A 113,783-nucleotide genomic window follows, 5' to 3' on the forward strand; every position below is an offset into this window, starting at 1 on the left:
TTAAATATACAAGGTGAATTGGAGGGGATGAGATGTTAGGAGCCATTGAGGCAGGCGGAACGAAAATAATCTGTGCTATAGCGGATGAAAATAATGTAACCGAAATCATTGACGAGGAAATCATTGAGACTGGTGACCCTACACGCAATGTAGAGGCCATCATACAGTTTTTCACTGCTCATCCAGTGCAGGCGATCGGGGTAGGTTCCTTTGGTCCGATCGATGTGGATCGTCACTCTGAAACATATGGGTACATTACCAACACGCCTAAGTCAGGGTGGAAAAATTTTGACTTTTTGGGCGCGCTAAAAAAATTGGCTGTACCTATTTACTGGACCACGGATGTAAATGCTGCTGCATTTGGCGAAATGGCATATGGTGCGGCGAGACAGACCAAAAATTCTGTTTATCTGACAGTTGGGACGGGCGTAGGCGGCGGAGTGATTCTTAATAATGAGATTTTACCGGGGAAAAAGCATTTAGAGATTGGGCATATTTCGATTGCCAGAAGATCCGGCGATTCCTTTGAAGGTGTCTGTCCTTACCATGACGATTGCCTGGAAGGATTAGTATCAGGTCCAGCGATTTATAAACGGACGGGGATCAAGGGTACAGAGATTGGTCCAGAGGATGCTGTTTGGGATACGGTCGCTTATTATCTTGCTGAAAGCTGTGTGAACTATGCGCTGTCCTTTGCCCCTGAGGTAATTGTTTTAGGCGGCGGAGTCATGCATCAGAAACAGCTGTTTCCCTTCATTCGGAATTATTATTTGCAAGTGATGAATGAGTATATGTCTGTCGCTGATTTAGAGAGCTTTATTGTTCACAGCGAGTTGAATAATCGAGCGGGGATCATCGGCGGATTGGCATTAGCGAAAAAAGTTTTAGGAGGAGAATAATCAATGCATATTAAATTTCCAACCGATTTTTGGTGGGGAGCTGCAACATCAGGCCCTCAATCAGAAGGACGGTTCAACAAGAAGCATGCCAACATGTTTGACCACTGGTACGATATTGAACCAGAAGCGTTTTACGATCAGGTAGGACCGAATCTTGCGTCCAATTTTTACAATGACTATAAAGAGGACATTCGTCTGATGAAGGAGATCGGTTTAAATTCCGTTCGGACGTCGATCCAGTGGACGCGGTTGATTGATGATTTTGAAACCGCTACATTAAATGAAAAAAATGTGGCATTTTACAATGATGTGATCGATGAGTTTATTAAAAATGGGATCAAGCCAGTGATCAATTTGCATCACTTTGATTTACCGGTGGAGCTCTATCATAAATATGGCGGCTGGGAATCCAAGCATGTGGTTGAGCTGTTCGTCAAATTTGCGGAGCAGTGCTTCAAATTGTTTAGTGATCGTGTGACGGACTGGTTTACCTTCAATGAACCAATGGTAGTTGTCGAAGGTGAGTACCTGCATCAATTCCACTATCCGAATCTAGTAGATGGAAAAAAAGCTGTTCAGGTAGCCTACAATATTCAGCTGGCTTCGTCTAAAGCGATCGCTTGCTTCAAAAAGGTGAACCAAAACGAAGCAGGTCGGATCGGGATCATCCTGAACTTGACTCCTGCTTATCCAGCAAGTCAAAATGCGGCGGATTTAGCAGCGGCTGAGTTCGCGGATTTATGGCTGAATCAATTGTATATGAACGCGTCGACTCTAGGAGCCTTTCCAGCGAAATTAACAGAGAGGCTGGCAGAAGACGGAGTGCTCTGGGAGACCAGCGAAGAAGAGCTAGAAATCATCAAAAACAATCCAATCGATTATTTAGGCGTGAATTTCTATCATCCTCATCGTGTGAAAGCACCAGAGGTTTCTCCAAATAGTTTAGCGGTAGATTGGCTGCCAGAAAAATATTTTGAAGAATATCAAATGCCGGGAAGACGAATGAATGTCGATAAAGGCTGGGAAATTTATCCGAAAGCTATCTATGATATCGCGGTCAACATTCGTGATAATTACAATAATATTGAATGGTTTGTGTCAGAAAACGGGATGGGCGTTTCACGAGAAGAGCGCTATTTAAATAAACAAGGGATGATAGAGGACGATTACCGCATCCAGTTTATTCAGGAGCATCTTTATTGGCTGCATAAAGGGATGGAAGAGGGCTCTAACTGCTTCGGCTACCATCTATGGACCCCAATCGATTGCTGGTCATGGAAAAATGCGTACCGCAATCGCTATGGTTTTATTTCGACCGATATCAGAACACAAATAAAAACCATCAAGAAATCCGGTTACTGGTTTAAAAATGTCGCCGATACAAGTGAAATTGAGTTAACAGAAAAATTAGTGGATCAATTAAACAAATAATAGGAGGAAATCGATCATGAAAACAATTATGTTAGTTTGTTCAGCAGGGATGAGTACCAGTTTATTGGTTACAAAGATGGAAACAGCCGCGAAGGAAGAAAACTTTGAAGCAGATATCTTCGCTGTTTCTGCGACAGAAGCCAATGGCATTTTAGCTGAAAAGGACGTGGATGTTTTATTATTAGGACCGCAAGTCCGTTTTATGCTGAAGCAATTTGAAGATAAGGTTGCGGACAAGGGAATTCCAGTATCTGTCATCGATATGGCTGACTACGGAATGATGAATGGTCAAAAGGTCTTGCAAGAAGCGAAAAAGCTGATGGGTCTATAAGGAGGACATTCGATGGAACAACAAAATTTAGAAGCGATCATGGGCTTGATCGTTCACGCGGGAAACGCAAAAAGTGATGCAGTAGAAGCAATCCAAGCGGCAAAACAGTCAGATTTTTCAGAAGCAGAAGATAAAATTACCGCAGCAGAAAATGCATTAGTAGAAGCACATCATGCGCAAACAGGACTACTTACTCAAGAAGCTCAAGGCAACAATATGGAAGTCACTCTTTTAGCGGTTCATAGCCAGGATCACTTGATGACATCGATTGCCTTCACTGATTTGGCTAAGGAAATTGTAGATATCTACAAACGGATCGGATAGTTAAAATGGCTTTTTTGATAAAAACGAGGGATGAATCTTTGGGATTTATGTCTCGTTTTTTTCTGTGAAAGTATGCATCTATAACAGCTAAGCATTAGACTATTCTGAGTTATTAGTATAGACCAAGCAAGAGCGTCTGCGCTATAATAATGAAGACAAGAGGAGGTTTTTGCGTTGAAAAAGTATATACATATTTCAAATGATATTAAAAATAAAATCGTTGACGGAACATTTAAAGCCAACGATAAGCTGCCCTCAGAAAAGGAGCTGGGCGTCGAATACGATGCCAGCAAAATGACAGTAAAGCAAGCGCTGGACATTCTTGTAGCGGAAGGCTTGATCATTAAACGACGAGGGGCCGGGACATTCATCAAGGATCTGTCAACGACAGAGCTGAAGCGGGTCTCTCTCACCAATCAGTTCAGAGGAAAAACCGCAGAGCATCCTCAAAATGAGGTCACTAGTAAGGTTTTAAATTTTTCCGTCATCCAGCCAGATGAAAAAATTCAAGACAAATTGAATATTTGCGAAGATGACTTTGTTTATTTTATCTACCGTGTCCGCTATGTAGATGGTATTCCTAATGCGATTGAGGAAACCTATATGCCTATTAATCTGATCATGAATTTGAAGCTAAAGCATGTAAAGCAATCGATTTATGATTATATCGAAAGTGAGCTGGGGCTGGTCATCCAAAGCGCTCACCGAATCATTACAGTGAGAGGGGCGACGGAAGCCGAAGCGGCTGAGCTGCAGATGCAGCCTCATGAGCCTGTGGGGATTGCAGAGCAGGTAGGCTATTTGTCCAGCGGCGCCGCCTTTGAATATTCAACGACAACGCATCACTATAATCACTTTAAAGCAGAATTGGTATTAACTAAATAAGGGTGTCGAAAATGGAAAAAACTCTGTGATTAAGCTGTCTACGCTGCTTGATCGCGGAGTTCTTTTTTGCAAAGCGATGGATGGGTGATAATTTTTTTATATAGTACAAACTATATTCTGTAAAAATCTATACTTTTTATTTAAAAGTGTAGATATCAGTCGGGTGTCGTGCTATGATAGGGATGTAATCGATTACTTAAGCTGCGAAATCTATCTATTCGTTGAGGCGAATGATCGTCATTGTTTTTCGTTGCAGAATCACTTGACGGCTTTTTTAAACGTTGACCATAATAGAGAATTTTTAAGAAGGATGGGCATAGTTCTCATACTTTTTTCAATAAAGGAGAGGTAAAACTGTATGAATCTTTTTGTTATTGATATCGGCGGTTCGTCAATCAAGTATGCCGAATGGGACGGAGACACGCTTGTAAATAAGAGAAGTCAGCCGACGCCAGCGAGCTGGGAGGGCATGAAGGCACAGTTTATGTCTGAAATAAACAAGTCCAGCCTAGACTTTTCAGGAGTAGCGATCAGTTCTCCTGGATCGGTGGATACAAAAGCGGGAATCATCTATGGCTTAAGCGCGATTGACTATATCCATCGATTTGAAATCAGGAAAGAACTAGAAGCACTTTTTGGGTTGCGCGTCGCTATTCAAAACGATGCCAATTGTGCCGCTCTAGCTGAAGTCTGGAAGGGCAATGCCTCGACCGTATCAAATAGTGCCTTTCTTATTATCGGCTCAGGGGTCGGAGGCGCGATTGTCCTAGATAGAAAATTATACGCCGGGCCGCATTTGTTCGGCGGGGAATTTGGCTATATGATATTAAACGAAAAGCGCCAAACGTTCAGCGAATTAACGAGTCCAGTCAACCTAGCTAAAAGCTATTCTCTTGAAAAAGGAACGGGTGAGGACTACGATGCGGTTCATTTATTTGATTCAGAGAATGAAGCGTTGGCAAAGAAATATGTGGACCAATTTTATGCCACTTTAGCGATCGGAGCTTACAACGTGCTGGTTAGTTTAGACGTGGATCGCCTGCTGATCGGCGGAGGAATATCAAGGCGGCCAGGTGTTGTTGAACGTCTTGATAAAGAAGTCAAGCAACTGCTAAGCGCCCAGAAAGCGCAGGATCTTACTGCGGAAATCATGAGCTGCCGCTTTTTGGATGAGGCGAATCTAATAGGTGCAGTCTATCAATTTGTGACAGAATTTGCCGAAAGCTAAAATGATAAGGTATTTTAGAAAAGAATGCTACTAAGACAAATGGTGAGGGCATCCCTTTGAGCCCACGATTTGACTGGTAATATATCTCAATCAGCAATTTAAGGGAGAAAAGACAGCAGGCTATCTATTTAAATCAAAATGAGTGTGATCAAAGACCTCGATAACGAGGGATTGATCAGCTCATTTTTTTTTGATTAGGCGGCTGTAAAAAGATATAGCAATAATGATAGTGAAGAATAATTGTTAAATAATCATATTTTTACTTCTCGTGGAAATAAATGATTCGCGAAGAAAAGGAGGGCTGGATCAACTGACTAGCTGTTATTAAATGCTGTGTCTATATGGGTGTCATCGTCATGTGATGATTGTAACCAGTCAACTTTACCACCAATAGATAGTATTAAGAAAATTATTCTAAGTTATAAAAAAAGAGATTTTTGCACTTTTTTAAATACCTTTTTTGAACACTTTTTAAAAATCAGATTAACAAAGGATGATAGGTGCTGTATCGTAATATTTGTAGAATAACAGAGCATATTTTAAAAAAATGATTTTATAGAAGGGTGTAAAAAAATGATTAAATTATATAGTTCAGCAAGCTGTGCATCATGTAGAAAAGCGAAGGCTTGGTTAAAGGATCAAGGATTGGCATTTGAAGAACGAAATATTATGAATGAGCCTTTGACCAAAGAAGAGATCAAAGAAATTCTTTCAATGACTGAAACGGGAACAGAAGAGATCATTTCTACCCGATCAAAGGTATACGACAAATTAGCGTTGGATTTTGAAGAGTTATCCTTTAATGAGCTGGTCACTCTAATTGAAGAAAACCCCGGCTTGGTCAGACGTCCAATCATCTTGAGCAAAACCAAAATGCAGATCGGCTACAACGAAGAGGATATCCATCAGTTTATTCCGCGAGAAGTGCGTAAAGCAACATCAAAGAAATTGACCGAGGTTCTATTGTATATGGACTTGGAAAAACAAAATGTTGGATAAATAGCTAGAAAAAGCAGAAAGCACAAGCGACTATGCAGAACATCGGTTTCAGCTTTTAAGGCAGTACGTACTCCTTAAATGAATGAATCGCGGCTGGTCTTTTTCTACGAAGCGTTCTAGAAAAGGAAGGTTGGTGTTCGTGTCGGGAGGGGTTTATAATGACGATAGATTTTGAAAAGAAAGCAATTGAACGAATGCTGGAGGCAGGGATTAGTCTGGGGCATATCCAGTCGCAAAAAAGAAATTTTTTCCAGGATTCTCACGTGGAAAATTATTACAATAAAATAGAAAATAGTGAACACCCCTGCAAAAAGATTCCAATAAAAAAAATCATCGGGGTAAAAGCGGATTGGGCGGTCGAGGAGAAATCAGTCTATGATCTTTTCATGAAAGAACTGCCCGAAGGAAGAGACGTCGGAAAGATCAATGAAAACTTAACCTCCTTGAAGAAAAATGGGCTGGCTTTTCAACAGGCGTTTTATTCCGATGATTTTAATCTTGAAGGCTCCTCTTTACTCAGGTTCAATTATTACAAAGAAGATGACTGCTATATCCTGCAAAATGACGGGGTCCACCGAGTGATCGCGGCCAAAATGTTCAATGCGCCGAGCATGTCAGGAATCGTCACCGACTATGAGCTGGATGAGGAGAAGAAGGAGCTGTATGAGGAATACGAATCCTTGAAGGAAATTTTGCGTTTAACGGATATCAAAGGCCTGACACTTGATTATTTCCAAGAAAAAATGAGTCGTAATAAAAAAGAATGAATCGTTGATACATACGAATGACGCCCCCGCCATTAAAGACAATGGCGGGGGCGTTGCGTTTTACATATATCCCTCAGCTTCTTTGCGCGTCAGCCAAAAATGAATCCCGCCGGTGGAATCCGCCCAGCGATTCGGATTGAAATTTTCGGCTGTTACATAGTCGCCAACCCGATAAACAAAATCGCTGTCGACATATGACACCGCCTCGTCGTAATCTTCATTCGTGTACATATCCTTAATACTCAACACTTTTGCCTTATCACAGCGGCAGCAGGTATTTGTTGCAGAAGTTCTGCGGGCGTCCGCCGGGATCAATAATTGGACGATCCGATAGTCAAAGCATTTTTTATAACCGATCAAGGGGCCTTCCGCCGGACAATAAAGATCAAAAAACTGTGTCTGATCATCATGGATAATATCGGTCAAATCCGCGTGCTCCAGCATCGCAAAAAACAGGTTGGCACCAGAGATATCCGCTTCCCGCAAGCTGGAGCCTTGAAAATCAGTTCCCTTAAGCGAAGCATTCTGTAAGATCGCTCCCGAAAAATCACACTCACGGCACAGGCAATTGTCAAAATTTGCCCCAGTTAAATCAGCATTCGAAAAATCCACGTTCTCAAAGGTCATGTCGTGAAAATTAGCATTTTGCAGCTTGCGAAACGAGTAATCATGATTCTTTAATCCATTTGTCATTATATCGCATCCTCTCTCAACGGTATTCTTATCTCTATTTTAGCATCACTGAGAAAGAGAAACTATGACAAATCGATCCAATAAAGCTGAACTTTTTTTCCTGCTTCATGGGAAAGCTCTTTGGTTAAAATCCCGCCATTTTTGATTATCGTGCTTGCAGAGGCACTATTTTCTTTATAGCAGCCCAGCATAACTCTTTCCAACCCAAGGGTTTTACAATAATCCAAGCCCAAACGCAGAATCGCCGTCGCATAGCCCTTTTTCCGTTCAGTTGGTCGAACACTAAAGCCGACGTGTCCACCAAATTCTCGCAGAAAATCATTCAAATAATGACGAATGTCGATCATTCCAATGATTTTTTGATCCCTTTGACGAACAGCCAGAAATGTCGTCGCTGCTACCCAATCAGAGCTTACCGTCGCAGAATCTGCTTGCTTGGCTAAATGAGCCAGCCAGTCGTCATAGCTCGTCATTTCTGTCAGCAGAGAAGAACCGTGCAAATCGTTTTCGCCATTAGAAAAATATTCCTCCTTGTAGTCAAGGACGGCGGCTTCATGGAGCTTCTGGGGCCGGATCAGTTTGATTTCTTCCATAAACAGGTTCCTTTCTTCTATTCTTCTATTTAATTATTTGCTGATAGTGTAACACGATCCGAGCTTGACCTTCACCTTAAGTTGAATGTTAAGATGGAAAAAAAGGAGGGAGCTAGATGTGGACGATCAAAGAATTCGCCGAGAAGACTTTTGTGTCTCCGGTTGCCTTGCGTTACTATGATAAGACAGGGATTTTACCAACGAAGCGTTTAGAAAATGGCTATCGTTTTTATGATGAAGAGGACCTGCTGATCATGAAAAATCTCGTTGTATTGAAATATGCCGGCTTTTCATTGGAGGATATTAAAATACTGACATCATTATATAATGAACCAGAGGGACAATCCTGCAATGATACTGCCAATGAGGTATTAAGACGAAATTTGACTGATATGAAGGATCGGATTGATATGCTGCAGCGAATCGTCGCAATCATTGAAAAGCTTACCCCCTTATTTGATAGCCATGAGCTGTATAAAGTGAATCAATTAACACTTGAGCAACAGATTAATGAGCTATTTGACCAAATCAATCAACTAAATACAAAGGCGGATAAATAAATGAAAAAGAAAGGGCGAACCTTGCTGATAATAGGGTTGATCGCACTAGTATTAGCAGGCGGATATGGTATTTATTATTACAATCGTTTTACGAATTACAAAAAAGCAGTCCAAGAAATCCAAATCAACGAGCCTGATCTGTCTACGATCAAAGATGGAAAATACATCGGACAGCACAATGTCGACTTCATTTTTGCCAAAGTAGAGGTAGAGATCGAGGACCATCAGTTTCGTTCAATAAAAATGCTTGCGCATACGAATGATCGTGGCGAGAATGCTGATGATATTCCAGCTCAAATTCTGGAAGAGCAAAAAATCGGTGTCGATGCGGTTTCTGGTGCGACTAACTCGAGCAAGGTGATTCAAAAAGCGGTTGAAAAAGCGTTGCAGACAGATTAAAAAATGCGACCATCACGAAGCATCAATACAGCACAAATAAAAAGTGAAACACCCTTATCACCATCATAATTTATGGTAATAGGGGCGTTTCACTTTCATTTTGTTAAGTATTTTTCTAAAAGACTTTAATCATCAATGTAAAAGCCTACTACGTTGTACCAGTGACGGTCATCGTAATCCATGCGGTAGCGATCCGGTGAAAATCCAGATAGTGCGTAGCCTAACATCATCAAGAGAACGCCGGCACCAATCAGGTAGGTAGCTAGTTTAGGGACTAGGTGTTTAGATTTCATACTTGGACCACCTTTCGTTGGAAAATGTTACGGCGAATCACGCGCATCAGGCTGCGGTGCATATTCATAAAGACCGCGCTGAATTTATAGGTCAACCACATGCATAATAGACCGAAGCCGAATAGGAACATACCAGCACCAAGCTGTGTCACGCCCATGAAGAACGAATCGAATAGAACAAATGGGCTAGTGAAGGCCGCTGCCACACCACCGATAATTGTACCGCCAGCTAAACAGGCGCCAGTGAAAGGAATACACCAAATGACGATATCAATACTTAAAAGCACTAGGAAGGCCGCTAATGCAAGGCTGCCCCATAAAGGAAACCCTAGAATCAACAATGTGATCCATAGCCAATTAAAGCGCCGAGGAACCTTTACCTCTGTTGGGATACCTGCAGCCTCATAGGCCAATTGCTGAGGATCACCCAGCTTTTTAACGGCGGCTTTTTCGGAGTAGCCATCCTCCATCAGGTCTAAAATCATTTCATCATAATATTCAATCAAGCGATGGACTTCGCTAGGCCGAACTTCGTAAGCTAAATAATTGCTTAATTCCTTAATAAATTCCACTCGATTCATTCTTCAACACTCCCTTTAATATAATGGTGAACCGCTTCTACATCGTTCCATTCCTGCAAAAATTTCTGAATACTGGCAATTCCTAAATCTGTTAAGTGATAATACTTCCGCAAACGACCATTATGGATCTTGGAATAGGTAGAGACCTTTTTGTTAGTCTCCAGTCTTTTTAAGATTGGGTAAAGCGTCGATTCAGTAATTTCAAGATGGGGATGGATCTCTTTGACGATTTGATAGCCATAGGAATCGATCTCCACTAACGAGGCCAAAACACAATATTCAATCAAACCCTTTTTCAATTGACTGTCCATCAACAACACCTCTCTATACGTCATACTATACATTACATAGTATAGAGGGACTATAGGACTTAAGGCGTATTTTCAAAAAAAATCAACGAATACTTAATAAAATCAAATGCATGCCTGCGCAAACTCCCGAAGAAACAATAATCAGCTTTGACCAGAAGCTGGTGAGCTGATTTTTAGGATGATGCCGAAAAAGGAAGTGAAGGAATAGATGACCCACAAGAAAAAAATCTACGACATAAAAAATGACCGATTGCTTCAATAGCAGGAAAAAAAGCACAAGAGCATATAAAATAATATGCGGCAGTGTAAAGACCCAGTAAGCTGTTGAATCAGTCAATTTAGATAAGCCGATAAACATGCGCCATTCCTTATGCTCCACAGCGTCCATTTCATGAGTCAGCAGTAGTGCGAGCTCGATCGCAAACAGCGCATTCAAAAAATTACTCATTTTTTCTCCTTTTCTTTGGAACGATTGTTACTATCAATTCTAGTGGAAGAAAGCGCCATTTAAAAGGGGATGATGGTAGAATAAAATGAAAAAGAAAAAATAGAGAAGGAGACCTCCCGATGACACAGATATTTTTAGTGGAAGATGATCAAGTAATTGCGAAAAATTTAATGATCCTGCTGCAGACTGAAGGCTTTTCTGTCACGCATGCCGCAAATAAAAACGAGGCCTCAAGGCTGTTGCTTGGAAATAAGTATGAGCTGGCGTTAGTTGATATTTCCTTGCCGGATGGAAATGGTTTTGCTGTTTGTACAGAAATCAAAGCTGAGCAGGGAATCCCAGTCATCTTTTTGACGGCATCAGACGATGAATCCAGCATTGTTACTGGTTTGAATATAGGAGCGGATGACTATGTTACAAAACCCTTTCGACCGCGAGAATTGTTGGCACGGATTAAAAACGCATTGCGAAAAAGCGGGCAGGCGCCAGCAGCTTTTGAGTGCAACGGACTTTATGTCGACAGCACCAGCGGGATCGTACGGAAAAATGGGAGTGAAGTTTTTCTTTCTGCTCTAGAATATCGGCTGTTATTGGTTTTTGTGAATAATCCTAAGATCATTGTCACGCGAGAGCAATTATTGGATGAATTATGGGATGCAGCAGGAGAATTTGTGAATGATAATACCTTGACCGTCTACATCAAGCGATTACGGGAAAAGATCGAGGAAAATCCAGCAAGGCCTGAGATTATTTTGACTGTTCGTGGAATGGGGTATCGCTTAGGAGGCAGCAATGTTTAGAAATCGGGAATTTCGCAGCTTCACCAGAGTCTTTCTTTTGATTTCAATCATTTTGGTGGTCATAGGATTCAGACAGAGCGCTGCCGCGGGAATGATTGCTGTATTTTCTGCATTTATTTTTGGCGTGCTCTTTTTGCTGTTTACGCGCACACGCTACAAGCGAATCGCTCAAATTTCTGATCAGATTGATTTGGTCCTGCATAATGAGGATCATTTATTCATCGAAGAACTGGATGAAGGAGAGCTGTCGATTCTGCAAAGCGAGATTGCTAAAATGACTTTGCGGATTCGTGAACAAAACGTGGCTTTGCAGAAGGAAAAGGAAAATTTAGCCGATTCCTTAGCAGATATCGCGCACCAGCTGCGCACACCGCTGACCTCGGTGAATCTTATTTTGTCCTTAGCAGCTGAGAATAGTGACGAAAAGCAGCGAAAAATGAACCTTCGCGAAATTGAGACGCTGCTTTTGCAAATGGATCATTTGATCACGGCTCTATTGAAATTGTCTCGATTGGATGCGGATGTCGTACAATTTCAAAATGAACCAATCCATGCAGCTGAGCTGATCGAGCACTCTCTTCAACCGTTTTTAGCGACGCTGGATTTGCATGATATTCAGGTCGTGAACAAGGTTTCACCAGCTATTATGATCCAAGGGGATGCTGTTTGGTTGTCGGAAGCTATTCAAAACATTTTCAAGAATTGTATCGAAAGCATTGGAGAGCAAGGAAAGCTGACTATTGCTGGTGACGATAATCCTCTATTTACTGAAATTATCATCCATGATAGCGGCAAAGGATTAGAACCAACGGATATCCAGCATTTATTTGATCGGTTTTATCGAGGAGAGGACAGCAGTAAAATGGGGTTTGGTATCGGACTGTCTCTTAGCAAGTCGATTATTAAGCGTCAGGGAGGAACGATTACCGCAAAAAATCACCCTCAGGGCGGTGCGCTGTTCCTCATTCGTTTTCCTAAGTGACGAATCTCTCACTTAGAAGTCACTCAGCTGAAAGAAAAAGCTTCTATTATATAAGTGAACCATGAGGAAGGAGGCTCATATAATGGAGCTGTTGAGAATCGAACACCTTAGTAAGATTTATGGAGAAGGGGACAATAAGGTCGTCGCACTGGATGATGTCTCTTTAACGATCGAAAAGGGGGAGTTTACGGCCATCATTGGTGCGTCCGGCTCTGGTAAATCGACCCTGCTGCATATGATTGGCGGAGTCGATATTCCGACCAGCGGCAAAGTATTTTTGGATGGACAAGATGTATATGCCCAGAACAATGAAAAGCTGGCAATTTTTCGTCGACGTCAGGTTGGACTGATCTATCAGTTTCATAATCTGATTCCAACGTTGAATGTAGTGGAAAATATTACTTTGCCAGTCCTGATGGATAAACGCAAGGTGAATCAGGCTCGACTGAATGAATTATTAGCGCTTTTAGGCCTGAATCAACGGAAAGACCATTTGCCGAATCAATTGTCCGGCGGTCAGCAGCAGCGTGTCTCAGTTGGCCGGGCGTTGATGAACGCACCTGCTGTTTTATTGGCGGATGAACCGACTGGCAGCTTAGACAGCCAAAATGGGCATGAGATTATCAAGCTGCTGAAGCTGAGTAATCGAAAATACGGGTAGACACTAATTGTGGTAACTCATGACGAGGAGATCGCATTGCAGGCGGATCGGATCATCGGTATCTCTGATGGACGCGTAACGCGTGATGAGAGGATGATGCATACATGAACATCTTCAATAAAGTCACTCTGCAAAATATGAAGAAAAATCGTAGTCGTACACTTGTAACGATTATCGGTGTGATCCTTTCTGCCGCGATGATCACAGCCGTTGCAACGTTTGCCCTCTCTCTTCAAAGGTATATGGTGGCTGGTTCCGTGCAAAAGTACGGTGATTGGCATGTTGGCTTTTTGAACACTAACGCTGATTTTGCCAAAAAGCAGAAGCAGGACAAGGAGGTTCTAAAGGCAGCGACGTTTGAAGAGATCGGCTATGGGCAGCTAAAGGGCGGAAAAAATCCCAATAAGCCGTATTTATTCGTGGCCGGCTTCAATCCAAAAACCTTTGATACTTTACCCGTAAAACTGCTTTCTGGCAGATTGCCGAAAAATAGCCGAGAAGTAGTCATTCCAGCGCATGTTGCAGCGAATGGCGGGGTGAAATACGCAGTTGGTGAGACTATTTCACTATCCGTCGGTACACGCATAGCAGGGAACAAACAGCTGAATCAGCATGATCCCTATGAGAAAGCAAGGAAAAATCCAGAAAGTCTGACAAAGGCTGCTAAAAAAACGTATAAGATCGTCGGTATTTGCGAACGGCCCGGCTTCGAAGAACGAAGCGCGCCGGGCTATACTTTGATCACGCTTGCGGATAAATCTGAGAAGCATAGCAATCTCAGTGTTTTTGTCACGCTTAAAAATCCGCGAAAAGCCCATGTTTACGCGAAGCGAGCCGCCCAAAAACAAACTTATACATTTAATGATGAGGTTCTGCGCTTCATGGGGGCTTCCGATGATAAGGTGTTTAATTTACTGCTTTATTCAATCGGGACGATTTTGGTCGCACTGATTATGCTGGGATCGATTTTTCTGATCTACAATTCCTTTACGATCTCCTTGAACGAGCGAACCCGTCAATTCGGGATTCTCTCCTCAGTTGGGGCGACCCCGAAGCAGCTAAGAAATTCGGTGTTGTTTGAAGGATTTTGTGTTGGAGCCATAGGGATTCCACTTGGAGTAGTTTTAGGACTTGGCAGTATCCGGCTTGTTATCGGACTTGTAGCTAAAAACTTTAGTAACGTCCTATATGCGAATATTCCATTAGTTTTGTCACTATCGGTTCCGGTACTAGTGGCAGCGGCAGTGGTCAGCTTGATTACTATCTTGATTTCGGCCTATCTTCCTGCAAGGAAAGCGGCGAATACTCCTGTGATGGAAAGCATTCGCCAATCCAATGAGGTAAAGATCGCCGCAAAAGAGGTCAAAACGACCAAATTTTCAGAACGCATCTATGGCTTGGAAGGGATGCTGGCGTTAAAAAATTTCAAGCGTAACAAAAAACGTTATCGGACGATCATTTTATCGTTGGCATTCAGCGTGGTTCTTTTTGTATCCGCACAGGCTTTTGGAAATAGTTTGCAGCAGACCGCGAATCAGCTGGTAGTAGATACGGATTATGATATCGTCTTTTCCAGCACAGAAATCCAGGAAAGCGAGCTGTTTCGTCTGTATGATAAATTTCAGCAGGTCAAAGGGATCACTCAAAGCTCGTATCAGGCAATCCTGCAATATACCAGCCTGGTGAAAAACAGTGATTTCTCCTCGCGCTATCGTGAGCTGGAGCACATCGATCCTGCACAGCAATCAAACTTGAAGGCAGATATCCAATTCATCGAGGATAAGGAATACCTGAAATTTATCAAACAAATGGGATTGCCTGTTAAGGAATATACCGGTGAAAACGGCAAAATACTAGCTGTTGCAAAACAACGTGTAGAAAAAGCCGATGGGAAAACTGAGCTGATCGATCTTTTTACTAAAGATTCGATGAACATGGCTCTCGTACCGAAATTTGCCGGAAAACCATCGGTGAACCAGCAGCGGAGTGTTCAAACAAAATTTGTCGACACGTATCCACTGGACACCCTGCCGCGTCAGCCAACTGAAAAGAAGCCATATATTTTTATGTTTATCGCACCTTATCAAAGGAAGAGCGAGTTTTCTCCTCTCGGTATCGATCAAGCACTCGGTTTGACTTTTCGATCAAAAAACGCTGACCAGTCAACGGCAGAAATAAAGAAAATCATTCAGAAAGAAGGGCTCACGTTCCCTTATGAGCTGTACGATGTTCACGAGCTATTCAATCAAAATCGCAATATTATCTTCGTAGTGAATATTTTCAGTTATGTATTCGCGGCGATGATCTCCTTGATTGCGATTGCTAATGTTTTTACTACCATCTCGACGAATATCAAGCTGCGCCGGCGAGAGCTTACGATGCTGCGTTCTGTTGGGATGACGGATCGAGATTTCAATAAAATGATGATTTTTGAGTGTCTTTTTTATGGGTCCCGTTCCTTATTTTTAGGAATTCCTACGGCGACAGCCATTTCTTGGCTGATCTATCAGGCGATGGTAAAAGGCGGAGCGGAGATTACTTACCTATTTCCTTGGAGCAGTATTTTGATCAGTGGGGCAGGTGTACTCTTGATTGTATCCATTACCATGCTTTACGCAGTGAATAAGATAAAAAAAGAAAATATTATTGAGGCATTACGGGATGATCTAGGCTAATAGATCCAACATTTGGTAAACTTGTAAAAAAGGAGTGTGACTAAATGAGGATAAGCAATTCTTTTGAAACATTTGCCAAAGAAGCGCCAGAATATCAACAGACGTTCAATGAGCTGATCCAATCTTGGGGTGAAAACAGTGTACTAGATGACAAAACACAGCATTTAGCCTATCTAGCAGTTTTAGCAGCAACAGGAAAAACAAGTGGATTGCCGTTTCACGTGATGCTGGCAAAAAAAGCGGGAGCTTCTCGCCAAGAAGTGATCAGTACGATCATGATTGGTTTGCCGGCAGTGGGGAATGAAGTAATCAATGCATTGCCCGCTGCGTTAGAAGCATATGATAAGCAGTAAAAAGAATAAAAGGTCAAAGTAGCATTTTACTTTCGAAAACGATAGTATATGCTCCTTTGACTTTCATTTTGTTAAGTTTTTTTCAAAAAGACTTTACTATTAGCAGGATTTTCCATGTTCGGCTTAAATGATAGTTGCTGCTGGGATAGTAAGCGAAAATTTAGAATTATCACGCAGGCAATCTTCACCGTCCGTTCACTAGACTCACTATTTTTCGTTGAGAAATGCAGCGGCTGTTTTAGAGAGTATTAGCTAATTGGTGCTCAAAAACTGATTGAGTTTTCGAAGTCTTTCTTATTACCGCGGATCAATTTCCTTTAATGCTTTTTCTGGTACCTGATCACGACGGACTTCCTCGTAGGTCTCTACGTGTGCACCTTTATTAGTAAGCTTTAAGTAGCGATCGGTTTTCAACTCAGAAATGCCGCTAAACTGGATCGTGCGTGTCTTGCCATCTTTATTGGCAGCCAGCTGTTGATAGCTGGCTGTACCATAACTATTGACCGCCTGCGGTTTGGTTGTTTTTACATAAAGCTCACTTTTCGGAACTAACGGATTGAGCTGATCTAAGGTGCCAGCGACCTCACTAGATGAATTTTTTGAATAAAGAGCTGCTCCGAATAATAAAATAAGGATTCCCAGCATTACGCCAATAAGTTTTTTTATCATAGATCGATTGATCGTCCTTTCAAATTTGATACATTTAGCTTATCAAGTCTGAAGCCTTTAAAAATCGGGCGAGGGACCTATCTGAGACTAACAAAACTGTCACAATGCTAGCAGGATGTTGAAGTAATGATGGAGAGTGGGTATACTTTATATAGGAAAGAAAGCGCTTTGAAAAATGGATGTCGAGTAGGTGCAATTGAGACTGTTGCTGATGGAACAACCTAGTATAGGAGGAAAAGATGAAGTTTTTTCTAGACACGGCGAATAGTGAAGAGATCGAGCGGATCAATCGATTGGGCTTGGTAGACGGTGTAACAACGAATCCGACGATCATCGCCAAGGAAGGCAAGAATTTTGAGACGGTTATCAAAGAAATTTGTGCGCTGGTCCCTGGGCCAGTCAGCGCAGAGGTTACATCCTTAGATAGTGCAGGAATGATTCGCGAGGCAAGAGAGATTAGTCAATGGGCGAAGAATATCGTAGTCAAAATTCCCATGACAGAAGCAGGTCTTCAGGCGGTTCATACGATTTCAAAGGAAGGGATCAAGACCAATGTCACATTGATTTTCTCTGCAGCGCAGGGCTTGATGGCGGCTAAAGCCGGGGCAACGTATGTCAGTCCATTCTTAGGCAGGTTGGATGATATTGCTTCGGACGGTATTCAGCTGGTCAGTGATTTACGAGAAATCTTTGATATCTATGACTTTGATACAGAGATCATTGCGGCAAGTGTCCGTCATCTGGGACATGTAGAGGAGGCTGCTTTGGCAGGATCAGATATTGCGACTATACCGGGAAACTTATTCCCCAAATTATGGAGTCATCCATTAACGACAAATGGAATTGCTCAATTTGAAGCCGATTGGCAAGCATTTCAAGAAAAGCAAGAATAAAAAGATCAGTGAGCAAAAGGTAATTTTTTGCTCACTGATCTTTTTTTATTTTTTGCGATTTCGGCGAACCATAATAAAGGCGATAAGCGCTAGAATAATAACGCCAGCCACGGTCAACCAGGTTTTTCTTTCTTCACCGGTTTTTGGTAAAATGCCTAAAATTTTATCATTTTTATTATCGTCAGCCGGTGCTTTGTTTTCAGCACTATTCGTCGATGAGACAGATTGCCCTGAAGTTGTCCCAGAATTTGTGTCATTCGTTGTCGTGCTTGGGGTTACTCCATTGCGAATATCATCATCATCAGCGTAACGACTGATCCAAGCAATGATTCCAGGGAAGAAGGAATTGCCTGTGCCGATCATTTCCTCTTGAATTGGAGAAATGTATTTCAATACGTTGATCAGCTCTTCGCGGCTCATCTTGCGAACTGCCATAAATGAACTATCGCTAGGGTAAAGAGCATTTAAGTAGGCTTGCAAACTGTCGATGTCATCGATCATTTCTATGGCATTGCTGTAGCTATTAGGATCAAAATTCAAAATATTTTCGATCTTATCCCAAGAGAGCGTTTTGTCCTTGTACAAGGCATTCACTATGCGAGCGTATCCGCCGATGTCTAATCCGAAAGTGTCACCGCTCATTCTCATGCAAAGAGTCATAGCGTTTGTTAATTGTTGATCGGAAAAATTATTAATTTCTTTTTCTGTAAAATAGTCCTTCAATGATGGATCTTTTAAGGTTTCGCGAAGTTTGTCAGGATTTAATTCATCGTTGACAGGAGTATCTGTCTTTTTCACACCCATCTCTTTTTCTACTTTTTTAATGGTTTTTTCTTTCGCTTTCTCAATATCCTTTACCTCTACATTTTCTACTTCGCTTGAGGAGGTAGTGGTGGCACTTGTCTCTTCACTTGTTGCGGTGGTGCTTGATTCTTCAGTAGCGGTACTGTCACTTTGATTCTCCGATGTTGTGTCTGTGGTCGTCTGTTCTGTAGCGGCAGTTGAATCTTCCGATTTATTTATAGCCTCGGTTTCAGCATTCGCATTCAGGGGGAATAAAAACAATAGCGCACATGTTAACAAAATTTTTTTCATCAAAAATCACTCCTTAATCATTTCGTAACATTATTGTAACATAAGAAATGTATCTGTAAAGTGAAATGTGAAATATTTTTCAAAATTATTTTGCAGGGCGATAACCAGCCCTTTTTGCTTCCTCGATAGTTTTGAACCAAGCTCTTGGATTTGTCGTATTGTTGTAATATTTGCTGCCTGGTAAATGATAGACCCCGCTTTTTGACCCTTTGATTAGTCCTTTCCCCTCACTATCGACATATTCCTTTTCAGAGGAGGTCGTTGAGGAGGCAGAAGTGGAGGCGCTAGTTCCAATTGTACTGGTGCCGTCTGCATAATTCAGAGTCACGCCATCCTGCACGTTAAAAATGTAAACATTGAAGTGTACATCATCGCTTCCGATTGATTGAGCCATCATATGAACCCCTCGTGCCAACAATTCGTCACCGCGAAAAACGGGGATGACAGAATAACGAACATAATTCTTATTACTTTTTTCTAGGTAATATTTAATATCCATTTCAAAACGCAGCATCTCAGGACTGTTCAATTGGCGAGTACCGGTGATCAAATTTTTCCAGTTGGCATTTTGTCCGGTTAATTGGAAGCCAATCAAATGAGAACGATTAAACAGATATTGCCCGTTGACTTTTTTATTGTGCCAGCCAGTGGGAGTGACACTTGAGATTTCTCCGCGTTTTTCCGTCGGCATCAATTTTTTGTTCAATAAGGCTTCAGCAACTGTCGCTCGATTCAGGTGATCCAAGTCGCCGAATTCTTCCCATGGTCCCTTTGCGGTACTGAGGTCCTCTTTGGAAAAGGTCGGGTCATTTTGGTTGATCTCGATCGTTTGAGTGCCCTCATATTCAAGCTCGGCTAAATCTTGCTGCGCTGAAACGACGGACTTTTGAGATTGACTCGTTGCTGCGGGTGCTGATGTTGGTGCTTGGATCTGATCTTTTACGCTATAAACAGCGAAACTAGCTGCCGCAACAAGCATCGCAGCAACTAGTTTAGTTTTCTTTGACAATGTTTTTTCCTCAATTCTACTTTATCTGGCAAAACTTAGTAGGCATGTGCCGGTACTTCTAGTTACTCTGGGGCGCCAATAATCTTGATGTACTCATCAGGATTCATGATTTCAAAATGTTTCGCAACGAGCTGGTTCCGTTTGTTGCGGCGACCTTCGATGTGGATCATATATTTATTTTCCGGCAAGCGAAAAACATAGCCGGAAAGATAGCGGTCCTTAATCAAGACTTCGGTTTTTTCTTCCCCATTACTCATAATCAAAAGGGACATCATGATCGGTTTTTCCTGCAGTAAAATGGTTTTCTCCAATAATCCGCGATATTCTTCCAAAAAATCACTTCCTTCTATAAAAAATCTATAGCTTGATTTTAGCATTTTTACCTCATAACTCAAAGAAACGTGAACAGTTCTCCTTTTTTACAAAGAAGGGCCTGACACAGGGTGTTCAAAAATGGCAAACCAAGCGACAAACTAAAACGTTTTTTAAGCAAATCAGTCAAGTGTAAATTTTTGTCTAAAACTGCACCGGTGTGTGCAAAACAAGACAGAGAAATGACTGGTTTCCTATGCTAAATTTAAAATGAAAAATAACTATATTTGAAAGGAGGTGGAACATTTATAGTGAAAAAGGTAATAAGCATTCTGACCATCTTCTTTATTTTAAGTACGTTGCTGCAGCCATTTGTCGGATATGCTTTTGATGGAGATGAAGCTGCTTCTACTCTTACTAGCTCAGAGGATGAGCAAGCAGAATCAGCGGATGAAACTCAGAGGATTGAAGAATCAAGTGAAGAAGTTGTACCTTTCGATGAAAACGAAAACGTCACAACCTTAGATGAGGTTTACTATCCCTGGGAAAATGATGACAGACTCCGAATAACTCTTGATAGTGGAAATGCTGCTTATGTCACTCATAATGCAGCAAGAGTGGCACTTGTATCAAATGGTTTAGGTGGAATTGAAACACATTTTGAGATTAGAAAATTAGTATCACTAGATGACTGGAGACCAGTTGCTAGTTTTGTCCTTACCGGTAGTTCAACAAGTTCTAGTAGAGCTATAAGGTGGGTGACCGGCCTTGAGCCGGGAACGACCTATCAAGTTAGATGGTACTTTTATCACATCAATCCAAACTTGCGAAGAGTCGGGCACATGACTACCTTTACGACCGCTGGAAGGCCTGCAATGCAAGCACCTGTTGTTACTGATACAACGATCAATTCAGCTACTTTTACCCAATCAGTAGCAATCAACGCGAATGATAGTAAGTATTTACCGACTAAGTTGGATTTATATTTAACCAACAAGTCAACAGGAGTGGTACAAACACTTAGCTATCCTATGAGTCAGGTAACTTTAGGCTATTCTAACCAGAACGAGATTAATTCACTTCGTTTTACGATCAATTCACTAGCAGAAAACACAGAATATAGCCTGCAAACGGTTCTTTGGACAGGGACTGGTCGAGAAGTCGGGAGCGATGATGTCACACTACCTCAGACGATTGATTCAAATAGGTCGAATTCGGTGACATTCAGAACGGGGTTGGACGAGTTGGCGATCACTACGGAATCGATCGAGCTGCCTTTAGGAAGTCATTCAGCAACGATCGATGCCAAAAGGATGATCAAAGAGGTCAAACTGCAAGGAAACGTCATCAACAGCAATCAATATTCGGCTGAGCTGATCAATTCAATTGAAACGCTGAACCCAGGATCAAGAAGAGCGGAAATCAAAGTTGATTATGGGGTTTATTCTAGTGTCGTGTCAGTTCCTGTTACTATCGTTTGGGGCTCCAGTATTCGTGTTTTGGGAAGCTGGTCAGCAAGTACGGATATGCGAACAATCGGTGCCTATACTTGGCATCCAAATGAAGGGATTACTTACGTTCCAGGACAGATTGCCAGTAGCTTAACGACTAATTCATTGCCGCAGGCCGGGAACAATACGGCTGCAAAACTAAGTCTTTTTTCAGGAAATCAAGACATCACAATTGGTACCACAGCCAGCAACTTTGAATTCGAAATCAAAGGAAATGAGACACCTAATACCGCCCTCGATAATTTCAAAGCGAAAACAAATCAACAAGGAATGCGGACCGCCTCCGTAGGTGATGTAGTGGAATCGTGGCATATCTACCAAAATAATGAAGCATCAGATAACAATATTCTGACCAATCGACAATGGAATGTGTTGATGGAAAATGAAGAAATCGTTGATCATGCGGGTGGAAAAAACAGTATTTACTACGAGATAACTTCAACGGGTTTTCGTCCACTGGTTGTCAATCAATCAACAGGAATTGCCGGAACGATCACTCGCCATACGACGAACAATGAGTTAGAACAGCAAATAGCAGATTACTTGAATTTACCTTCAGGTGTTGCCCCAGTAAGCTTTGTCGATTATCCAGATCGAAGTCAGCTGGGAGAAACGACTGGGATAATTCGCGTTTCAGAAACACTGAATTCTGGAAAAAGGCTGTTCTATGATATAACGGTAGATTTTACTGTTACAACAAGAGATAACTCGTTAGCTGTCGAAGCAAACCCGCAACAGGTTCAACTAGGGACAACGATGGAAATGATCGATGTCCGTACGCTGATTAGCCGAGTCACTTTCGACGGAATAGGATTGAACCCTGACGAATATAGTCTTGAACTGCGGGGAGAGATTGATACATCAATCCCTGGAAGCAACCGTCAATTACCTGTACGAATTACTTATGGGACTTACACTACGGAAATGACTGTACCGATCGAAGTGATCTGGGGAAATAGTCTTAGAATCTCAGGCTCATGGAGCAATTCAAACGATTTTCGTACAGTTGCCGCTTATACCTGGCATCCCAATTATGGGATTACGTATGTACCAGGACAAGGTGCCAGCAGTTTGACTTCCTTTGCGCTGACCCAAGTGGGAGCAACCATCTTTTCTCGCTTGAATATTTTTTCAGGAGCAGGCGACATTACGATTGGAAAGAGTACTCGAAAGGATAGCTTCGAGCTTGCTGGAGGAGAAACTCCTAGTACTTTCGTCGAAAAATTTCGTACTCAAACCAATGGAAGTAATAGGTTTGAAGCTTCTATAGGAGATGTAGTGGAATCATGGCACCTTTATAAGAGTGGACAGGATACAGGCAATAGTATTACCTCCGGCAGAGAATGGAACATTCAAATGGTGGATGAATCGATGACCGATCAAACAGGCGGGTTGAACAGTGTCTATTATGAACTGACTGAAAGTGGTTATCGTCCACTAGTTGTTAATCAAACGACTGGGATCGAAGCTGAGATTACTAGACATACCACAGATACCGAATTGGATGCTTGCGTTAGCGACTACTTGGATCTGCCAAACGGGGTTGCGATAGTAGGGTTTGAAGAATATCCAGATCGAAGCTCCCTTGGTGAGACGCAAGGAAAAATAAAGGTGGAAGAGCAGCTGCTTTCCGGAAAGAAAATTCAATATGAAGTTGAGGTAGATTTTTCTGTGGTTGCCTCTGATGAGGATTGGATTGAAGTGACTATCCCGTTGGAGATGATGTTTTATGGGACGTCCAATATTGAGTCAGGCATCCAGTCGATTGCCTCACCAGAATATAGCTTTACCAATCATTCTACTGTTCCGGTCAAGCTGAGCATCGACAGTATTCAAAATGAAACCAATATCAATCGACTGCTGCTGCTGCATCTCCACGGGGAACCAATCATTTACGATATCGACATTATCGTGGCAGGAAGAGTGATCAATAATACGGCTTTCGATATTTTGATGCTGGGTGTTGATGAGACTGAAAGAATCGGATTTACAGGAGATGCTTTCTTTTTCCGTGAAGAAATCAATCCTTATTTTGAAATTGTCTTTAAGGTAACTAGTTGATGGAAATATTCGGATCAGGTAGTCGGAAGCAATCTCAAAAAAGTTAAAAGGGGAGAGCCGCTATGGAAGTAAAGAAGCCAAAATGGTGGAGAAATAAGAGGAATCGCTGGTTGCTCATCCTGGGATTGTTTTTATGTCTAATAGCAGGAGGATACATTTACTTTATTCAGCGAACGCCTGAGGTTGTGAGCAGTGATTTACTTCCTGCGATGGAAAAAAATCAAGACCGCTCTGTCAAAGACGTCGCGCAGGAGGTTGCCGATGCGAATTATTTTACGCTAAGCATTAATCCCAATGCCCATTTTTCAAATGGTGAGAGCGAGGGAACATTGCAGATTATCAATCCTGAAAGCAACAGTCACCCGATTACGGTAAGCGTTGTTTTGGATGAGACAAATGAGGAAGTTTTTATGTCAAAGGCGATTCATCCAGGACAGGAAATTATGCAGGCCAAATTATCTAAAAATTTGCCGCAAGGGGTTTATGCAGCGACAGCCACAGTAACGATTTACGATCCTGAGACAGAAGAAAAACAAGGGGCAACAAAAGCCGCTTTGACGATAACAATCGATAATTAATAGCTATTAATTATAAATAAGTATATAAGAAGGAGAAATAGATGAAAAAGCATGTACGTTTAGCCACAAGTATCATCGCATTAACAGCACTCTTAGCAACAGGAGCTTCTGCTTCCGCCGCTACACAAACGATCGATGGAAGAGAAGGTGAGGATAGCGCTGTAGTTCCCGTGAATGGAATTATTGGTGAATTTGATAATACAACGCCTGGTCCTGATCCAGTAGATACCAATAAATGGATTAATGTCACATTACCAACAACAGCATTGTTTTACAGCGAAGCTGGAAATGTAAGTAACTTAGTGGCTCCCAACTATACGATTACTAATAATTCAGCCCGAAAAGTAGACGTTATAGTCGAAGATGTGGAGAATCTGCAAGCAACTTCAGTAATCGATTCGTTGAGTATCAACACAATCGAGTTGATCGACAGCGGAGTAAAAAGCACAAGCTTAACAGGTACGGACAGCTTATTTGAACTAGACGATAATAGTAATGCCGCAGCAGCGAGCAACAGCTTCACATTTACCGGCTCTGCTTCTGGTGCCTTGACCTTATCGGATGAAGTTAATCCCAGCTTTGATTTGATTCTCAAATTTATTCCAATTATTTCCTAAGTTAAAAGAATCTTTGGCTTTGAATGACGAGTAGGAGGGACACAGATCATTTTTAATCAAATGAAGTACCTGTTCTTATGGGCAGCAATGATAGGAATGATGGCTGTGATACTGCCCATTCCTGCAGAAGCAAACAATCGAATAGCCGATTCTGCCAAGATACAGGTGAAGGGAAATATCGGCAGCACTCCTCAGGCTTCGGGGGAGAATGAGTGGGAAGAGCTTGTCGTCAAAATTCCCAAAAAAATCGAGCAGCGCGAACCAAACAATCAGCAGCTCCCCAAATTAGGACATCAGCAGATTAGGCTGTTGACTATTTTAGGCATTCTTTTTCTCGTGTTAGCGATGATCTTGACTAGTCAAGATCGTGTCTCAATAAAAGCTAGCCCGTTTAAAAGAGAGTAAGCATACAGCGATAAACGTAGATGAGGTGCTCAAATGAGACGTTATCTACGTTTTTGCTTATGATTTTGATAAAAAATAAAACCTGCCATTAAGTTATTTATATGAAGTTCAACTGAGAAAATAAAAGCAAATGATGGTAAAATTTAATTATAAATTATCTTTATAATCAAAACATTATCTTATAAGCGTGTTTTTATTTTTTCGGGTATTGAAATGAGCTGACCATGGTTTTCACTGAAAGGTGGGGAAGATATGGAATCTTTGACAGCAAAAATAATAACCAATTTGCTAAGTAAAAGATGTCTTGGAATTTTAAATTTATTGGAAGGCAAAGAGGAAATCCAAACAAGAGAGATTGCGGAAAGCTTAAATTCTAGCAAGAGAACTATTTTGGCGGATTTGAATGAACTGAGGGACTATTTTGGCTCAGCGATTACCATCAGCGGGTCAAACCGGGGGATCAAATTGACTGTTAATGATTACACTATCTACCATGAAAAGAAGAAAAAATATGTTCAGCAGGAGCCTTTGGTACAAATTATCGCAGGAATTTATTCAGGAGAATATCTATCCATTTCAGAATGGGCAGAAAAAGTAAATTTTTCAGAATCTACGGTACTGAGGCTGCTGAAGAAGCTTGATAGGATTATCCAGAATTATCGTTTAGGTGTGATTCGTTCGCCGGTAAAGTTTAGCGGCAGAGAACTGGATATAAGAAAATTCTTTTGGGATCTATATTATGAATCCACGTTTATTGAGATAAACGAAGTGGAGGGCTGCCATCAAGCAGCACTGACTCAGCTTATCTTAGCGGATGACCGGTTTGTTTCAATCAAGCGTGTTAGAAGTATCTTGAATCTATCCTTCAAAAGGATCGGAATGGGAGAAATAGAATTTTTACCTAAAATTGTTGAGAATGTGAAGGTTGATCGGTTAATTGCGCCGCTCTTTTTGGAAATCAGAAAAATTACTTACTTGAAGAAGTACTCTGATGCGGTGCTTTATCGCGAAGTTGTCTTTATTTTTCTAATGCTTTATTCTCACTGGAACCAGCGCAAGTTGACTGGTATTCGGCTGTTAGAATTCTCCTCTACAAGCAAAGATTTTAGCCGAAGCCTGGTAAAGTTTCTTTTAGATGGTCGCACGAAGGAGGACAGAGGCAAAGTTGAATTAGCTGTCCAGGATTTTCTATCGCGTCAATATACGAAAATCTGTTTAGGTGAGACCTATCTAAAAAATACAGAAGACAATAATCGCTTTGCTAAATCTTTGAATCCGAGACTTCATAATGAATTATGCACCTATTTGATCAATCATACGGCTCTGCCGTCTCATTTTCAAAACACCTTTATTTCAGATTTTTCTTCATCCTTTTTATTGTATTTGTTTGCGAATCAATTCATTTTCACCCCAATCAATGTCCTCATTTTATTAGAGAATGATTCTATCATCGATGAACCAACAAAGATTATTTTCGAGAAATTCTTTAGTACACAAGCAACTATCCTATACGAAGAAGAGATCGGCATCAGTGACATTAAAAAAGATCAATACAGCAAAATCATAACCAATATTATCCCTTTTGAGCATGAGGTTACAGATAATGCAGAGGTCATCCATTTTTCAAAAAGTTTTAGTGTAGAAGACATCATTAGATTAGTGAGCTCTCTACAGGAGAAGCAAAAAATCGGGTAATATATTTCAAAAAATCGTGAGATATACGGGAGATGTTAGATGAACTTACTAGGCGTACTAAATCATAATTATTCTGATACTGATCAGATCAGCAGCTACTTGGATGCATTTTCAGCCGAGCATTACGAAAAGGAAGACATTTCAGCCGAGCAGCTGGAGACTCATGAGCTAGCGCATGATGCGATTATCATTTTTTCAGGAAAAGGCGGGAAAAATAGTCGCGAGGTGTATTTATTGATCATTCAGCTTCGTCAACTGACAGATGCAATCATCATGGTTTTTCAAGAGCAGAAGGAAGCCATTGATAAAGTGATGAACCTGCAGTTAGGAGCAGATATAAATACGGACCCCAGCTTTACGATTAAGGAGGTCCATTTGCTTTTGGAGAATTTAGTAAAAAGAAAGAAAAAGGTGGATCAGCTAAGAGAAAGCATCCAAAAAGAAATGGAACAGGTTTCTAAAGTAACCCCGCCTTTTATTTCTGAATCATTCAATGATGGGAGTATGAGTGTGCGGCTGGCGAATAGAGATATCTACTTTACCAGCAAAGAATATATGTTGATTCGGCTGCTGCAGGAAAACTGTAATCAAGTGTGTACTTATCAAGAAATTTATGAATTCGTTTGGAATCGTCCCTATGAAAATCAAAAAATTTATATTACGAATGTGGTTTTTAGAATTCGAGAGAAGTTTCGCCACAATGGATTGAGCTTAGAAAAGTATATTTATAATATTCGTGGTGTAGGCTATAGATTTCATTGTGACGAACCATCCTCTGAGAATTGATGGAGGTATTAGAGTATTTCATCCTTAAAACATAGCTATAGGTATCAAGAACAGTTCCTTTCAATTTTTTTGAAGGGAACTGTTCTTTTTCATGACTTCTGGAATCGCTTATACTGATTTTAGGAGGAATTATTATGGATAATCGATTATCGAATTTATACACTTTGCTGGCAAAGCAGGGAAAACCTATTGAAATTAGTCAACTGGCCAGACAGTTTCAAGTGAGTACACGAACAATCTATAACGATATCAATAAGCTAAATGAACTATTAGAGACAATTTCTTCAGAAAAAATCACGATTGAGAAGGCACAAGTTTGCTATCGCGCATCCGTTCCAGTGGACATGGAAAAATTGCTGCTTAAAAACAACGCGTTTGTCAGCGGGGATAAGACGATGCGACAAACACGTATTTTAGAATCTATTCTGCTGTCACCAGATTTCTTTAACTCAGAAAATTTGCTGCAGCAAACACTCATTTCAAAAAATACCTTAGTTAGTGATCTGCAGCAGATAAGAAAGAAATTAACCCAAAGCGGCATTTGTTTAGAATCGGTTCCTTTTCGTGGTTATCGAGTTATTGGGGAGGAGGGAGATATTCGTAATCTATTGGCAGCGACAATTGAGAAAGATCCGCTGTTGTTTGAAATCGAAGCTTATGAAAAAGAGCAGCAGCTTTTAACAAAGATTGAAGCATTTATTGATACCTTATGCAACAAGATCGGGATTCAATTAAGTGATGAGTCCTTTCAAAAGGTAATCGTCCATTTTTGGATCGCAAAAAAACGAATCGAACTAGGCAAAAGCTTCCCCATAAGTGTTGAAAAGGAGCTTTTGAATAAGGAAGAGCAAACGTTATGTGATTACCAAAAGGAGCTGGCGGTATTGTTTGAGCATCCCGTTGGAACGATGGAATGTTTTTACTTGGCAAACAAGCTATCGGAAGCTTCTGTGACTAAATATCAGGAACTGCGTTCAGATAAATGGCTTACCTTCAACTTGATGGTTGAAACATTTATTAATGCTGTAAATCAAGAATATCCAACGGTGGATTTCAGCGGAGATCAAAAATTATACGAAGGATTGATCAACCATTTGCGCCCCGCTTACAAACGTGCACTGGCAAAAGAAACATTAGAAAATCCCATGTATGAGTATGTACTGGATCATCATGACAAGCTTCATCGGCTTGTCTGCAGACACATTCCATTGATCGAAAAGGCCTTGGAGATTCGTTTTACTGATCACGAAAGGAGCTTCTTTACTCTTTTCTTCGCGGCATCGCTGGAAAGAGAAAAATTCTATGTTCCTCATAAGACGAAAATCATCATTATTTGTCCTGCAGGAATCAGTACATCAGAAATCTTAAAAAACAAGATAAGGAATCTTTTCAATGTGGACATTGTTGGGACATTTGGCGCTCGAGAAGGGGTTCGATGGCTAGAAGGGCATACCGTTGATTTAGTTGTTTCTACCATTCCGTTAAAGCTAAACGGTGTTCCTTTTGTTCAAGTGAATCCTTATTTATCAGATGAAGATATCCGCATGATTACTGAGTTTATCAAACCGATCTTTCATGAGGTCAGTATCGATCATTTGATCGGAATAGTAAAAAAGTACACGAGTTTGACGCCTCAGCAGGTTCATAGCTTATCAAAGGAGTTTATGGAGTATCTCAATCTAAAAGCTGCTGGAAAATTAAAAAAGGAGTATCAGCCTATGCTTAAAGAACTATTGACAGAAGAGTTAATCGCGCTTCAATACCACGCGAAAGATCGTGACGAGGCCGTAAGAAAAAGTGGTGAACTGCTGGTGAAAAGCGGTTTAGCCTCAGAAAACTATATCGAAGGCATGATTAAAAATGTCGAGGTAAATGGCACATACATTGTGATCGCACCTGGGATTGCCATGCCTCACGCACGTCCGGAAGAAGGAGCGTTGGCTGTTGGGTTTAGCATCGTGACCTTGAAAGAGCCGGTGGTGTTTGGTCATCCTAAGAACGATCCTGTCACTATCGTTATCGGGTTATGTGCAGTGGATCACCAAACGCATTTGAAGGCCTTAGCCGAATTAGTGGAAATTCTTTCTCATGAGGAAAATGTCGGAAGCTTTTTAGCAGCGACAGAGCCCAAAGAAATTCTGGCGATGATTAAAGGAGGAGAGGAATCATGTTAAAAATTGTGACCGTTTGTGGAGCAGGTGTTGGGAGCAGTATGATGATGCGGCTGTTTACGCAGCAGATCTTGGACGATGAGAAAATTGAAGCGGTTGTTGATGCCGCAGACATTGGTTCCGTCGATCCAAATGGCTATGATATTTTGATCACTACTTCGGATTTTGCGGATACGCTTCGAGATTCAACGGCTCAAATCGTTCGAATCGATAATATGATGGACAAGGACTATTTGAAAGAGCAGCTGCTAAAGACGATAAATGAGTTAGGAGGATAAGAGATGTCGGTCTTCTTATATATAGTAAACAATGTACTGAGTCAGGCGGTATTTATCATTGGTATGGTCGTGATCGTTGGCATGGCGGCGCAAAAGAAGAGCTGGGATCAAGTCCTTCCTAGCGCGATCAAAACGATGATCGGTTTTACAATGATCAATGTGGGCGGTCAAACTTTAGGGGGCGCCTTGCTGCCGCTGCAGCAAATGATTTCTAAAATTTTCAATATGCAGTCTTTTTCTGCCAATATCGGTGCGGCACAGGCTGAGAGCTTGGCTGAAATAGGAACAGAAATGGCACTGATTTTTGCATTTGGTTTTTTATTTAATTTGCTTTTGGCTCGCTTTACTCGTTTTAAATATGTTCATTTATCTGCCCATGTTTCCTTTTTCTTCGCAGGATTGATTGCGGCTTTGCTAAAATTTAACACGAATTTGTCCTTTGTTGCGATCATTATTGTGGGGTCACTGCTTTTAGGGTCATACATGACGTTTACTTGTGCGTACGTTGCTGTTTGTATAAAAGGCGTCAAAGGAGGAGAGGGCTTTACCTTAGCACATTCAAGCTCCTTTGGTTTACTGGTTGCGACCTTATTAGCCAAAGCTTTTGGCAACAAGGAGCATGATCTGGAGCAGCTGGAAATTCCTAAGAAGCTGAACTTCTTAAGAGAAATGACGATCGCCTTGACGCTGGTCATGACTGTTTTATTCCTCTTTGTAAGTATTCTTGCGAGTCCTGGCTGGACGATGAAAGAAATTACCGGCGGACAAGATATCATCGTGTTTTCATTATTAAGAGGGATTGAATTCGGAATGTGGATCACGGTGATCATCACAGGTGTACGGATGATGCTTTCGGAGATTATTCCAGCTTTTCACGGGATCGCAAATAAAATCATTCCTAACTCAAAACCGGGCCTGGATATTCCTTTACTATTCCCGAACTATCCAACCTCAGTGATTGTCGGCTTTCTTTGCAGCTTAGTTGCCGGTTTGACAGGAATGCTGCTTTTAGGAGCACTCAATTATCCAGTTGTTGTATTTCCGGCCTTGATTCCGACCTTCTTTACGGGTGCGGCAACAGCGATATTCGGAAATGCTCATGGCGGCCGCAGAGGGGCTGTTTTAGGCTCGTTGGCAAATGGCTTCATTTTGATTTTTGGTCAGGCCTTTTTGCTTCCAATGGTAGGAAGCTATGCACCGATTATGCGCATCCTGAGTGAGACGGATTACACTGTTTATGGACCGATCCTTGGCTGGCTGTTGCAACTATTCGGAGGTGCTTAATGAAAAATTTAGTGTTGTATTTGACGATCAACTATCCCACCAGAGCTGTCTTTTTCGAAATGCTGGATGTGGTGGCAGCTTTTGGAATAGGGTATGTTGAGATCGGAATTCCTGTTGAAGAGCCTCATTTAGATGGCGCAGTGGTCAGGCAGACGCAAGAAAAAATATTTCCAGATTTGACTAAAGCAGAAATTGTTTCGGTTTTAGCCGAAATTCGCAGCCGCTATTCGTTTAACGTTATCTTGATGACGTACCAATCAGGAGTTGACTGTTTTCAATTGGATCAGCTTTCTCAGGAATTGTATGATGCTATTTTATGTGTGGATCAAACCTTTGATGGGAAGTTTGCCGGAAAGCTTGTCCATACCTTTACAACAGCAATGGGGGAAAAAGAGGTAGAGACGCAGTTAGCTCAAAGCTCCCAATTTATTTATCTGGTGTCTGGAAAAGGAAAGACGGGAGAGTTCACTCAGTTGCCAACGGATTATCTGAAGCTGCTGCCGTATGTTAAGCGCAGATCAGAGCTGCCTGCCTTTGTTGGCTTTGGTGTGAAGACGCCAGACGATGTAGCTGAGATTCTCGCTAATGGAGCAGACGGTGCGATTATCGGTTCGGAATTTATTAAACAATTTAATGAAGGCGGGATTACAGGGATCAAGGAGTATTTATCAGAGCTCCAGCCTATTTTTGAGAACGGCTTGGCTTCGAAATAGCGCACACTGCCTATCAAAAGTTTGATAGAATAGAAAGAAAAAGCAGGTGAGCAAATGGCAATGTGGAATCCGTGGCGAGGCTGTCGACGCGTCAGTGAAGGATGCAGATATTGTTTCATCCATGAAGGCGACAAAAAGAAGTCGATCGATACGAGCAAAATCGAAAAATCCGCTCAATTTGATGCGCCGATCAAGAAAACTAAGAACGGCTACAAGATGAAGGGCGGGCAAACGGTGTATGTTTGTTTTTCTAGTGATTTTTTGATTGAAGAGGCGGACCCATGGCGGGCTGAGTGCTGGGAAATGATCAAAGAGCGCAGTGATCTGCAGTTCATTTTTTTAACAAAACGGATTGAACGCTTACCATTGGTTGTGCCTGATGATTGGGGCGAAGGGTATGAGAATGTTACCATTGGTGTTTCAGTGGAAAATCAGGAGAGAGCAGATCAACGCTTGCGTCTATTACAAGAGCTGCCGATTAAGCATAAAAATATTATTTGCCAGCCGTTGATCGAAGAAGTGAGCATCGCCGATTATTTAGAGGATATAGAATTAGTGATGGCCGGCGGTGAATACCATAAAAATGCCCGACCGTTGAACTATGACTGGATCTTGAAAATCCGAGAAGAAGCAATAGCACGGGAGATTCCTTTTGAATTTCGTCAATGCGGGACCCATTTTATTAAAGACGGTCGAGAATATCAGTTGAATTATCGGCAGCTGTTCTCGCAGGCGAAAAAAGCAGAAATCAATTGGCAGCCAAATAAATAGAGAAACGACGGAATCAAAAGTCGTTTTGAAAAATACTTAACAAAATGAAAGCGAACAATCAAATTACTTTACTAATTTAAAGTAATTTGATCGTTTCGCTTTTCATTATATTCATTTTGTTAGTTGCTTCTTCGTTATTCGGATAGATCCTCATTTAATTCTTTGGCAGCCAGTGCAACTCGCTTATTGCCTTTATGCAGCTCTACGATCGTCCATACCAGCAGCGCTAATACGGCAACGATCAGAACGTAGGCAATCGTATCAGCAGTCATAATCTCTGCTGCTGAAGGCCGATCGCCGAAGAAGCCTTCGATTTGACTTGGCAAGCCAATCAGATTCAAGTAGGTTAAGCCGATCACTGAGATCCAGCCCAAAAGCTGAATGATCTTTTTATTTTTGAAGCGTTCGCCCATTTCCGCGGAGCTGTTGGTCATCATAAGTAAGGGCAGCATTGAAAATGGTAAAGCGAAGGCTAGAAAGACTTGCGAATTGTTCATTAAATTGTTCAAGGCCTCATGTTCTTCGATCACGCTTTTTCCGCTGAAGAGCAGCACACAGATTAATACGGGAACAACTGAGATCAGCCGAGTCACTAAACGACGCAGCCAAATCGGCATCCGCATATGAATAAAGCCTTCCATAATTACCTGTCCAGTTAAAGTCCCAGTAATCGTGGAGTTTTGACCTGAAGCCAGTAAGGCGACAGCGAACAAAGTGGATAAGGCACCGGTTTTTGCGACACTCATCAAGATCCCGTTGCTCATTGTCGCAGGATTGGATAAGGCTTCATACAACCCGAAGAATGAGGGATCTTGGACAGTTCCGGTTTTGAACACTGCGACCCCCATAATCAAAAGCAGCGCATTGACGATAAAAGCCATTGATAATTGGATATTGGAATCCCAAGTCGTAAAACGAACCGCATTTGCGACTTCTTCTTCATCTTCGTGATTGATTTTCCTTGTTTGAGATACAGCTGAGTGTAGATACAGATTGTGGGGCATCACAGTCGCACCAATAATTCCCAAAGCACCAGTCAATGGCGTTTGACCGCCGATGGCAGGGGCGTTCGCGAAGGTTTCATTGGTAGGTACAAAGCCCTTCAATACGTCGCCCCAGTTAGGATCGGATAGAGCGACTTGATAAATAAATACAAAGAGGATCACGAAAATCAAACAAACGACGATCGCTTCGATTTTTCGAAAACCAATTTTTGTTAGCAGCAAGAGGACGAGAACGTCAAAAACTGTAATAAAGACGGCGATGACTAACGGAATATTGAATAACAAGTACAACGCAATCGCCGCGCCAATAACTTCCGCGATATCCGTAGCCATGATCGCCAGCTCGGTCAAAATCCAAAGGACAATTCCTAATGATTTACTTGTTCTCGCGCGAATCGCTTGTGCTAGGTCCATTCGTGTAACGATTCCCAGCTTGGCTGCCATGTATTGCAAAAGCATGGCCACTAAACTGGAAAGTAGGATGACGGACATTAATAAATACTGGAAGTTTTGTCCGCCGGTGATGGATGTCGACCAATTTCCCGGGTCCATATAGCCAACAGCGACTAATGCTCCTGGACCAGAGTAGGCCAGCAGAGTGCGCCAGAAACTTTTTCCTTTCGGTACTTCGACCGTACCATTGACTTCCTCTAGGGAAAGCCCGTTTGTATGTTCTAAAATGGGATGTTTTTTCGTACTCAATCGATTCCCACCCTTCCTTGATCTTTTCTACGATGCCATCATACACCCAAAATCAGGAAAAGAAAAGAAAAAAATTCGGCATGCCTAAAATTATACGAAAAGTCCTTTTTATTCTCTGTCAAACCAACAACTGGACAAAAAAACTCCAGCAGTCTCACCGAAAAAGAGACTGCTGGAGCGAGTAAACATAATAAATTAATTTTGACTAATCTCAATGACACGATCCACCCAGTCTTGATAGAAGCCTTCTTCGTGGGAAACAACGATGACCGTGCCGGCGAAATTCGCCAGGCTTTCACGTAAGCTATCCTTTGTGGCCTGGTCGATATGGTTGGTCGGCTCATCGAGGATCAACAAGTTGCCCTTTTGCATGGTCATCTGACAAAGCTTGACCTTGGTTTGCTCACCACCGCTCAGGGTACTAAGGGGTTCTTGCGCCAATTGATTCGGCAGACCCGCTCTAGCTAAATGCTTCCGCAATTCTTTGACAGTTTCTTTCGGAAAATGTTCGCTTAAATACTGTAATGGTGTTTGATAGGGATTTTCCCATTGCAGATCTTGCTCGAAATAGTTGATCTTTGTATTAGCCGGAAAATGAAATTCGCCAGCAATTTTAGGGATCGTTCCGATCAATGTTTTCAGCAATGTAGATTTACCGATACCGTTAAACCCGCGGATTGCGACCTTTTCACCATAACGCAATGTGATATTGATAGGTGACAATAATGGTCTTTGGTACCCAATCTCGAGATCGGTCGTTTCAAGTGCTAACGTCGTAACAATCGGGGCATGAGGGAACTCAAAATGTGCGACTGCGTTAGTAGACGGAGGCGTTAAGCGTTCCACTTTATCCAATTGCTTTTGTCGACTTTTTGCCATCGTTGAACGTGAACCGGCTTTGTATTTACGAATATAAGCTTCGGTTTTTTCAATTTGCCGTTTTTGTGACGCGTATTGCTTCATGTAGGTTTCCTGAAACTGTTCCTTTTGTTTTAAGGCTTTGGTCAGATTTCCGGTGTATTTAGTAAGCTTGCCGAATTCGATATCGGCAATGTGAGTCGTAATCTGATTCAAAAAGTCGCGATCATGGGAGATCACCACAAAGGTTCCCGCAAAATCCTGTAGAAACTGGCTCAACCAGGCGACATGTTCGTCATCCAAATGATTCGTCGGCTCATCCAAGATCAGAACGTCTGGTTTTTCGAGTAATAGTTTTGCCAGAATCAGTTTTGAGCGTTGTCCGCCGCTTAGATCCTCTAAGGGGGTGCCCATGCCTAAAATATCCAGCCCTAAGCCGCTGCTCATTTCGGCGATCAAGGTATCGATTTGATAAAAATCACCTTGGTCTAATTCCGTCTGCAAGCGACCCGCTTTTTCCAGCAGCTTGTCATCCATCGATTCGCCATACTCCATGTACAATTCGCCGATCTTTGCTTCTTTAGCAAAATCCGCCGCATAAGCGGTCTTCAAAAAATCCTTGATCGACAATGTCGGATCAACTTCAACATATTGGTCCAAATATCCCACGTGGATATTTTTTTGCCAGGCGATAGTGCCCTCATCTGGCAGCTGTTCGCCAGTAATAATCTTAATCAAGGTACTTTTTCCAGCCCCATTTTGTCCAATCAGGCCAAGATGTTCCCCTTTATTCAAATGCAATTCTAAATCCTCGTATAAAATTTTATCGCCGAATTGCTGGGCGATCCCTGTTAAATCTAAGATACTCATGTTTCTCCTACTTTCTTACTCAATTTCCCATCATCTAATAAAAGTAGTCCATAGTCAAGTAAAAAAGAGCCCTTTTTCAAGGACTCAGTGAGTTTTTTACAGTTGGGCAGACAATAGGTAATTGATAATATCGGAAATCATTTCGACCAATTGAACGAAAAGCTCCCAGCCCCAACCAATCAAACCATCAATAAATTGAAAAAGAAATTCTATCATTGTTTTCTCCTACTATTTGAATAAACTTGCTACCCAATTGATGGGGTAGAGGGACAGGTGCAGGGTCACATGAGCTAACAAATAACTTATTGCGAAGAATGGAAATAACAATTGTTTCATATTTTTTCAACCTCCGTATTTTTTGTTGCTTTAGTATAACCTGAAGGCGGGGCCGCCAGACATAGATTTACCTTATCGTTAACGAACAAATATGTAAGCTGAGCACACAAAAAAGCCCCTGCTTTCTATTAGTAAGCAGAGGCTTTTAATTATAGGCTTCATTCATTGAGAGGTGCGCTCCTTAGGCAGATTTTTTTAAGTCATAGATCGCTTGTTCAATGGTGATTCCAGTTGCTTGTTGACCAGTAACAGTTGAATAGACAATGAAGATGTTTTCTGCTAAATCAAACGTTACACGATAGGGTTTTTCTTGATCAAAAAAGGTCATAGTTTTTCCTCCTTTCATTTAATAACAAACTTACAAACAAAAGTATAACACATTAAAATAAAATAATAAAAGAAATTTGCATTCATAAAATATTTTAATTATTTAAAAAATGAATGATGGCTTTTTTGCTTGATATCCTATAAAAAAAGCTGATTTTTGGGATGAAAAGGGATGGATCGAGAAATAATCGAACAATTTATAGCGCTGAGAAAAGGAGGCTGCTATTTTGGTGAAGCTTTTCCTGCCATGATTCGATGACCGGCACGGCACTAAGCATCTGGGCTGATGATTTTGGACGAGGGGACGAGACGTTGTTCGCTTTATCCGATAGCTCGATAGTTTGGTTTAATAAAAAAGCAATTACCAAAAATACTTTTATTTTGTAAAGTTTTAAACGTTTTGACTTTATGGATATTAAGTAAAAATAGCTAAATGCAAAAAAGCCAGAAGCTCAATCGAATCAACCGATTGTCTGCTTCTGGCTTTTTTGTAAGCTTTCGCCCCTGCCAAGGACATTTATTATAGCATAATTTAAATAGGCTGATTATGAAAAATCAACTGCATTGCACGTCTTAGAGGGAAGTAAACTAGGCTGACAATCAAAATCGTAGAAAAAATATTGATCACAGTGGCAGGCATCGTAGCCAGTGCGGCGAAGAAGGCCGGTCTTAGCTGAGCGCCTGCGATCATCGACATGAGAGTCGCTTTGATGACTGACATGATAAATTTTGCAATGCCGGCACAGATTCCGATAATAACGATCTGGTAAATACGGGTTGGTTTGCGCTTAAAAAGTGAAAAAGCTGCATAAGCCGCTGCCCCCACAACAAAGCTCTCGATTAAGAAATAGGGCGCCTCGGCCGCGAAACCATTTAAAATATCGAAAACGAAAAAGCCGATTCCGCCGGCTAGAGCGCCCTGCCAATAACCAATCAGCAGAACAGCCAATAGTACGACGGAATTTCCGAAGTGGATAAAGGCACCAGTGGGCAGAGGAATCTTAATCATGGTTCCCATCAAAGTAAGTGCCGAAAATAGTGCGACTAGTACGAGGTTTTGAATTCGTTTATCACTGTTCATCAGAGTACTCCAATCGTTTTTCTCCATGTGTATAAGCCCCATGCCAGACATGCCCAACATATGGATTTATTTTTTCTCCCATCGCGATTGCCGCCTGAACAAAATCGATCGCCAACTTGACCGCTTTATCAACGGGATAATTTTTAGCGATCGCCGCAGTGATTGCTGCGGCAAAGGTACACCCAGCACCATGATTATAAGGCGTGTCAATGACCGGGTGGGGATATCGTTGAAAATGACTGCCGTCATAATACAGATCAAGTGTTTTTTCAGAATCCAACCGTGCGCCGCCCTTGATCACTACCTGCTTCACACCTAACAAAGCGATCTTCTTCGCTGCTTCCTGCATCTGCTTCTCCGAAGTGAGTTCGCCCATTTCCGATAAAATTCCCGCTTCACGCAAATTTGGTGTTGTAATCAGTGCATGAGGCAATAATTTTTCTCTCAAAGCCTGAACCTGTTCGTTTTTAATAAAATCCTGCGTTCCCTTGCCGCCGATAACTGGGTCAACGATGAATGGGTGATCCTTTGGGAGACGCTCACTGACTAAATCAATGATCTCCTGTGAGGGCAGCAGCCCTGTTTTGACGGCATCAACCGGACCTGCAAAAACAGAAGCGAGTTGCTCTTGGATCAGCTCTAAGGAAAGGGGATGCAAATGGTGCGCGCCAGATGCTGGCTCCAAGGTGACGATGGAGGTAATTGCGGCCAGACCAAAAGTACCAAATTCCTGAAAGGTTTTTAAATCCGCTTCAAGTCCGCCGCCTCCAGTGGCATCTGAACCTGCGATTGTAACAACTTTTTTCATATCGAGATACTCCATTTGTTTTGTAATAATATATCCTGTTGCTTCTCAGATGAAAACAGCCAATTGGCTTTGTTTTTCCTCATCCACTTTTGAGCAGGTAGGAAGAGGCTCTCCAGATACTGAAAAAATTTCATCGGATCAAAGCCTAAGAAAGCAGTATAAATCATGTCCGGACTAACCACAAATAGAACGAGTTTGCTAAGCCTTCCTAGTTGCTCCAAGGCTCCCAAGCCAACTCAAGTATTCTTCCTCTCTATGAATTGCGTGCATCAATATAAGATAATGCCCATAATTTTCCTGAATCTTTTCATCGGGGAAGACGATGTGCCTTCGACTTTCCAAGTGCTCCAGCTTTTTTTGATGCAGTTCGATTTGCTGCTGAATCATTTCCGGCAATCGTTCATCCTCGATACTTTTTATGAAATACAGCTTCAAAACAAACTCGTCCTTATTTGTCGGCAGCTCAGTTAAGGGTTCCTTCAGCCATTCCAGCAGGGCAATCCTTCCTGCGTCCGTTAGTGAATAAACCTTTTTCTCCAATTTTGTTCCAACGATCTCTGTTTGAAAATTGATCCAGCCCTTTTTGGTGAGCTTTGACAGCTCTGGATAAATTTGACTGTGTTTGGCTTGCCAAAACTCGCCAATCTCAGTGGTAAAAGCAGTTTTTATATCATAACCGGTCTTTTGACCTTCCTGCAGCATTCCCAAAATAATATATTGCAACGTATTTTTTTGTGCGATCTTAAACCTCTCCCTTGACAATGAACTGAAATCATTCTATCATAATCATGAAATCTAAAACATGTAAATAATTACATGTTTTAGTTTAACGAATTGGAGGGATAAAATTGAAACAATTTAAAACATTAGCAGATTTTGTCGGCACACACTTTATTTATACCTATGATAACGGCTGGGAATATGAATGGTACGCAAAAAATGACCATACGGTAGATTATCGAATTCACGGAGGAATGGTTGCCGGACGCTGGGTGAAGGATCAGGAAGTACAAATGGATCTACTAACGGAAGGTGTTTATAAGATTACTTGGACAGAACCCACTGGAACGGACGTTGCGTTAGACTTTTTACCAAATGAAGAAAAGCTTCATGGCACGATTTTCTTTCCTAAATGGGTAGAAGAGCATCCCGAAATAACTGTAACATTCCAAAATGAACACATTGACGAAATGCTTGCCGCAAGAGAAAAATATGAGACTTATCCTAAGCTGGTCGTTCCTGAATTTGCGAAGATTACGTATGCTGGTGAAGCGGGAGAAGATAACGAGGATGTCATTAGTGAAGCGCCTTATGAAGGAATGCCCGATGACATTCGTAATGGAAACTATTATGATAAAAATTATCGCCGCGTCAATAAATAGAGACGAAAAAGGTTCAACATTTTTTTATGTTGAACCTTTTTTTCTCTATTTTGTTTTCATCCATTGATCACGAATTTCGTCCGTTAAACGAATGATCCGTTTGCCGACCTCAGGATATTGATTAGTAGCTAGATTGGCTAAAGAAACGCGAACAGCCCATTCACTGCTGCCAAAAGCGTTGGCCTTCAAAAGCATCAGCTGTTCTTTTTCTGCGAGGGAAGTTAGGACTTTTGTAACAGTCCATTTATTCTTTAAGTAGTCCGCGAAGGCGTTGCCGTAGCGTTTGCGGCTCCAGTCTTCGTAATTGATCTCGCAATAATAGGCCGTATCCAAATCCTCCAGCGGTTCCTGCAGGCCTAAGGTATTAAACAAGAGCTTTTCTCGTTGGCGGCAAATATCCATTACTTCGGCCTTGTAGGCTTTTCCTTCATCTAATAAGCTGTACAAACTAAACATAACCATCATTACCTGCTGCGGAGCAGAAAGACCGGCGGCATGATTCAAGGCAACATCGCGACTGTCAGCCACACAGCGATCAATAAAGGGAATGGTTGTTGGATCAGCGGTCAAAGAAGCATAGCGCTCGTTCAATTGTTCGATCTTGTCTTGCGGCAGGTTCGCGATCAATTCGTCAAACAGATTGTGTTTGGCAACGGCGATGGTTCCTACACGCCAGCCAGTCGCACCAAAATATTTCGAATACGAATAAATGCAGGCAGTATTGTAAGGAATTTCTGAGAACAATGAGGTGAAGACCGGAACAAAGGTACCATATACATCATCGGTCAAGATCATCAACTCCGGATTGTCCGTTGCAACGATATCCTTTAGCAAGTCGATCGTTGGCTGTGCCAAAGCATTCGCTGTCGGGTTACTTGGGTTCACCACGAAAACGGCTTTGATATCGGAATCGCGCAGTTTATTGATTTCTTCATCGGGGTATTGATAGGTCATTTTGCCATCAATCATAGTTTGCTTTGCTTGGACTTTGACGATGTCAAAAGAATATTTCGGTAATTCAGGAATTTCTAAATAAGGCGCAAAGGTCGGCAGCATCAATGCGATTTTATCGCCGCGATTCAATAGAAAATTATTGAATAAGGTGTCGAAAATATAGCAGATTCCCGCAGTTCCGCCTTCAACAGCGAAAATATCGAAGGGGATCGCACTGTCAGAGAAAAGCTCTTGATTCAAGTAGGCTTTGATCGGCCCTTCGCAGGCAGTCAAACATCGTACAGGATTTGGATAATTATCGCCAATGATGTGATCCAGTATATCCGTCAGCCAAGCTTCCTTTGGCATGCCAAGGTAGTTGTTGTCAGAAAACCAGATTTTTTTCAAGAAGGCAGCGCCTTTTCCTGGATGAGCGGCTAAAAATTCAACGAAGCGCTGACCACGAGCTGCATCAGATTGGATCATTCCAGCGGTTAGTTCACCAGTGCCATATAGGGTTTCTTGTGTAGCGAACTGACCGAGTAAAAAGAAGGCTTCTCGAGGTGTAGGAGCGGTCCAGTTGGGATTTCCGCGACCAGCATTCAAAAGCTTGGTAACATTTTTGTTTTCATGAATCTTTTGTTCTAAAAAGAGACTTAATTCAAAGGGACTTAGTTCTTCTAAGGCTTGTTCAGTAATTGTAGACACAAATACGACTCCTTTTACGCTTTATTTGCTTTCATAGTAACGAGAATAATTTTTAATACAGCGTAAATACGCTTAGAGTTTATGAGAAAGTTTCTGTTAAATTACAAAGAAATAAGGTGCGTTTTCTTTTGGTATATACTAAAAAGGTTAATAAGACAATGAGTTAAGCGCTTACCGTATTCTAAGAAACCAATTCCTAAAGATTTTTTTACGTATTCGATATCAGACTTTCGACCCATGTCAAATATAAAAAAATAGGGCATACTATTGTTATAAGTTAATCGTAAGTAAATAGATGGACGTTGGAGTATATATAGATATCTAATGTGAGGAGGAATCAGAGATGGATCAGTTGATCGCTATTGCGTTTATTGCGTTGTTAGTTTTCTTTGTAATTAAAGTCGGGTCCGTTTTATGGCGTATTGCCGGTGTATTGTTTTTGCTATTTATCATTTATATGTATAAGGATCAGGTCATTACACAAGTTCAGAACTTTATTGCCAATCCAAACTTCGGTGGATTATGGCAAAGTGTTTCCGGGTTTTTCGGAGATTTGTTTGATAAGGTTGCTGGTTTTGTCAGTACTGTGATTGAATAAAAGCTTGAGAAGTTCTCTTAACAGAGGGCTTCTTTTTTTTTAGAAAAAAAGAAAGTGGCTATTTAGGTGTGATATACTAAAAGGTATCTTTTGTGTAGACAAAAGAGAAATGGAGTGAAAAAAGGAAAACAGGGGTGTTTTTTTGAAGAAAAGGACGATCAAGCAAGAATTGTTCTATTTATTTTCTATGGAGCTATTTAGCGCGGTGATATTTTGGGTAGTTTATGGCATGTGGGTAAGGGCGGAACCATGGGTCGGAAAAGCCGCGATTTATTATCCATTAATTGTGTTGATAGTCATTCTTGTACAGGGTTCACTTTATTGGTTGAATTGCTTAATGAGGCTAAAAAAACAGAATGCTTTGGATACGCAACAGATCGCGAGGATCTATCGACTCTTTAAAATCATGGATTATGGCTTGCTGGCAGCCTATATCCCAGTTCTACTTTTTACAAAGAGCTTCTCAGTTGTTGGTATGCTGATTTGGCTGTTTGCGATTATTGAACTGATCAATTATTTCCATTACCGCCTATCTTATTACACAAAATCAGGACTTGGACTACAAATTATCAAGCCGTTGAGATCGCTTATTTCAGGCACAGCGGTAAAATCTCAAATTGCTAAAGAAATCTTATCCGTACAAAAAGGAAAATGATAAAACAAAGCCTCTGCTTTCAACAAATGGAAGCAGAGGCTTCGTTTTTATTTTCGCTCGACATTTTCTAAATATTTCCGACACCGTAAATAGCTTGCCAAAACATCTTGCGGCACGTCGACATGTGGAATAAATCCTGTTCCCATCGGTCCATAGCCTTTTTCATCATCGTTTAGACGGCGAATTTCACCAATGACCAGAGACAAGAAATATTCTGGTTCCCACCAAGTATCCATCTCTGAATTTTTAAAATGGGGCCGCGTGTCAAACGCAATTAATTTTGGCTGCTCGAAGAAGAGCGGCTGAATCGCGGACAGAGGTAAGTGCCATTCTTTACTAAAAGTGACGTGGGCACGTTTTTGTACCAGCGGATCCTGAACTAGCCAAAAATTCGTTGGCGCATTCTGAGAAAAAAGCTCGTATGAGAAGCGGGCATTTTCACCAGTATTTGTTGACTTCTTTTCTAATAGCAAGCTGAGCTCACGAGAACAGTAGTGGAGAAATATTTCCTGTGTAATCTCTGCTTCGGAAAGCTGCTCCCATTCTGTTCGAACGAGTTTTGGATAAAACTTTTTGCAATTTGCGATTAGCGGGATGGTCCCATGACCAATTCCGCCGACAAAAAGGACGCGTTGAATAGCAGGTTCTGCTTCACAAAATTGCGCAGCAGAAACGATCAAATGAGGCAGGCTGTTGCCAGCTATTATTAATGTGTCAGAGTGAAAATCAGGATTTTTTGGAATCGTCGTTAGATAGTTAACGAGTGTTGTGAAATCAGACATAGTTGTCTCCTTAAATTTTAGTTGAAATTGTACCCTATATAATAGTAGCAAAATTTTCAACAGAAAAAAACTGTCAGTAAAAATACCGACAGTAGCAGGCTAAAATAAATAGCGAATAAAAAAGAAAATACACAAGGCAAAGAGGATAACTGATAATGTTAACCAGCTTTTCTGCTTGATCCAAAGGAATTTTCCGTAACAAAAAGCAGCGGCCGCACCAGTAAAGAGACTGAACAGATCCATTACTTCGCGATGATCCACTACGCGTGCGAGCATCAAGATGCTGAAAAGAATCAAACTAAATATACCAGCGGTGGCTAGTGCCAAATCAGTGCTGGTCTGTTTTCTTTCGTTTTCCATGCGTTCCCCTCCAGTCGATAAGATTAACAGCCTAAGCTAATTTTGAAGTTAATTCTGAGTTAAAAATCGGTTCGATTCTCGTGGAATTAAGGTCCAAATGAGGTGAAATCGAAGCGATGTCACGTACATTGTTGTTTTTATTATAAATGAATCCGATTACAATGTCACGCATATACGAACATCTCAATTCATAAAATAGTTATTTTTTAAAACAGAGCCGGAAATGACTCTGCTTTTTGGTATAAATCACTGATTATTAGTGTATACTGGATGGGTGAAAGCTGTCAGTTACAACCCAAAGGGCACTGCAAATGGAATGCTCTTTGGCGAACGCACTTTTAACTAATGAACCTAACAATACACGAGGAGTGAGAGTGTGACTCAATTTTATTTTGTTCGACATGGAAAAACTGAAATCAATGCAGAAGGACGTTTCAATGGTGGAACTGTTGATTCTCCTTTGATTCCATCAGGAGTAGAGGCGACCAAAAGGATGGCCCAACACTTAAAGACTGTCTCTTTTGACGTAGCGTTGTCTTCGCCGCAAATGCGGGCGCAAACGACGGCTAACATTATTTTGGCGGAAAATGCGGCACCTCCGGAATTGACTGTCGTTGAAGATTTACGAGAAATGCGGCTGGGGGATTGGGACGGTCAAAAGATTGATCAGATTACGGCGGCATATCCTGAAGATCTAAAGAATTATCGGACGCGGCCAGACCTATTTGCCGCAGAAAAATTTCATGCAGAATCCTACCCTAGTTTGATTGCCCGAAGTACGAAGGTAATCGAAGAGACGGCTAAGCTGTATCCAAGTGAGAAAATTTTGGTGGTTAGCCATGGGATTTTATTGATGGCCTTATTAAATACGTTGAATGGTGTCCCGTTAGCGAAAATTCGTGAGAGTGGCATCGTGGATAATTCCAGCTTGACGATTTTGACGTATTCCAAAGGGCAGACACTCATTGAAGCGTGGGGCCAAACCTTTTAAGAGGAAAACGAACAAATAATGATAAAAGTATCATCGGATCAGCGAAAAGTAAAAGATTAAAAATCAAATTCCACGCTTATCACTTGTTTTTTCATATTTTCAAAAAGAACTAGTTAATTCTGGATGCTGTTTTTGATAAAAAGTCTATATAATCATTTTGGTTATTTGTAGACTTTTTTGTTGTGTGTAAAATAATAAATATTAGAACTAAGTAACCAAGGGTTCTTCAAAGGATTCGCTTAATTTCTTCTTATAAGTGATTGAATAAAAGATAAACTCTCGCTGAAACGGCAGTATTAATTAGATGGAAATGGCCGTAAGTTATAAATGACTTTTAAAAGACTTCTTAGTGTTTTTTGCTTTCGTGTTTTTTTATGACGGATCAAGCAGCGGATGAAAGAAATAAAAAAACAGTGATTTTTCTGATAGTAAGACTTTCAAAAAAAATAAGAACGAAAAAAGCCCTTTGATTTTTAGTTCAAAGGGCTCTTATTCAATTTTAATATTGAGGTAACTATTCTGTAAACAGATTTTTTCGCTTTAATCGATAAGTCAGCTCGATCATGGTTTCTTGATCCTCTAATGGTACGGAGGCATCTGTCAAAAAATACTCGTAGCTGCGAAAGGTGAAGATTCCATTGTCTTGTTTGATGGCATCAATCAACTCCTTGTAGGAATCGGTCAAATCATCGTAATCACCGACGTAGAGAGTTCTAACCGCCTGATAACTAGGCAAAACATAGCTTTGGAATTTTTCTGTCGAAGGAATTTCCTTATTAATGGGAAAGCCGATCTCAACCGCTAAAAGCTCATCTTTAGGCTGCCCCGACTCATCCAGATTCAAGTATGAAATAAATGGCGTCCCTACAAGCTCAGCGCCGTTTTTTTGTATATATTCTAACAAATCTACAAAAGAGGTTCCGATGTAATTTGGTATGTGCTCATGTGAAATATGAGTAGACATCGAAACGATCGTTTGTGCCGGCTTAGTAATCTTCTCAATTTGCATAGTCATCCCCCGTTTCCTAAACTCCTACGCTGATTGTAACAAGGAATGAAATCGAATACAAATACCAGCTATTTTTCCTGTGGCGCGAATCCCAAAACCTGGCCGTGTTGATTCAAATAATTAAAGAAGATAGGAAATAGGTCGACATCGGCCTTGTTTAGTCGTTCTTTCGCCTCAAGCCGTTTCCAGGTTTTAACAGAAACCCCTTTTTCCAGTCTTTTTTTCGCCTGCTGAAAGGAGGGCTCACGTTGATAGATTACTCGATTCAGCAGTTCCCCTTTGGCATAGAGGTAGCAATAATAAGCACCATTCTCGGGTAAAATACCGACAAAGGTTTGGTTTTGCATGATCTGGATCAGCTGCTTATTCCGCCGTAAAAAGCGCTGGACGGTTAAATAATTATTCCACCATTGGGAGGAGGCTTCGAAATCATGCCGCTCACTGGCAGCCTGAACCCGCTGATCGATCCTTGTCAGCAGAGCAGTCGATTTTCCTAAAAGTGTCTCTTTGATTTCTTCAATTCGCAAATCAAACTCTTCTTCTGGAGAGAGCTCGTCATAGCTTTTCACGATGCCAGCTACATATTTCAAGGGGCCGTCTAAGCGGTAGGTGCTATTGATGATTTGTTTCAGCTCTTGGATTTTGCTTTCCTTAAAGAAAGGACCGATCACTAAACCTTCCTCAGACCATTCGCTCAGGACTCTCAAATAGGGTGCTTTACTCAAAAATTGAAAGTAGCCGTAGCTTTCGTAATGATTCATCATTCGATTATATCTTGGACGAATTTGATGAATGACATGGCATTCTAATAAGAGAGCATCAAATTCCGTATCCGTCAGCTCATAATCAAAGTCGTCGATCCAACGAACCATCTCTAGAACTTTCCGTGAATGTTGCTTGTTTTGAATAAAATAGGAGCCGACCCGCTGCTTCAAATTTTTTGCCTTGCCAACATAGATAATCTCGCCACGGCTGTTTTTCATTTTGTAGATACCAGGAGTTTTTGGCAAATTCTTGAGTTTGTCTTTTAGCATATTTTCACCTCGATTGTTCAAAGTAACAAAAAAGATTTTTAAAAAGTTTTTAAAAGTGCGATTCCAGAATCAATTTTTTTAGGATTTTGAAATTAATTGAAAAATAGGTGTTTTTGGTCTAAAATCTGAAAAAATAATCTAAAATATCAAAAAACACGGGTTCTGAGCAATGACCAACCATTTCTATTGTGTTATAATTAATTACGTTAAGAAAGCAATGAGAGAGAGAAATGGAGAGATGTTAAATGTCAAATAAAGTTTTAACCCGACGTGAACTGCGTCAACAAAAACGGCAGAAGACCACTAATTATCGCTACCTTAAAAAAGGGTCTGCTGTAGTAGGTACAGCGTTAGTAACGGTTTCGGTAGCAGCACCATTACTAAACACACATGAAGTAGAAGCTGTTGAAGGCAAAACGACTGCAACCACGTCAAATGTTGATAAAAAAGCTTTTATCAATGAAATTTCAAATGAAATCAAGCCATTGGCCGAAAAACATGATCTTTATTCTTCGATTATGATCGCACAAGCCATCATTGAAAGTGATTGGGGACAAAACGCTTATGCGCAAGCACCTTATTACAATCTGTTTGGTTTAGAAGGTCAATATCAAGGCAAGTCTGCGATGTTAGACAAGAAGAACACAGAAACCGGTCAATCTGAGAAAAAAGAATTAAAGCAATATGGATCTTATAAGGAAGCAATCCAAGACTATATTGAAATCATCAAGACTACTTCTCGTGACGGCAATGAAAATTACTTTAGCGGAACTTGGCGCAGTAATGCAAAAGACTATCAAACAGCTGCGGCAGCATTAGAAGGACGCTTCAATAATGATCAAAGCTATGTTCAAAAATTAGTTTCAACAATTCAAGAACATGATTTAACTAGCTATGATGCTACTGAACCAGTGACACCGCCAGTAGCACAGCCTGCTGTTGCGACACCAGAACAACCAACAGAGTATACGGTTCAATCTGGCGACACGGTTCATTCTATCACGAATCAATTTGGAATTGGCGTGCAAGAGTTCACGGATTGGAACAGTATTACTGACAATAACATCTATGCTGGACAAAATGTGGTTGTTGGCAATGGTACAACAGATGAGAACACGGCGCCAGCTGCTCAAGCAGCACCAGTGACACCTGTTGCAGCGACAACTCCGACTGTAGATCAATCAGTTGTTAATACTACACCAACACCAGAAGTAACGCCAGTAGCAGAAACACCGGCAGTTACTCCAGAAGCTCCACAAAATGAGCCAACAGCACCAGTTGTTCAGGAAGAAGAGGCACCCGCTCAGCAAGAGCAAGAGACTCAAACGCCGGCTCCAGAAACACCTGTAACAACGCCGGAAACACAACCTGAACAAACACAGCAAGAACAGACTCAACAACAAGAACAACAACAGCAGCAAACAGCTCCTGAGCAAACGACTGAAGCTTCTCGTGGAGAACAAGTCGTTAATGAAGCGGAAAAATATATCGGCACACCATATGTATGGGGTGGAAAAGATACTAGCGGATTTGACTGCTCTGGCTTGACTCAATATGTTTACAAGCAAGTAACAGGTAAGGATATCGGTGTTTGGACAGTAGCACAGGAATCATCTGGTACGCAAATCGATGTGAGCCAAGCGCAGCAAGGCGATCTCCTATTCTGGGGTGACCAAGGCTCGACTTATCATGTTGCGATTTCTGCAGGAGGCGACCAATATATTCACGCACCGCAACCAGGTGAAAACGTGAAATACGGTTCAACTCAATATTACACACCAGACTTTGGTGTTCGCGTATACTAAAAGTAATCTAAATATAATACCCAAGCAGACATAAACAATCATTTGTCTGCTTGGGTATTTTTTGTATTTCACTTGATCATCCAAGGGTGCTCAGCAAAAAACTAGCTACTAATAAATTTCATAGTAACATTGCTAATCAGAGTAATGGTTGTTATACTGTGGCTAATTTAAAGCAGAGGATCGGAGGGGAACTGAAATGTATGAACCAAAATTGGAAAAGGAAATCCGTTGTCCTTTAGAATATGGTCTCAATATTTTTGGCGGTAAATGGAAATCACGGATCATTTGTGTGTTGGCCGAAAAAAAGGTGCTGCGTTATAATACCCTGAAAAAAGAGATGACTGATATTACAGATGCTGTCTTGGCAGCGACGTTGAAGGATCTGCTGTCAAATGATATCATTCAACGCAAACAGTACAATGAAATTCCTCCTAGAGTAGAGTATTCGCTAGCTGAAAAGGGCGAGTCGGTGGTTCCGATTCTTCAGCATATTTGCGAATGGTCGGGGGCCTATCATAAGGTTGATAATGAAAAAGCTTTGATGCAATGTCAAAAATGTGATTACCATCAGGTTATTTAGCTCTAAAATAATGAGCAGATAAAAACGCTCGTCCGTTTTTCTGAATTCAGAAAAGCAGACGAGCGTTTTTTATTTGCATGATTGTTTAAGCTACTGTGTAGATTTTGATTTCTGGATCTTTGAACCATAGTGGTTGCAAGCCAGTTACAACATCTTTAGTAAATAGGTCTGTTTCTAAGTATGCCTGAGCATTTTCAGGACTGTCAAATCCATGCAAAACTTGTACGTCTTCATCTCTTACAAGTAAATCTTTAGTAAGAGCGCCATTGATTTCTTTCAAAAACGGGTCACGATAGTCGGTGAAGACCTTCGCTGCAGCAGGACGATTTTTTTCTTCAATGTAAAGAGTGATTTCTAAATAAGCTTTTACTGACATGATAGTTCCTCCTAGATAGCATTATTGTCACCCTCGCGCTAAGGTAAACTCAGATTATCAGAGATACTTTCAGGAGTAAATAATCTAACAAATTGATAAGTCACTAATTTTTTTCATAGTTTTAGTAAATACGAGCAGGAACTAATCATCTGTCATTCGTTTTCTTTTTTCATCAATGATGTCTGAGGTTGAGGTTCGGTTCGACTCCACCATATCTGCAACCGCTAATTTATAATTCAAATTTTTTTGATAATGCAGCGAGAAAAAGCAGCCATATAGAACATCTAATAAATAGCAAATCGACGCATTCACTGCAAAGTTAGCAATCTTTGAATACAGCTTTTCACGAGTGGATATTCGCAGCTGGATATTGGCGAGTTTGCCAAGCGAGCTTTCTCCGATACTAGTAATAGAGATAATAGGAACATGGTTCAGGTATAAAATCTCAGCGAGCTTGATAACAGAGTTGGTCTCTCCGCTGTAGGAAATCACGATCGCGCAAGAATCTTTGCGTAAATTAGAGGCCGCAAATAGCTGTTCTCCCTCAGTGGTACAAATCGAGACCTTCTTTTTAATTCGCGACATTTTGAGTTGAAAATCCTGTGCGATCAGAAGGTTGCCGCTAGTTGCGAAAATATAAATATCCTCCGTCTTTTCCAACAGTTTGACCGCTCGATACAGATTGGTTTGATCAATCAGGTGGTTTGTATCCTGAACCGCCTCGTTGTTCAGATGCATCAGCTTGCTTGCAATAGATGAAAAATCATCTCTATCAGTAAAGGGAAAGTTTGCATCGACATCCTTGAAATGCTCATTCAAATAGCTGACCTCATCTAAATATGCGTCGCGAAAGTCATTCCAGCCAGAAAAATTCAATTTTTTAGCGATTCGAATCAGCGTTGAAGGAGCGGTATGATTTTTCGCTGCAATTTCTTTGATCGTTTGCTTCTTGATTCGAACCTTTTCCTCTAGCATATAATTAATGACGGTCTTCTCAGAATTTGAGAAAGGAAAAGTTTCCATTTTTTCGTGTAATAGCATAGAATCCCCTCATTTTTTTTAGGTTAATTCTAGTTTAACAAGAGGACTTCACACTGTCCAAGTATATTTTTTTTCATGAGTTGAAACGAAATTCGCAAAAAATGCAGGGAAACACCTAAAAAAAGGAAATCGCGTTACGATTTAAAGGGATTCGATTGTATTCTATCGGTTTCAATCTAAAATGAAGGTACCAAGAGGAAATGAAAGCACTGAGATTTAAATGAGATTTCCTTTTAGTAAACTAAAGGAGTGTACGAAATGGATTATAAGGTTTTAGGTAAAAACATTTTGGACAACATTGGTGGAGAAGTAAACATTCAAGAATTTTATCACTGTGCAACGAGGTTACGGTTCATTTTGAAGGACCCGTCAAAAGCCGACAAGAAGAAGGTCGAAACACTCAAGGGTGTTATCAGTGTTGTAGAAAGCGGCGGACAGTTTCAGGTCGTCATTGGAAACAAGGTAAAGGATCTATATAATGTCATGACGCAGGAACTGGGCCTATCAACGGAAACTAGTGAAGCCGGAGAAAATAAAAACAAGATCAGCCCGATCAATCGATTAATTGACTTATTATCAGGAACATTTGCTCCAGCCTTTGGCTTATTGGCTGGATCTGGGTTATTGAAGGGAATTATTTTATTAGCTACTTTTGCAGGGCTGCAGACGGATTCGGGTGCTTATCTTATTTTAAGCGCTGCGGCAGACAGCTTATTCTATTTCTTGCCGATCATCTTGGCTATTTCCGCTGCTAGAAAATTTAAGACGGATCAATTTTTATCAGTCGTTATAGCGGGTGCTTTATTGCATCCAACGATTGTTGAAGCGCTAAACAGCGGACAATCCGTCGATTTCTTTGGGATTCCAGTTATTTTAGCAAATTATAGCAGTTCTGTGATTCCGATTCTTTTTTCTGTCTGGATTCTCTCAAAGGTTGAACCGTTTGTTAAACGCTTTTTACACGAGAGTATTCAAACCTTTATTACGCCAATGATTTGTTTGGTCATTATGGTACCGTTGACCTTGATTGTTGTCGGACCAATTGCTACTTATCTAGGAAATGCTTTGGCAGATGGTTATCTGTTGATCTATAAATTAAGTCCGATTATCTCAGGGATCATCATCGGTGCATTATGGCAGGTCTTTGTCATTTTCGGTCTGCATTGGGCATTTATTCCAATCATGATCAATAATATTGCTAATTTGGGTTATGACACATTGATGGCTATGTGTACTCCGGCGGTCGTTGCTCAGGCTGGTGCCGCTTTGGGTGTGTTCTTACGAAGCAGAAACAAGCAATTCAAATCATTATCTCTATCTGCTTTTATCACAGGGTTATTTGGTGTCACTGAGCCTGCTATTTATGGTGTGAATCTAAGAGTTAAAAAACCATTTATCATGGGTGTTATTAGTGGGGCTGTCGGAGGTGCAATTATTGGTGCGGCCGGCTCAAGATCGACTATTTTCGGAACCTTAAGTTTTGTTACCTTCCCGGCTTATTTTGGTAAAGGATTTGCGGCGTATGCGTTTAGTTATTTCTTTTCAATGATATTGGCTTGTGTACTTACCTATTTCTTTGGCGGCGTGAAAGAGTATGAAGCAGAAGAAAATAAGACAGCGCCAACAGCGGATCAGGAAGACGTGCTCTCGCCAGTTGCTGGGGAATTAGTATCATTAGAAACAGTCGCGGATGAAACCTTTTCATCTGGTGCAATGGGTGAAGGCTTTGCGGTCAGACCAGCAAACGGAAAAGTTGTCGCTCCGATCGATGGAGAGATCACCATGGTTTTCCCTACTGGACATGCATTAGGGATCAGAAACAAGGATGGCATTGAGATATTAATCCATATTGGTATTGATACAGTTTCGATGAACGGAGAAGGCTTTAAGAAACATGTTTCTGAAGGAGATCAGGTAAGAAAAGGAGAGCTGCTGATCGAATTTGATCCATTAATGATCAAAGAGGCCGGACTCGATTCTACTGTAATGGTTGTTTTTACGAATCGTGAAAGCTACAAGAGTGCGACAAACTTGAGCTCGTTTGATCAGCCGATTACCGAAGGAGCGGAAATTTTTACCTTGAATTTATAAGGAAGAAGCGAGGAAGAAAATGAGAAAAGACTTTTTATGGGGCGGCGCGATCGCTGCTCATCAGGCAGAAGGCGAATGGAAGGCAGGCGGCAAAGGTGTCAGTGTAGCCGATGTCTTGACATCCGGGACACATGAAAAGAAAAGAGAGATTACTAAAGGCATCATTGAAGGAAAAAATTATCCTAATCATTTTGGGATTGATTTTTATAATACCTATCAAGAAGATATTAAGCTATTTGAGGAAATGGGCTTTAACGGCTTTAGAACGTCAATCGCCTGGACGAGAATTTTTCCTGAAGGGGACGAGGCAGAACCAAACGAAGAAGGCTTACAATTTTATGATGATTTGTTTGATGAGCTGATTGAAAAAGGAATGGAGCCGATTATTACGCTGTCGCATTTTGAAATGCCGTATCATTTAGTGGAAGCATATGGCGGCTGGCGCAGTAAAAAAGTAATTGATTATTTTGTTAACTTTGCGGAGGTTGTTTTTAAGCGCTATAAACATAAAGTTAAGTATTGGATGACCTTTAATGAAATCAACAATATCTTTAATCCAAACGATGAATTTTTTAGCTTTGTGACTGGCGGTCTGCAATATCAGGAGCAAGAAAATAAGCAGCAAGTAATGTACCAAGCCTCAATGAATCAGCTGGTTGCCAGTGCTAAGGCAGTAGAAATCGCAAAAGCGCTCCGCCCTGATTTTGAAATCGGCTGTATGCTGGCCTTTATCCCAGTCTATCCATATTCAAGTAATCCAGCCGATGTCCTTTTGGCTCAGCAAGAAATGCGCAGCCGTTATTTCTATCTGGACGTTCACGTTCATGGTGAAATTCCGAATTATACGAAAATCCTATGGGAAAAAGAGAAAATTACGATCGACTTATCTGAAGAAGAAATCCAAGTGTTAAAAAAAGGAACAGTGGATTATGTTGCGATTAGCTATTACATGTCGAATACAGTAAGCAGCCAAAAGCAGGAGGAACAGGGTGCTTCTTACAAATCTAGCGAGAATGTTGTTGATAATCCTTATTTGACGGCCTCTGATTGGGGCTGGCAAAATGATCCGACCGGCTTGCGTTATGCGTTGAATGAGTTGTATTATCGTTATCGTAAACCAATTATGATTGTAGAAAATGGTTTGGGTGCCTTCGATGATGCGACGAACAAAGAGGTCATTGTTGACGACTATCGGATAGAATATTTGCGAAACCATATTTTAGCGATGAAGCAGGCAGTCGATGAGGATGGTGTAGATGTTCTAGGATATACCTCATGGGGGCCAATCGATATCGTCAGCGCTGGAACAGGGGAAATGAAGAAACGTTACGGCTTCATTTATGTCGACCAGGATGATTACGGCAATGGTTCGAAAAAGCGTTACAAAAAGAAGAGCTTTGATTGGTATAGAGAAACGATTAAAGGAAACGCAGAGAATCTAATATAAAAAAGGAACCTGCGGCTATGAACCATGGAAACTATAGCCGCAGGTTTTTGTTTATGAGGTCACACAAATCTTTTTTGAACAGATATAATTGCACGAAAACGCTTTTATTGTTACAATTATGAACGAAGGATAGTGACTGGTAGAGCAGGCTAAACCTTAATAAGATGTAATGTCTTATTTTGGTTTGGCCTTTTTTGTTAGTCCAATTTTTTACAGATTATTGAAATGTGAGAGTGTAGTGGAAGTTGAAATCTGCTCATCGAAACATGTCGCTTAGTTGACTGACGGGCGAAGATTCGAGAAATGAATTTCGACAATTGTATGAGCTGTCGCAAAATGAAAGGAGATTTTTCATGTTTAAAAAAGATTTTTTATGGGGCGGCGCGACTGCCGCGAATCAATTAGAAGGTGCGTATCACGCGGATGGTAAAGGCTTATCGGTCGCTGATGTGATGCCGGGCGGAAAGCAGCGGTTTCAAGTGATAGGATCGCCAGAATTTGCCTGGGAGATCGACGAGGCAAAATATATCTATCCAAATCATCGCGGGATCGATCATTATGAGCGCTTTCGTGAAGATATCGCATTATTCGCGGAAATGGGTTTCAAGTGCTATCGTTTTTCGATCGCCTGGTCACGAATTTTTCCAAAGGGTGATGAGCTGCAGCCAAATGAAGCGGGACTGAAATTTTATGACGCATTGATTGATGAGTGCTTGAGCTATGGCATCGAGCCAGTAATTACGATCTCCCATTATGAAATGCCGCTGCATCTAGCAACAGCATATGGCGGCTGGAAAAATCGTCAATTGATTGAATTCTATGAACGATTTGCGAAAACAGTCCTGACTCGCTACGGTAAAAAGGTGAACTATTGGATGACCTTTAACGAGATCAATTCAGCCTTTCATTTTCCAGCCTTGAGTCAGGGAATGGTCGCTTCAAACGGCGGAGCGGAGATGCAAAATGTCTTTCAAGCGTGGCACAATCAATTTGTAGCAAGCAGTTTAGCGGTTAAAATCGCTCGTGAAATTGATTCAACTATCCAAGTCGGCTGCATGATCATTTATGCAACGAGCTACGGTATCGACTCAAATCCGATCAATCAAGCCGCGAATTTAGTCCAAAATCAAGAATTCAATTTCTTCTGTACTGATGTACAGGTTCGTGGTGCTTATCCAGCTTATACTAAACGGATGCATAAAAAATATGGCGTCGATGAAGCAAAATTGGTTATTACAGAAGAAGATTTGGCGCTATTAAAGAACTATCCAGTGGATTATATTGGGTTTAGTTACTACATGTCGATGGTCGTGGATGAAACATCAGAAGAAACAGAGGGAGCGTCTGGCAATCTGCTTGGCGGCGTAAAAAATCCATTCCTGAAAGCAAGCGAATGGGGCTGGCAAATTGATCCGGAAGGCTTGCGAATCGCTATGAATGAGCTGTATGGTCGTTATCAGGTACCGCTATTTATTGTCGAAAACGGTCTGGGGGCAATCGATGAAGTGCAACCAGATGGATCGATCGAAGATGGCTATCGTATTGATTATTTGCGTGCGCATATCGAGGCGATGAAGGAAGCTGTTGAAGATGGTGTTGATTTGATGGGCTATACACCTTGGGGCTGTATTGATCTGGTTAGTGCGTCCACTGGTGAAATGAGCAAGCGTTATGGCTTCATATACGTGGATCTGGATGATCAGGGCAATGGAACTTTGGATCGTTCGAAAAAGGCTTCGTTTGATTGGTACAAAAAAGTGATTGCTTCCAATGGAGCAGATCTCGCTTAAGTCTAGCAAGTAAAAAAGACAAAGGACCTTTCTGATTTAAAGTTTTTTTGAAAAATACTTAACAAAATGAAAGCCAAATGCGCATATTACTTTCGATTATGATGGTATATGAGTGTTTGGCTTTTTTATTATCTTATTTTTGCTTCGACCACCTAATGATTTGTACAGCGCTATTAGTTAATTTGAAATACAGTTGTTGATAAAATTATTATGTCTACCTAGGGCGGACAACATCACAAGTACAACGAATAAAAAAAGAGGATCGACTTGGAAAAGCCAATCCTCTTTTTTTCAATCGAATTTTGAAACAAGATAACAACGGCTTCTATCATATCAAGTAAAGCCACGATCCAATGGCAATAAAAGAGAGCGAAAGGAGATACACAAAGACACTCGCACATAAAACCAAAATTTTCCCGTTGTCACTAAGCACATCGGCTTTAAAAACCGGTAAAAACAGGTCATATTTACGGAAAAGAAAGACGCGACCAGCAAGAATCCCAGCAACAATTCCAAATAATAGTAAAAAGAACGAAAGGCTGATGACGGATGTGAGTTTCAGAAAAATGCAAAAGGATAACATTGCGGCGTAAACATATTTCTCCAAAATAATCACCTGATTTCTTTGCTTATTTCGTATCTACTTACATTATAAGAGATAAAAAGGCAGAGAAAGTATTCGGTTTTTTTAAACATTGTAAAAAACTAGGGAAAAACATTTAAAAGAGCTCTTGTCTGTCATGAGTATCGAAAAAGGGTCATTTACCCCTCCTTTAAATAGCGCCAAAGTGTCGTTCGACTGATCCCTAGCTGTTCAGCAGTCTTGGTTTGATTTCCATTGTTTTGTTCCAGCACACTCAAAATAATTTCTTTTGAGTAATCAAAAAGGGTCGGGTTCTCCACTTTTGTTTGTAGGGAAAAGCTTCCAAGATGACTGTCCGAGAAATTTTGGAGTAAGCGTTCCTTTTTCAACAGCTGGACGACCTGATGCTCAGAAATATAGTGAGTCGATGCGTTTATCACTAGCTCCTTGATACCGGATTGCAGCTGGTTGAAGTTTCCCGGCCAGTCAAAGGCCAGAAACTCGTTCAGGGCATTAGGATCGAAGCCGATCACGTCCTTGTTGCATTCAATATTCAGCTTGTTCAGCAGGAGCGTGGTGATCACGTTCAGCTCATGTTTTCGTTCCTTGATAGGCGGTGCATAGATGCTGGCGCAATTTAATTCGAATAGTAAACGATGATAGATTTTTTCTTCACTAACGTTGTTTGTATTATAAGTGAACAATAAATTATTCCTTTGCAGAAGCTTTGTATTTTTTACGATAGTAATCAGCTGCTCTGCATCGTGAACAGTGAGCTGTTCGATATTTTGAAAAAGCAGGGTATTGTTTTCATCAACCAGCGGTCCATTCGTCGGGTTGACAAGAAATTTCCACATCTTTTCGTTCATCAGCTTTGCATCAATCGAAATCAATTGATTGTTGTGAATTTTTTGATTCAAGAAGGCTTGATAAGCAATACTAGATTTTGCTGTTCCGGTTTCGCCTACGATGATGATGGAATTATAAAAATTATTGACCTGCCGTAATTTTCGTTTTGTCTCTTCTTGAATAAATTGAGTAAATAGGAGCTTTGTAGTGAAAATTTCTTCAATCTCGGCGCGTTTTTGATAAAAAATCCCAAAGCGGTTATTAATAATCGGGGGTGTTGAAACATTCAGATTACAGCTATAATAAATCGAGTCATCGATACTTATTTTTTTTACACTAAGCATATAAACTTTGTTTTCAAAGGTATGATAGTATTGGTTTTCGTCTGTCATATCTTTTTTTGTGCTTAAGGATCTGGCGAGCGAGCTGGATAAATTTGGAGCGACATTTGAAAAATAAACGTGAAAGCGATCGTCTAGAACAACAAAATCCTGTTTCTGCTGCTTGATGCTTTCTTCTAATACCGATTTCTCATGGATAACGCGTTTTAATTGCTTGGCGATGGTCAAGGCCTCCTGATAAGCGTGCTTGACGCTTTCAAAACCAGAGGTAATCAAGATAGTATTGATTGCTTTGGTTAATGCCAAGCGATTCGTGATCGCGTCGCAGAGAATCATTTCATAATTTTCCTCAACTAAAACATCCAAGGTTGTACTTGCGTCAGTGGTTTCGTCTAATGTGATGATCTTTATGTTGTAGCCTAAAATGTCACAGAGTAAATGCGCGGTTTCTGTAATACTGGCATAGCCGACGATGGCAAAATTTTCAGTATAATTCTTCGCTAATCGAATGGTTCCCAAAATATCATAGATGGAGATCGACACATCGATGACAGGGATGGAAACCACTTGACGAATCAAGTCGGCGGTTCCGCCCCGGGAGATAATCGCGTCATAACCATCATGAAAAAGCTCTGCCGCCACTTTTTGACCTTCCTGCAAATCGGCAGTGTAAATATCTGATTCCACTTCTGAAAATTGCTTACTAACGATATTCATCGAGTTATTCAGTTCATCGTAGGGAGCAATACCTAAAATTTTGATTTTAATCGACATTGTCGTTTCTCCTTGTGTTTCATATTGAAACTATTATACCAATGTTAATTAAAAATAAGTATCAAAAAAATGAAAACGTTTCAAAAAGAAACAAATATTTTTAATGGTGAATATCCAAAGCCGAAAATGCAGGCTAAAATGAAACCATGAAATCAAAGGTGGTGAATGGATGATAAAGCTGCTAGTTATTGCAGATGATTTTACAGGGGCCCTTGATACCGGCGTTCAATTTTCCAAGCAGGGGATCTCGACGCTCGTCTCAACGGACACAAAAATAAGATTTTCCGATGTTGACGAAGAAGTCGATGTTTTGGTGATCGATACGGAAAGCCGCTACTTAGCTTTTGAAGAGGCGTACAAATTAATTCATGCAATAATTGTAAGCGCTAAAAAAGCTGGAATCCCATTTATTTATAAAAAGGTCGATTCTGCGTTACGGGGGAATATCAGTGCAGAGATCAAAGCCGTTTTGGATGCGAGTCAGGAAGCTGCAATTCCGTTTTTACCAGCGTATCCTGAGATGAATCGTGTGCTGATTAATGGTGATCTCTACATAGATCGAATCCCGGTTTCTCAAAGTGTTTTTGCAGAAGATCCATATGAGCCAGTAATTGAAAGCAATGTGCTGCGCAGGTTAAAAGCAGAGGCAGATATTGATGGCTATTTAATAGAAGAAAACCTGCCTGAACCACTCAACGGTGTCTTAGTTTTTGATGCTGAAACGAATGAGGATTTGGAAAAGCAAGCCGATATTTTGGAGCAGGCGGAGTTGTTGTCTATCTCGATCGGCTGTGCAGGGTTTGCGAAAGTATTAGCCGAAAAATTATTTCCCAGAACGGAGCCAAAAACCTTCTCATTAAAAGGACCGCTGGTAGTGATCTGCGGAAGTGTCAATCCTATTACTAGAAAACAAGTCGATTATGTGGAGCATCGGAATTATCCTAGAATTTCTTTGAAACCGCATCAGCTGCTGCGCCCGGATTATTGGAACGGCTCAGAAGGAAAAAAGGAAGTCGCTCACTATCTGAGTTTAATGGCCGATCAGGCATTGATCATTTTTGAAACCTTGAGTCAAGAGACCAGCCAAGGAATTGAGCAGCACAGTCAAGAGCTAGGGTTGGCGATTTCCGATTTTCGTTTTAAGATTGGCCGCTCATTGGGGGAGCTGACTCAAGCGATTTGGTCAGAAAAGTCGGAGAACACCTTTTTATTTACAGGAGGAGATACATTGTTTCAGTCGATGAGTGTGCTGGGGATCAATCAGATCAAGCCGCTGGCTGAAATCAGTGCTGGAGTCGTTCTTTCAGCAATTAAATGGAAGGAACAGGAAATCCAAGTCATCACTAAATCCGGTGGCTTTGGGAATGAGGAGCTCTTTGAAGAAATCAGTCAGTTAACAGAATAGAACGGAAAATGGAGGAAGAAAAATGCTTGTAGATTACAGTTTAAAAATGCCGAAGAATATCATTGCGGGGGAACATGCGATTGAGCAGCTATCTGGAATTATCGCGACAGGTATCAAAAAAATCGTGATTTTTACAGATAAGGGAATTCTAGGAGCGGGATTAGCAGATTTGCCTAAAGCGCTAATTGAAAAAGCGGGTGTGGATTATACGATCATTTCAGAGATTCCCGCAGAACCAAGCTATCATGAGGCGCAGGCGATGGTCGACGAGTTCAAAAAGGAACAAGCGGATTTTATCATCGCTATCGGCGGGGGCAGTGTGATGGATGTGGCTAAGCTTGCATCAATCCTAGCTACGGATGAATACAAGGTCAAGGATTTGTTAGATGTTCCATTGCTTGCCAAAAAACAAATCACGAGTTTGATGATTCCTACTACGGCTGGAACAGGCGCGGAGGCAACTCCGAATAGTATCGTCGGTGTACCGGAAAAAGAATTAAAAATCGGCATCGTCAATCCTGAAATGATTGCTGACTATGTGCTTTTGGACAGTCGGATGATCAAAAATCTGCCAAAACCTATTGCGGCTGCGACTGGCGTCGATGCATTATGCCATGCGATCGAGTGTTTTACTTCGGCAAAGGCCAACCCAATCAGTAATACCTTTGCATTAGAAGCATTGGATCTGATCATGAACAATATCATCGAAGCGTGTACCAACCCAGCTGCGTTGGAGGCAAAAAGCCGCATGCTTCTAGGTTCCTTCTATGCCGGAGTAGCCATTACCTCTTCTGGAACAACTGCCGTTCATGCGCTTTCGTATCCGCTAGGAGGAAAATATCATATTGCTCATGGTGTCTCCAATGCGATGCTGCTGACACCAGTGATGAAGTTCAATCAGCCCGCAATTAAGGATTTATTGGCTGTTGCGTATGATCGTGTGGTCAAGGATGGTGACAAGGAGCTTACGGTTGACCAAAAATCGGCCTATATGCTGAGTCAATTAGAAGAAATTGTTCAAGTATTAGAAATTCCGACAAGTTTAAAAGAATTCAACGTACCTGAAGAGGACTTAGATGGGCTAGTGGCAGCTGGTATGGAAGTTACCCGCTTGCTTGTCAATAATAAACGGGAAGTTACGCCAGAGGATGCAAGAAAAATCTATTTGGAAATTCTGTAGCAGCGATGCAGAAAATTCGATAATTGATCCTTATTTATATAGAAGGAGATTTTAAATTATGAAAAAAATCATCGGTATCACAATGGGCGATCCAGCTGGGATTGGACCAGAAATTTCATTAAAGGCTTTTCAAAAATCAGAGTTGTATGACAGATGCAGACCGCTTCTTGTGGGGGATAAGAGTGTCGTCGATCATTATCTGGCAAAGCATCCGGATCTGGATTTATCAGTAAATCTGATTGAGCACCCAAGTGAGGGGAAATACGTACTAGGGACAATTGATTTAATCGATTTAAGCGTGGTTGATTTGGCAGAGCTGCCCATCGGTGAAGTATCGAAGGCAGGCGGAAATGCCGCATTTCAATATGTCAAAAAGGTTATCGAATTAGCCTTAGCAAAGGAAATCGATGCGACAGTGACGAACCCTTTAAATAAAGAAGCGTTGAATGCGGCGGGGCATCATTATGCTGGACATACCGAAATTTATGCTGATTTAACAGGAACAGATAAATACACGATGATGCTGGCAGACGGAAATTTACGTGTCGTCCATGTTTCCACACACGTTTCTTTACGTGAGGCCTGCGATCGGGCGACCAAAGAGCGAGTGCTGGATGTCATTCGAATTGCTGACCAGGCATGTAAAAACTTAGGGATAAAGACACCTCGGATTGCGGTGGCAGGCTTAAACCCTCATTGCGGTGAAAACGGACTGTTTGGTCAAGAGGAAATTAATGAGATCAATCCGGCTGTTGAAGCAGCTAAGGCGGAAGGCATCAATGCTTATGGCTCGCTTCCGGCTGATACGGTCTTTTCTAAAGCGAATGGCGGGATGTATGACATTGTTGTTGCGATGTATCACGATCAGGGGCATATCCCGTTGAAGCTGCTGGGCTTTGTGTATGATCAAAAAACAGCTAGCTGGGAGGCGGTCAAAGGAGTCAATATCACTTTGAATCTGCCGATTATCCGCACCTCAGTTGATCACGGAACAGCCTTTGATCAAGCAGGGAAATGGACTGCAAGTGAGCTTAGTCTTGAGAATGCTATTGATTATGCTATTCGTTTAGCAGAGAACTCATAAAAATAAACGCAATTGAAAAAAAGGAGGAGTTAAAATGGCAACAAGCTTACCTCGTGTAAGAGAATCAGAACCAAATGGGGTTGTGTATCGCGATGAATTTTTAAATGTAGATTTCGGCTTGATACCAACTGGCGGTAATAACACCGCTCATGCACCAACCTTGATCGAAACGACAGACGGCGGCCTGCTGTGCGCATGGTTTGCCGGAAGTTTTGAAGGCAGCGGGGATATTTCAATCGTGGTATCAAAGCTGAATCCAGACACACAGGTGTGGTCAGTGCCGGTCACTGTATCAAAAGGGGAGGATCGCAGCGAACAAAATCCAGCCTTCTTCCGAGCACCAGATGGACAGATCTGGTTGATCTATACCTCTCAGTTAAGTCGTCAAGAGGGAAAGGACAATATGCAGTTTACCTCGATCATCATGGTTCAAAAATCAAGTGATGAAGGAACCAGCTGGGGAGAACCAGAAGTTTTATTTGCTAATGAAGGAACTTTTTCTCGTCAGGCTATTCAGATTTTGAGTAATGAGCGCTGGATTTTTAGTACTTGGTTATGTGAGGATTCACCGGAAGGACTGACGAATGATCCGACAGAATTTCAAATTTCTGATGATCAGGGCCAGACCTGGCGAGCGGTTCGGATGCCAGACAGCAATGGACGAGTTCATGCGAATGTTGTCGAGGTGGAAAAAGGCCATCTTGTAGCCTTTATGCGCAGCCGTTTTGCCGACCATGTGTATGCCAGTGAATCCAATGATTTTGGGGACAGCTGGAGTGTTCCAGAGGCGACTGTCCTGCCAAATAACAATGCAAGCGTCAGTGCCATCAAGCTGCACTCGGGAGAAATCGCTTTGGCATATAACATGAACGCTGCGAATAATGCAGAATTCGGCAAGGTTACTTGGCCGGGATTGCGAAATCCAGTAGTGGTTTCGGTTTCGGAGGATTATGGAAAATCTTGGCCGATCGGTCGCATCCTTGAACCGGCTGAAGGGTATATTGGCAGAGAAAATAAAACGAACAACTCTCAGCATGAATATCCAACGCTTTATCAAGACAGTAAAGGTATTTTGCATTTAGTCTATGCCTATAAAAACCGTCTTTGTGTTAAGTATGTGCGTTTTACGGTAGAGGAGCTGTTCGGTGAAAAACGAGAAGCAGAAGGATTATACAATCCAACATCAGGTGAAGGTGTAGATAAATAAGTCTCCGCTGAAATGGTACCGCATTCTTACTAGCTTTATGAACACGATAAAAAATTAGAGGAGCGATTTGAATGAAACAAACAGAATTAAAAGGAATCATTGTCCCAATCTTGACCCCGATGCATGAGGATGAAAGCATTAATCTAGAAGAGCTTCGTGCGCAGGTCGAGCGGATGATCGAAAATGGGATTCACGGTATTTTTCCTTTCGGGACAAATGGCGAAGGCTATATTCTGACGGCAGAAGAAAAAAAAGTAGTGCTGGAAACCGTTGTTGACCAAACCAATGGGCGTGTCCCGATTTATGCCGGAACAGGGACACTCTCTACTAAAGAAACGATCGAACAAAGTAAGATGGCGCAAGCAGCAGGAGCGGATGTACTGTCTCTCATTACGCCTAGCTTCGCCGCGGCAAGCCAAGAGGAACTATACACGCATTATAAAACAGTCGCTGAAGCAGTGGACATGCCGATTGTTTTATATAATATCCCAGCACGGACAGGAAATGCGATCGCACCGGCAACAGTCGGACGTTTGGCTGAAATTGAAAATATTATCGGTGCCAAAGATTCTAGCGGGAATTTTTCAAACATCCTAGGCTATATCGATGCAGGAAAAAAGAAAACGAACGGCAATTTCTATACTCTGTCTGGCAATGACCAACTGATTATTTGGACACTGTTAGCCGGCGGAACCGGAGGCATTGCAGGCTGTGCGAATGTTTACCCACAAACAATGGCTTCTATTTATGATTTGTTTGTTGAAGGCAAAATTGAGGAAGCTAAAAAAGCCAATGAACGTATTCAAAGCTTCAGAGCCTGCTTTAAATATGGCAATCCAAATACGATCGTGAAAACAGCTACTGGTTTACTCGGACACAATGTAGGTTCTTGTCGTGCGCCATTCAATCAAATTCCTGAAGAAGGAATCGAAGCAATCAAGAAGGTTCTAGAAGAGAATAAGGCTAAAGGAATGCAATAGAAAAGGCCATTTAAATCAGTCGTTTCTTTAAATAAATGGTTCGAAGTGGATAGAATATTTTCTTCCTAAGGAGGTCAATATTCTATCTACTTGATAAGGATAGATAAATAAAGCTTGGGAGGTTACTATGACTATTCAAATGATTATTGCCTTGGCAATCACCGCATTAATGATTGTTTTGATCATGATCGACAAACTGCCATTTGGCGCACCGCCGCTATTTGCGTGTATTTTACTGGTTATATTTGGAATTACTGATATCAAGGGTGCATTTGCTGGATTTTCAAACTCAACGATCATCATGTTGGCTGAGTTTATGGCTATTATTGCGGCGTTACAGAAGACCAATTTTATTGTTGTATTCAAAAAAGCCATGTTTTCTATGGCGAATAAGGGCGGCTTCAAATCATATATGCTGATTATCCTAGTGGTTATGCTGGGCTGCAGCATGTTCGGAACAGGTTCAACGGCGTACTATGTCCTTACTATTGGTTTGCTTTCTACTCTGCCTTATAGTAAAAAGCTTCCGCCATCAAAGGTAATTATGACTGCTGGTTTTGCTGCGAATCATCCATTGATTCCTTTTAATACGGCTTTGCAATTTGGAATCGTGACTGCTGTTCTTGGGGCAGCGGGACAAGCGATAAATGTTTCTGTTTTTAAATTTGCTATTGTCAATTTATTCTTATCCCTTGGTTTTCTGCTGAACTGTATCATTCAATATAAATTCCTGCCGGATCATCCGATCAAAGACGAGGATGAAGAGGAGACAGACTCAGCTGTAAATGAAACCGCTTCTTTATTGCCTAAATGGAAGCAAAACGTGACGTATGGAGCCTTTATCTTTGCGGTTGTTGGAATGCTGCTGCAAAGCAGAATAGGTGACGCCGGCTATGCGATGGCTGGTTTATCTGTTGCTGCCATTTTAGTTGTTGGTGTATTGGATTTTGCAGAAATTCGTGATGCCATCAGTGCTCCAATCATTTTAATGTCGGCTGGTGTCATTGGTGTTGCTGACGCTTTAGGAAATACAGGACTCACCAATTTAGTTGGCGAGACAGTCGCCGGAATGCTGGGAACAAACGTCAATCCATTTGTGATGATTTTTGCTTTCTGTATTTTGACGAGCCTGCTAGCTACTTTGACCGGTTCAACGATTGGTACAGTGTATGTTTTCACACCTTTAGCCATTGCTGTATGTTCGAATCTTGGACTAGATCCTACAGCGGCAGCCTGTGCAATCGTTATTTCGGGCTGGTGCGGACACTTTCTACCTATCGATGGCATGCCTGCTATGATCTTAGGATATGGAAAATATTCGGCAAAAGAGTTTTGGGTATTTACGATACCGCAATATTTCATTCGATTATTGGCTTTAACTGTTGGATCACTGATCATGTTCCCTATGTAAAAAAATAAAGAGGTGCGAAAATGACAAATAAATTTGAGCTAGAACATATTGGAATCAATACAGAAAATACTAAGGAGGCCGAGGAGCTGGCTGCTTTATTAAGCAGTATGTTCAATTTGACTTCCCGTCATGGACAAAAATCAGAATTCGCTGGAGATTATTTTGAATGTATGAGAAGTCCGTTTCTAGGTAAAAATGGCCACATCGCTATGAGAACACCAGATTTAGAAGGTGCTGTTACTGAACTGAAGGAGAAAGGTCTTTCTTTCAATATGGAGACAGCGGCTTACGATGAAGCTGGAAAGCTGAAAAATATTTATTTAGCTGGAGAGTTTGGCGGCTTTGCGATTCATATTTTAAGAAAGTAAACGGGAATATCGCATTATCTGGAATAAATTTGAATAATAAGACTTGTGTATTTGAGATGAATTATACGCAAGTCTTCTTTTTTAAGAAAAAACAGGAGGAGCATATGACAGAGTTAACTAAAAAGCAAAGGACGATGGAATTTTATTCAGAGACTTCAGAGGACGTATTGGCGAACCTGGATTCATCAGCTGAAGGACTAAGCGGAAGCGAAGCACAAAAACGTCTGACAGATTATGGAAAAAATGAATTAGCCGAAGGGAAAAAGAAGAGCCTATTCATGAAGTTTGCGGAGCAATTCAAGGATTTCATGATTTTAGTTTTATTGGCAGCCGCGATAATATCCGCTGTTGTTTCTCATGAAGTTGTGGATTCGATCATTATTTTGCTGGTGGTAATTATTAACGCCATTATGGGTGTCTTTCAAGAAGCAAAGGCGGAGCAGGCGATCGAGGCTCTAAAGGAAATGTCTACGCCTAACGCCAATGTTTTAAGAGATGGTCATACCTTATCTATCAAAAGTGATGATTTGGTTCCTGGAGATATCGTATTACTGGAGGCAGGCGATGTCGTTCCAGCGGATATTCGTCTGTTGGAGGCCGCATCATTAAAAATTGAAGAGGCTGCTTTAACGGGTGAATCAGTTCCTGTGGAAAAGACTATCACTGTCTTGCCGGCTGGGGATATCGGTATTGGCGATCGTGTGAATATGGCCTTTTCAAATAGTAATGTTACATACGGCCGCGGAAAAGGGGTCGTGGTAAATACAGGAATGAGTACCGAAGTAGGAAAAATCGCCGACATGCTGGCGCAAGCGGATGAAACTGAAACGCCATTAAAGAATAACTTGAATGATTTAGGAAAATTTTTGACAATGGCTATCATCGCAATCGCCGTGATCATGTTCGTTGTTGGAACCGTGTTTAACGGCACTTCTTTTGTCGATATGCTGCTGACGTCTATTTCATTGGCGGTAGCCGGTAGCCGCGATTCCTGAAGGCTTGCCTGCGATCGTCACGATCATTTTAGCGTTAGGAACACAAGTGATGGCGAAACGAAATTCGGTCATTCGGAAACTTCCGGCAGTTGAAACGTTAGGGAGTACGGATATCATTGCTTCCGATAAAACAGGAACCTTGACCCTGAACCAAATGACCGTGGAAAAATGGTACGACGATTTTCAACAAAAATCCTCTAAGAATCCGATTAAGCTGGACAACATGACACTAAAAATCATGAATTATGCGAATGATACCAAAATTGCTCAAGACGGCAGCTTGATTGGTGATCCGACTGAAACAGCATTGGTGCAGTTTGGGATTGATCAGAAATTTTCTCTTGGTGAAAGCCTGCAACAGGAACCGCGGGTTGGCGAGCTGCCGTTTGATTCAGACCGCAAATTGATGAGTACCGTGCATCAGCTTTCAAATGGGCGCTATCTAGTGGCTGTGAAGGGTGCCCCGGATGTGCTGATCCAACGAACAAATCGTGTCTTTGTTGCTGGAGAAGAAGTTTCGATGACAGAAAAGCAAAGAAACGAAATTTTGTTCAATAATGCGGATATGGCGAAACAAGCCTTGCGAGTGTTAGCGATGGGCTTTAAGTATCTTGACGAGTTCCCACAAGAGCTGACATCAGAAGTACTTGAAAATGATTTATGCTTTGCTGGTTTGGTGGGAATGATCGATCCGGAACGAGAAGAAGCGGCTGAAGCAGTCAGAATGGCTAAGGAAGCGGGAATACGTCCGATTATGATCACTGGCGATCATAAGGATACCGCCGAAGCGATCGCGGTTCGATTGGGGATTATTCATTCCGGTAATTCCAACGCGGTCTTAACAGGTGCCGAGCTGAACGAGATGAGTGATGAGGTATTTGCGAAACAGGTATACAATTATTCTGTTTATGCACGTGTATCGCCTGAGCATAAAGTTCGAATCGTCAAAGCCTGGCAGCAGGAGGGAAAGGTAGTAGCGATGACTGGCGATGGCGTCAATGATGCGCCGTCCTTGAAGCAGGCCGATATTGGTATCGGTATGGGAATTACCGGAACCGAGGTGTCTAAAGGAGCGTCCGATATGGTATTGGCGGATGATAATTTTGCTACGATCGTTGTCGCAGTAGAAGAAGGCCGCAAAGTATTTTCCAATATCCAAAAAACGGTTCAGTATTTATTGGCAGCTAACCTAGGAGAAGTATTGACATTGTTTATTGCAACAATGTTTGCTTGGGACACACTGCTGCCAATTCATCTATTATGGATCAATTTAGTCACCGATACTTTTCCGGCGATTGCTTTAGGAATGGAGCCAGCAGAAAAAGATCTGATGAGCCACAAACCGCGAGGAAGAAGCTCGAATCTATTTTCCGGCGGTGTCTTTAGCAGCATCATTTATCAAGGAATCCTAGAAGGCGGACTGACGCTATTTGTTTATTGGTTTGCTATTCAGAATCCAGCACATACGGCATTGAATATGCCGGAACTTTCAACACAAGCCCTGTATAATTTACAGCATGCAGATGCTCTGACGATGTGTTTCGCGACACTTGGATTTATGCAGCTGTTCCATGCCTTTAATGTGAAGTCGGTAAAACAGTCGATCTTTAAAGTAGGGCCTTTCCGAAATAAGACCTTTAATTGGGCAATCTTGCTTTCCTTTGTTTTAATGGGTGTGATCATCCTAGTTCCAGGGCTTAACGATATTTTCCGAGTAGCGTCATTGAATGGCACACAATGGGGTGTCGTTGCCGGAGTTTCCTTCTCAATTATTCCAATCGTTGAAGTTGTTAAGCTATTTCAACGGAAACTGCATAAGGAGAAAGTAGAAGAGGCTGTGATCGAGTAAATGATTCGGTTTAGCTGAAAAACAGATGAAATAGATGCAGTCGAATTTTTATGATTTAAAAAGAATAAATGACGAATCCGAAAGTTTTTTTGGAAAATACTTAACAAAATGAAAGCGAATGACCCTTTTACTATCAATTGATAAAGTAAAAGGGTCATTTTGCTTTCTATTTATTTTTTTGCAGGAAAGCTCTTTTCTTCAATTCTTCCTAGCAAGCTGTCGCGAGAGGTTTACTAAAATTTTTATTGAATTTGAAATTTATTAAGCCTGAAGCAGAGATAAACGCTATAATGAACATACTATAGAAATGTACGTAAAGAGGAATGACTCCTCTTTGAGCATAGAGGTGCTTGAATGAAATCGAAGGAAAATGAAAAAGATTTGATGATAAGAAAGCAAGAGCTGTCCCTGCCAGCGAGTGCCGCCCTGCCGCCGATGCTGGCTGAACGAATGGCGCTTTATCCAGAAAATAAACGGCGTCCAGTCAATAAAACTGTCTTTAATAATCAGTACTTTCAATTGACGTACAATACCAGAAATCATTCAATGGCCATCTCTTCAAAGGGCGACCTCGTATACTCAGCGATTCCTTATGATACCGCGCGGAACTATATTCAGCGGGCAGCGATTCAATATTTGCTTCATCCCGAGGAAATACGGCGCTATATCGAGCTGCATCAGACAACGTTGGAAAAATATTTGACGTTAAGTATTTTCCAGGTGACGGGTAATCGAGTCGAAGAAAACTCCTTTGAGGTGAAGCAGGCGTATAACGCGATTTTGCAAAATCCGCTATTAGAGATTCAGATCGCCGGCCGTCTGATGCAACATGATGAGACGGGGCCGTTGTCGGCGAATCTTGCCGGTAAGTTTTTGTTTAGCGAGAATGTAAAAACAGGGATTGCCGGCTATATTTCGGAGTATTTGAATTTTGTGGTTCAGCTGGCTCATTCATTGCCATTAATGATCGATGGGAAGGATGTTCAGCTGCTAGAAGCAGCGGGGCAAGAGCAGCAGTTGTTGGAGCAAGGGCTGACGATTCATTCGGACATTGATTCAGCGTTGTCCTTACTGCCGCAAGAGGTGAAAAAAGGGCTCGAAAATGCACTTGTGGCTACGGACTCTGCTTCTCTGGTCAATACACAGCCGCTTTTACGCTCAGAGTATGGCGAAGAATTATCAAAAGTGCGAGATAACTATGTGGCTCACAGTGTCCATCCAGACGAAGCAGAAAAATATTTCAGAAATGTCCATTCCACTGAAAACCGAAATTTAGTGAATGTTGTTTCAGATATTCATTCGAAGGATGGAAAGCTGCCGTTTCTTAATCGGCATTTTAATATTCTGACAGGGGACGTCTCTGATTCCCGTGTACACGACGAAGAGATAGAAGGAATCTACCTTATAGGCGGTCACGAATTAGTAGATGTATTGCCTGAAACAACGGATCAGACAGATGAACAATGGGAAAAATGGCGTCCGTTTTTCCACTATGCATGGTTTAAAGAATTGCTGCAGGAGCCAGACGAGGCTTGGTATTTACTGCCGACAGGAAATCATCCCTTTTACGAAGTTGTCGAAGCGGAGCTTGCTGCTCGTTTTCCAAAAATGAATGTGCTGAATAATAAGAGCCTGATCCATGAGGACGTCCGCTACATCGGACTTACGATTCCTGTTGCATTAGTAAAACGAAAAAAAGCCCAGCAGCAGTTCATTTTAAAGGCTCTGGAAAAATTATTAGGCGAAAATACAGAAATACCGACGGTGATCGTTTCTCATGCGCCGTTGTTTAATGAATTGAGTCTGTTGCCCGAGACGAGCGAGGCTTACAATAAGGACTATATTTGTGAAGAGCCGAAAATTGAAAAACTGTTTGAACAGTACAATATTATTGGAGCGATCCACGGACATCACCATATTCCAGCATCCTCACGCCGATTCAAGAATGCTGAATTTGCTGGGAAACGACTGTTTGTCGTGTGCTCGATTTATTCGAAGGTGAATACAGGGTTCGAGCTGATGAGTTTATTGCAGAATTAGAATAAAAGTGTTAAAAGATCTGTACCTTTCGATGAAGGGCTGCGGATCTTTTTTTGTAGTGTAAATGCGCTGTTTTTTGAAAATACTTTTTCATTGACAATGTATCTAAAAGACCTATAATTAGCAAGTTGATATATCTAAAAGACTGATTCAGCTTTTCCAGAGGGGAGGATATAATGTACGATTTATTGCTTTTAGGTTCATTGATCACGGGTGATAAGACCGGCTACAAATTACAAAAAATCGTTGGTTCGGCCTTACAGCCGATGCGGAAAGTTTCTAGCGGCGTGCTGTATCCTTCATTAGAAAGATTGGAAAAGGAAGGGCTCGTTACTTCCACGATCTATGAGGAAGGACGAAAGCTGAAATTGTGGCATATTACCACAAAAGGTGTGGAGCGCTTCATTGAATTGATGAAAGAAACCGTTCCTTCTGACGCGAAACGCAATGATATGATTCATTTTAAATTACGTTCATTAGATAGCGTTACGCGAACAGAGCAGCTGAGGATTCTAGAAGAGTTTCAAGCATTTATCGAAAAGGATCTAGCCTTTTATCAAAAGGCGCAGGAGGATATGGTGGCGCATCAAACACGATTTCCAGAAAATGCGGAGCGTTTCCGTATTCTAGTAGAAGCTTATGAGCTGGATATCCAAATCGCCAAAACAAAATTAACCTGGATTGAAAAACAAATTGCTGATCGAAACTAGGGGTATCCTGATCTGTGATGAATAGATAGAGATAGTGGGAGTGGTAACAATATATGGAAAATTCTTCAAAAAAATGGTTTTCATTGATTGCGATGTCTTTAGGCGTTTTTATGGGACTTTTAGATGTGACCGTAGTGAATGTGGCCTTGCCAACCATGCAAAAAGCCTTCAATGAGCCCTTCACGCAATTGCAATGGGTTCTGAATGCGTATACCTTGGTTTTTGCGGTGACGTTATTGATCGTATCAAAAATGGGCGACATGTATGGTCGAAAAAAGGTCTTTTTGGCCAGTTTGATTTTATTCGTGATCGCTTCAGTGGTAAATGGTTTTGCGCCGTCATTAGTCGTTTTAGATATTGGGCGCGGGATTCAAGCGGTCGGCGGGGCGGGAATGATGTCCTTGTCCATGGCCTTGGTTGCCTCTAACTTTGATGGCAAGCAGCGTGGTCTGGCTTTAGGGATTTTGGGCTCTGTCATCGGCTTGTCTTCAGCTTCTGGACCGCTGGTTGGCGGGTTGCTGGTTGACGCCTTTGGCTGGGAATCAATCTTCTTTATTAATCTGCCGATCGGTATCATCGCGGTCTTGATGACGATCCGTTTTGTCAATGAAACACCAAGCTACGGGAAGGATCAAAAAATCGATTTTATCGGAATGTTCCTATCGGCTGCGGCATTATTCAGTGGAATTTATGGGTTGATTCAAAAGGAAACGCATATTAATTGGGCGTGGACCAATCCCAAAGTCGGCGGCTGGCTAATCTTAGCTGCGGTATTTTTGGGACTGTTCATTCTTGCTGAAGCAAAAGTCAAAAACCCCATGATGAATTTGACGATGTTTAAAAATATCAACTTCATCGGATCGGTTTTAGTGGCTTTTGCACTTGGTTCAGGAATCTATGCGTTCAATACTTATTTGACCGTTCTGATGCAAAATTATATTGGCTGGTCTGCTTTTGATACAGGTATTCGGCAATTGGCGTTATCCGTTTGGTCGTTGATTTTAGGACCGGTTGTCGGTATTCTGGGAAATAAATTTTCAAAAAAATGGATGATTGTGGCTGGCTTATTAGTCAGTGGTGCCGGCTTTATCTTCTTGATCGGGCAATTGTCACCGACGATGGGGTATGCCCAATTATGGCCAACCTTAGTCATGATCGGAATCGCGAACGGGATTGTCAATCCAGTGCTAAATTCAGCTGGCTTGGAGGGTGTCGCGCCTGAAGAAATGGGAATGGCTTCTGGCTTATTGAATGTATTCCGACAATTTGGAACGAGTTTTGGCGTGGTGATCTTAGGTCTGGTGGAGGCTGATCGTTATGCTGACGTGATCAATCAAAATGCTGCAGGTCTTCACTTGCCTGACAAGCTGACGAACGGTCTGATCAACGCGGGTCCGTTTTCAGGGCATCAGATTGCCTTTTCTGATGCGTTGAGTAAAGCACCGTTTGCCCGTGGATTGCAGCAGATGGTTATCAAGGCTTTTGATCAGGGCTTGATCCAAATTTGTTACGTAGCTGGAACCATTGTTTTGATTGGTGCAGTCGGAGCAGCTATTTTTATGCGAGAGCGTAAAGAGCTGGTGGAATAGTCTTAAAATGATGCGCACCTTTAAGCAGCAGTCGGTTTTATCGATTGCTGTTTTTTTCGGCTTTTGATACGGTAGTTAACGAACCCCATGTGAAGAAGGAGGGAGCAAGCAATGAATTTAACGATCAAAGCCGTAGATGAAAAGAATTGGCGAGCAGTCACGGCATTATCTGTTTCAACAGAGCAGCAGGATTTTATTGAAAGCAATGAGCAATCCTTATTGGAGGCGGCCTATGATCAGTCCTTTCAATGGCGGCCATTAGCTTTGTACCATGATACTCAGCTAGTCGGCTTTTCGATGATCGGCGCTAAAGCAGGGAAAACTATCTGGCTCGATCGCTTAATGATTGATGCTCAATTTCAAGGCAAAGGCTATGGCAGCTTTTTCATTCCATTGCTGATTGATTTTATAAAACAGTATTATGAAATCGAGCGAATCTATCTAAGTGTCCACGAAGAAAATAAAAAAATCCTTCCCTATTATCAGCGATTTGGTTTTATTGACAGCCGCCAATACGATCTGGAAAACGGTGAACGGCTGATGTTTTTAGATGTATAAAAAATGTGGGTTTGCCTTTTTGCCGATTCGTTGCTAAAATGGATTAAAATATGAAGAACTTTTAGCAAAATCGCCGGGTTTTGTTTTCAGTAGCAGTCTACCCCATAGGCCATTGGAGGGTAGGATGCTATTTTTTTTGGAGGGAATTAGATGAGTGAGATCAAAGGGTATGTTACACGAAGCGTGCTGAGTACATTGGGCTTGTCCTTGTATATTTTGGCGGATACATTCTTTATCGCAAATGGAGTGGGAGTGTTGGGGCTAGCCGCGTTGAATATTGCGCTGCCGTTGTTTAATTTGCTGACGGGGCTTGGTTTGCTGTTGGGGATGGGCGGTGCGACGCTTTTTGCATTGAAGGGAAGAAGCGGAGATTATTTTTCTCAATTACTGATTGTCGGCGGAATCATCGGCCTCTTCTTTACTGTTCTGGGGTTCTTTTCCAGCCGCTTTCTCGCATTATTGTTAGGTGCCAGCGGAGCAACGGTGGATTTGACGACGATGTATATGCGCTTCATTTTAGTGATGGCGCCTTTTTTCATATTGAATAATTTGTGCTTAGCCTTTATTCGAAATGATCAGAATCCGCAGCTGGCGATGAAGGCCATGATTTGTTCAAGTGTTTTTAATATGCTGTTTGATTATATTTTCGTTTTCCCAATGAAAATGGGGATGGCTGGTGCGGCATTGGCAACTGTTTTATCACCATTGGTCAGTTTAGCCATCTTGAGCACCCATCGTAATTTTTCAAAACGCCGGCTGTCGCTAAGCTTGGTGAGACCGAAGCTTTTGACAGTCACCAAAAGTATTCAACTGGGTCTTTCTTCTTTTCTTGCGGAGATGAGTACAGGTGTCAGTATTCTGGTCTTCAATCAGGTGCTGATTGGTTTAGGGGGAGATATTGCGATCGCGGCTTATGGGGTTCTAGCAAATATTTTAGTTGTAGCACTTTCCTTGTTTACAGGGGTCGCACAGGGGATTCAGCCCTTGATCAGTCGTGCAGCAAACAAAAGAGACACGCTCACTATTCAAAAGACGTTGACATTTGGTTTGCGAACCAGCTTTATCATGGCGGTTGTTTTGTATCTGATCTTGTTTTTCTTTAAATATCCGATTATTTCAGCCTTTAATCGTGAAAATGATCCCATGCTGATTCAGTTAGCCGCATTTGGTATCCCGATTTTCTTCTTGTCCTTGTTCGGCTCGTCGTTGAATGTTGTATTCAGTATTTTCTTTTCAGCCATCGGTCATGCCAAACAGGCCTTTGCGCTAGCATTGTTCCGCGGGTACATTTTCCTGGTTCCGTTGGTGATTCTGTTGGCCGCGATTTGGGGATTAACGGGTGCTTGGGTGAGCTTGCCGATTACGGAAGGGCTCACAGTGCTGTTTTCGTTTTTCTTTTTACGGCAGTATAGTAACAAACAAGCGACAATAGAATCAGCATAACTATAGAAAGAAAGCCAAACCTACAAATACTTTCAGAATTGAAAGGAGTATGCGGGTTTGACTTTCTTTTTTTAATGTTTTTTCGAAATAAGCTTTATTAATTATGAAAACAGCTGCATTAAGAATCCTGAAATGATTAGTACGATCGCGCCGCCTAAACGGTTGCCCATTTGAGCGAAGGCAATCAATTCCATCCGGTTTGCGGCAGATAATACAGCAACGTTACCCGTTCCGCCCATTGAGTTGTTACAGAATCCAGCAGTGATACTTGCTTCGACTGGATATAAGCCGAATAAGCGGCCAACAAAACCAGAAACAACTGAGATAACAACAACACTTGTTAAGCAAAGAACAACAAATTGCCATGTTAAAGCAGAAGCTAAAACATTCAAGTTCAATAAAGCAATACCAATACCAGCAAGAACTGCGGCAGTTAGGTTTTTAACGATCAAGTTGTTGAACATGATAGCTGCATCTTCATAGTATTCAGGAAGAATATCTGTGATTTTGCAGATAACCACGATGATGATCATAAATGCATAAGCGTGAACCTTTGGTACAAAGTAGTTACAGATTTGACCTAGGATAAAGAAAGTCAAAGCAACCATCAAACCAACGCCTAGTTGTGCGATATCAGGTTTCACTTCACGAGGTTTTCCATCGCCAAGATCGCCTTTTTCCATCAATTTACCGTTACCGTTAAGTTTTGGCATAGATTGCCCCATACGAGCGACCAAAGCAGCCCCGATAATTGCCATTACGTTCGTCATTGCAGTAGCAGGGATCAAACGCGAAATGATTGATGAGGCATTTGTTCCGAGAACGTGCGCGTAGATGGATGATAGTGGAACAGCACCGGCACCAACACCACCAGCCATTGCAGGTAATGAAATGTAAAGAACAGAATTAGCGAAGCCATTTCCGATCAGCATACCAACAAGACCAACAGCGAAGAATGAGACAACCATAGAAATAAGAGCTACAGGAATAAAACGAACAGAAGCTTTCATCAAAAGCTTGCGGTTCATACCAAGGATACTACCAGTGATCAAGGCAGCGATATAAAAATCAAGAAAGCCCATGTTTGAGACAAAGTTTTTCGTTGATTCAACGACGTAATCAGGCAGGATACCAAATGTTGCGATAGCAGCAGAAGCGAAAATTGCAAAAACAGAGCCGCCGCCTAAATAGCTTTTTACGATGGGAATTTTATTACCGATAAAATGGAATAAGTTACCAAAAATAACTAAAACAGCAATCGGTCCGATCATGTTCGTAGGTAATTTACCCAAAGCCATCGCGATGATCAAAACAACGACCATGATTAAATAGATAGGAAGGCTAACGCCAGTGATCTTGGTTGACCAAAAGCCGGTCTTTTTTTCTTCAACTGGCATCGCAGTTGTTGATTCTTTTTGTACCATTATAAAAAATCCTTTCTTAAGTAAAGCTATGTTTGAACCCATAGAAAGAAGGAGTAGAATAAGATCTACTCCTATCTAGTGTTAATAATGGATTGATATCCACAATTAAAAGAGTGTTTCTATATATAATGAACCAATCAATGAGGGGGAAGGAGAGATTGGATTATTTTAGTATTCTGGAACCCATTTAGCAGCTTCAACAGCAGCTTTAACGTCTGAGATTTCTTCGCGGTTCAATTTTTGATCAACGACTGATTTCACAACTGTTTCAGCGATGATTTGAGAGAACTCAGTTAATTTAGCGACTGGAGGCAGGATAGATGCACCTGGTTTTGTGACATCCACAATTCCGCCTAGTGCGCGGCTTGCTTGCGAAATGATTTCATCATTTACACGAGTTGAAGTTGAAGCGATTAGACCTAAGCCTAAACCTGGGTACATCAAAGCGTTGTTTGCTTGACCGATTTGGTAAGTTACGCCGTTGTATTCAACATCGTCAGCTGGGATACCAGTTCCGATCAATGCTTTACCATCTGTCCATTCAATGAGGTCTTTAGCAGTTGCTTCAGCTAATTTTGTTGGATTTGATAAAGGCATAATGATTGGACGAGCAGTATTAGCAGCCATTTCTTTCACGATTGTTTCAGAGAAAGCACCTGGTTGAGTAGATGTACCGATCATGATTGTTGGGTGAATTTCTTTTACAACAGCTTCTAAATTCGTTAGTTCAGCATTGTTAGCAAATTCAGCACGTTTTCTAGCAAATGGGATTTGACCAGGAGTTAAGCCTTCTGTGTCTTCAAACAATAAACCTTGTTTGTCCACTTGGTAGAAGTGTTTACGCGCTTCTTCTTCTGACGTTCCTTGACGAACCATTTCTTTTAATAGAATGTTTGCGATACCGACACCGGCAGTACCAGCACCAAATGTCAAGATTGTTTGGTCTTTCAACGCTTCGCCAGAGATGTTCAAGCCGCCTAGGACGCCAGCAAGAACAACGATTCCTGTACCTTGGATATCATCATTGAAGGTAGTGATCTTGTCTTGGTATTTATCTAAAATGTTTGCGGCATTGCCACGTCCGAAGTCTTCCCAGTGTAGTAATAATTCAGGGAATAGATCCGTTGCTGCTTCAACGAATTGATCGATGAAGTCATAGTAAGTATCGCCTTCCACACGGGCATGACGGTTACCTAAGTAAAGCGGGTTGTTCAATAAGGTTTCGTTGTTGGTACCTGCATCGATTGAAACAGGAAGTACTTGTGCAGGGTTGATACCAGCAGCGGCAGTGTAGACCATCAATTTACCGATCGCGATGTCGACACCGTTGACACCCCAGTCGCCCATACCTAAGATTCCTTCAGCGTCAGTCACTACGATCAAACGAATGTCTCGACCGTCAGCAGCGTTTTTCAAGCTGTCTTTGATGCTTTCTGGATCATCGATTGAAAGAAAAGCGGCATCTTGCGGTTCAACAAAAATTTCATTGTATTGTTCGATCGAGTCTGCAACGACTGGATCGTACACGATTGGCATGAATTCAACTAAATGTTGCCCCATTAATTTGTAGAACAAAGTACGGTTGGTGTTGAAGATGTTCATTAAGAAAATCCGTTTTTCTAAATCAGATGGTTTGCTTAGATATTGTCCGTAAGCTTGAACAGATTGTTGTTCTAATGTTTGGACGGTACTTGGAAGCATGCCTGTGATTCCGTATTTTTTGCGTTCTTCTTTGGTGAACGCAGTCCCTTTATTTAACAATGGGTTGTTTAATAGGTTTAAGCCAGTAATCATAAATAAGTCCTCCTAAATTTTAAGTGCAACGGAAGTATAAAAGGAGAAGGAAACTATAGTCAAAAGGTTGGGTAACGATAAATTTCATTTATATGAAGGATTTATCGAAGCGGCCTTTTTATTAAAAGATATTTGAAAAAAAGTAAAAATCCTTATTCTTTCCTTATAGTTGTTTTTCATACTAAAGATAGAACAAGGAGGAATGAATGATGAAAGAAATGATACTCACTACTAAAAATTTGACGAAGGCCTACCATGGGCAAAGAGTCGTAAATAATTTGTCACTGGCGATTCCTAAAAATGAAGTGTACGGACTGTTGGGGGCCAATGGTGCTGGGAAATCGACAACATTGAAAATGATTGCTGGCTTGATCAAGCCTTCAAAAGGAGAAATCATCTATCAGGGTCAGCCGTGGCAGCGCAAAGATTTAACAGGGATCGGTGCTTTGATTGAGAATCCGCCGCTTTATGGAAATTTAACTGCTCATGAAAATTTACTTGTCCGAACAACGACTTTAGGTTTATCGGCATCAAGAATAGAGGAGGTGTTGGCTATAGTCGATTTGCGAAATACCGGTAAGAAAAAAGCACGTCAATTTTCGATGGGCATGAAGCAGCGTCTGGGGATTGCTTTAGCTCTGTTGAATCAACCGAAGCTGTTGATTTTGGATGAGCCGACAAACGGTTTAGATCCTCTGGGAATTCAGGCTTTGCGTGAATTGATTCGCTCATTTCCAGCGCAGGGGATCTCGGTGATTCTTTCTAGTCACATCTTATCGGAAGTAGAAAATACCGTGGACACGATTGGGATTATCGCGAATGGACAGCTAGGATATCAGGGCGGACTGCCTAACAATAGTGCAGCGCTGGAAAAGCTCTTTATGGATGTGGCAAGAGAAAAACAAGTAGGGGAGGCTGCTTTTCATGGGTAAAATTATTCAAGCAGAGTTGCTGAAGGGAAAGCGGAGTTTTGGCAGAAAGGGCATTGTTTTGTTTCCGCTCTTAGTCAGCCTTATGGCGATCTTCTTAATGGGCGGACAGTTCACGCAGATTGGTGCTTACAATTGGTGGTATATGCTGCTTTTGCCGATGGTGGCAGCCCTGATATGCAACAATCTGATCGATTCGGACAAGCAATTATCTTTTTTTAATGTGAATATCCTGCCAATTTCGGCGAAGAAAATCTGGCAGGGGAAAATCTGGACGGGGGTACTTTATTTAGTTTTTGGCAATGGGTTGGTTTTTGGACTCACGACTTTCTCCGGTCTGCTGTTTCCCGCTCAATACCCTGTTTGGCGCGGAGCAGCAGCTGGAATAGTATTGACGGTGTGCTGGCTTTGGCAAATTCCCTTTGGTTTGTTTCTGGCAAACCGCTTCAATTCGATCGTTACCTTTTTAAGTATTCTATTTTTAAATATTTTCTGTTCGAGCCAGACCTTTGCGGGCGGCAATCTTTGGTATCTGCCGTTTGCGATTGCTCCGCGTTTGATGGCGCCCATCATTGGAATCAATCCCAATGGTGTCCCATTAGCAGCTGGGAGTCCGCTATACGATACAAGTGTTATCGTTCCGGGGCTAATCATTACCGTCAGCCTATTTGTTCTCGGTTATTGTTTAACCACCAAATGGTTTGGCAGTGGGGGGCATTATCATGAGAAGGTTTAAAAGGATCCTGCAGGCGGATATTTTGAAAGTGAAAAGAACCCCGTTCTTGTTGCTGCATCTGATCATTCCGCTGCTGGGAATTGTCATTTTTTTCAGCTACCAGCAATGGACGAATTATCAAGCAAACAGATTAACGATCAATTTTTTCCAAATACTGGCTTTGATCTATCCTATCCTCGCAGCTTGGCTGACGACGATAGTAGCAGATCAAGAAATCGAAGCAGGAGACGGCTTCTTTCTTTTAAGCTCACCGGTAAAATTCCTGGCATTGTCGTCAAAAATGGTTCTGTTGGTAATTTTCGGTTTATTATCCTGTCTCTTTGTTGGGGCAGGCTACCATCTGATCCTTTCTCAGTTTCGCTCTGATTACTCATTGTCGCTCGCTCTTATTTTATTACTCGTGTGTATCGTTTGGTGCTGCGCGCTTTTTCAGTATTTTTTTCATCTCTGGTTAGGATTGTGCTTTGGCCGGAATGTCAATTTTTCCGTGGCCGCGGTGGAGCTGTTACTTTCAGCCTTGCTGCTGACGGGACTTGGCGAGACGATTTGGTTCCTTTTCCCCTGTGCTTGGGGGCTGCGGATGGTTCCGCTGCTGGCGGCTTATTTAGAAAACAACAGTGTGGATGTTTTAACGAAAATCCAGCTGGGGGAATTGAGCATGGTTCTGTTAACATTAATGATGTTTGGCTTTTTATCAATTTGGTTCAGTCGATGGGAAGGACGTAAAAATGAGCTGTAATGAGCTTGTTGTCTGAACTTATTACACGTATGATGGAAGCAAAGAGGTGAGAGGATGGCAAAAATTTTTGCAATCGATGATGATGAAAAAATCTTAGCATTTATCAAAACAGCTTTATTACGGGAAGGGCATCAGGTAGAGACCTTCACACATACGAAAGAAGTTACACCGGAAAAAGCCAAGTTCGCAGATTTGATTTTATTAGATGTCATGATGCCGGAGGAAGATGGGTTCGCGTATTGTCAACGAATTCGCAACTTGGTGGATTGTCCGATTCTTTTTGTCACGGCCAAGGCTGGAGAGAGCGAGCTGATCCACGGTCTGGGAATCGGCGGGGATGATTATATTCGCAAGCCCTTTGCTGTTTCGGAGCTGCGGGCACGTGTTGCGGCCCATTTGCGGCGAGAATCACGTGGGCACACACATGTTTTGCGATGCGGCAATTTTTCCTTGGATCTGACTGGAAAGAAATTGTTTCACGATTCAACTGAGATTGCGTTGACTAAATCTGAATATCTGATTTGTGCACATCTGTTGGAATCAGCAGGGCAAGTGTTTTCCAAAATGCAGCTGTATGAAGCGGTCTTCGGCTACGACGGGAGTTCGGAGGAAAGTGTGATCGTTGAGCACATCAAAAATGTTCGTGCAAAATTGAAAGAGTTCAAGGAAGATCCGATTGAGACGATCTGGGGGATTGGTTATCGATGGCGAAAATAAAAACGATCGGACTAACCAGATACGTCTCACATCTCTTATTGTCAGCTTTCTTTGGAGTCATAGTCATTTTGCTGCTAACGCTGCTGACATTTCAGGTGTTGATTTCCACCGAGAAGATCGCTCCGGCAAATGCGGGAGAAACAGAAGCGCGTAAAGAAATCACACGGCTGAAGGGAAGTCAGACATTTCCTGCCGATTTGTCCCCTGAATTTTATCAGTATGTCTATTTTTCAAAAAATGGCGCTGTAAAAAGCAGTTCGCTATCAAAGAAATCCTTGAAAAAGATAACTAAGCAATACAAGGACAAAGAGGAGCCATACTCAACAGCGGCGTACCTCACTTTTTCCGATGGGACTTACGCTTTGTTTTTATGGCAATACAAAGCGCAATTTACCAATCCACGTTTAAGAAGGCTGTTTCCAAATTTTGAAGTTCTCTTTATTATAGGAATCTCTTTTGCCTTAGTTCTATTTTTCATTCTCTTTGCCAGAAGAGCCAGTAAACAGTTAAAGGGCAAACTCGTTTTAGTTGAGCAAGCGAGTCAGCAAATCACACAAAAGAATCTTGAGACAGCCATTGCTGCATCCACTGGTATTCTGGAGTTTGATCATGTGCTGCAATCAATGGAGGAAATGAGGGGCGCGCTGAAAGAGTCATTAGTGCAGCAATGGGAGACCCAGCAGCAGCGCAAACAGGAAATTGCCGCTTTGACTCATGATATCAATACGCCGTTGACGGTGATCAATGGGAACGCGGAACTTTTACTAGAAGAGGAATGGGAGGATGAGCAGAAGCAGCTGATCACTGACATTTATGAGTCTGGTTTGAAAACCAAGGAATATATTGGACTGCTGCAGCAAATCTCGAACTTTGAGGTATTTCAAGAGGAGAAGACCGTCGTTCCGATGGAAACGATTTTGGAGGAAATGAGCAAGACCCTTCTTCCGCTGGCCAAGCAAAAGGGGCTGCGTTTCATTATTCAGAATAAAGAAGAGAATCTGACAATTATTGCTGCTCCTGTAATGCTGACACGAGCTTTAGTAAATATTGGAGATAATGCGATTCGACATACTGAAGCAGGCGATGTGACTATTCGAATTGAACAGCAGAAGCAGGAACTGTCTTTCATTTTTGAAGATAATGGTCCGGGCTTTTCTCCAGCAGCGCTGACCCACGCAAAGGAAATGTTTTGGCAGCAGGACCAGAGTCGTACGGCGAACACTAATTATGGTATCGGCTTGTCAATTGTAGAGCGAGTGGCAAAGGATCACCATGGCCGATTGGAGCTGGGAAATACAGAGCACGGAGGAAAAGCCGCCCTGATTCTCTCGCTGACCGAGTAAATGCGGACGAGATTGAGCCTAAAAAATGACATAAATAAAAAGCGGAACGCTCCTATTACTTTAAATGTTTAAAGTAATAGGAGCGTTTGCTTTCATTTTGTTAAGTATTTTCCCAAAAGACTTTCGGCTCACATATGTCTGCGAGCATTTAATTGCCTTTCATATCAAGGAAGGAATAGTCGCGAACGTCAAAACGATTTCGGCTGCGAGAGTATTCGATTGGATCGCCGTTTTGCTGATAAGCGATTTGCCGAATCTCTAAAACAGGATCATCCACCGCGCAATCAAGATATTTTTGATCATACTCAGAGCTTTTGTCTGCTCGAATCGTACGATAGGCACCCGTAATTTTGACCCCAAGCTCGTTTTTAATATATTGATAAATCGACGCCTCAATGATCTCTTTCTTTAAGTTCGGAACTGCCTGAATCGGCATATAAGTATGTTCCAAGATAAACGGGGTGCCATCCAAAATTCTTAGACGAACAATGTTATAGACCGGTTCTTCCTCTGAAATGTGCAGCTTCTCCTGAATTGAGAGATCAGGAAATTCAACATTGAACTCAATGACTTGGCTTTCCAATTTTCGGTTCGCTTTTTCCATCTCTGCGCTCAATCCTTCATAGTAAGAAAGGAAAGAAGTGTTTTTCGTCAAAAAGGGATGGTGTAAAACGGTCGTTCCTACGCCTTTTTTAGATGATAATAGTCCTTCCAGCGTCAAAATTTCCAGTGCTTTTTGGACAGTCATTCGGCTGACAGAAAACTCTTTAACAAGTTCGATTTGCTTCGGAAGTAAAGAGCCGGCTGGATAAGTTTCACTTTTGATACGATTCCGTAAAGTATTTGCGATTTCTTCGTATTTTGGCAACGATATCACCTCAATATGATTATACATAAGTTCAAATGTCTATACAATGAATAAAAAAGTTAAGACAAACTTTTTGCATTTGCCTTAACTTTTTTTGATTGATTATTCGATATCAAAATTTGGCTGACGATCAAGAATACGTAAGAACGGATACCAGATTAATCCGACGATGACGAAATCAAGAACTTGCAAAGCTCCGCCCAGCCAAGAATTTGTTGCTAAAATACCACTGGCAACGATAGGAACAGTCCAAGGAACAGATACACCAGTTGGTGGAGGAACGATTCCAGCAGCCATCACTAAGTAGTTGATAGTAGTAACGACTAACGGTGCCAACACCCAAGGAATTAAGATCGTCGCATTCAAAACGATCGGTAAGCCGAATATTGCCGGTTCATTTACATTGAAGATCCCAGGTGCCAGAGCCAAACGACCAACATCACGGTATTGTTTTTTCTTCAAGATAAAGGCCATCAAGATAACGACAGCTAGCGTCATACCAGAACCACCCAAACCAACAGTAAATGTTTCCATGAATGGTTTTGAAATGATATGCGGTAATGGGTCGCCGGCTTTATAAGCCTCTAAATTATCTAGCATTAAAGTATTCCAGATCGGATCCATCACTGAGTTTACAATGATTTGTCCATGCAGACCAAAGAACCATAAGAATTGTACCAAGAATAGAGCTAGCAAGGTAGCAGGCAGGCTGCTTCCAAGACCAGTCAAAGGCTTTTGAATGACTTCATAGATAACATCATGCAGATTTGCATGGAAAACACCTGTCATAATGGCATTGACGATTAAGAATGTTGTTAAGGTCATCACTGCAGGGATTAACGCCGCAAAAGATTTTGTTACTGCTGGCGGAACACCGTCAGGCATCTTAATTTGCCAGCCTCGTTTAGTGATACGGCAATAAATCTCTGCTGCAAGAAATGCGGCGATCATACCGATAAACATTCCTTTTGCTCCAAGACGATCCAAAGATAAGACGCCGCTAACTTCTTCACCGTTTTCCAATGTCATGAAAAATGGCGTTAAAATCAAGAAGCTAGCAAAGGAAACAGCTCCGCCGAAAATACCTTCTACTTCATATGATTCTGATAAATAATAGCCGATCCCGAATGTTACAAATACAGACATGATACTCATGGTAGCATTTTGCCCGTTACCAAAAAGTTCACTCAGTACGCCTTTAGTGGCATCGTTGAAAAAAGGCAGATTGTTAATAACAACCACGATTGAACCAAACATAGTCAGCGGGAATGACAACATGAAGGCATCTCTAAGTACAGTTAAATAACGATTTTGTCCTAGCTTGTTCGCTAAGGGCATGATTTTCTCCGCTAGCTTATCCATAAACCCATTCATTTTCTTCACCTCTAGATTTTTTTGTAATCGATTACAGCTATAATTTATCATGTTTTCGATAGTATGTCTAGTCATATATTTAAATATGATTGATTTTTATTTGTAGTTTGATATAGAGATCCTGAAATGATTGAGCTTAAAGCGATTAAAATCCTTTTTTGATCATGTAAGTAATAAAAGAAGAGGCGTTGGATCTTGTGATTGAAAAAGTACTGACTATATATAGTAGAAAAAAGGGTAACTATTTTTCTCTTCATATACTGAAAATTTGCGAAACAAATTAATGACCCAAGCGCCAATCTATACTATAATATGAGAAACTATCAATGATATTCTAATCTAACGAGCATTATTCTAAGAATATCTAAGGAAATGAGTGAGTCGATGATCGATACGCAAGTCAAAGAACTAGAGGAATTAGTCACCACGATGCGGCGCGAGTTGCACCAGATTCCTGAACTTGGTCTGGAAGAAAAGCAAACTGCAGCATATATTCGAAAAAAGCTGGCATCTTTTGGTGTCACAGAGACATATGAAGTCATTGAAACGGGTACGATTGCAGTCTTACGAGGGAAAACGCCTGGAAAAACGCTAGCCTTTCGTTCAGATATTGATGCTTTGCCAGTAGAGGAGCAGACTGATTACACCTTTTCTCCGAAAACACCAGGGAAGATGCATGCTTGCGGGCATGATGGACATATGGCAACCTTGCTGGGCTTTATTGCATACTTGCACAAACATCCTGAAGCCATTCAAGGAACGCTTGTTTTTGTTTTCCAACCAGCGGAAGAAGGGCCAGGCGGTGCGGAATTGATTATGAAGACAGGTATTCTGCAAGAGCTAGGTGTGGAGGAAATCGTGGGCTTGCATGTATTTCCTGATTTGCCGGCTGGAAAGATCTCTTGTCGACCAGGACCGATGATGGCCCGTAATGCGGAAGTGACGATCACGATTAAAGGCGTCAGTACCCATGGCGCACAGCCTCAGCTGGGAGAAGACGCGATTGTTGCGGCTGGCGGAGTGATTTCTGGTTTAAATAGTATTTTAGCCAGAAACATTGGACCGTTAGATAATGTTGTTTTGACATTTGGGACGATTCATGGCGGTGAGGCGATGAATATTGTAGCGAAGGAAGTTGTTTTACATGGAACGATGCGGGCATTTGATGACAAGGTTTATGATGAGGTTGTTCGTCGGACCGAATTATTAGCAGGTGAGATCGCCAAAGGCTACGGCTGTGAGGCGGTAGTCGACTTCAATCACATGTACCGAGTGGTGGATAATGATCCGAAGATGGTGGAAACACTGGAAAAAGTCGCTGCGGATTATTATGTTGAAACACCGCCATACTTGATAGCAGAAGATTTTTCAATGTATCAGCAGGAAATTCCTGGGATGTTTTTCTTCTTGGGGATTCGTGATGAGGAAAAGGGCTATACGTATCCGCTGCATAGTGGGAAAATGAAATTTGACGAAGTGAATTTGCTTTTAGGGATTCAGACATTTGTAAATCTGATCGCTGGATTGAACGGAAACTAATTGAGGGGGCTTATAATGGAATTTGAAGTACAAAATGGACATTTGATGTGGGACGGCTGCGATACAGTCGACTTAGCAGAGAAATTTGGAACACCGCTATATGTTTTTTCACAAACGAAGATCGAAGAGAAATGTCACGAACTACAACACGATTTTGTCGAAAAGTATGAAAACGTCCGAGTAGCATTTGCCAGCAAAGCATTCTCCACGCTGGCGATGTTGAAAATCATTCAAAATCAAGGCTTTTCTTTAGATGTCGTTTCAGACGGGGAGCTTTATACAGCCATTAAAGGAGCGTTTCCGGCTGAACACATTGAGATGAACGGGAATAACAAATCAATTGAAGAATTGGAAATGGCGATTGATTATGGTGTTGGCCGAATCATCGTCGATAGCCTGCAGGAAGTAGATCTGATTGCGGCAATTGCCAAAGAAAAACAAAAAGTGGTGGATATTCTATTTCGAATTACGCCGGAAGTGAACGTTCAAACGCATTCATTTATTTCAACGGGACAAAAGGATTCAAAATTTGGTATCCCGATCGATGAATCCATCTTGTTTCCGCAAATTCAAAATGCGATCCAAACAGCGGAGGTGAATTTCTTAGGCTTCCATTTTCATGTCGGCAGTCAATTATTCGATAACCATGCCCACTTAGCAGCAGTAGATATTGCGCTGGATTTAGTGAAGATGGTTAAAGAGCGCTTTGACTATACGATCAAAGAGTTGAATTTTGGCGGCGGGTTTGGGGTTCGCTATACGGATGCGGATCAGCCGAAGCCCTTTAGCTATTTCACCGATCCAATGATGGAAAAAGTGCTGGAATTTTGTGAAAAGCAACAATTTCCGCAGCCGGCAGTAGTTATTGAACCAGGCCGCAGTATTGTAGCTGAAGCAGGAATCAGCTTGCATCAAATCGGCGCAATCAAAGAGCTTCCGGGTCTGCGTAAATATGTCAGTATTGATGGCGGTATGACAGACAATATTCGTCCGGGGCTTTATGAAGCGGAATATACGGGCATTTTGGCGAACAAAGCGGACCATGCGGCAGTCGAAAAAGTGACGGTTTCTGGGAAAGCCTGCGAAAGCACCGATATTTTAGTGAAGGATATTGAGCTGCCATCTGTTGAAACCAGCGATATCTTCGCTACATTTTCAACTGGAGCGTATGGCTATTCAATGGCCAGCAATTATAATAAACTGGCGATACCAGCAGTTGTGTTAACCAAAGCAGGACAGGCAGAGCTGATAGTAAGACGACAAACCTTGGACCAAATCATTCAAAATGAAGAAATCCCAAGCTTTTTGAACTAAAGACAGTTGAAATGAGGCGAAAGCATGAAGGTACCCTTTTATAAAATACAAGGCGCTGGAAATGATTTTATTTTGATCGACAATCAAAAGCTGAATTTTTCTAGTGATCAATTAACGACGTTTTCGGCACGTGTTTGTAAGCGGCGTATTTCAGTTGGAGCAGATACCTTGATTGCGATCGAGTCTGCACGCGGTGATGGTGATTTTTATGCACGTTTTTTCAATGCGGATGGCTCTGAAGCCGAGATGTGCGGAAACGGCGCACGCTGTGTTGCTCGCTGGGCGTATGAGACGGGTGTCGCAAATGAAAAAATGATTATCGAGACGATCGCCGGTAATGTTCCCGCGGAACGCCTGGATAATCGCAGCTATCGTGTTCAGCTAAATTCACCAACCGTTTATGAAGCGGATAAAGTGATCCAGGTTGACGGCAAAGAGGTAGTAGTGGATTATGTCGAATTGGGTCATCCGGGCATCCCTCATTTAGTCGTTCATGCAGCTGATTTTGCCATGACCGAATTAGAGACGATGGTTGATTTTGCCAGAAAGCTGCGTAATCATCCTGCGTTTACAAAAGGGGCAAATGTGAATTTCTATGATATCTTGCCGGATCAAACCGTTGTGGAACGCACCTATGAGCGAGGAGTAGAGGACTTTACTTTGGCCTGCGGCACGGGAACTGGTTCGACAGCCTATGCACTGACTAAAAAAGGCCTAGTCAAAAGTGATCCAGTTGTGATCGAAGTATTAGGCGGACAGCTTCAAGTGAATGTTTTGGAAGAGGAGCTGTACTTGATTGGCGATACGAATATCGTAGCTGAAGGCACGATTTTGGATGAAGATTGGGTTTAAAACTTAATGAATTGAAAGTTTTTTTGAGAAATACTTTACAAAATGAAAGCCGAGCAAGCATATGACTATCTATTTGGATAGTATTGCTTGTTCGGCTTTTTATTGAAGGTTAATCTGAGTAATTAGTCAATCAAGACGATTTTTTGCTTGCTATATTCTTTGCGAACTTTGTCGGGAATATCTTCAGAAATCAAGTACGTCAGATCGTCAACCGGGCCGACGATGTGATTGCTGATGGTGCCGAACTTATCATTAGTGATCATTCCGAGAACTTCCGTGGAGATGCGAACCATTTCCCGTTTGATTTCTGATTCCTGCGTGGTAGGGACACTCGTTCCTGCGTCCAGATCAAGATTGTAAATCCCCATGATATAAAGGTCTGCTCGGATATTTCGCAGCTGCTTGTAGGCCTGTACACCGATATTGATCATCGATTGTTTGTAAAACACACCGCCGATATTAATAATCTCAATGTTCGGATGCTGCGCTAATTCCATGGCGATCGGCGGGCTATTGGTAATAATAGTGGCCCGAAAATCTTGCGGAATCTCCTTCGCTAAAGCCAAATTGGTGGTACTTCCGTCAATAATTATGACCGAATCTTCCTTCAAAAACGGCAAGGCCTTGTGAGCCAGCTCTTTCTTACGATCACTAGCAACCGTTTCCCGATAATTGAAGTCGGTAATTGGCGGGCCTACACGCAAGGCACCGCTGTGAACTCTTTTTAATAGCCCCTGATTATCCAATTCTTTCAAATCTCGCCGAATCGTATCCTCTGAAACATTGAAGCGTTGGCTTAAATCACTGGCAATTACCTTTTGCTCAATATTTAAAAGATCAAGGATTTTCTGATGGCGTTCCTCTTTTAACATAGTGCGCACTCCTTCTTGTTTCTTCACGTTTATCATGCCATGTATGCGATTTTCTGTCAATTTCCTTCCGTTTTAATCGGTTATAAACGCACAAACATGCATATAAAATTATATAATCTGCATGTTTGTATTGACTTGTGATTGTTAAGCGGTTGCAATGAGCTTGTAATGAAAGGGTGTACGGCATTCGAACCAAGCTGGTTTTATCCGGAGAAGATCAGCGCATTGCAAGTAGGAGGAAGTCCATGGAAAAGAAAATCATTCTATCGCCATCAATTATGTGCGGAGATTTGGTGAATTTAGAAAAAAGCATCATAGAGCTGGAAGATATTGGAATGGATACGCTGCATATCGATGTAATCGACGGCTCATTCAGCCCAAGCATGCCTTTAGGAATAGAGACGATCAAGCGAATGCGGGAAGTCACGTCAATGAATTTTGATGTGCATATCATGTCGAAGGACAATGAATTTTTTATTGGTGAGATGCTGAAAATCGGAGTGGAAGGAATTACGTTCCACCATGAAACCAGCCTGCACGTTGATCGGTATATTCAATTGATTAAGAATGCAGGGACAAAGGTGGGGGTTGCATTGAATCCGGCGACAGCCTTAACTGTTTTGGATTATGTTTTACCGGAAATTGATCGTGTGTGTCTAATGCTGATTAATCCGGGATTTGCGACAAATAAAGCGGAAAAGCAAATTCCTTATGCGTTGAAAAAAATCGCTGACCTCCGTCAGCTGATCGATAAGCAGGAGTTGACAGTGGATCTCCAAGTCGATGGACGCGTATCATTGGCCTCGATTCCAGACTTATTGACCGCGGGTGCCACAAACCTGGTGTTAGGAAGCACAAGCCTATTTATCGCCGGAAACACCTTAGCGGAGAATCGTCAGCTGTTGTCTGAGGCTGTGAATAAAGCGGCTCTAGTAATATAGGAGGGGAAATTGTTGGGATTTAAGAGAGTAGAACAGAAAATCATAAATGAAATCGCGGCAACCTTAGATCATATTGAGGTAGAAGAGGTAGCGCAGCTGGTAACGGCAATTGAAAAAGCGGAGCGCGTATTTTTCGTGGGTGTCGGCCGTGTCCTGCTATCGTTGGAAGGAATCGCGAAAAGGCTGGCCCATCTGGGGATTCAAACAGTAGTAGTCGGTCAAATCACCGAACCTGCAATCACGGAAAAGGATTTGTTGATCGTTGGATCAGGCAGCGGAGAGAGCTCTTTTCCACTCGCAATCGCGAAAAAGGCCAAGAGTTTTGATGCGACGGTGGCACATATCGGATCGAACGCCAACAGTTCGATGAAGGCGTATACGGATATATTCGTTCGCATCCCAGTTCAAACCAAGCTGGCTTTACCAGGAGAGATCCCATCGATTCAGCCAATGACCAGTTTGTTTGAACAATGCTTGCTTTTGTTAGGTGACAGTATTGCATTGATGATGGTGGAAGAAAAAGAGATTGATATGCACAGCTTGTGGCAGTATCATGCCAACTTGGAGTAGGTGAAGAGGATGAAGGCAGTACATTTTGGTGCAGGGAATATTGGGCGAGGATTTATAGGTCAGCTCTTACATGAAAATGGCTTTGAAATTTGTTTCGTGGATACGAACGCAGAATTGATTCAGCAATTGAATCAGGATGGCGGCTACACGATCGAAATTATTGATGAGGAGGGAACCACCGCTTTTATTGATCAGGTGACCGCTCTAAATAGCTTGACTGAGATGGAACAAGTAATTTCGGCGATTGAAAAAGCGGACATTTTAACCACCTCCGTAGGCGCGAATAATTTAGCCAAGATCGCACCTGCAATCGCCAAGGGATTGCGCAAACGTTTTGAACAAAAAAACAGCATCAATATATTGGCCAATGAAAATGTGATCAATGCTAGCGAAATTTTGAAAAAGGAAGTTTATAGGTTGTTGGCTGAGGAAGAACGAGCAATAGTTGATCAATTGGCCTATTTTGTAAATACAGCGATTGATCGTCAGTCGCTTGGGAAAATCGTTGATCACAAAATGGTCGCGGTTGTGGAGCCTTACTTTGAATGGGTGATTCATCGACAGCAACTCGATCCTGCGACTTTCTTCGAACTAAAGAATGTGGTCTTGATTGATGAAATGCAGCCGTATATTGAGCGTAAGTTGTTTATCGTTAACGCGGCTCATGCAGCAATAGCGTATCTTGGTGCATTGCAAGGCTGCAGGACTATTCAAGAAGCGATTCAAGATCAGAAAATATGGACTCTAGTCAATCAATTTTTAGCAGAGAATGCAGCCTATTTTGTTCGAGAATACCAATTTGACCAAGAGGAGCTAACGCGTTTTATCAAAAAAACATTAAAGCGGCAAGGAAATCAAAGGCTTTCAGACAAGATTGCCCGCGTGGGTGGTTCGCCAATCAGAAAGCTGGGACAGGACGATCGGTTAGTTGCCCCGGTAGTAAAACTAGAGGCACTTGATTTGCCTCACGAAGCAGGGGTGAAAATTATTGCCGCTGGTTACCTTTATCGCAACTCTGCTGACCCAGAGGCCGAAAAGCTGTCTGCGATGATTGAAAAAGAAGGTTTAGAAACAACGATCAAAAAGATTTCGAACGTGACGGGCACGTTGCTGCAAGAAGTGATGGCTGCTTATGAATCGCTGGGATAGGAGGCACAGATGTTAAAAGAGCAATTAACGGGAAAGACAAATTTTGTTGAATCAATAGCTTCTTGGCAAGAGGCCATTCGACTGGGTGCGCAGCCGCTTTTGGAGCAGGGCATTGTAGAAGAATCCTATGTGGAAGCGATGATCCAAAATGTTTTAGACAATGGAAATTATATTATCTTGCTGCCGCAAGTGGCGATGCCTCATACGCGTCCGGAAAATGGCAGCCATGGTATTGGAATGACTTTTCTGCGCTTGGCAGAGCCGGTCATGTTTCCTGGTGATGAGCCAGTAAGTGTATTGTTTACACTTTCTTCGGATTCACCAGACGGGCATTTAGAGCTGATCGCCAGCTTAGGAGAACTGCTGAGTGATGAAAAATTGTATCAGAAATTATTTGATGTTGAGACAGAACAAGCGTTGTTGGATTTGATCAAGGAATAAAGGAGAGAAGGAAATGGATGTAACGAATGAAGCAAAACAAGTATCGATGCGTGCGAGAATCCAGGCTTTTGGCGGTTTCTTAACGAATATGGTGTTGCCGAACATTGGTGCGTTTATTGCGTGGGGAATTGCTACAGCACTATTTATTCCTACTGGTTGGTTTCCAAATGAAGCACTAGGAGAGTTAGTCGGACCTACAGTTAGTTATTTATTGCCATTATTATTAGCGTATACTGGCGGGCGAATGATCGGCGGGCACCGCGGTGCAGTATTGGGATCTATTGGTACGATCGGTCTGATTATCGGTTCGGATATTCCAATGTTCATGGGAGCGATGGTGATCGGTCCGTTAGGCGGCTGGATAATGAAGAAGACAGATGACTTTTTAGATGGAAAGATACCGGCCGGATTTGAAATGGTTGTCAATAATTTTTCAATCGGCATCATCGGTTTTATCTTGATGTGTTTGTCTTACTTAGTTATTGGCCCGACAATCCAATCAGCCAATCAATTTGTTACGAATGCGATCGAAGCGCTGGTTTCGACGGGCTTCTTACCTTTGCTTTCGTTAATAAATGAGCCGGCAAAAGTGTTGTTCTTAAATAATGTGATTGACCAAGGCGTTTATTATCCGTTAGGGATGCAGCAAACATTAGAAGCGGGCAAGTCAATTTATTTCATGGTGGCGTCAAATCCTGGACCTGGTCTGGGCCTGCTGCTAGCATATTCCTTCTTTGGAAAAAAAGTAGCGAAACGAACGGCTCCAGGGGCAATCATTATCCACTTTTTTGGCGGTATTCATGAAATGTATTTCCCATATGTATTAATGAAGCCAATCACTATTTTATCAATGATTGCAGGTGGGATGGCCGGAACTCTGACCTTTCAGTTATTAAATGTTGGGTTGGTCGCTGGTCCGAGCCCAGGCTCGATTTTCTCTTATCTGGCGTTGACTCCGCGAGGGAATTTCTTTGGTGTAATCGCTGGAGTAGTGATCGCGACAGCAGTGTCCTTCTTAGTGACAGCAGTGATTTTGAAAGCAGATAAAACGGCGGATGACGAAGATAGCTTTGAAGAATCCGTCCAAAAATCAAAATCAATGAAATCTGAAGGAAAAGAACTGCTAAATGGTGACAACGCTCAAGCAGCAAACACAATGAATGCTGGCGTAAATAAAATCTCATTTGCTTGCGATGCCGGCATGGGCAGCAGTGCAATGGGGGCTACAACCTTCAAGAAAAAATTGCAGAAGGCGGGCATCACTGATATTGAAGTCAAAAACTATCGAATTGAAGAGGTACCAGCAGATAGTGATATGGTGGTCGTTCATCAGGATTTGGAAGAACGAACGCGTAATGCGCATCCTAAAATGAGGATTGTTACATTGAAGAATTATTTGCAGGACCCAGCTATCGATGATTTAGTGAAGGACGTCGTCGAGGCAAAAACGAAGGAATAATGTCGACGAGTTTCTCCTAAAAAAGAAATCTAGCTTAAGAAACAAAAAAATGTGAATGATAAAGCCGAATGCTCATAAACTTTCCAAAATGAAAGAAATCGGAGCATTCGGTTTATTTTTGTAAAGTTTTTATCAAAAGGACGTTCAATTTAAACGTTGCATTCTATAAATTCGGCGCCAATAAATGAGGCGAATAAAGAAAATCGTCGCTCAAAGAATTCTGCTTTACCTATTCGGGCGATTGAATTTCATTGACGCGAAAATTTGTAGGACGTATCATGAAGGCAGTATGAATATCTAGGAGGCTAACATGAAAAAGTTTAAGAAAATGGTGGCGATCGAGCCGACAAAATTATTACCTGAATGGGATGAGAAATTAAAAAAATTGGCGGATGAGGCTGTCTTCTATGAAGATATTCCCAGTGAATCAGCTGAGATCATTGAACGTATCGGGGATGCGGATTGCGTCATGCTAAGCTTTACAAGTTTTATTGATAAGGAAGTGCTGGATGCTTGTCCGAACATTCGGTACATCGGCATCTGTGCCAGTTTATATGCACCAGAAAATGCGAATGTCGACATTCTTCATGCAGAGAAAAAAGGGATTGTTGTGACCGGTGTTCGCGATTACGGTGATGAAGGGGTCAAGGAGTACGCCATTAGCGAATTGGTTCGTTTGCTGCAAGGTCGCGGACCGGCGATGTGGAAGGATGAGCCGATGGAATTGACAGGTGTCAAAGTCGGCATCGTCGGTATGGGGACTGTCGGCAGCTTGCTTGCCCGAACAATGAACTTTTTCGGGATGGATGTTCATTACTACAGTCGAACACGCAAGCCAGAGATAGAAAAAGAGCTAGGGATGAATTACCTGTCATTTGATGAACTGTTGGGTAAGGTCGATATCCTGATTACTTGCCTGAATAAAAATGTAGTCTTATTAAATGAAGCTGCGTTTCAAACATTTGGCAACGGAAAAATTTTGATGAATGTCTCGATCGCACCGTCACACGAGGTACCAGCGTTGAAACATTGGTTAGCTCAGTCGGGGAATTATGCCTTTAGTGACACTGAAGCTGGGCTGGGAGAAGAAGTGATTGGTTTGCCAAATGTTTTTGCCGGAAAAACCAATGCAGGTCTAACTTCGATGGCAAAAGTACGGTTGGCTCAAAAGGTAATCGAAAATATCGAGAATTTTCAAAAGAACAACTAGGATTGATGGAGGGATCCAAGCGTCGCTGCTTGGGTCTTTTTTGATGTCAAAGACACAAAGCCAGTTTGCTCATTTTTGATTTATAAGCCCAAAAAGCAATAGGAAGTAAGAAGTATGTAAATAAAAGTTACATGAATTGTCCTTTTTTCGAAAAAACCTTAATCGAATGTCACGAAACATCACATATGGTATTGAGTTTATACAAAAAGCTCAGTATGATAAACCTATCAAACTAGATTGGTTTTCGGAAAAGATGTTATTCAGATGGTTCTGACTTGCGGCGTTTTAAAGGAAAAGAGGAAGAAATATGGAATATCAATACGTAGTTCAGGTAAAAACAATTGTTGGGGAAATGACAGAGGAGACCTTTACGACTCATCGGGAAGCCCTTTGCTATGCGACCAATTATGACAGAGTCAAAGCAAGCAAAGTATTCAAGTCTGGCGAGATTGTGCATGAGTTCAACTATTAAGCGAGCATAAGAAAGGCTTCGCGAACTCGCTCAGCTTTTGAGCAATAAGACCAAAATATTTCTAAATTGCTTCTCAAATTTCGAAATATTTTTGCTTATTGCCGATAAAGCTAGTTCGTGAAGTCGGACATGGATATACCTGCTACAAAGCGATTTATTTATGTGAAAATTTTATACTTTCTTTATAGTCAAAAAAAGGGATTCTACAAGTGAATCCCTTTTTTACGTGACTCGATGAAATTACCAAGAATAAAAATCAGAATGCCTAACCAAATAAAGGCGAAAGCGATAAATTGCGGTAAGGCGTAAGGCTCGTGAAAAACAAAGATCGCCATTGCCAGCATAATAGTAGGATTGACGTATTGTAAAAAGCCAAGCGTGATGTACGATAATTTTTTAACAGCTGTTGCAAACAGCAGTAACGGAATCGCTGTGACAATCCCAGCACCCATCAGTAATAAATTGGTGCTTGTTGAATAATTCATAAATCCAACTGGCGACAGGAAAAACAAATAAATCAAACCAACAGGTGCGATAATCAATGTTTCCAGAGTAATGCTGGTAGCGGAACTTAACTTTAATTGTTTTTTTGTTAAGCCGTATAAGCAAAAACTAGCCGCCAATAAAAGGGACTTAATAGGAAAAACACCGGTTTGAACGGTCAATAGAATGACTCCTGCACATGCAGAAAGACTAGCTAGCTTCGCTTGTCTGGTCAAAGGCTCCTTTAGATAAATCGCGCCAGCCAGCACATTTAGTAGCGGGTTAATGTAGTAGCCCAAGCTAGCTTGCTGAACCTCGCCGATAGAAACGGTGTAGATAAAAATTCCCCAGTTCAGAGAAACGAAAACCGCAGCCATGATGATGGCGAGTATGCTTCGCTTGTCTTTTAACAGTTCTTTTACCTCTTGAATAAAGAGAGGAAATTTCCGTAATACGATCAAATAGACTGTCATGAAAACCAGTGACCAAATAATTCGATAAAACAACGTATCCACAGAAGCGACATTGCCCAATAATTTCCAGTAAAGCGGCAGGATGCCCCAAATAATGTATGCACCAAAACCATAAACCAATCCAGAATCTTTTTTCATTGGAACCTCCTTAAATGAATGATGTTTTATCATTTTAACATAAATAATTAAGAGAATTTTCAGAAAAAACGATTTGAGGGAAAAAAGCTGATTTTGCGTAAAAAAAGCCAAATGATCCTAGACTATCGTAATCTTAAGTGATAGGGTCATTTGACTTTCATTTTGTTAAGTATTTTTCAAAAAAGCTTTCAATTCTTAAAATGAATAGGCAATCAACGAAATACCCGCCATCATAAAATAGAAACCGACTAAGAAAGCAAGTGTCAATGCTGAAGTTAAAGGATTAAAAAGAAGCATGATGCCTAATAAAATCCCGATACCATTAACGATAACGTGAAACCAATAATAGCCGGTACTTTCGATTTTGTAGATACTTGCCGTTAATAAGCCTGCAATTGAATCGAATAAGAACCAAATCGCAAAGACAAAAGGCAGCGCCACTAAACCGGCAGAGAGATTAAAAAAGAAGAAGATACCCACCAATAAATCAAATACGCCAAGAACGATCAAGAATGTTGATTTTTGATTGGTAAATTCATGGATTTTCCGTCTAAAGAATAGTTCAAAGATCCCTTTTAGAATGGCTGAAAGAGCAAAAACATAAACAATGGCAAGTAAGCTGCTTTGCGGGTCTCTAAATGACAGTAAAGAAACTAAAATAAAGAGAAGCCCCATCAAAAAATACGGCAAGCGAAAAGTTGATTTTCTTTCCATATTTTTCACCTCCTTGAGGAAATAGTATCACTTACTGAAAAAATATGAAAAGATAATGATCGCTTAAATAATTTTCATTCATAGCAGAGAAACGGGCAATTATCGCTAGTTTTGGGCTTCCTTTATTGCTTTAAATGCGTTGATGCCAAAAGAAATCAGAAAAAAGAAACTCGCCCATTTAAGGATGGTTCCTTCTTGAAACGCGAAGAAAAGCGAAACAAAAAAATAGGAAACAGCTAAATAGGTATACTTATTATTGAACTTGCTCATTTTGATTACAACCACCTCTTTAGAAGGAGTATATTCCCTCGATGTGACACGGTCAAACTAGAAGGACTGAAAAATTAGAAACGAAGAGGTCAAGCCGTCCATTCCATTAACCATTCCGCTTCGTTTGTTTCGTGGTCTGTTTGTTTTTTTAGAGCTTTGAAGCCGTGCTTGAGATAAAAACGAACGGCACTCTCATTTTTTGAATAGACACTTAAGCTTAAGTGCGAGCAGCTGGTCTTTACCTTATTTAGTAATTGAGTTCCGATACCTAAAGATCTGTATTCACTCAAAACAAAAATTCCCGCAATAAAATCATCAACCATTCCAAGAAACCCGATGATTTCATCGTGTTGATAATAGACAAAGAGTTTTGCCTTTGGAAGCATCGCTTTAACGACTGGGTAGTTATGAAGCCAATAGCTTTTTTCAATAAAGTCATGTGCGTCAAGATTGCTTTTTAACCAGATGGAAGCGATCGTTTCCAAGTCTGTGCGACTGACAGTTTCAATTAACTTGATCATAAATAGCTCCAGTTTATTTAGTAGATTTGAAAAGTGACTCATTGGTATCTGAGTAATAATCAGGGTTCAGTTTATCCTCTTGTTTGGTCCCTAAAAGAGAGACCAGCATGGGACTAAATCCTAGCAGCCCCAATAGAATTGCTAAAGGAATGTATACACGTTTTTTTGTCATGATCGGAACTCCTTTTTGTTCATTGTAGTATATGGATAGGTTTCCGCAAAGCCCTTAGAAGAAAATAGGCAAATAAAAAAACCTCCATCCACTTGGGATGAAGGAGGGGGAACTAGCCGATCTTCGTGGCTCCGCTGCCGATATGTGCAACGTAAAAGTCTGGCGCGTAGCCGACAACATTCATGTATTCGTCGTAGACGTTGTTTTTGAAGCTGGGAATAGCTTCCTCTTTGACTAGGGCAATCGCACAGCCGCCAAAACCTGCGCCAGTCATACGGGCACCAAGTACACCAGCTTGTGCCTGAGCGGCATCAACTAGCGTGTCCAATTCAACTCCAGTCACTTCATAGTCGTGACGCAAAGAATAATGAGAGGCGTTCAATAATTTGCCAAAGGCTTCCAACTGGCCCTTTTCTAATTCTGCCTTCGCCTCTAAGGTTCGTTGATTTTCGGTTACAGCATGACGAGCACGGCGAATCAAAGTATCTTCGCCAATCAAGTCGATGTTGGCTTCAAAGGTTTCTTCATCAAGATCGCCTAAGGATTGAATCGTTAGCTTCTTTTGTAAACGAGCAAGAGCTTCTTCGCACTCGCTGCGGCGTTCATTATATTTGGAGTCTGCCAGTTCGCGACGTTTATTCGTATTCATGATAACCACCGCATAGCCATCTAATTTCACCGGAACCATTTCGTATTTCAGTGTGTTGGTGTCTAAAAGAATCGCTTGATCCACAGCACCAAACCCAATCGCAAATTGATCCATGATACCTGAATTTACACCAATAAACTCATTTTCAACTTTCTTACCGGTTTGGACCAGCTCAAGCCGATCGGTATCCAAGGTGAATAAATCTTCCAATACGACACCAACCAACAGTTCCAAAGAAGCACTGCTGGAAAGGCCGGCACCATTAGGGATCGTTCCTTCAACTAACAATTCGAAGCCATGATCAATTAGATGTCCCGCTTCCTTTAATTTTAGAACCATGCCTTTTACATAATTGGCCCAATTGTCCTTTTTATCGTAATCCAATTTGTCGATATCAAAGGTAATAACGCCGATGTCTTCAAAATTTGTCGAATAGACCAATATTTTTTTATCCTCACGAGGAGCAGCAACACCGTATGTTCCATAGGTGATAGAGGCGGGGAAGACGTGACCGCCATTGTAATCCGTATGCTCGCCGATCAAGTTGATCCGGCCCGGAGAAAAATATTGCGTTGTCTCATGCGGCCCGAATATTTCAGCAAATTTAGTGTTTAGTTCACGTTTAATTTCCATGTTTCTTCGCTTCTTTCAAGGTTATTTTATATTCTGTTGTCGTTTCGAAGGTCTCATTAGCAGGTAACGTAATTGAACCGAATTCAGGGAATTGTTCAGCACCGGGGGCGATTTGTGTTTCAAAGGTGATACCGCCATGATGCGCTAGCTTTTCTCCATGTATTTCTGGGCCATCCTCGCCGAAGTTTGCGGTGAAGATCACCACGCTGGATGAATCTGTAGAGACTGTCAATTCAATGTTTCCGTCTGGGCTGGTCAATTTGGCTGCCGGCTGGTGCAAATGACTTTCCTTCAAGAAGAAGGGATGATCAAGTCCGTTGCATTGATTCTTTTGTTCAAAGTCGCTAGTAAATACATCCGCTAACGGTTTTTCTGTCTGGAAGTCAAAGGGCGTTCCTGCTGCTGCGGTGATTTCACCAGTTGGAGTCGTATCTGGCCGCAACGAAGCAAAACTTTCGCTGTTCAGCCAAAGGGTATGGTCATCGATCGCTTGAGTAACATCGCCGGTCAAATTAAAGTAGACATGGTTGGTTGGATTGAAGAGCGTCGTTTGATCGCTGATTCCTTTGGTTGTTACGCGCCAAACATTCTCATCAGTCAAGGTATGCCGCACTTCAACAGTCAAATTCCCAGGAAAACCATGTTCGCCGTCAGGACTGACGGTGGTAAAAATGATCGATGCTTCGTCATCGCCGTTTTCAATAGTGTAGTCCCATTTTTTTGCTTCAAAGCCGGGTTTTCCGCCGTGCAAAGAATGTCCAGTCGCTGGATCAACGGCTACTTGGTACTCTTGATCGTCAAGGGTAAAACGACCGTTTTCGATTCGACCAGCCGTCCGTCCGATGGTGCCGCCAATGAATGGGTCCTTTTCTAAATATTCTTCTGCCGAATCGAAGCCTAAAATCAATTCCTTGTCACGTCCTAAACGAACGATCCTTGCGCCTAAATCAGTAACGGCTAGGTGGAAACCGTCTTCATTTTTGATAGTAATCAGGTGATAGTCTTGGCCAAAAGCTTGTTCTGTAATTTGCATAATAAAAACCTCTCTTTTTATGTAATAAGAAATCATCGTATCCCGCTAATTTTATCGATTTATTGATAAAGTGACAAGGGGTAGAAGTTTTTCAATAGTGCGTACTTCCAATTTAACAAGAAATCGTTTTCTTTAAAACGTACTTCTGTGATGATCATTTAACTTTTTGTTGCATTTCTTCATTGATTTCAAGCGTCACATTTTTTTGATCTAAACCAAAGAGCAGTTATCGCCAGAATTTAGCATACTCCGCTTTATCCTCAAGGTTGAAGGCGATCATTTCTCGGATGAGGGGATAGTTGATCTCTTCAGTCCATTTTATTCGAAAAATATTAGTTGTATGGCTGTACCCAAAGTTTTGAATTGCTGGTAAAAATTTTTTTAGACAAGCGACTTCAGGTGAAACGGAAAAATGGTTTTTAGCCGTGCTGACTCCAAGGATAAATGTTCCGTGATGAGTAAACATGGGTTCATTCCACGCGATTCGTGTATCCAATTCAGGAAACTCGGTTAAAATCCATTGAAAAAGTGCACGCAATTTGTCTCGATGTGCCTCATCTTCAATTTGGGCTAAATAATTTTTGAAAGTATCCATTGCTTTCCTCCCGCTTTTTTATGATGATCATTGGATGACTTTGCTGGCAAAGTCTATCTCCCAGTATACCAGCAGATAAATAGAAAGCAGAGAAAAAATGCCGCCATCCAATAAAACAGCACTGCTTGGATAGAGGAATGGGACGTTTCGATGAAGCCCATGAATAAAAGAGAGGATTCTTAATGATTCATAAAAAATATGCGGTATAATTTAGAGTGGAAATCAGACGGGAGAGGTAAGATGGAACAGACAATTTTTCTAAAAAAAGAGCAGCATCATTTGAAAACGGATCTTCATTTTGATTTTTGCGGGATTTCAAAAACGTTGCCCTTCCATTCCTTTGGACCAGCGATTCGTCAGAATTATATTTTACATATTGTAATGGAAGGAAAAGGGACTTATCAGGTCAAAAATCAGCAATATCATTTAAAGAAGGGGGATCTCTTTTTGATTCGCCCCGGAGATTCCACCTTCTATTTAGCTGACGGGGAAGATCCGTGGATGTATTGCTGGCTTTCTTTTGGCGGAGCTGCTGCGGATGAAATTATTCGTCACTCTCACTTTAGAACCGACCAGTATACGATGGTTTCTTCTGATGTACAAAAGTATATCGACACGATTTTGGCCTGCCTTCCTTTTGCAGAAGAGACGTTAGAAAATGAACTGCATTTAAATGAGCTGACGTATCGTTTTTTAGCAGCACTTTTAGAGGACGGCGGGAAGGTCCATTTAGGTGAGCAAAAAAAATATTCGCCGTTAGCAGTAGCTGCTGTAGAATACATCAAAACGCATTATGCAGAGCAATTGACAGTTGAAGAGATCGCGCGATATTTGGCGGTTAATCGCAGTCATTTATCACGAGTGTTTCATAATCATATGGATATTAGTATTAGAGATTATATTTTAGGCGTTCGCATCAACCGGGCGGCATTTTTACTTTCCATGACGGATGAATCAGTGGAGAGCGTCGCGGAGCAAGCGGGATTTAACAGTTTGGTTGTCTTTAGCCGAATGTTTAAGAAATTGACAGGAGAAACAGCCACTGCTTATCGGAAGCGAATGAAAAATGAGGATTTTAAAAATGTGTCATTGAATGAATTAAAAAAACAACTAGAGCAGCAGGCTGTGGTAAATCGCGCGACATAGCTAAGATAACGTTTACAATGAATAACGGATACCCTATACTTAAATTATCAGATAATGAACTATCTTCTTATTAGAGGATAAGCTTATCAAATAGGAGGGATCAACCATGAAAAGGGCTAGTGAGATGACCGTCGAAGAGTTAGGTGCATATATCGATCAGTCGGTGTTGAAGCCGGATTTTACTGAAGCCGAGATTCGCCAGTATATCCAAGAAGGTATCGACTATCATTGTGCAACCGTTTGTGTCAACCCAGCTTCTTTAGATATCGCAGCGGAGATGACTAAAGGAACAGACACAAAAATTTGTGTAGTATGCGATTTTCCATTTGGTACCAGTACGACTGCCTCTAAGGTTTTGCAGGCAGAGACCTATTGTCAGCGAGAAGATATTTATGAATTGGATATTGTTGCGAATTTTGGTTGGATTCGCAGCGGTAAATATGAGGATGTTACCAAAGAACTTCGTGTGATCGTCGAAGCTTGTCATGCGCATGGAACTGCGGTGAAGGTCATTTTTGAAACCGATACATTGAATGAAGAGCAGATTCGTCAGGCCTGCGAATGCGCGATTGCCGCGAATGCAGACTTTGTTAAGACAAGTACGGGTTTTATTACCGGTTATGAAAGCAAGGGCGCTACGAAGGAAGTTATTGAAATTATGATGGATCAATGCAAAGGTCGAATAAAAATCAAAGGCAGCGGCGGAATCCGTACGCGGGAACACTTTTTAGAATTGATTGATATGGGCATTGACCGTATGGGGATTGGCTTCAAATCGACTCCGATCGTTTTAGGTTTGGACAACTAATATGGCAGAGAACTTACGATTTGAAACAAGAGCAGATTTTCGCACATGGCTGTCAAAAAATGCGGAAACTAGCGGCGGTGTCTGGTTAGTATTTGGTAAAACAAAGCGAGTTAAGACCTTAAAGGCTGGTGAAGCATTAGAAGAAGCACTATGCTTTGGCTGGATTGATGGCGTGATGAAAAAGCTTGACGAAGATTCTTACATTAAATATTTTGCTTTGCGCCGAAAAAACAGTAAATGGTCAGAGAAAAATAAAAAAATCGTAGCAAAGCTGGAAGAACAGGGCTTGCTGACAGAGCTGGGGCGTGAAAAAATCGCTGAAGCGAAGGAAAACGGTCAATGGGAGAACGCCACACGACCATCGGCAATCACAGAGGGACAGATTGCTGAAGTATCAGCACTGCTGAAAGGAAATGCTGAGGCCTCAAAAAACTTTGAAAACATGCCGCCTTCAGTCAGAAAAACCTATACGCGCGCTTATTTTGACGCAAAAACAGATGCTGGAAGAGCCAGCAGATTGGCTTGGATGACTGACCGCTTGGAAAAAAATTTAAAACCGATGTAAGACAAAAGAGACCGACCTCAAAAAAATTATTGAATAATATAAAGCCGAACACTCTGATTACTTTCAATGATGATAGTAATTGAGTGTTCGGCTTTCATTTTGTTAAGTATTTTTCAAAATAGCTTTCGAAGCAGCTGCTTTTTACCGGTGAATATACTGAGATAACTCTTTTTGATACCCCTGCCAGCCTGCTTTTCCGGTATTCAGGTATTGGGCCAAGAGGTAGCCAATATAGGGGCCCGTCGACAAACCAGAAGAGCCTAATCCGCTAGCAACAAGGACATGATCAGTCAACGAACCAAAAAATGGAGCAAAGTCAGAAGTATAAGCACGGGTGCCGACCCGGTAGTGAGAGGGTGCCGCCAACAATTTTTCTGGCTCTGCTAAAAACCGATGCGCACCGCTTGTCAGCTGTTCAAATGCTTCGGGAGTTTCTCTCAAATCCCAGCCAGCGTCATTTTCATGGGTAGCGCCCAATAAAATTTTTCCAGCTAAAAAAGGAATCAGGTCAGCTTCACCATCCAGCATAGCAACTGGGAAATCACCACTGTTTTTGATCGCAGTTTGGAAGACTAGAAGCTGTCCCTTTTGCGGCCGCAAATCTACTTGATAACCTAAAGGTGTGAGGAGCTCCTTCAAATGAGGACCAACAGTTAAAATGATCTGATCGAACGCTTCTTTTTTTTCGCCGAAGAGAATCGTTTGCTCATCTGCTAGTTGAACCCGCTGCGGTATAAAATGAATTCCTTTTTCCTCCGCTTTTTTCCGCATATGAATCAGATAGGCTTTTCCATCTAAACGACCGCCGCCGCTGATTTTCAGAGCAGATAGAGGCTTTAACAAAGGCAGTTCCTGCTGGGTTTGTTCGCCTGAAAGCCGTTCGATCGTGCCGATCTCAGGAGCACTTGCCTTCCGTTCCTCGGCTAAAGCAAGAAGCTCATCCAATTGATGCTCAGGACGTAAAAGCAGAGTTCCCGATTGTTGATAAATCGTGTGATCTATTTGAAAATCTTGGATTAGTTTTGGGAAGAATGCCGCACCATCTTTTGCAAGCTGGTACCATTGCTTGTTCCGGCGCTTGGAAAGCCAAGGAGAGATGATCCCGGCACTGGCTTTGGTTGCTTGTCCGGTAGGCTCATCGAATAGGGTTACTTGATAGTTTTTTTGATCTAAGTAATTGGCCAGCGTCATACCGATGATGCCGCCGCCAACAATTGCGATTTTTTGCATGTAGCGTACTTCCTTCTTTATAGCGTATAATTTATGTTTTTCCCCAAGCTTATTTGAATAGGGGGAAAAATACATGTATCTGTTGTTGATTCTGCCATAACAGAAATTATTTATCAATTAATCTAAAAAATTTTACTTTACCTGTCGTAGTAATTGTCGTACAATGATTACAACGACAGATGAAGTAATTTCAGGAGGTGGCAAAATGATTTCGAGCGATGGAATTCGCGGGTACAATGATGTCATCATTTTGTCCGTACTGAAGGATGGCGATTCCTATGGCTATGCGGTGTCTCAAAAGATCAGAGATGTGAGCGAGGAAGTGTATGTCATCAAGGAGACGACGCTTTATTCCGCCTTCAACCGGTTGGAAAAAAATGGCTACATCCATTCTTATCCGGGAGAAATTACCCATGGAAAGAAACGAACGTACTATCAAATAACCGAAAAAGGCCTGGCTTTTTTAGAAGAAAAGCGAGACGAATGGAAGCAGACTAAAAAAGTTGTGAATCGATTTATGAAAGAAGGGTAAACTATGGATACGATAAAAAATTATGTAGAGACGCTGTTTCTCGAATTTCCAAATACGAAAGAAGTCCGACGTGCGAAGCAAGAGATTTTGACGATTATGGAAGACCATTATTTGGCATTATTAGATGAAGGAAAAAGCGAGCACGAAGCAATCGGGCAAGTCATCAGTGAGTTCGGCTCTGTAGACGAGCTGCGAGAAGAATTGGAATTTGCATCGCGCGAAAGAGAGCCTGAAGACGGCATTGAAGAAGACGAAATGTATCAATACTTGACTGAGCGAAAGAAAGACGCAAAAGGACTCAGTCTAGGCATCAGCGGCTGTTTGCTAGCAGTGGGAACATTGGTCGGGTTGGGTATCAGCGGTGCTGAGATGATGGGCTTTTTATTGTTCTTTATTCTGATAGCTATTAGTGTCGGAGTTATTATTTATAACGGGATGCAATTTTCTAAAAACAATGTTGTGCTGAACGACCGCTACATTCCTGTAGACTTAAATAAGGAAGCACAGAAATTGAAACAAGGGTATCAAAAAAGCTTCCAGGTTAGTTTAGTCTTTGGGATTTGTCTGTGTGTGTTGAGTGTATCGCCGATTTTCTTTTTCCAAATGTTTACCTATGCGGAATACGGAATTCCAGTGATGTTCTTCTTTTTAGCGATCGGTGTATTTTTGATCATTTACGGCAGTATCAATTACAGCAGCTTTGACAAGTTTATCAAGGAAAAATATTTCATTGCGGATGAGGATGCATTAGGACCCAACGCGATGCAGGAAAAATATGGGGATGCTGCTCGTACGAAGCATCTGTTGGAGCGGGTATATTGGCCAATCGTTGTAATGATCTACTTTAGCTGGTCATTTTTAACTCATTCATGGGGCTTTAGCTGGATTATCTTTGTTATGGCAGGGATTTTTTATAGTGTTCTGGAGGCAATCTTTGTAAAAAAGTAGCCTAGGTTTTATACGTGAAAAGACGTTCGAAGCATTTCTCTTATGCTTCGAACGTCTTTTTGTTGTTAAGTTGCTGCTGCAGGATCAACCGCTGCTTAATCAAGTCTACAAAATGATTCGGTTCAATGACCTTCATGCGGGCACCGAAAGACAAGACATTAATTAGCAGCTCCGTTTCATCTTTCTTTTCATAAAAAATCGTTAGGCGATAAAACGTATTATCTGATCGCTCAAGGATCTTACGATAATTTGAAAAGTGGAAGGTCGCGCGTTCAAGCGCACCGCGTTCATCTTTTAGTTCGCAAACAATAGAGCAAAGCTTGGAATGTACTGGCTCGCTATTAGCCACGAAGGGTTCCTTGACTTGAATGTTCTGAATATCTGAACAATTAAAAACGACCGGCTTCCAGTTTTTTCCGGATTTGCGCTTGCCTAGGACGCGAAATTTATTGTTTTTAATAGAATACTCAAGTTTTAAAGGCTGAAAAAGATGGCTAGTCGCGTTCCTTTTTTTAACTGAATGATAGTCTAATACCACAAGCTCCTTTTGTTGAATACTATCTAGTAATTGCTGAATAACTTTTTCGTAGTCTTCATCGAACAGATCCTCACTGATAAACTGATCAAAATATTGATAATCCTGCCAATCAAACAGCGGTTCGACTTCTTCCAAGTCAAAGGGTTCACCAACAGAACGAAATTTGGGTTCCTGTTGGATTGCCGTCAGCCAGGCTTTTTCTAATTTCGTTAAAGGAAATGGCTGTGGTGGATGATTCAGGATTGAGCGGTGATTCTTTAATAAATGCCAGCTGTTCTCATCATCTTTCAAATAGTCGACCATTTCAAAGGGAGTCTCTTTAAAACCATCTTGATCCAATAACTGTTGCTGTTGCGCAAGTGTTTCTGTCTGCAATGCTTTCGTCATCAGTTGATAGTAGAGACTGTTTACTTCTGAAAAAAGCTCCATTTTATTCCTCCAATCCATAAAGACTGTTCAGTTCTGTAACATCCGCCCAAAATTGATTTTCCCATGTGCGATTCGTGGAAGTAATTCGAACAATTCGTCCCATCCATGTGCGCAGCCAAGGCTCCATACCGCGGGGATCAACGAGCTTAATCGAAAATTTATACAGATTTCCTTCCAGCATTTCGACTGTTCCTTGACGTTTTTCCCGCAGCAGCCGCTGATACAAATAGTGCTCAGGCAGATGGAGCAGGATTTCATAGCTAACTGGTCTACGAGCGGTGAATGAGCAGTTCCAGGAGGTTGCTTCAGCCGCAGTCAATCGTTCTTGTCCTCGAGAAAACTGTTCAGCTTCATTCAATAGCTCCCCGCTTTCTAAATAATCCAGCCGCAATGAATACAATTGACCTGAATGCAGACCAACGAGGTATTGCCGCCCACTCTCACTGCTGGAGTAAACTTTTAAGGGTGTCAAACGGATCTCGACTCCATTTGCTTTGAAAAGCTTTACTCGTCGTTTTTGTTTGATGGCTTGTAATAGGAAGAGCAGGATTTCGCTGTCTAAGGTTTGATTGTCGAATTTATGTTTGAAGCAAAATGGTGAAGAGGGCGCATTGTAACGCTGGAGCAAAAAATCACCAATCACACCAACGGGCGCTGTCTCCTTATAGAATTGAATCGCCTGCAGCTGCTTTGCGGTAAATTCTGTTCGGCGATTTACGGCATACAGCCATTGCTTTCCTTGCTTTTCCTTTCGTAAAATGTCCATCTGAGCATATTCATTCAGCTTGTTGCGAATCGTCAGGCTGTCGATCAAATAATCATCGTCGAAAAGGGACAGGTAACCGTCGATGGCTTGAACGATCTCATTGACAGTGAACGCGTTTTCCTGTGTCAAAATATCTAAAATCACGAAATGCAAAAAAATATCATTGCGGGTAAAGGATTTCGTCTGCCATAGGATATGCAGCGGATTATCGGCTTGATTTGCCGGCAAAACTAGACGATAGATTTTTTTATTATTGACAGTTTGCGATTCGATATAGTCATGAAGCAGGCTCTCTAATCGACGGCGCTCGTTGTCATAGGTGCGGGGACTGGAAAGAGTGATTTCCTCTCGACTTTTAAAGCCGTAAATCAAAAATTCTCGCGTATAGCTTCGTAATGTAGAAAATTGCTTAACTAGTTCTTGAAATTTTTTAGCCATTTAATTCTCCTTATTTTTCTCATTGTATCAAGTTCGCACCCTTTTTTAAAAGAACTATTTTTATGAATTGGTTAAGATAAGGACAAGAAAACACAAGGAGGAACAAACATGGCAATCTTAACACTTACTTCCGATCATCCGGAATTTACTCAATTAATCAAAAAACATCCTGAAGGCGGGATGCAGCTGCGTGAAATTCGAAATGGAACGAGCTTTGGCTGGTATGAAACACCGCAGACCTATTGCATGTACTTTCAAGATTATGGAACGAATTTGTCCTTTCGTTCAACCAGGGAAGAACAGCAGCACTATTTGAATGTGAAGCAGTATTCTGCGCCGCAGGTCTATCTCTCGCTAATGACAGAATACTTGAAGTCGGCTATGAAAACCGCTGAAGCGGAAAAATCGTCTAATCAGCTGATCCTTTCAATGGTAGAAATAAAGAAACTGGAATTGCTGCAATCCATCTGTCGGATACTACCGGAATTTGAAATCTCGCAAGAAGTATTAATGGACGGCTTTTATCAAATGAAGATGAGTAGTGATTCGCTTTCACGATTGCTTCAAGGCGCGCACCTGGTATTGTTGCTTTTAGCGAAGGAAAGCAGTACGTTTTTAGACGAAAGCGAATCACTGATCCAACGAGGAATCGAAGCACTTCAATTTATTAAAGCACCCTATTATTTGAGAAACCTATTTGTTCGAAAATTTATGTACAAAAAGGAAACGTTTTTCAATTATAAAGAAGCGCTAGAAGAAAACGGCCGCGAAGAAATTATTTTTTCTTATCGCGGAACGGGCTATTCGCGAATTGAAAAGGTAAGGGAGCTTCTGGATATGAAGCACGATATTTTGGATGTCGGCTGCGGCGGCGGAGCCTATTTTAGAATGGCCGAAAAGGTCGATTCATACATTGGTGTGGATATTGACCCAGAGGTTTTAGCTTATGCCAAAGACCGCGGTGAACGAATGGGACTGGCTAATGTAACTCTATATCCTTCTTTAGACGAAGTTCCAGCTCAAGCAGACCGGGATATTCTTTTAATGGAAGTCATTGAACATATGTCTTTGGAAGAGGCGGCAGCGTTGTTGCAACGTTTGCTGAATCAGCCATTCCATCGGCTGATTTTGTCCACGCCTAACAAAGATTTTAACGGTTTTTATGGATTGTCGGAAAAACAATTTCGCCATGAAGACCACAAATTTGAGCTGAGAGCACTTGATTTTCAGACATGGATATCAGCAACGGTCGGTTCTGAATTTTCGATTCAGTTTTTCACAACAGGAGATCAAGTCAATGGGATCGCGACAACACAAGGTGCGATGATCGAAAGAAAGGAATAGATACTATGAAAATTACTACTAAAGTCCATACGATCTTTTTATTGATCGGACCAACTGAATCAGGCAAGACAACTTTCACTAAGGAAGTATTGATGCCGCAGCTGGCTTTTCAAGATGACCAGAAGAATTTCCAAGCCAATATCCATCATCTATCTTCTGATGACATGCGACGAGAATTACTAGGTCGAGACTATGACAAATATGCGGCGAGTATGATGGAAGCTTCGGGCGTTGCCTTTCCCTACTTGAGCGCTAAACTGGAGTTTTTAACCAGCTATCCGATCAATGCGGAATTCGTGATTATTGATACGATTGGCTTGGGAGAAGATTTTCGTCAGGAAATCAAAGCGATCGCGGACAAGAAACAGTATCGTGTAGAGGCAGTTGTTTTTGATTATCCGCGAGAAGACTTTTATGCGTCTGAACGTTCAAAGGTATTAATCACCAAACACGTAGATCGCTTGAAACGGGAAGTATTGCCAAAGCTGGCAAAAGAAGACTATGCGGCAATTCACCGAATCAAACAAAAGGATTTTAAAAAAATCAGTGTGGAGGTTGACGATAAGGAAGCCTATTTAGCTACGTTATTGTCTAATCAACAGGACTACGCCGTAATCGGAGATGTTCATGAGTCACTCTTGGATTTGAAAAAAATCGTATCGAAGTTGGGTTATCAGGTGACTGGCGAGGAGATGACGATTTCAGCGAAGCAACCATTTTCTTTGATCCTGCTTGGGGATTGGATTGACAAAGGCAAGCAAACGACTGAAACCATTGATTTTCTTTATCGAAATCAGCAGTATTTCCAACTGGTATTGGGAAATCATGAAAATTTCGTCTATCGCTATCTAAAAGGGGAGATTAAAGGGGCGGATCAGGAAACGATTGACCAGCATTTTACATCAATCGCTTGCCTGAAGAAAGAGCCGGCAGCTTTGGCAAAATTCAATCATTTAGTAGAGCGAAGCCAGCCATTTTTGCGACGAATCGGGGATGAAAAGCAGTCCTTTATTGTTACCCATGCACCATGCCATCAGCAATACCTTGGAAAAATGGATAGTGTTTCACTGCGAAATCAACGAAATTTTCGCTTGAATCGTGAGAAATCAATCCAAGAGCAGCTTCAATGGCTGGAAGAAGAAAGTATGTACAATCTTCCTGTTCATGTATTTGGGCACATCGCCGCAAAGGAAAGCTACCGTATAAAAAATAAATATGGAATCGATACAGGAGCCGCTTATGGCAATAAGCTAAGTGCGATTAAGCTGTTCGGCAGAGGAAATGCGTTGATTTCAGTTTCTTCGGAACAAACAACAACTGAGGCGCTGCCGAATTTATTTTCACGGCCTAAATTGCACTCATGGGAGAGACTACCTGATAAGGAACGTAAGCGACTGTTCCATATGGTGAGAAATAAAGTGCAGTATTTATCGGGGACGATGGCGCCAGCCGCAGCGAATAGTGATCAAAATGACTTAGAGTCTTTGTCAGAAGCACTGAACTATTATCGTCAACAAGGTGTTGAACAGGTCGTGTTGGAACCAAAATATATGGGTTCTCGAGCAAATGTCTATTTGTTTGATAAGCTAGAGGATTGTTATGCGATTTCTCGTAAAGGCTACAAGATTCGAGTCCCGGAAATTGAAGGTGTTTTTGCTGAGCTGCAGGCACAATTTTCAGATTACATGAAGAAAAATAAGATCCGTATGTTATTGCTGGATGGTGAGTTATTGCCATGGCGGGCGATGGGTGAAAATTTAATCAATTTGGAGTATTTACCAGTTGCTAAAGGAATCGAAACAGAAGTTAATTTTTTGAAGGAGAGCAAATTTCCTGAGCTGTTTGAACAAATAGGCAGTCAAATAGCGGCTTCAGATTTCCAAGCAGACAGCTATCATCTATCTAAAAAGCAGTTGGCAAAAAAATATGGCGATCATCAAGCACGCCAGTTTAGAGGCTGGCTGAAGGCATCCCCTCATCAAGTACCGCTGCAGGATCAAGAGAAAGCCTTAGATTTGTACAAACAGCAGATCGCACTTTATGGAAAAGAAGCGCCATTGCATTTTAAGCCCTTTGATTTGCTGAAAATCATCTATCAAAATATGGAAGAAGCTGTCGTGAACCAAGCCACATCTGAAATCTATCAATTTCTAAACAAAGATGAATACTTGCTGTTAGATATTCGGTCGGAAAATGCTGAGGAGCAGGCCCAAGATTATTTTGATCAAATGACCCTGCAACTGCAAATGGAAGGAATTGTTATCAAGCCGGAGCATCAGAAAAAGAATGTCGCACCCTTTTTGAAGGTTCGAAATGAAGCGTATTTAACACTGATTTATGGGTTTACTTATCGCAGTCCGCACCAATATCAAAAACTGATTCAAGGAAAAAATATTTTCCGTAAATTACGAACGTCGATCAAAGAGTATGAGCTTGCTCAGGAGCTATTAAAGCTTCCTACCATTCAACTGACAGCGAAGAATAATGATTATTTGAATCTTTTAGCCAATTTATTGTTTGAAATGGACAAGGAAGTTGGGTTAGATCCAAGACTTTAAGTGAAGTAGGAGGAATAAGTTTGAAAATAAAAACACGCAATGCTTCCTAAACAAAGGCACAC

General features: G+C 41.6%; 109 protein-coding genes and 2 pseudogenes. 71 read left to right on the plus strand and 40 right to left on the minus strand.

The features are described 5' to 3' along the window. Positions 1-32 precede the first annotated feature (32 nt). The 8 genes from JZO85_RS11750 to JZO85_RS11785 all read left to right on the plus strand — a co-directional run bounded on the left by JZO85_RS11750 (position 33) and on the right by JZO85_RS11785 (position 6,864). The gene (locus JZO85_RS11750; RefSeq protein ID WP_207108724.1) at positions 33-899 is read left to right on the plus strand and encodes an ROK family protein; all 867 of its coding nucleotides are present in this window, start codon (positions 33-35) and stop codon (positions 897-899) included. Positions 900-902: 3 nt separating this feature from the next. Then, complete coding sequence (locus JZO85_RS11755; protein ID WP_207108725.1) at positions 903-2,330, plus strand: glycoside hydrolase family 1 protein; 1,428 nt, start codon at positions 903-905, stop codon at positions 2,328-2,330. A 16-nt stretch (positions 2,331-2,346) separates the two neighbouring features. Further along, positions 2,347-2,661 carry a PTS sugar transporter subunit IIB gene (locus tag JZO85_RS11760; RefSeq protein WP_207108726.1) on the plus strand — a complete coding sequence of 105 codons (315 nt, stop codon included), beginning with the start codon at positions 2,347-2,349 and terminating at the stop codon, positions 2,659-2,661. Between the two features lie 12 nt (positions 2,662-2,673). Beyond that, entirely contained in the window at positions 2,674-2,985 is a 312-nt protein-coding gene (locus tag JZO85_RS11765; protein WP_207108727.1) for a PTS lactose/cellobiose transporter subunit IIA, read from the plus strand. A 174-nt stretch (positions 2,986-3,159) separates the two neighbouring features. Further along, on the plus strand, positions 3,160-3,870 hold the full coding sequence (locus JZO85_RS11770) for a GntR family transcriptional regulator (RefSeq protein ID WP_207108728.1): 711 nt from the start codon (positions 3,160-3,162) through the stop codon (positions 3,868-3,870). Positions 3,871-4,228: 358 nt separating this feature from the next. Further along, positions 4,229-5,098 carry an ROK family protein gene (locus tag JZO85_RS11775; RefSeq protein ID WP_207108729.1) on the plus strand — a complete coding sequence of 290 codons (870 nt, stop codon included), beginning with the start codon at positions 4,229-4,231 and terminating at the stop codon, positions 5,096-5,098. Between the two features lie 573 nt (positions 5,099-5,671). Beyond that, entirely contained in the window at positions 5,672-6,097 is a 426-nt protein-coding gene (gene spx / locus JZO85_RS11780) for a transcriptional regulator Spx (protein ID WP_207108730.1), read from the plus strand. Positions 6,098-6,255: 158 nt separating this feature from the next. Next, positions 6,256-6,864, plus strand: coding sequence for a hypothetical protein (locus JZO85_RS11785; RefSeq protein ID WP_207108731.1), 609 nt, complete (start codon positions 6,256-6,258; stop codon positions 6,862-6,864). A gap of 60 nt (positions 6,865-6,924) precedes the next feature. On the opposite strand, the gene JZO85_RS11790 is transcribed toward JZO85_RS11785, so the two are convergent. After that, positions 6,925-7,557, minus strand: a complete 633-nt coding sequence (locus JZO85_RS11790; protein WP_207108732.1) for a pentapeptide repeat-containing protein — start codon at positions 7,555-7,557, stop codon at positions 6,925-6,927. Positions 7,558-7,619: 62 nt separating this feature from the next. Further along, positions 7,620-8,150 (minus strand): GNAT family N-acetyltransferase, encoded by a 531-nt coding sequence (locus JZO85_RS11795; protein WP_207108733.1) that lies wholly within the window; start codon positions 8,148-8,150, stop codon positions 7,620-7,622. A gap of 116 nt (positions 8,151-8,266) precedes the next feature. Between JZO85_RS11795 and JZO85_RS11800 the strand changes: the two genes are divergently transcribed. Next, the gene (locus JZO85_RS11800) at positions 8,267-8,710 is read left to right on the plus strand and encodes a MerR family transcriptional regulator (RefSeq protein WP_207108734.1); all 444 of its coding nucleotides are present in this window, start codon (positions 8,267-8,269) and stop codon (positions 8,708-8,710) included. Then, positions 8,711-9,109, plus strand: coding sequence for an FMN-binding protein (locus JZO85_RS11805; RefSeq protein ID WP_207108735.1), 399 nt, complete (start codon positions 8,711-8,713; stop codon positions 9,107-9,109). Between the two features lie 125 nt (positions 9,110-9,234). Here the strand turns inward: JZO85_RS11805 and JZO85_RS11810 are convergent, their stop codons facing one another. The 4 genes from JZO85_RS11810 to JZO85_RS11825 all read right to left on the minus strand — a co-directional run bounded on the left by JZO85_RS11810 (position 9,235) and on the right by JZO85_RS11825 (position 10,742). Continuing rightward, positions 9,235-9,402, minus strand: coding sequence for a hypothetical protein (locus JZO85_RS11810; protein WP_207108736.1), 168 nt, complete (start codon positions 9,400-9,402; stop codon positions 9,235-9,237). Further along, on the minus strand, positions 9,399-9,983 hold the full coding sequence (locus JZO85_RS11815; protein ID WP_207108737.1) for a DUF1700 domain-containing protein: 585 nt from the start codon (positions 9,981-9,983) through the stop codon (positions 9,399-9,401). The genes JZO85_RS11810 and JZO85_RS11815 overlap by 4 nt, the downstream gene beginning before the upstream one ends. After that, the gene (locus tag JZO85_RS11820) at positions 9,980-10,294 is read right to left on the minus strand and encodes a PadR family transcriptional regulator (RefSeq protein ID WP_207108738.1); all 315 of its coding nucleotides are present in this window, start codon (positions 10,292-10,294) and stop codon (positions 9,980-9,982) included. The genes JZO85_RS11815 and JZO85_RS11820 overlap by 4 nt, the downstream gene beginning before the upstream one ends. Before the next feature lie 82 nt (positions 10,295-10,376). Continuing rightward, the gene (locus JZO85_RS11825) at positions 10,377-10,742 is read right to left on the minus strand and encodes a DUF6713 family protein (protein ID WP_207108739.1); all 366 of its coding nucleotides are present in this window, start codon (positions 10,740-10,742) and stop codon (positions 10,377-10,379) included. A gap of 119 nt (positions 10,743-10,861) precedes the next feature. On the opposite strand from JZO85_RS11825, the gene JZO85_RS11830 reads away from it, so the two are divergent. The 5 genes and pseudogenes from JZO85_RS11830 to JZO85_RS11850 all read left to right on the plus strand — a co-directional run bounded on the left by JZO85_RS11830 (position 10,862) and on the right by JZO85_RS11850 (position 16,213). Continuing rightward, positions 10,862-11,542, plus strand: coding sequence for a response regulator transcription factor (locus JZO85_RS11830; RefSeq protein WP_207108740.1), 681 nt, complete (start codon positions 10,862-10,864; stop codon positions 11,540-11,542). Then, positions 11,535-12,524, plus strand: coding sequence for a sensor histidine kinase (locus JZO85_RS11835; RefSeq protein ID WP_207108741.1), 990 nt, complete (start codon positions 11,535-11,537; stop codon positions 12,522-12,524). Before JZO85_RS11830 ends, JZO85_RS11835 begins: the two co-directional genes overlap by 8 nt. An 82-nt stretch (positions 12,525-12,606) precedes the next feature. After that, positions 12,607-13,293: pseudogene (locus JZO85_RS11840) on the plus strand (ABC transporter ATP-binding protein). Next, the gene (locus tag JZO85_RS11845; RefSeq protein ID WP_207108742.1) at positions 13,290-15,860 is read left to right on the plus strand and encodes an ABC transporter permease; all 2,571 of its coding nucleotides are present in this window, start codon (positions 13,290-13,292) and stop codon (positions 15,858-15,860) included. The pseudogene JZO85_RS11840 and the gene JZO85_RS11845 overlap by 4 nt, the downstream one beginning before the upstream one ends. 44 nt (positions 15,861-15,904) lie before the next feature. After that, positions 15,905-16,213: a carboxymuconolactone decarboxylase family protein gene (locus tag JZO85_RS11850; RefSeq protein ID WP_207108743.1), complete on the plus strand. Its 309-nt coding sequence runs from the start codon at positions 15,905-15,907 to the stop codon at positions 16,211-16,213. Positions 16,214-16,510: 297 nt separating this feature from the next. On the opposite strand, the gene JZO85_RS11855 is transcribed toward JZO85_RS11850, so the two are convergent. After that, positions 16,511-16,882 (minus strand): YxeA family protein, encoded by a 372-nt coding sequence (locus JZO85_RS11855; RefSeq protein ID WP_207108744.1) that lies wholly within the window; start codon positions 16,880-16,882, stop codon positions 16,511-16,513. Positions 16,883-17,121: 239 nt separating this feature from the next. On the opposite strand from JZO85_RS11855, the gene fsa reads away from it, so the two are divergent. Then, positions 17,122-17,775: a fructose-6-phosphate aldolase gene (gene fsa / locus JZO85_RS11860; protein ID WP_207108745.1), complete on the plus strand. Its 654-nt coding sequence runs from the start codon at positions 17,122-17,124 to the stop codon at positions 17,773-17,775. Positions 17,776-17,820: 45 nt separating this feature from the next. On the opposite strand, the gene JZO85_RS11865 is transcribed toward fsa, so the two are convergent. The 3 genes from JZO85_RS11865 to JZO85_RS11875 form a co-directional block, all read right to left on the minus strand. Beyond that, positions 17,821-18,870, minus strand: coding sequence for an LPXTG cell wall anchor domain-containing protein (locus JZO85_RS11865; protein ID WP_207108746.1), 1,050 nt, complete (start codon positions 18,868-18,870; stop codon positions 17,821-17,823). 85 nt (positions 18,871-18,955) lie between these two features. Next, the gene (locus tag JZO85_RS11870; protein ID WP_242550345.1) at positions 18,956-19,879 is read right to left on the minus strand and encodes a DNA/RNA non-specific endonuclease; all 924 of its coding nucleotides are present in this window, start codon (positions 19,877-19,879) and stop codon (positions 18,956-18,958) included. A gap of 62 nt (positions 19,880-19,941) precedes the next feature. Then, positions 19,942-20,211 carry a hypothetical protein gene (locus tag JZO85_RS11875; protein WP_207108747.1) on the minus strand — a complete coding sequence of 90 codons (270 nt, stop codon included), beginning with the start codon at positions 20,209-20,211 and terminating at the stop codon, positions 19,942-19,944. A 291-nt stretch (positions 20,212-20,502) separates the two neighbouring features. On the opposite strand from JZO85_RS11875, the gene JZO85_RS11880 reads away from it, so the two are divergent. From JZO85_RS11880 to JZO85_RS11930, 11 genes are all read left to right on the plus strand, one after another. Continuing rightward, positions 20,503-23,763: a hypothetical protein gene (locus tag JZO85_RS11880; protein ID WP_207108748.1), complete on the plus strand. Its 3,261-nt coding sequence runs from the start codon at positions 20,503-20,505 to the stop codon at positions 23,761-23,763. 62 nt (positions 23,764-23,825) lie between these two features. Next, a complete protein-coding gene (locus JZO85_RS11885; protein ID WP_207108749.1) occupies positions 23,826-24,341 on the plus strand; it encodes a hypothetical protein in 516 nt (171 codons plus the stop codon). Positions 24,342-24,382: 41 nt separating this feature from the next. Beyond that, entirely contained in the window at positions 24,383-24,958 is a 576-nt protein-coding gene (locus JZO85_RS11890; protein WP_207108750.1) for a hypothetical protein, read from the plus strand. A 96-nt stretch (positions 24,959-25,054) separates the two neighbouring features. After that, positions 25,055-25,363, plus strand: coding sequence for a hypothetical protein (locus tag JZO85_RS11895; RefSeq protein ID WP_207108751.1), 309 nt, complete (start codon positions 25,055-25,057; stop codon positions 25,361-25,363). A gap of 252 nt (positions 25,364-25,615) precedes the next feature. Continuing rightward, positions 25,616-27,058, plus strand: coding sequence for a helix-turn-helix domain-containing protein (locus JZO85_RS11900; RefSeq protein WP_207108752.1), 1,443 nt, complete (start codon positions 25,616-25,618; stop codon positions 27,056-27,058). A 39-nt stretch (positions 27,059-27,097) separates the two neighbouring features. Then, positions 27,098-27,844, plus strand: coding sequence for a winged helix-turn-helix domain-containing protein (locus JZO85_RS11905; RefSeq protein ID WP_207108753.1), 747 nt, complete (start codon positions 27,098-27,100; stop codon positions 27,842-27,844). Positions 27,845-27,978: 134 nt separating this feature from the next. Continuing rightward, complete coding sequence (locus JZO85_RS11910; protein WP_207108754.1) at positions 27,979-30,018, plus strand: BglG family transcription antiterminator; 2,040 nt, start codon at positions 27,979-27,981, stop codon at positions 30,016-30,018. Further along, entirely contained in the window at positions 30,012-30,293 is a 282-nt protein-coding gene (locus JZO85_RS11915) for a PTS sugar transporter subunit IIB (protein WP_207108755.1), read from the plus strand. Before JZO85_RS11910 ends, JZO85_RS11915 begins: the two co-directional genes overlap by 7 nt. 3 nt (positions 30,294-30,296) lie before the next feature. Next, positions 30,297-31,577, plus strand: coding sequence for a PTS ascorbate transporter subunit IIC (gene ulaA, locus JZO85_RS11920; protein ID WP_207108756.1), 1,281 nt, complete (start codon positions 30,297-30,299; stop codon positions 31,575-31,577). Further along, positions 31,577-32,290 (plus strand): tryptophan synthase subunit alpha, encoded by a 714-nt coding sequence (locus JZO85_RS11925; protein ID WP_207108757.1) that lies wholly within the window; start codon positions 31,577-31,579, stop codon positions 32,288-32,290. The genes ulaA and JZO85_RS11925 overlap by 1 nt, the downstream gene beginning before the upstream one ends. A 54-nt stretch (positions 32,291-32,344) precedes the next feature. Further along, positions 32,345-33,061, plus strand: a complete 717-nt coding sequence (locus tag JZO85_RS11930) for a DUF5131 family protein (RefSeq protein ID WP_207108758.1) — start codon at positions 32,345-32,347, stop codon at positions 33,059-33,061. Positions 33,062-33,195: 134 nt separating this feature from the next. Here the strand turns inward: JZO85_RS11930 and JZO85_RS11935 are convergent, their stop codons facing one another. From JZO85_RS11935 to JZO85_RS11960, 6 genes are all read right to left on the minus strand, one after another. After that, positions 33,196-34,767, minus strand: a complete 1,572-nt coding sequence (locus JZO85_RS11935; RefSeq protein ID WP_207108759.1) for an Nramp family divalent metal transporter — start codon at positions 34,765-34,767, stop codon at positions 33,196-33,198. Between the two features lie 195 nt (positions 34,768-34,962). Further along, positions 34,963-36,495, minus strand: a complete 1,533-nt coding sequence (locus JZO85_RS11940) for an ABC-F family ATP-binding cassette domain-containing protein (protein ID WP_207108760.1) — start codon at positions 36,493-36,495, stop codon at positions 34,963-34,965. Between the two features lie 517 nt (positions 36,496-37,012). Beyond that, positions 37,013-37,159, minus strand: a complete 147-nt coding sequence (locus tag JZO85_RS11945) for a hypothetical protein (protein ID WP_207108761.1) — start codon at positions 37,157-37,159, stop codon at positions 37,013-37,015. A 531-nt stretch (positions 37,160-37,690) separates the two neighbouring features. Beyond that, positions 37,691-38,239, minus strand: a complete 549-nt coding sequence (locus JZO85_RS11950) for an ECF transporter S component (RefSeq protein WP_207108762.1) — start codon at positions 38,237-38,239, stop codon at positions 37,691-37,693. Next, entirely contained in the window at positions 38,229-39,047 is an 819-nt protein-coding gene (gene thiD, locus JZO85_RS11955; RefSeq protein WP_207108763.1) for a bifunctional hydroxymethylpyrimidine kinase/phosphomethylpyrimidine kinase, read from the minus strand. The genes JZO85_RS11950 and thiD overlap by 11 nt, the downstream gene beginning before the upstream one ends. 198 nt (positions 39,048-39,245) lie before the next feature. After that, complete coding sequence (locus tag JZO85_RS11960; protein WP_207108830.1) at positions 39,246-39,788, minus strand: helix-turn-helix transcriptional regulator; 543 nt, start codon at positions 39,786-39,788, stop codon at positions 39,246-39,248. 107 nt (positions 39,789-39,895) lie between these two features. Between JZO85_RS11960 and JZO85_RS11965 the strand changes: the two genes are divergently transcribed. Further along, entirely contained in the window at positions 39,896-40,429 is a 534-nt protein-coding gene (locus JZO85_RS11965; RefSeq protein WP_207108764.1) for a phenolic acid decarboxylase, read from the plus strand. 45 nt (positions 40,430-40,474) lie between these two features. Here JZO85_RS11965 and aspD read toward each other — a convergent pair whose 3' ends face one another. Continuing rightward, complete coding sequence (gene aspD, locus JZO85_RS11970) at positions 40,475-42,070, minus strand: aspartate 4-decarboxylase (protein ID WP_207108765.1); 1,596 nt, start codon at positions 42,068-42,070, stop codon at positions 40,475-40,477. A gap of 343 nt (positions 42,071-42,413) precedes the next feature. Here aspD and JZO85_RS11975 point away from each other — a divergent pair, with 343 nt between their 5' ends. Then, on the plus strand, positions 42,414-42,668 hold the full coding sequence (locus tag JZO85_RS11975; protein ID WP_207108766.1) for a hypothetical protein: 255 nt from the start codon (positions 42,414-42,416) through the stop codon (positions 42,666-42,668). A 142-nt stretch (positions 42,669-42,810) separates the two neighbouring features. After that, entirely contained in the window at positions 42,811-43,323 is a 513-nt protein-coding gene (locus tag JZO85_RS11980; RefSeq protein WP_207108767.1) for a hypothetical protein, read from the plus strand. A gap of 47 nt (positions 43,324-43,370) precedes the next feature. Here the strand turns inward: JZO85_RS11980 and JZO85_RS11985 are convergent, their stop codons facing one another. Both JZO85_RS11985 and JZO85_RS11990 read right to left on the minus strand, forming a co-directional pair. After that, complete coding sequence (locus tag JZO85_RS11985; protein ID WP_207108768.1) at positions 43,371-44,105, minus strand: YdcF family protein; 735 nt, start codon at positions 44,103-44,105, stop codon at positions 43,371-43,373. A gap of 99 nt (positions 44,106-44,204) precedes the next feature. Next, entirely contained in the window at positions 44,205-44,465 is a 261-nt protein-coding gene (locus JZO85_RS11990; RefSeq protein WP_207108769.1) for a DUF6442 family protein, read from the minus strand. Between the two features lie 376 nt (positions 44,466-44,841). Here JZO85_RS11990 and JZO85_RS11995 point away from each other — a divergent pair, with 376 nt between their 5' ends. Next, positions 44,842-45,456: a histidine phosphatase family protein gene (locus tag JZO85_RS11995; RefSeq protein WP_207108770.1), complete on the plus strand. Its 615-nt coding sequence runs from the start codon at positions 44,842-44,844 to the stop codon at positions 45,454-45,456. Positions 45,457-45,970: 514 nt separating this feature from the next. Here JZO85_RS11995 and JZO85_RS12000 read toward each other — a convergent pair. Further along, positions 45,971-46,465 carry a GyrI-like domain-containing protein gene (locus tag JZO85_RS12000; protein ID WP_207108831.1) on the minus strand — a complete coding sequence of 165 codons (495 nt, stop codon included), beginning with the start codon at positions 46,463-46,465 and terminating at the stop codon, positions 45,971-45,973. A 68-nt stretch (positions 46,466-46,533) separates the two neighbouring features. Next, positions 46,534-47,499: a GIY-YIG nuclease family protein gene (locus JZO85_RS12005; RefSeq protein ID WP_207108771.1), complete on the minus strand. Its 966-nt coding sequence runs from the start codon at positions 47,497-47,499 to the stop codon at positions 46,534-46,536. Between the two features lie 245 nt (positions 47,500-47,744). Between JZO85_RS12005 and JZO85_RS12010 the strand changes: the two genes are divergently transcribed. Both JZO85_RS12010 and JZO85_RS12015 read left to right on the plus strand, forming a co-directional pair. Continuing rightward, on the plus strand, positions 47,745-49,304 hold the full coding sequence (locus tag JZO85_RS12010) for a C40 family peptidase (protein ID WP_207108772.1): 1,560 nt from the start codon (positions 47,745-47,747) through the stop codon (positions 49,302-49,304). Between the two features lie 196 nt (positions 49,305-49,500). After that, positions 49,501-49,884, plus strand: coding sequence for a winged helix-turn-helix transcriptional regulator (locus JZO85_RS12015; protein WP_207108773.1), 384 nt, complete (start codon positions 49,501-49,503; stop codon positions 49,882-49,884). A gap of 85 nt (positions 49,885-49,969) precedes the next feature. Here the strand turns inward: JZO85_RS12015 and JZO85_RS12020 are convergent, their stop codons facing one another. Beyond that, positions 49,970-50,260, minus strand: a complete 291-nt coding sequence (locus JZO85_RS12020) for a hypothetical protein (RefSeq protein WP_207108774.1) — start codon at positions 50,258-50,260, stop codon at positions 49,970-49,972. A gap of 141 nt (positions 50,261-50,401) precedes the next feature. Then, positions 50,402-51,301 carry a MurR/RpiR family transcriptional regulator gene (locus JZO85_RS12025; protein ID WP_207108775.1) on the minus strand — a complete coding sequence of 300 codons (900 nt, stop codon included), beginning with the start codon at positions 51,299-51,301 and terminating at the stop codon, positions 50,402-50,404. 258 nt (positions 51,302-51,559) lie between these two features. Between JZO85_RS12025 and JZO85_RS12030 the strand changes: the two genes are divergently transcribed. The 3 genes from JZO85_RS12030 (at position 51,560) to JZO85_RS12040 (ending at position 56,629) form a co-directional block, all read left to right on the plus strand. Beyond that, positions 51,560-53,392: a beta-glucoside-specific PTS transporter subunit IIABC gene (locus tag JZO85_RS12030; protein WP_207108776.1), complete on the plus strand. Its 1,833-nt coding sequence runs from the start codon at positions 51,560-51,562 to the stop codon at positions 53,390-53,392. Positions 53,393-53,411: 19 nt separating this feature from the next. Next, the gene (locus tag JZO85_RS12035; RefSeq protein ID WP_207108777.1) at positions 53,412-54,839 is read left to right on the plus strand and encodes a 6-phospho-beta-glucosidase; all 1,428 of its coding nucleotides are present in this window, start codon (positions 53,412-53,414) and stop codon (positions 54,837-54,839) included. Between the two features lie 353 nt (positions 54,840-55,192). Then, on the plus strand, positions 55,193-56,629 hold the full coding sequence (locus JZO85_RS12040) for a glycoside hydrolase family 1 protein (RefSeq protein WP_207108778.1): 1,437 nt from the start codon (positions 55,193-55,195) through the stop codon (positions 56,627-56,629). A 328-nt stretch (positions 56,630-56,957) separates the two neighbouring features. Here the strand turns inward: JZO85_RS12040 and JZO85_RS12045 are convergent, their stop codons facing one another. Both JZO85_RS12045 and JZO85_RS12050 read right to left on the minus strand, forming a co-directional pair. Further along, positions 56,958-57,245: a porin gene (locus tag JZO85_RS12045; protein ID WP_207108779.1), complete on the minus strand. Its 288-nt coding sequence runs from the start codon at positions 57,243-57,245 to the stop codon at positions 56,958-56,960. Positions 57,246-57,391: 146 nt separating this feature from the next. Further along, positions 57,392-59,176 (minus strand): sigma-54-dependent Fis family transcriptional regulator, encoded by a 1,785-nt coding sequence (locus JZO85_RS12050; protein ID WP_207108780.1) that lies wholly within the window; start codon positions 59,174-59,176, stop codon positions 57,392-57,394. Positions 59,177-59,345: 169 nt separating this feature from the next. Here JZO85_RS12050 and JZO85_RS12055 point away from each other — a divergent pair, with 169 nt between their 5' ends. From JZO85_RS12055 to JZO85_RS12115, 13 genes and pseudogenes are all read left to right on the plus strand, one after another. Continuing rightward, positions 59,346-60,581 (plus strand): four-carbon acid sugar kinase family protein, encoded by a 1,236-nt coding sequence (locus JZO85_RS12055; protein WP_207108781.1) that lies wholly within the window; start codon positions 59,346-59,348, stop codon positions 60,579-60,581. A gap of 22 nt (positions 60,582-60,603) precedes the next feature. After that, a complete protein-coding gene (locus JZO85_RS12060; protein ID WP_207108782.1) occupies positions 60,604-61,761 on the plus strand; it encodes an iron-containing alcohol dehydrogenase in 1,158 nt (385 codons plus the stop codon). A 58-nt stretch (positions 61,762-61,819) separates the two neighbouring features. After that, positions 61,820-62,845, plus strand: a complete 1,026-nt coding sequence (pdxA, locus tag JZO85_RS12065) for a 4-hydroxythreonine-4-phosphate dehydrogenase PdxA (protein ID WP_207108783.1) — start codon at positions 61,820-61,822, stop codon at positions 62,843-62,845. Between the two features lie 34 nt (positions 62,846-62,879). Further along, entirely contained in the window at positions 62,880-64,052 is a 1,173-nt protein-coding gene (locus tag JZO85_RS12070; protein ID WP_207108784.1) for a sialidase family protein, read from the plus strand. A 71-nt stretch (positions 64,053-64,123) separates the two neighbouring features. Continuing rightward, complete coding sequence (gene dapA / locus JZO85_RS12075; protein WP_207108785.1) at positions 64,124-65,032, plus strand: 4-hydroxy-tetrahydrodipicolinate synthase; 909 nt, start codon at positions 64,124-64,126, stop codon at positions 65,030-65,032. 127 nt (positions 65,033-65,159) lie between these two features. Next, a complete protein-coding gene (locus JZO85_RS12080; protein WP_207108786.1) occupies positions 65,160-66,443 on the plus strand; it encodes an SLC13 family permease in 1,284 nt (427 codons plus the stop codon). 20 nt (positions 66,444-66,463) lie between these two features. Beyond that, the gene (locus tag JZO85_RS12085; protein WP_207108787.1) at positions 66,464-66,811 is read left to right on the plus strand and encodes a 2-dehydro-3-deoxyphosphogluconate aldolase; all 348 of its coding nucleotides are present in this window, start codon (positions 66,464-66,466) and stop codon (positions 66,809-66,811) included. Positions 66,812-66,915: 104 nt separating this feature from the next. Beyond that, a pseudogene (locus JZO85_RS12090) lies at positions 66,916-69,655 on the plus strand (cation-translocating P-type ATPase). A gap of 354 nt (positions 69,656-70,009) precedes the next feature. Further along, on the plus strand, positions 70,010-71,695 hold the full coding sequence (locus JZO85_RS12095; RefSeq protein ID WP_207108788.1) for a metallophosphoesterase family protein: 1,686 nt from the start codon (positions 70,010-70,012) through the stop codon (positions 71,693-71,695). Between the two features lie 176 nt (positions 71,696-71,871). Next, positions 71,872-72,405, plus strand: coding sequence for a PadR family transcriptional regulator (locus JZO85_RS12100; RefSeq protein WP_207108789.1), 534 nt, complete (start codon positions 71,872-71,874; stop codon positions 72,403-72,405). Between the two features lie 53 nt (positions 72,406-72,458). Then, positions 72,459-73,994: an MFS transporter gene (locus tag JZO85_RS12105; protein ID WP_207108790.1), complete on the plus strand. Its 1,536-nt coding sequence runs from the start codon at positions 72,459-72,461 to the stop codon at positions 73,992-73,994. A gap of 111 nt (positions 73,995-74,105) precedes the next feature. Then, a complete protein-coding gene (locus tag JZO85_RS12110) occupies positions 74,106-74,552 on the plus strand; it encodes a GNAT family N-acetyltransferase (protein WP_207108791.1) in 447 nt (148 codons plus the stop codon). Between the two features lie 150 nt (positions 74,553-74,702). Then, positions 74,703-75,995, plus strand: coding sequence for an MATE family efflux transporter (locus JZO85_RS12115; RefSeq protein WP_207108792.1), 1,293 nt, complete (start codon positions 74,703-74,705; stop codon positions 75,993-75,995). Positions 75,996-76,096: 101 nt separating this feature from the next. Here the strand turns inward: JZO85_RS12115 and JZO85_RS12120 are convergent, their stop codons facing one another. Together JZO85_RS12120 and JZO85_RS12125 are read right to left on the minus strand one after the other, a co-directional pair. Then, positions 76,097-77,419: a 2-hydroxycarboxylate transporter family protein gene (locus JZO85_RS12120; RefSeq protein WP_207108793.1), complete on the minus strand. Its 1,323-nt coding sequence runs from the start codon at positions 77,417-77,419 to the stop codon at positions 76,097-76,099. Between the two features lie 168 nt (positions 77,420-77,587). Then, the gene (locus tag JZO85_RS12125) at positions 77,588-79,213 is read right to left on the minus strand and encodes a malolactic enzyme (RefSeq protein ID WP_207108794.1); all 1,626 of its coding nucleotides are present in this window, start codon (positions 79,211-79,213) and stop codon (positions 77,588-77,590) included. Positions 79,214-79,422: 209 nt separating this feature from the next. Between JZO85_RS12125 and JZO85_RS12130 the strand changes: the two genes are divergently transcribed. The 5 genes from JZO85_RS12130 to JZO85_RS12150 are packed head-to-tail and all read left to right on the plus strand — an operon-like array spanning position 79,423 to position 83,677. Next, positions 79,423-80,145 (plus strand): lantibiotic protection ABC transporter ATP-binding protein, encoded by a 723-nt coding sequence (locus tag JZO85_RS12130; RefSeq protein WP_207108832.1) that lies wholly within the window; start codon positions 79,423-79,425, stop codon positions 80,143-80,145. Next, on the plus strand, positions 80,138-80,878 hold the full coding sequence (locus tag JZO85_RS12135) for a lantibiotic immunity ABC transporter MutE/EpiE family permease subunit (RefSeq protein ID WP_207108795.1): 741 nt from the start codon (positions 80,138-80,140) through the stop codon (positions 80,876-80,878). The genes JZO85_RS12130 and JZO85_RS12135 overlap by 8 nt, the downstream gene beginning before the upstream one ends. Next, the gene (locus JZO85_RS12140; protein ID WP_207108796.1) at positions 80,865-81,617 is read left to right on the plus strand and encodes a lantibiotic immunity ABC transporter MutG family permease subunit; all 753 of its coding nucleotides are present in this window, start codon (positions 80,865-80,867) and stop codon (positions 81,615-81,617) included. Before JZO85_RS12135 ends, JZO85_RS12140 begins: the two co-directional genes overlap by 14 nt. Positions 81,618-81,671: 54 nt before the next feature. Further along, positions 81,672-82,334, plus strand: a complete 663-nt coding sequence (locus JZO85_RS12145; RefSeq protein ID WP_207108797.1) for a response regulator transcription factor — start codon at positions 81,672-81,674, stop codon at positions 82,332-82,334. Then, positions 82,322-83,677 carry a sensor histidine kinase gene (locus JZO85_RS12150; RefSeq protein ID WP_207108798.1) on the plus strand — a complete coding sequence of 452 codons (1,356 nt, stop codon included), beginning with the start codon at positions 82,322-82,324 and terminating at the stop codon, positions 83,675-83,677. The genes JZO85_RS12145 and JZO85_RS12150 overlap by 13 nt, the downstream gene beginning before the upstream one ends. 148 nt (positions 83,678-83,825) lie before the next feature. Here JZO85_RS12150 and JZO85_RS12155 read toward each other — a convergent pair whose 3' ends face one another. Together JZO85_RS12155 and celB are read right to left on the minus strand one after the other, a co-directional pair. Further along, positions 83,826-84,545 (minus strand): GntR family transcriptional regulator, encoded by a 720-nt coding sequence (locus JZO85_RS12155; RefSeq protein ID WP_207108799.1) that lies wholly within the window; start codon positions 84,543-84,545, stop codon positions 83,826-83,828. Between the two features lie 102 nt (positions 84,546-84,647). After that, on the minus strand, positions 84,648-85,919 hold the full coding sequence (celB, locus tag JZO85_RS12160; protein WP_207108800.1) for a PTS cellobiose transporter subunit IIC: 1,272 nt from the start codon (positions 85,917-85,919) through the stop codon (positions 84,648-84,650). 384 nt (positions 85,920-86,303) lie between these two features. On the opposite strand from celB, the gene JZO85_RS12165 reads away from it, so the two are divergent. The 3 genes from JZO85_RS12165 to dapF are packed head-to-tail and all read left to right on the plus strand — an operon-like array spanning position 86,304 to position 89,624. Then, entirely contained in the window at positions 86,304-87,458 is a 1,155-nt protein-coding gene (locus JZO85_RS12165; RefSeq protein ID WP_207108801.1) for a M20 metallopeptidase family protein, read from the plus strand. Between the two features lie 15 nt (positions 87,459-87,473). Then, a complete protein-coding gene (gene lysA, locus JZO85_RS12170; protein WP_207108802.1) occupies positions 87,474-88,772 on the plus strand; it encodes a diaminopimelate decarboxylase in 1,299 nt (432 codons plus the stop codon). A gap of 24 nt (positions 88,773-88,796) precedes the next feature. Then, positions 88,797-89,624 (plus strand): diaminopimelate epimerase, encoded by an 828-nt coding sequence (dapF, locus tag JZO85_RS12175; RefSeq protein WP_207108803.1) that lies wholly within the window; start codon positions 88,797-88,799, stop codon positions 89,622-89,624. A 122-nt stretch (positions 89,625-89,746) separates the two neighbouring features. Here dapF and JZO85_RS12180 read toward each other — a convergent pair whose 3' ends face one another. Continuing rightward, on the minus strand, positions 89,747-90,496 hold the full coding sequence (locus tag JZO85_RS12180) for a DeoR/GlpR family DNA-binding transcription regulator (RefSeq protein WP_207108804.1): 750 nt from the start codon (positions 90,494-90,496) through the stop codon (positions 89,747-89,749). 245 nt (positions 90,497-90,741) lie between these two features. Here JZO85_RS12180 and JZO85_RS12185 point away from each other — a divergent pair, with 245 nt between their 5' ends. The 7 genes from JZO85_RS12185 to JZO85_RS12215 all read left to right on the plus strand — a co-directional run bounded on the left by JZO85_RS12185 (position 90,742) and on the right by JZO85_RS12215 (position 96,738). Continuing rightward, positions 90,742-91,437, plus strand: a complete 696-nt coding sequence (locus JZO85_RS12185; protein ID WP_207108805.1) for a ribulose-phosphate 3-epimerase — start codon at positions 90,742-90,744, stop codon at positions 91,435-91,437. A gap of 12 nt (positions 91,438-91,449) precedes the next feature. Next, positions 91,450-92,007 (plus strand): 6-phospho-3-hexuloisomerase, encoded by a 558-nt coding sequence (gene hxlB, locus JZO85_RS12190; RefSeq protein ID WP_207108806.1) that lies wholly within the window; start codon positions 91,450-91,452, stop codon positions 92,005-92,007. Between the two features lie 9 nt (positions 92,008-92,016). Then, a complete protein-coding gene (locus JZO85_RS12195; RefSeq protein WP_207108807.1) occupies positions 92,017-93,156 on the plus strand; it encodes a mannitol-1-phosphate 5-dehydrogenase in 1,140 nt (379 codons plus the stop codon). Positions 93,157-93,165: 9 nt separating this feature from the next. Next, complete coding sequence (locus tag JZO85_RS12200; RefSeq protein WP_207108808.1) at positions 93,166-93,597, plus strand: PTS sugar transporter subunit IIA; 432 nt, start codon at positions 93,166-93,168, stop codon at positions 93,595-93,597. Positions 93,598-93,610: 13 nt separating this feature from the next. Then, a complete protein-coding gene (locus JZO85_RS12205) occupies positions 93,611-95,056 on the plus strand; it encodes a PTS mannitol transporter subunit IIBC (protein WP_207108809.1) in 1,446 nt (481 codons plus the stop codon). A 310-nt stretch (positions 95,057-95,366) separates the two neighbouring features. Continuing rightward, complete coding sequence (locus JZO85_RS12210) at positions 95,367-96,266, plus strand: NAD(P)-dependent oxidoreductase (protein WP_207108810.1); 900 nt, start codon at positions 95,367-95,369, stop codon at positions 96,264-96,266. Positions 96,267-96,573: 307 nt separating this feature from the next. Then, positions 96,574-96,738, plus strand: coding sequence for a hypothetical protein (locus tag JZO85_RS12215; RefSeq protein ID WP_207108811.1), 165 nt, complete (start codon positions 96,574-96,576; stop codon positions 96,736-96,738). Between the two features lie 203 nt (positions 96,739-96,941). On the opposite strand, the gene rarD is transcribed toward JZO85_RS12215, so the two are convergent. The 7 genes from rarD to JZO85_RS12250 all read right to left on the minus strand — a co-directional run bounded on the left by rarD (position 96,942) and on the right by JZO85_RS12250 (position 102,419). Continuing rightward, positions 96,942-97,832 (minus strand): EamA family transporter RarD, encoded by an 891-nt coding sequence (rarD, locus tag JZO85_RS12220; RefSeq protein WP_207108812.1) that lies wholly within the window; start codon positions 97,830-97,832, stop codon positions 96,942-96,944. Positions 97,833-98,027: 195 nt separating this feature from the next. Continuing rightward, positions 98,028-98,546 (minus strand): HdeD family acid-resistance protein, encoded by a 519-nt coding sequence (locus JZO85_RS12225; protein ID WP_207108813.1) that lies wholly within the window; start codon positions 98,544-98,546, stop codon positions 98,028-98,030. A gap of 359 nt (positions 98,547-98,905) precedes the next feature. Further along, entirely contained in the window at positions 98,906-99,337 is a 432-nt protein-coding gene (locus JZO85_RS12230; RefSeq protein WP_207108814.1) for a GNAT family N-acetyltransferase, read from the minus strand. 13 nt (positions 99,338-99,350) lie between these two features. Further along, positions 99,351-99,509 (minus strand): hypothetical protein, encoded by a 159-nt coding sequence (locus tag JZO85_RS12235; protein ID WP_207108815.1) that lies wholly within the window; start codon positions 99,507-99,509, stop codon positions 99,351-99,353. A gap of 112 nt (positions 99,510-99,621) precedes the next feature. Then, positions 99,622-100,791, minus strand: a complete 1,170-nt coding sequence (locus JZO85_RS12240; RefSeq protein WP_207108816.1) for a galactokinase — start codon at positions 100,789-100,791, stop codon at positions 99,622-99,624. Continuing rightward, positions 100,781-101,824 (minus strand): aldose epimerase family protein, encoded by a 1,044-nt coding sequence (locus tag JZO85_RS12245; protein ID WP_207108817.1) that lies wholly within the window; start codon positions 101,822-101,824, stop codon positions 100,781-100,783. The genes JZO85_RS12240 and JZO85_RS12245 overlap by 11 nt, the downstream gene beginning before the upstream one ends. A gap of 226 nt (positions 101,825-102,050) precedes the next feature. Continuing rightward, complete coding sequence (locus JZO85_RS12250) at positions 102,051-102,419, minus strand: iron chaperone (protein WP_207108818.1); 369 nt, start codon at positions 102,417-102,419, stop codon at positions 102,051-102,053. A 240-nt stretch (positions 102,420-102,659) separates the two neighbouring features. Between JZO85_RS12250 and JZO85_RS12255 the strand changes: the two genes are divergently transcribed. The 3 genes from JZO85_RS12255 (at position 102,660) to JZO85_RS12265 (ending at position 104,938) form a co-directional block, all read left to right on the plus strand. Further along, positions 102,660-103,565, plus strand: a complete 906-nt coding sequence (locus JZO85_RS12255; protein ID WP_207108819.1) for an AraC family transcriptional regulator — start codon at positions 102,660-102,662, stop codon at positions 103,563-103,565. A gap of 106 nt (positions 103,566-103,671) precedes the next feature. Beyond that, a complete protein-coding gene (gene deoC / locus JZO85_RS12260; RefSeq protein ID WP_207108820.1) occupies positions 103,672-104,373 on the plus strand; it encodes a deoxyribose-phosphate aldolase in 702 nt (233 codons plus the stop codon). Position 104,374: 1 nt separating this feature from the next. Then, entirely contained in the window at positions 104,375-104,938 is a 564-nt protein-coding gene (locus tag JZO85_RS12265; protein ID WP_207108821.1) for a YdeI/OmpD-associated family protein, read from the plus strand. Between the two features lie 141 nt (positions 104,939-105,079). On the opposite strand, the gene JZO85_RS12270 is transcribed toward JZO85_RS12265, so the two are convergent. Beyond that, positions 105,080-106,168 (minus strand): NAD(P)/FAD-dependent oxidoreductase, encoded by a 1,089-nt coding sequence (locus JZO85_RS12270; RefSeq protein ID WP_207108822.1) that lies wholly within the window; start codon positions 106,166-106,168, stop codon positions 105,080-105,082. A 205-nt stretch (positions 106,169-106,373) separates the two neighbouring features. Between JZO85_RS12270 and JZO85_RS12275 the strand changes: the two genes are divergently transcribed. Beyond that, positions 106,374-106,700: a PadR family transcriptional regulator gene (locus tag JZO85_RS12275; protein ID WP_207108823.1), complete on the plus strand. Its 327-nt coding sequence runs from the start codon at positions 106,374-106,376 to the stop codon at positions 106,698-106,700. A gap of 3 nt (positions 106,701-106,703) precedes the next feature. Beyond that, positions 106,704-107,648, plus strand: a complete 945-nt coding sequence (locus JZO85_RS12280) for a permease prefix domain 1-containing protein (protein ID WP_207108824.1) — start codon at positions 106,704-106,706, stop codon at positions 107,646-107,648. 40 nt (positions 107,649-107,688) lie between these two features. Here the strand turns inward: JZO85_RS12280 and JZO85_RS12285 are convergent, their stop codons facing one another. Both JZO85_RS12285 and JZO85_RS12290 read right to left on the minus strand, forming a co-directional pair. Further along, on the minus strand, positions 107,689-108,615 hold the full coding sequence (locus JZO85_RS12285) for a WYL domain-containing protein (RefSeq protein ID WP_207108825.1): 927 nt from the start codon (positions 108,613-108,615) through the stop codon (positions 107,689-107,691). 1 nt (position 108,616) lies between these two features. Then, the gene (locus JZO85_RS12290; protein WP_207108826.1) at positions 108,617-109,819 is read right to left on the minus strand and encodes a WYL domain-containing protein; all 1,203 of its coding nucleotides are present in this window, start codon (positions 109,817-109,819) and stop codon (positions 108,617-108,619) included. A gap of 108 nt (positions 109,820-109,927) precedes the next feature. Here JZO85_RS12290 and JZO85_RS12295 point away from each other — a divergent pair, with 108 nt between their 5' ends. Then, on the plus strand, positions 109,928-111,163 hold the full coding sequence (locus JZO85_RS12295; protein WP_207108827.1) for a class I SAM-dependent methyltransferase: 1,236 nt from the start codon (positions 109,928-109,930) through the stop codon (positions 111,161-111,163). A gap of 5 nt (positions 111,164-111,168) precedes the next feature. Then, complete coding sequence (locus JZO85_RS12300) at positions 111,169-113,721, plus strand: metallophosphoesterase (protein WP_207108828.1); 2,553 nt, start codon at positions 111,169-111,171, stop codon at positions 113,719-113,721. The last annotated feature ends 62 nt before the right edge of the window (positions 113,722-113,783 follow it).

Source organism: Candidatus Enterococcus murrayae (assembly GCF_017315985.1).
Taxonomy (GTDB): Bacteria; Bacillota; Bacilli; order Lactobacillales; family Enterococcaceae; genus Enterococcus_A; species Enterococcus_A murrayae.

Bases quoted from the DNA above. Each gene is read 5' to 3' on its own strand.
- fsa (WP_207108745.1), top strand. From the start codon at position 17,122: ATGAAGTTTTTTCTAGACACGGCGAATAGTGAAGAGATCGAGCGGATC.
- JZO85_RS12270 (WP_207108822.1), bottom strand. From the start codon at position 106,168: ATGCAAAAAATCGCAATTGTTGGCGGCGGCATCATCGGTATGACGCTG.
- JZO85_RS11895 (WP_207108751.1), top strand. From the start codon at position 25,055: ATGATGGCTGTGATACTGCCCATTCCTGCAGAAGCAAACAATCGAATA.
- JZO85_RS11885 (WP_207108749.1), top strand. From the start codon at position 23,826: ATGGAAGTAAAGAAGCCAAAATGGTGGAGAAATAAGAGGAATCGCTGG.
- JZO85_RS12000 (WP_207108831.1), bottom strand. From the start codon at position 46,465: ATGCAAATTGAGAAGATTACTAAGCCGGCACAAACGATCGTTTCGATG.
- thiD (WP_207108763.1), bottom strand. From the start codon at position 39,047: ATGAAAAAAGTTGTTACAATCGCAGGTTCAGATGCCACTGGAGGCGGC.
- JZO85_RS12280 (WP_207108824.1), top strand. From the start codon at position 106,704: ATGGATACGATAAAAAATTATGTAGAGACGCTGTTTCTCGAATTTCCA.
- JZO85_RS11975 (WP_207108766.1), top strand. From the start codon at position 42,414: ATGGATCAGTTGATCGCTATTGCGTTTATTGCGTTGTTAGTTTTCTTT.
- JZO85_RS11905 (WP_207108753.1), top strand. From the start codon at position 27,098: ATGAACTTACTAGGCGTACTAAATCATAATTATTCTGATACTGATCAG.
- JZO85_RS12125 (WP_207108794.1), bottom strand. From the start codon at position 79,213: ATGATTACTGGCTTAAACCTATTAAACAACCCATTGTTAAATAAAGGG.
- JZO85_RS11800 (WP_207108734.1), top strand. From the start codon at position 8,267: ATGTGGACGATCAAAGAATTCGCCGAGAAGACTTTTGTGTCTCCGGTT.
- JZO85_RS12275 (WP_207108823.1), top strand. From the start codon at position 106,374: ATGATTTCGAGCGATGGAATTCGCGGGTACAATGATGTCATCATTTTG.
- JZO85_RS12295 (WP_207108827.1), top strand. From the start codon at position 109,928: ATGGCAATCTTAACACTTACTTCCGATCATCCGGAATTTACTCAATTA.
- JZO85_RS12180 (WP_207108804.1), bottom strand. From the start codon at position 90,496: ATGTTAAAAGAGGAACGCCATCAGAAAATCCTTGATCTTTTAAATATT.
- JZO85_RS12245 (WP_207108817.1), bottom strand. From the start codon at position 101,824: ATGCAAATTACAGAACAAGCTTTTGGCCAAGACTATCACCTGATTACT.
- JZO85_RS12225 (WP_207108813.1), bottom strand. From the start codon at position 98,546: ATGGAAAGAAAATCAACTTTTCGCTTGCCGTATTTTTTGATGGGGCTT.
- JZO85_RS12030 (WP_207108776.1), top strand. From the start codon at position 51,560: ATGGATTATAAGGTTTTAGGTAAAAACATTTTGGACAACATTGGTGGA.
- JZO85_RS12250 (WP_207108818.1), bottom strand. From the start codon at position 102,419: ATGGATACTTTCAAAAATTATTTAGCCCAAATTGAAGATGAGGCACAT.
- JZO85_RS12145 (WP_207108797.1), top strand. From the start codon at position 81,672: ATGGCAAAAATTTTTGCAATCGATGATGATGAAAAAATCTTAGCATTT.
- JZO85_RS11990 (WP_207108769.1), bottom strand. From the start codon at position 44,465: ATGGAAAACGAAAGAAAACAGACCAGCACTGATTTGGCACTAGCCACC.
- JZO85_RS11915 (WP_207108755.1), top strand. From the start codon at position 30,012: ATGTTAAAAATTGTGACCGTTTGTGGAGCAGGTGTTGGGAGCAGTATG.
- spx (WP_207108730.1), top strand. From the start codon at position 5,672: ATGATTAAATTATATAGTTCAGCAAGCTGTGCATCATGTAGAAAAGCG.
- JZO85_RS11810 (WP_207108736.1), bottom strand. From the start codon at position 9,402: ATGAAATCTAAACACCTAGTCCCTAAACTAGCTACCTACCTGATTGGT.
- JZO85_RS11890 (WP_207108750.1), top strand. From the start codon at position 24,383: ATGAAAAAGCATGTACGTTTAGCCACAAGTATCATCGCATTAACAGCA.
- JZO85_RS11835 (WP_207108741.1), top strand. From the start codon at position 11,535: ATGTTTAGAAATCGGGAATTTCGCAGCTTCACCAGAGTCTTTCTTTTG.
- JZO85_RS11795 (WP_207108733.1), bottom strand. From the start codon at position 8,150: ATGGAAGAAATCAAACTGATCCGGCCCCAGAAGCTCCATGAAGCCGCC.
- JZO85_RS12040 (WP_207108778.1), top strand. From the start codon at position 55,193: ATGTTTAAAAAAGATTTTTTATGGGGCGGCGCGACTGCCGCGAATCAA.
- JZO85_RS11785 (WP_207108731.1), top strand. From the start codon at position 6,256: ATGACGATAGATTTTGAAAAGAAAGCAATTGAACGAATGCTGGAGGCA.
- JZO85_RS12240 (WP_207108816.1), bottom strand. From the start codon at position 100,791: ATGGAAATTAAACGTGAACTAAACACTAAATTTGCTGAAATATTCGGG.
- JZO85_RS12070 (WP_207108784.1), top strand. From the start codon at position 62,880: ATGGCAACAAGCTTACCTCGTGTAAGAGAATCAGAACCAAATGGGGTT.
- rarD (WP_207108812.1), bottom strand. From the start codon at position 97,832: ATGAAAAAAGATTCTGGATTGGTTTATGGTTTTGGTGCATACATTATT.
- JZO85_RS12150 (WP_207108798.1), top strand. From the start codon at position 82,322: ATGGCGAAAATAAAAACGATCGGACTAACCAGATACGTCTCACATCTC.
- JZO85_RS11815 (WP_207108737.1), bottom strand. From the start codon at position 9,983: ATGAATCGAGTGGAATTTATTAAGGAATTAAGCAATTATTTAGCTTAC.
- JZO85_RS12265 (WP_207108821.1), top strand. From the start codon at position 104,375: ATGGCAGAGAACTTACGATTTGAAACAAGAGCAGATTTTCGCACATGG.
- JZO85_RS12050 (WP_207108780.1), bottom strand. From the start codon at position 59,176: ATGTCGATTAAAATCAAAATTTTAGGTATTGCTCCCTACGATGAACTG.
- JZO85_RS12055 (WP_207108781.1), top strand. From the start codon at position 59,346: ATGATAAAGCTGCTAGTTATTGCAGATGATTTTACAGGGGCCCTTGAT.
- JZO85_RS12095 (WP_207108788.1), top strand. From the start codon at position 70,010: ATGAAATCGAAGGAAAATGAAAAAGATTTGATGATAAGAAAGCAAGAG.
- JZO85_RS12105 (WP_207108790.1), top strand. From the start codon at position 72,459: ATGGAAAATTCTTCAAAAAAATGGTTTTCATTGATTGCGATGTCTTTA.
- JZO85_RS11790 (WP_207108732.1), bottom strand. From the start codon at position 7,557: ATGACAAATGGATTAAAGAATCATGATTACTCGTTTCGCAAGCTGCAA.
- celB (WP_207108800.1), bottom strand. From the start codon at position 85,919: ATGAATGGGTTTATGGATAAGCTAGCGGAGAAAATCATGCCCTTAGCG.
- JZO85_RS11760 (WP_207108726.1), top strand. From the start codon at position 2,347: ATGAAAACAATTATGTTAGTTTGTTCAGCAGGGATGAGTACCAGTTTA.
- JZO85_RS11985 (WP_207108768.1), bottom strand. From the start codon at position 44,105: ATGTCTGATTTCACAACACTCGTTAACTATCTAACGACGATTCCAAAA.
- JZO85_RS11830 (WP_207108740.1), top strand. From the start codon at position 10,862: ATGACACAGATATTTTTAGTGGAAGATGATCAAGTAATTGCGAAAAAT.
- JZO85_RS11805 (WP_207108735.1), top strand. From the start codon at position 8,711: ATGAAAAAGAAAGGGCGAACCTTGCTGATAATAGGGTTGATCGCACTA.
- JZO85_RS11930 (WP_207108758.1), top strand. From the start codon at position 32,345: ATGGCAATGTGGAATCCGTGGCGAGGCTGTCGACGCGTCAGTGAAGGA.
- JZO85_RS12165 (WP_207108801.1), top strand. From the start codon at position 86,304: ATGATCGATACGCAAGTCAAAGAACTAGAGGAATTAGTCACCACGATG.
- JZO85_RS12140 (WP_207108796.1), top strand. From the start codon at position 80,865: ATGAGAAGGTTTAAAAGGATCCTGCAGGCGGATATTTTGAAAGTGAAA.
- JZO85_RS12215 (WP_207108811.1), top strand. From the start codon at position 96,574: ATGGAATATCAATACGTAGTTCAGGTAAAAACAATTGTTGGGGAAATG.
- JZO85_RS12035 (WP_207108777.1), top strand. From the start codon at position 53,412: ATGAGAAAAGACTTTTTATGGGGCGGCGCGATCGCTGCTCATCAGGCA.
- JZO85_RS12300 (WP_207108828.1), top strand. From the start codon at position 111,169: ATGAAAATTACTACTAAAGTCCATACGATCTTTTTATTGATCGGACCA.
- JZO85_RS12135 (WP_207108795.1), top strand. From the start codon at position 80,138: ATGGGTAAAATTATTCAAGCAGAGTTGCTGAAGGGAAAGCGGAGTTTT.
- JZO85_RS12255 (WP_207108819.1), top strand. From the start codon at position 102,660: ATGGAACAGACAATTTTTCTAAAAAAAGAGCAGCATCATTTGAAAACG.
- JZO85_RS11765 (WP_207108727.1), top strand. From the start codon at position 2,674: ATGGAACAACAAAATTTAGAAGCGATCATGGGCTTGATCGTTCACGCG.
- JZO85_RS12025 (WP_207108775.1), bottom strand. From the start codon at position 51,301: ATGCTATTACACGAAAAAATGGAAACTTTTCCTTTCTCAAATTCTGAG.
- JZO85_RS11850 (WP_207108743.1), top strand. From the start codon at position 15,905: ATGAGGATAAGCAATTCTTTTGAAACATTTGCCAAAGAAGCGCCAGAA.
- JZO85_RS12120 (WP_207108793.1), bottom strand. From the start codon at position 77,419: ATGGTACAAAAAGAATCAACAACTGCGATGCCAGTTGAAGAAAAAAAG.
- JZO85_RS11775 (WP_207108729.1), top strand. From the start codon at position 4,229: ATGAATCTTTTTGTTATTGATATCGGCGGTTCGTCAATCAAGTATGCC.
- JZO85_RS12285 (WP_207108825.1), bottom strand. From the start codon at position 108,615: ATGGAGCTTTTTTCAGAAGTAAACAGTCTCTACTATCAACTGATGACG.
- JZO85_RS11945 (WP_207108761.1), bottom strand. From the start codon at position 37,159: ATGACCTTTTTTGATCAAGAAAAACCCTATCGTGTAACGTTTGATTTA.
- JZO85_RS12110 (WP_207108791.1), top strand. From the start codon at position 74,106: ATGAATTTAACGATCAAAGCCGTAGATGAAAAGAATTGGCGAGCAGTC.
- JZO85_RS12185 (WP_207108805.1), top strand. From the start codon at position 90,742: ATGGAAAAGAAAATCATTCTATCGCCATCAATTATGTGCGGAGATTTG.
- JZO85_RS12020 (WP_207108774.1), bottom strand. From the start codon at position 50,260: ATGTCAGTAAAAGCTTATTTAGAAATCACTCTTTACATTGAAGAAAAA.
- JZO85_RS12005 (WP_207108771.1), bottom strand. From the start codon at position 47,499: ATGCTAAAAGACAAACTCAAGAATTTGCCAAAAACTCCTGGTATCTAC.
- JZO85_RS11825 (WP_207108739.1), bottom strand. From the start codon at position 10,742: ATGAGTAATTTTTTGAATGCGCTGTTTGCGATCGAGCTCGCACTACTG.
- ulaA (WP_207108756.1), top strand. From the start codon at position 30,297: ATGTCGGTCTTCTTATATATAGTAAACAATGTACTGAGTCAGGCGGTA.
- JZO85_RS12210 (WP_207108810.1), top strand. From the start codon at position 95,367: ATGAAAAAGTTTAAGAAAATGGTGGCGATCGAGCCGACAAAATTATTA.
- dapA (WP_207108785.1), top strand. From the start codon at position 64,124: ATGAAACAAACAGAATTAAAAGGAATCATTGTCCCAATCTTGACCCCG.
- lysA (WP_207108802.1), top strand. From the start codon at position 87,474: ATGGAATTTGAAGTACAAAATGGACATTTGATGTGGGACGGCTGCGAT.
- deoC (WP_207108820.1), top strand. From the start codon at position 103,672: ATGAAAAGGGCTAGTGAGATGACCGTCGAAGAGTTAGGTGCATATATC.
- JZO85_RS12010 (WP_207108772.1), top strand. From the start codon at position 47,745: ATGTCAAATAAAGTTTTAACCCGACGTGAACTGCGTCAACAAAAACGG.
- JZO85_RS11755 (WP_207108725.1), top strand. From the start codon at position 903: ATGCATATTAAATTTCCAACCGATTTTTGGTGGGGAGCTGCAACATCA.
- JZO85_RS12015 (WP_207108773.1), top strand. From the start codon at position 49,501: ATGTATGAACCAAAATTGGAAAAGGAAATCCGTTGTCCTTTAGAATAT.
- JZO85_RS12100 (WP_207108789.1), top strand. From the start codon at position 71,872: ATGTACGATTTATTGCTTTTAGGTTCATTGATCACGGGTGATAAGACC.
- JZO85_RS12230 (WP_207108814.1), bottom strand. From the start codon at position 99,337: ATGATCAAGTTAATTGAAACTGTCAGTCGCACAGACTTGGAAACGATC.
- JZO85_RS12130 (WP_207108832.1), top strand. From the start codon at position 79,423: ATGAAAGAAATGATACTCACTACTAAAAATTTGACGAAGGCCTACCAT.
- JZO85_RS11950 (WP_207108762.1), bottom strand. From the start codon at position 38,239: ATGAACAGTGATAAACGAATTCAAAACCTCGTACTAGTCGCACTATTT.
- JZO85_RS11855 (WP_207108744.1), bottom strand. From the start codon at position 16,882: ATGATAAAAAAACTTATTGGCGTAATGCTGGGAATCCTTATTTTATTA.
- JZO85_RS11750 (WP_207108724.1), top strand. From the start codon at position 33: ATGTTAGGAGCCATTGAGGCAGGCGGAACGAAAATAATCTGTGCTATA.
- JZO85_RS12290 (WP_207108826.1), bottom strand. From the start codon at position 109,819: ATGGCTAAAAAATTTCAAGAACTAGTTAAGCAATTTTCTACATTACGA.
- JZO85_RS12195 (WP_207108807.1), top strand. From the start codon at position 92,017: ATGAAGGCAGTACATTTTGGTGCAGGGAATATTGGGCGAGGATTTATA.
- JZO85_RS11940 (WP_207108760.1), bottom strand. From the start codon at position 36,495: ATGAGTATCTTAGATTTAACAGGGATCGCCCAGCAATTCGGCGATAAA.
- JZO85_RS11900 (WP_207108752.1), top strand. From the start codon at position 25,616: ATGGAATCTTTGACAGCAAAAATAATAACCAATTTGCTAAGTAAAAGA.
- dapF (WP_207108803.1), top strand. From the start codon at position 88,797: ATGAAGGTACCCTTTTATAAAATACAAGGCGCTGGAAATGATTTTATT.
- JZO85_RS11845 (WP_207108742.1), top strand. From the start codon at position 13,290: ATGAACATCTTCAATAAAGTCACTCTGCAAAATATGAAGAAAAATCGT.
- JZO85_RS12115 (WP_207108792.1), top strand. From the start codon at position 74,703: ATGAGTGAGATCAAAGGGTATGTTACACGAAGCGTGCTGAGTACATTG.
- pdxA (WP_207108783.1), top strand. From the start codon at position 61,820: ATGAAAAAAATCATCGGTATCACAATGGGCGATCCAGCTGGGATTGGA.
- JZO85_RS11865 (WP_207108746.1), bottom strand. From the start codon at position 18,870: ATGAAAAAAATTTTGTTAACATGTGCGCTATTGTTTTTATTCCCCCTG.
- JZO85_RS11925 (WP_207108757.1), top strand. From the start codon at position 31,577: ATGAAAAATTTAGTGTTGTATTTGACGATCAACTATCCCACCAGAGCT.
- JZO85_RS12235 (WP_207108815.1), bottom strand. From the start codon at position 99,509: ATGACAAAAAAACGTGTATACATTCCTTTAGCAATTCTATTGGGGCTG.
- JZO85_RS12080 (WP_207108786.1), top strand. From the start codon at position 65,160: ATGACTATTCAAATGATTATTGCCTTGGCAATCACCGCATTAATGATT.
- JZO85_RS12205 (WP_207108809.1), top strand. From the start codon at position 93,611: ATGGATGTAACGAATGAAGCAAAACAAGTATCGATGCGTGCGAGAATC.
- JZO85_RS12085 (WP_207108787.1), top strand. From the start codon at position 66,464: ATGACAAATAAATTTGAGCTAGAACATATTGGAATCAATACAGAAAAT.
- JZO85_RS11910 (WP_207108754.1), top strand. From the start codon at position 27,979: ATGGATAATCGATTATCGAATTTATACACTTTGCTGGCAAAGCAGGGA.
- JZO85_RS12200 (WP_207108808.1), top strand. From the start codon at position 93,166: ATGTTAAAAGAGCAATTAACGGGAAAGACAAATTTTGTTGAATCAATA.
- JZO85_RS11820 (WP_207108738.1), bottom strand. From the start codon at position 10,294: ATGGACAGTCAATTGAAAAAGGGTTTGATTGAATATTGTGTTTTGGCC.
- JZO85_RS12060 (WP_207108782.1), top strand. From the start codon at position 60,604: ATGCTTGTAGATTACAGTTTAAAAATGCCGAAGAATATCATTGCGGGG.